The sequence below is a fragment of the Streptomyces sp. AC558_RSS880 genome, assembly GCF_019049255.1.
Taxonomy (GTDB): domain Bacteria; phylum Actinomycetota; class Actinomycetes; order Streptomycetales; family Streptomycetaceae; genus Streptomyces.
Genome location: NZ_JAGMUJ010000007.1, coordinates 312,035 through 427,377, shown reverse-complemented (window position 1 = coordinate 427,377; position 115,343 = coordinate 312,035). Strand labels below are relative to the sequence as shown.

Genomic DNA, 115,343 nt, shown 5'->3' with positions numbered 1-115,343 from the left:
GTTGACCAGGGCGCGGGCCGGGCGGCCGGAGAAGGCGCGGGTCAGCTCGGTGCGGACGTACAGGGGGTCGGTGAGGGCCTGCTTGTGCAGGGCGTGCGCGCCGGACTCGTGGGCGGCGACGAAGGCCGTGCCGAGCTGGGCCGCGTCGGCACCGGCCGCGAGGACCGCGGCGATCTGGCCGCCGCGCATGATGCCGCCGGCGGCGACGACCGGGATCCCGACGGACTCCCGGACCTGGGCGACGAGGGAGAGCAGTCCGAGGCCGGAGCCGTCCGCCTCCGGTACGTCGCGGTGGGTGCCCTGGTGGCCGCCGGCCTCCACGCCCTGCGCGATCACCGCGTCGGCGCCGGCCCGTTCCACGGCCCGGGCCTCGTCCGCGGTCGTGGCGGTGACCAGCGTGAGCGTACCGACGCGGCGCAGGGAGTCCAGGACCTCGCGGGCCGGCACACCGAAGTGGAACGACACCACCGGCACCGGGTTGTCCAGCAGCACGGCGAGCTTGGCGTCGTAGCCGTCGTCGCGGCCGCTGTCGGGGTCGCCGAGCTCGGTCTCGTACCAGGAGGCCTCACCGGCCAGCTGGTGGGCGTAGACGTCGACGGCGGCCGGGGCGGCCGTCTCCGGCTGCGGCAGGAAGAGGTTGACGCCGAAGGGCCGGGAGGTCAGTCCCCGCAGTTGCTTGATCTCCTGGTACATCCCGTCCGCGGTCTTGTACCCGGCGGCCAGGAAACCGAGCCCGCCCGCCTCGGACACGGCCGCGGCGAGCTGCGGCACGGCGACACCGCCCGCCATGGGTGCCTGCACGATCGGGTGCGGGCAGATATCGGTCAGTACGGAGGACATGACGGCATGTTGTCACGTCCTCCGACCAACGCCGAATCCGCCCTTCCTCTTGGCATAAGCCACTTTTCGGCGGGGCGGCGACAAGGGCGTCGCCCCGCCGCACACGTGCCTCAGCGCCCGTTGAAAGCGTCCTTCAACCGCGAGAACAACCCTTGCTGCCCCGGCTGACTGTGTCCGCCCGGGGGACAACCCCCAGACCCCCGGCAGCAGGCCGTCACCCGCCCGACGCCAACCGATCAGCGCCCGTTGAAGGCGTCCTTCAACCGCGAGAACAACCCTTGCTGCCCCGGCTGACTGTGTCCGCCCGGGGGACAACCCCCGAACCCCCGGCAGCAGGCCGTCACCCACCCGGCGCCAACCGATCAGCGCCCGTTGAAGGCGTCCTTCAACCGCGAGAACAACCCTTGCTGCCCCGGCTGGAACTGCCCCGTGGGCCGTTCCTCTCCCCGGAGCTTGGCCAGTTCGCGGAGCAGGCGTTCCTGTTCCGGGTCGAGCTTGGTCGGGGTCTGGACCTCGACGTGGACGATGAGGTCGCCCCGGCCGCCGCCGCGCAGATGCGTGACGCCCCGGCCGTGCAGCGGGATCGACTGGCCGGACTGGGTGCCGGGCCGGATGTCGACCTCCTCCATGCCGTCCAGCGTCTCCAGCGGCACCTTGGTGCCGAGGGCCGCCGCCGTCATCGGGAGGGTGACCGTGCAGTGCAGGTCGTCGCCGCGCCGCTGGAACTGCGCGTGCGGGAGCTCGTGGATCTCCACGTACAGGTCACCGGCGGGGCCGCCGCCGGGCCCGACCTCGCCCTCGCCGGCCAGCTGGATCCGGGTGCCGTTGTCGACACCGGCCGGGATCTTGACCGTGAGAGTGCGCCGGGAGCGGATCCGGCCGTCGCCCGCGCACTCCGGGCACGGGGTGGGGACGACGGTGCCGAAGCCCTGGCACTGCGGGCAGGGGCGGGAGGTCATGACCTGGCCCAGGAAGGACCGCGTGACCTGCGAGACCTCACCGCGGCCCCGGCACATGTCACAGGTCTGCGCGCTGGTGCCCGGAGCGGCGCCCTCGCCGCTGCACGTCGTGCAGACGACGGCCGTGTCGACCTGGATGTCCTTGGTCGTGCCGAACGCGGCCTCGTCGAGCTCGACGTCGATGCGGATCATCGCGTCCTGACCGCGGCGGGTGCGCGAGCGCGGCCCGCGCTGCGACGCCGTGCCGAAGAACGCGTCCATGATGTCGGAGAAGTTGCCGAAGCCACCGGCCCCGAAGCCGCCCGCGCCACCGCCGCCGGCCTGCGAGAGGGGGTCGCCGCCGAGGTCGTAGACCTGCTTCTTCTGCGGGTCCGACAACACCTCGTAGGCGGCGTTGATCTCCTTGAACCGCTCCTGCGTCTTGGGATCAGGATTGACGTCCGGATGCAGCTCGCGGGCGAGCCGCCGGAAGGCCTTCTTGATCTCCTCCTGCGACGCGTCGCGGCGTACGCCGAGTACGGCGTAGTAGTCCGTGGCCACTACGACTCCGCCAGGATCTGTCCGACGTACCGTGCCACTGCGCGTACCGCTCCCATCGTTCCCGGGTAATCCATGCGGGTCGGTCCGACCACGCCGAGCTTGGCAACCGCCTCGCCGCCCGAACCGTAGCCGACCGACACGACGGACGTGGAGTTGAGTCCCTCGTAGGCGTTCTCGTGCCCGATGCGCACGGTCATGCCCGAATCCCCCGCCTCGCCGAGGAGTTTGAGGAGCACGACCTGCTCCTCGAGCGCCTCGAGGACGGGCCGGATCGTGAGGGGGAAGTCATGTCCGAAGCGGGTGAGATTGGCGGTGCCGCCGATCATCAGCCGCTCCTCGTTCTCCTCGACGAGCGTCTCCAGGAGGGTGGAGAGCACCGTCGAGACCGTACCGCGGTCCTCGGCCTCGAACGCCTCGGGGAGGTCCTCCACCAGGCTCGGCACATCGGCGAACCGGCGGCCCGCGACCCGGCTGTTCAGACGGGCCCGCAGGTCCGCCAGGGAGGACTCGCCGAACGGCGCCGGGCAGTCGACCATGCGCTGCTCCACCCGGCCGGTGTCCGTGATCAGCACCAGCATCAGCCGCGCGGGGGCGAGGGAGAGCAGTTCCACGTGCCGCACCGTGGAGCGGGTCAGCGACGGGTACTGCACGACGGCGACCTGCCGGGTCAGCTGCGCGAGCAGCCGCACGGTCCTGGCCACCACGTCGTCGAGGTCGACGGCGCCGTCGAGGAAGTTCTGGATGGCCCGCCGCTCGGGCGGGCTCATGGGCTTGACGCCGGCGAGCTTGTCGACGAACAGGCGGTAGCCCTTGTCGGTGGGGATGCGCCCGGCGCTGGTGTGCGGCTGGGCGATGAAGCCCTCGTCCTCCAGGGCCGCCATGTCGTTGCGCACGGTGGCCGGGGAGACGCCGAGGTTGTGCCGCTCGGTGAGGGCCTTGGAGCCGACGGGCTCCTCGGTGCCCACGTAGTCCTGGACGATGGCGCGCAGCACCTGGAGCCTGCGTTCACTGAGCATCGCGCACACCTCCAGAGTCTTCCGCGCGGTACCTTCCCTGTCCGCCTGGCACTCTTCGTACGCGAGTGCCAGACTTCCCCGCCCAGTGTACGGCCGGGGGGTACACCCCGGGCAAGGCCGGTCCCCGCGCCCTCGCGCCGGGCGGCGTCGTCACCGATAGCGTCCCGGTATGACCGTGACTTGGGAAGAGTCGGGATGGGAGCAAGTGGCCGCCGGAGTGGGGCGGTGCCGGCTGCCGGGGTGGGACTGCACGGCGGGGCTCGTCGTCGGCGCGGACGGGGTGCTGCTCGTCGACGCGGGTTCCGGCCTGGGCGAGGGCGCGCGGTTGCGGACGGAGGCGCAGGCGCTCACCGGTCGCCGTGTGACGCATCTCGCGCTCACCCACCCCCACTTCGACCACATTCTCGGGGCGGGGGCGTTCGCGGGCGCGGAGGTGTTCGGCGCGGTGGGCATGGACACGGTGCTGACGGGCCGCGGGCGCGAGGAGCTGCGCGCGGACGCGGTGCGCCACGGGCTGGACGCGCGCGTGGCCGAGGAGGCCGTGGACGCGCTGGTCCCGCCGCGGCACGCGGTGTCCGGCGAGTGGACGCTCGACCTCGGCCCGGTCGGCGACCGGCAGGTGCTGCTGGCGAACGTGGGCCCGGGCCACACCGCCCACGACCTCGCGGTCCTCGTCCCCGGCGACCCGGAGGTGGTGTTCTGCGGCGACCTGGTCGAGGAGTCGGGCGAACCGCAGGCCGGCCCCGACGCCGTACCGTCCCACTGGCCGGCCGCGCTGGACCGGCTCCTCGAGCTGGGCGGCGAGGACGCGCGGTACGTCCCCGGCCACGGCGCGGTGGTGGACGCGGCGTTCGTACGGGCCCAGCGCGACGCCCTGGCGGCCCGTTTCGGCGTGTCGGACTGATCACGGCGGGCGGGATCCTCGTATCGTCATCAGAATGCGCCAGTACTCCGCCGATCTGACCCCTCCGTGGAAGAAACCGCAGCCGGTCCCCGAGGTCGCGGCCGAGCCCGGCCTGGTGGTGGAGGAGCCCGGTACCGGCTTCTGCGGCGCGGTGATCCGCTGCGAGGCGGGCACGGTGACGCTGGAGGACCGCTTCGGCAAGCACCGGGTGTTCCCGCTGGAGCCGCGGGGCTTCCTGCTGGAGGGGCGGGTGGTGACGCTGGTGCGGCCGGCCGCCGGTCCTCGGCGGCCCGCCCGTACGGCGTCCGGTTCGGTGGCCGTCCCCGGCGCGCGGGCGCGGGTGGCCCGCGCGGGGCGCATCTACGTCGAGGGCCGGCACGACGCCGAGCTGGTCGAGAAGGTGTGGGGCGACGACCTGCGCGTCGAGGGCGTGGTCGTGGAGTACCTGGAGGGCGTGGACGACCTGCCGTCGATCGTCGAGGACTTCTCCCCCGGCCCGGACGCGCGGCTGGGCGTGCTGGTGGACCACCTGGTGCCGGGGTCGAAGGAGTGGCGGATCGCGGAGGCGGTGACGAGCGAGCACGCGCTGGTGGTGGGCCACCCGTACATCGACGTCTGGGAGGCGGTGAAGCCGGCGTCGGTGGGCATCGAGGCGTGGCCCCGGGTGCCGCGCGGGCAGGACTGGAAGACGGGGGTGTGCCGGGCGCTGGGCTGGCGCGTGGCGAACACCGGGGAGGCGTGGCAGCGGATCCTCGGCTCGGTGCGCTCGTACAAGGACCTGGAGCCGCAGCTCCTGGGCCGCGTGGAGGAACTGATCGACTTCGTCACGGCACCGGCCTGACCCCGGGGCTGCGCCCCCGGACCCCCTTTCAGCCCCTCCGGCGTTTGAGGAGCGGGGTCCGGGGCGGAACCCCGGGTCGGGACGGGAAAGGGCGGCGGGGGCGAAGAAACCCCTGTTCAGTCCACCAGGTCCCGCACCACCGCGTCGGCGAGCAACCGCCCCCGCAGGGTGAGGGCCGCGCGGCCCTCGTCGTACGCCCCCTGCCGGAGCAGCCCGTCCGTCAGGGCCCGCCGCGACGCCTCCAGCCCCGCCTCCTTCAGCAGAGACAGCGGCACGCCCTCCTCGAGCCGCAGCTCCAGCAGGATCCGCTCCACCCGCCGGTCCTCGTCCGACAGCAGCTCGCGGCCCGCCCCCGGCGACCGGCCCGACGCGAGCGCCGCCGCGTACGCGCCCGGGTGCTTGACGTTCCACCAGCGCACCCCGCCCACGTGCGAGTGGGCGCCGGGTCCCGCGCCCCACCAGTCGGCGCCGCGCCAGTACAGCTCGTTGTGCAGGCAGCGGCCGGCCTCCGACGTGGCCCAGTTCGACACCTCGTACCAGTCGAAACCCGCCGCGGACAGCATCTCCTCGGCGATCAGGTACCGGTCCGCGTGGACGTCGTCGTCGGTCATGGGGACCTCGCCGCGGCGGATGCGGCGGGCGAGCTGGGTGCCCTCCTCGACGATCAGCGCGTACGCCGAGACATGGTCAGGACCGGCGCCGATCGCCGCGTCCAGGGACGCCCGCCAGTCGTCGTCGGACTCCCCCGGCGTGCCGTAGATCAGGTCGAGGTTGACGTGCTCGAAGCCGGCCGCGCGGGCCTCGGCGACGCACGCCTCGGGGCGGCCGGGGGTGTGCGTGCGGTCCAGGACCCTCAGTACGTGCTGCCGGGCGCTCTGCATGCCGAAGGAGATCCGGTTGAAGCCGCCCGCGCGGAGGGCCGCCAGGTAGGCCGGGTCGACCGACTCCGGGTTGGCCTCCGTGGTGACCTCGGCGTCCGCCGCCAGCCCGAACTCCTCCCGGATCGCGCCCAGCATCCGTACGAGGTCGTCGGCGGCCAGCAGGGTGGGGGTGCCGCCGCCGACGAACACCGTGCGGACCTCGCGCGGGTCGTCCCCCAGCACCTTGCGGGCCAGGCGGATCTCGTCGGTCAGGGTCTCGGCGTAGTTGTCGCGGGAGGCCAGCACCCCGCCGCTGCCGCGCAGCTCGGTCGCGGTGTAGGTGTTGAAGTCGCAGTAGCCGCAGCGGGTCGCGCAGTACGGGACGTGCAGGTAGAACCCGAGGGGTCGGTCGGCGGCCCCGGCGAGCGCGGACGCGGGCAGCGCGCCGTCGGCGGGGACGGGCTCGCCGTCGGGGAGTGCGGAAGGCATGTGCTCCATTGTCCCGCACCGGCCGCGTCATTCCGCTTGCAGCACCAGCAGGGCGAGATCGTCGGCCGGCGGGCGGGCCCCGAACTCGTGCACGAGCTGCGTGATCCGTTCCGCTATCAACTCGGCGTCCATCCCCGCGCACCCCGCCAGGGCCAGGGCGAGCCCGTCGCCGTCGTCGAACTGGCGGGAGCCGGAGCGCCGCTCGGTGACTCCGTCGGTGACGCAGAGCAGGGTGTCGCCGGAGTACATCTCGAAGGTCTCGCTGGTGTAGGTGGCGTCCTCGACGACCCCGAGCAGGGTCTGCGGCTGGGCGACGGCACGGACCGAGCCGTCGGGGGCGAGCAGCAGGGGCAGGGGGTGTCCGGCGGAGGCGAGGGTGCAGCGGACGCCGCCGTCGAAGGGGACGAGTTCGCCGTAGAGGAGGGAGAGGAAGCGGGTCTGGGGGCCGTCGCCGGGGGCGGTCGGGCGGGCCCCCGCCGCCACCAGCGCGCGGGCGGCGGCGTCGGCGGCCTCGGTGGCGTCGTCGAGGAGGAGCTGGTTGAGGCGGTCCAGGACGTCGGCGACGCGGTAGCCCTCGCGGGCGAGCAGCCGCAGCCAGGGCCGGACCAGGCCGATGACGACGGCGGCCTCCGGTCCCTTGCCCTGGACGTCGCCGACGGTGAAGCACCAGCGGCCGTGGCCGGCCGGGAAGAGGTCGTAGAAGTCGCCGCTGGGTCCGCCCTTGTCGCAGGGTTCGTAGACGAGGGCGCTGCGCACGCCGGGGATCTCGGCGACGGCGCCGGGCAGCAGTCCGCGCTGGAGCACGGCGCTGATGGTGGCCTGGCGGGAGTACTGCCGGGCGGCCCCGATGGCGAGCGCGACCCGGCGGCCGAGGTCCTCGACGAGGCCGGTGATCTCGTCGGGGAAGCGGTCGATCCCGCCCCGGCCGATCACCAGCGTGCCGAGCGGGCGCCCGCCGGCGACGAGCCGGTAGGCGAGGGCGGTGCCGGGGGCTCCCGGGGTGTCGGGTGCTCCGTCCGACCACGGGTAGGGGGCGGGCCCCGCCTGCGGCGGGTCGCCCGCCTGCGGTGGGTTCCGCTCCAGGGAACGGCTCAGATCCTCGATACGGTTCTCACTCGCGTGCCAGACGCGGGCGAGGCGGGAGCCGTCGGTCCGGCTCCCCTCGCTCCAGCCACCGCCGTGGCCGGTGGTCTCGTCCTCCAGCCACACCGCGCACCAGTCGGCCAGCCGCGGCACGATCAGCTGCCCGGTGAGCGAGGTGACCAGGTCCTCGTCGAGCTGCCCGGCGAGCAGGTCGGAGGCCTCGGCGAGGAAGGACAGGGCGCCGCGCCCCAGCCAGGTCCCGTCCCGCCCGGGCCGGCGGGCGAGCCAGTCGTCGCCGTACGAGCCGCCGCGCCAGGTGTCCCGGGCGGGAGCGGGCGCTTCCCGGTGGCCGGGCGAGGTCCGGGAGACCAGCGCGTCCAGTGGGCCGGGCCCGTTCTGTTCCGTCCGGGGCGGCTCCGGCGCGAGGATCTCCGCCACCCTCAGGTCGCGCGCCAGCGTGCGCTCCCCCGCGTACGCCTCGATCTGGTCGCCCGCCGTGCACCCCCCGGCGGCCAGGCGCGCCCACACCGTCTTCGTGCCCGGACGGTAGGTGATGCCCCAGGACTCGCAGAGCGCGGCGACGAGGCGCAGGCCGCGCCCGTACTCGGGGGTGTCGTACGGCGACCCCTCCGGTTCGTTGCCGCGCGGCGCGCGGGAGGGGTGCTGGTCGGCGACCTCGACGACGAGCGCGCCGGTCGCCTCCTCCAGCCCGCACGTCAGACGCACCTCGGTGCCGGCGTGCACGACGGCGTTGGTGACGAGTTCGCTGGCGATCAGCGTGACGTCGTCGCCGACGCGGCCGGTGAGGTGTTCGGCGCCGGGCAGGGCGAGTTCCGCCCACTCGGTGAGCGCCTTGCGCAGCAGGGCGCGTGCGGTACCCGGCGCGAGGGGGCTCCCGGGCAGGGTCGCGTCCACCCACGCGCGCTCCCGCGCGCCGGAGGCGCACGAGGCGGTCTCCCGTTGGGTCGGAATGGCCCTCATGGGCAGCTCCCCGGACAGTTCGTACGAATAGAACCTCGATCGCTGCCGACAGGGTGACAGACCGGACCCGCTCATATGCGCCGAGTCACCGAAGTGGACCGCCAGGAGTGAAAACAGTGCTACGCATGCGTTCAGGAACGAACAGAAAGTCGGCCCGTTCCTAGCAGCACCGGAATGCGGCCGGGGGCCCGCGCCGTGACGGGCCCGGGTGCCGTCGCCGCGACGGACGGACGGGGCACGCCGGGCGCGCCTGTCCCGGCGGGCCCTGCGGCCCTGCCCGCACCGTCTTTTCCGGAGGACCGGGGTGTGACGCCCTGCCGGGAGGCGAGCGCGTCCACGAGGAGCAGTCCACGTCCGTGTGCGCCGTGCGGGCAGGGGCCTCCGCCGGTGCGGGCAGAGGCCTCCACCGGTGCGGGCAGCCGCTCCTCCCGGCAGTACGCGGCCGGGCGGCGTTCACGGACTTCGCGGCGGCCGGCCGAGCCGACCACCCGGGCACAGCGGGCGGGGCGGGGATCACCCCGCCCCGCCCGCTCGTCACGCGGTGACGGTCACGCCTCGCGCGTGCCCTCGTACATCTCCTCGATGAGGTGCTTGTACGCGCGCTCCACCACCGGGCGCTTCAGCTTCAGGCTCGGGGTGATCTCGCCGTGCTCGACGTCGAGGTCGCGGGGCAGGAGGCGGAACTTCTTGATGGTCTGCCAGCGCTGGAGGCCCTCGTTGAGCTGCTTGACGTAGCCGTCGACCATCTCGACCGTGGCGGGGGCGGCGACGATCTCCGCGTACGGCTTGCCCGCCAGGCCGTTCTCGGCCGCCCAGGGGGCGAGGGCGGCCTCGTCGAGGGCGATGAGGGCGGTGCAGTAGTTCCGGTCGGCGCCGTGGACGAGGATGTTGGAGACGTAGGGGCAGACCGCCTTGAACTGGCCCTCGACCTCGGCGGGGGCGATGTACTTGCCGCCGGAGGTCTTGATCAGGTCCTTCTTGCGGTCGGTGATGCGCAGGTAGCCGTCGGGCGAGAGTTCGCCGATGTCGCCGGTGTGGAACCAGCCGTCCTCCTCGAGGACCTCGGCGGTCTTCTCGGGCAGGTTGTGGTAGCCCTGCATGATGCCGGGGCCGCGCAGCAGGATCTCGCCGTCGTCGGCGATGCGGACCTCGGTGCCGGGCAGCGGCTTGCCGACGGTGCCGGTGCGGTAGGCCTCGCCCGGGTTGACGAAGGAGGCGGCGGAGGACTCGGTGAGGCCGTAGCCCTCCAGGATGTGGATGCCGGCGCCGGAGAAGAAGTAGCCGATCTCGGGGGCGAGCGCCGCCGAGCCGGAGACGCAGGCGCGGAGGTTGCCGCCGAAGGCCTCGCGGATCTTGGCGTAGACGAGCTTGTCGGCGACGCCGTGCTTCGCCGAGAGGCCGAAGGGGGCGCTCGCGGTGCCGGTGCGGCGGAAGTTGTCCTGGGTGACCTTGGCGTACTCGCGGGCGACGCCTGCGGCCCACTGGAAGATCTTGTACTTGGCTCCGCCGCCGGCCTTCGCCTTGGCGGCCACGCCGTTGTAGACCTTCTCGAAGATGCGGGGCACGGCCGCCATGTAGGTCGGCTGGACCACCGGGAGGTTCTCGATGATCTTGTCGACGCGGCCGTCGACGGCGGTGACGTGGCCGACCTCGATCTGGCCGGAGGTGAGCACCTTGCCGAAGACGTGCGCGAGCGGCAGCCACAGGTACTGCACGTCGTCGCCGCTGACCAGCCCGGTCGCGGCGATCGCCTTCGCCATGTACGACCAGCAGTCGTGCGGCAGGCGTACGCCCTTGGGGCGGCCGGTGGTGCCGGAGGTGTAGATCAGGGTGGCGAGCTGGTCCTTGGTGAGCGCGGCGACCCGCTCCTTGATCAGCTCCGGTTCCCGCTGGAGCCGGGCGGCGCCGCGCTTCTCCAGGTCGGCGAGGGTGATCACGAAGTCGTCGGTCTCGGCGCCGGCCGGGTCGATGACCACGACGCGGGTGAGCTCGGGCAGCTCGGCGCGCTTCTCGACCGCCTTGGCCGCCTGCTCGGCGTTCTCCGCGATGAGCACCCGGCTCTGGGAGTCGGACAGGATGTAGGCGGACTCGTCGGCGTTGGTCTGCGGGTAGACCGTGGTGGTGGCGGCTCCGGCGCAGAGGATGCCGAGGTCGGCGAGGATCCACTCGACCCGGGTGGAGGAGGCCAGCGCGACCCGCTCCTCGGGCTCGACGCCCAGCTCGATCAGGCCGGCCGCGATGGCGTGGACCCGCTCGGCGGCGCCCGCCCAGGTGAGGGACTTCCAGTCGTCGGGGCCCGTGCCGGAGGCCGCCGGGACCGGGTAGCGGTAGGCCTCGGCGTCCGGTGTGGCCGCCACACGCTCCAGGAAGAGGGTCGCCACGCTCGGCGGACGGTTCTCGATCAGTGTCTGTGTGTCGCTCACGACATCCTCCGGGGCCCGCGACGGTGCGGCTGGCTCAGTGGGGCTTGGGTTTCCTCGCGCCGTTGTTTAACTGGCGAGTAACTATCGAGTGGGGATCAGAGTAGAGGCCGACCGGCGATGACGTAAGGGCCTGCGGCCTGTCACTTCGTACAGACGGCTACCCGGTGAACGCGCGGGGCCCGCCGCACTCGCGTGCGACGGGCCCCCGTTCCGCCCGGTTTGCGGAGTGACCCGCGGTAACCGCCGAGCCACTCCCCCGGCTACTTCTTGCCCTTGCCCGCCCCCGCGCTGTCGTCGCTGGAGAGGACGGCGATGAAGGCCTCCTGCGGGACCTCCACGGAACCCACCATCTTCATCCGCTTCTTGCCTTCCTTCTGCTTCTCCAGCAGCTTCCGCTTGCGGGAGATGTCACCGCCGTAGCACTTGGCGAGGACGTCCTTGCGGATGGCGCGGATGGTCTCGCGGGCGATGACGCGGGAGCCGATGGCGGCCTGCACCGGGACCTCGAAGGCCTGCCGCGGGATGAGCTCCTTGAGCTTGGCGACGAGCCGTACGCCGTACGCGTACGCCTGGTCCTTGTGGGTGATCGCGGAGAACGCGTCCACCTTGTCGCCGTGCAGCAGGATGTCGACCTTGACCAGGCTGGAGGTCTGCTCGCCGGTGGGCTCGTAGTCCAGGGAGGCGTAGCCGCGGGTCTTGGACTTCAGCTGGTCGAAGAAGTCGAAGACGATCTCGGCGAGCGGGAGGGTGTAGCGGATCTCCACCCGGTCCTCGGAGAGGTAGTCCATGCCGAGCAGGACACCGCGCCGGGTCTGGCAGAGCTCCATGATCGAGCCGATGAACTCGCTGGGCGCCAGGATGGTGGCGCGCACGACCGGCTCGTACACCTCGCCGATCTTCCCCTCGGGGAACTCGCTCGGGTTGGTGACGATGTGCTCGCTGCCGTCCTCCATGACCACCCGGTAGACCACGTTCGGCGCGGTGGCGATCAGGTCGAGGCCGAACTCGCGCTCGAGGCGCTCGCGGATCACGTCGAGGTGCAGCAGGCCGAGGAAGCCGACGCGGAAACCGAAGCCGAGGGCGGCGGAGGTCTCCGGCTCGTAGACCAGGGCGGCGTCGTTGAGCTGGAGCTTGTCCAGCGCCTCGCGCAGCTCCGGGTAGTCGGAGCCGTCCAGCGGGTAGAGGCCGGAGAACACCATCGGCTTGGGGTCCTTGTAGCCGCCGAGCGCCTCCTCGGCGCCCTTGTGCTGGCTGGTGACGGTGTCACCGACCTTCGACTGGCGGACGTCCTTCACACCGGTGATCAGGTAGCCCACCTCGCCGACGCCGAGGCCGTCGGCGGGCAGCATCTCCGGCGAGTTGGTGCCGATCTCCAGCAGCTCGTGGGTGGCGCCGGTGGACATCATCCGGATCCGCTCGCGCTTGTTGAGCTGACCGTCGATGACACGGACGTACGTCACGACACCGCGGTAGGAGTCGTAGACCGAGTCGAAGATCATCGCGCGGGCGGGGGCGTCCTTGACGCCGACCGGGGCGGGGATCTCGGCGACCACCTTGTCCAGCAGCGCCTCGACGCCGAGACCGGTCTTCGCGGAGACCTTGAGCACGTCGTCGGGGTCGCAGCCGACCAGGTTCGCCAGCTCCTCGGAGAACTTCTCGGGCTGCGCGGCCGGCAGGTCGATCTTGTTGAGCACCGGGATGATCGTGAGGTCGTTCTCCATCGCCAGGTAGAGGTTGGCGAGGGTCTGCGCCTCGATGCCCTGGGCGGCGTCGACCAGGAGGACGGTGCCCTCGCACGCGGCGAGCGACCGCGAGACCTCGTAGGTGAAGTCGACGTGCCCGGGGGTGTCGATCATGTTGAGGATGTGCGTGTTGCCCTGGTCGTGGGTGGGCGCCCACGGCAACCGCACCGCCTGGGACTTGATCGTGATGCCGCGCTCACGCTCGATGTCCATGCGGTCGAGGTACTGAGCGCGCATCTGCCGCTGCTCGACCACACCGGTCAGCTGGAGCATCCGGTCGGCGAGCGTGGACTTGCCGTGGTCGATGTGCGCGATGATGCAGAAATTGCGGATCAGCGCGGGGTCGGTACGGCTCGGCTCGGGCACATGGCTGGGGATCGCGGGCACGCAGGGTCCTGATTCTTGAGGCGTCCGCATACGTGTGCTTGTGCGTCTGCGGTCTCGGGTCGGATCGATACGTAGCTTCCATCGTCCCACGGGTGGCGACCGGAGACGGGTTTGGGCCACTGAATGGGCCGCTGGTAGTGTGGGGGGCTGTGTCTCATGCCCTCTCAGCGCGAGGCACACCCCAAGAAATCACCGGTGCGGATCCACTGCGATCCCGTACCAGAACCTGTAGAGGCTCATTCGTGGCGAACATCAAGTCCCAGATCAAGCGGAACAAGACCAACGAGAAGGCCCGGCTGCGCAACAAGGCCGTCAAGTCCTCTCTGAAGACCGCGATCCGCAAGGCCCGCGAGGCCGCCGCCGCGGGTGACGTCGAGAAGGCCACCGAGTACCAGCGCGCCGCCGCGCGTCAGCTCGACAAGGCCGTCTCCAAGGGCGTCATCCACAAGAACCAGGCCGCCAACAAGAAGTCGGCGCTGGCTCAGAAGGTCACGGCCGTCAAGGGCTGAACCACCCTCTGATCTGACCGTCGGCGGGACTCCGGGCGGGCCCTCTCTCATCCGCCCCCGGCCGGCACCCCGAGCTCGTACGCGGCCTGCGTTCGCCACGCGGGTACGGGCTCACACGCTTCAACCGAAGGCCCCGTCCTCACACCCTTCCCCGGGTGGTGGGCGGGGCCTTCGGGCGCGTCTAGGCCCAGAAGTCGTTCATCGCGTCGATGTCGGCGACGCACTCGTCCAGGTCCGTCATCCTGTCGCCGACGATCCGGAAGACGATGCCTCCGTCCTCGTCCAGGTGCCTGCCCTGCCGGTCGGCCGTGAGGTGGTGCAGGGACACGGCGTGTCCCCGGCCGTCGACCAGGATCTGCCGCAGCTCGACCGTGAACGTCCCGTCGGTCTCCTCACCGAGCCGCCGGTACATGTCGAGGATCTCGTCCTGGCCCTTGAAGTCACCGGCGAGCACGCCGGTACCCGGCACATGGTGCGTGGCATCCGTCGCCAGTATTTCGCGCAGAGTGTCCATGTCTCCCCGGACGAAGGCCTCGTAGCCCTTGCGGACGAGCTGTGTGTTCGGGTGTTCAGCCATCGTGCTCGCCACCTCTCCGTACCTGGGCGACCTACGGCTGACACCTCCGATTCTCCTCGCCCCGGATCCGGGGGCGACTCGATCACCGCCCGTGCGTGAGGGCTATGCCCGTCCCCGCGAGCGCGCCGCGCGGGCGATGGTGACGACCGCCTTCTCCAGGGCGTACTCCGGGTCGTCCCCGCCGCCCTTCACGCCCGCGTCCGCCTCGGCGACCGCGCGCAGGGCGACGGCCACGCCGTCCGGGGTCCAGCCGCGCATCTGCTGCCGCACCCGGTCGATCTTCCACGGCGGCATGCCCAGCTCGCGGGCCAGATCGGCCGGTCTGCCGCCGCGCGCCGACGACAGCTTGCCGATCGCCCGTACGCCCTGGGCCAGCGCGCTGGTGATCAGCACCGGGGCCACCCCCGTCGACAGCGACCAGCGCAGGGCCTCCAGGGCCTCCGCCGCGCGTCCCTCGACCGCCCGGTCGGCGACCTCGAAACTCGACGCCTCGGCCCGCCCCGTGTAGTACCGCCCGACGACCGCCTCGTCGATCGTGCCCTCGACGTCCGCGACCAGCTGGGTCACCGCCGAGGCCAGCTCCCGCAGATCGCTGCCGATGGCGTCGACCAGCGCCTGGCACGCCTCCGGGGTGGCCGATCGGCCGGTGGTGCGGAACTCGCCCCGCACGAAGGCCAGCCGGTCCGCCGGCTTGGTCATCTTCGGGCACGCCACCTCCCGCGCCCCCGCCTTGCGCGCCGCGTCGAGCAGCCCCTTGCCCTTGGCGCCGCCCGCGTGCAGCAGGACCAGCGTGATCTCCTCGGCGGGCGAGCCGAGGTACGCCTTCACGTCCTTGACGGTGTCGGCCGACAGGTCCTGCGCATTGCGTACGACGACGACCTTGCGCTCCGCGAAGAGCGACGGGCTGGTCAGCTCGGCGAGGGTGCCGGGCTGGAGCTGGTCCGGTGTCAGGTCGCGTACGTCCGTGTCGGCGTCGGCGGCCCTCGCGGCGGCCACCACCTCCCGCACGGCACGGTCGAGCAGCAGGTCCTCCTGGCCCACGGCGAGTGTCACCGGGGCGAGGGGGTCGTCGGATGCGGTCTTCCTGGCCATCGCGACAAGCATCCCACGCGCCACCGACAACGCCGCCCGGCAGCCGGTCGCCGGACTACGGCTCCTCCCGCCAGCCGTCCCACTCGGCCGCGAACTCGTCCAGCTCCGCGGGGTCCAGCCGCCGCGACTCGTCCCGCAGGACGACGAGCCACTGCGCGTCCTCCGCGTCGTCCTCGCCGGCGAGCGCGTCCCGCACCAGCCGGGGCTCCTCGGCCACGCCGAACCGTTCCCCGAGGGCCTCGGCCACCTCCTCCGCGGCATCACGGTCGGGCAGCACCAGCACATGTCGCACATCACTCACACGGGCCATTGTCCGGTACCGGGGTCAGCCGCTCGTCCCGGTGCCGGGGTCAGCCGCTCGTCCCGGTGCCGCGCGCCGTCGGCACCGTGTCCAGTGCGATCCCGAACCGGTCCCGGTAGAGCGCGAGCACCTCCTCGTCCGTCCCGGTCCCGTGCTCCTGCCGCGTCCCGTCCGGCGCGGTGACCGTGAACCGCCGGCCGCTGAGCGTGATCCTGCCCCCGTCCTCGGTGATCCGCGAGCACACCGGCGACCGCGTGAAGTGGGAGAGCGGTGAGGTGCTGTGCCACCACGCCCCGGTCGTGAAGTCGCCGAGCACCCTCGGCCGGACCTCCAGGCGGTACACCGGCCGCCCGTTCCGGCTCACGTCCAGGTCCGCTGCCTCCACCCGGTCGTGCCCGCCGCGCACCCCGGCCGCGTCGGCGCCCGCCTCGGCGATCCGGAACGTGCCCCCGGGGTCCTCCTGCTCCCCGCGCTCCCCGAAGGCCAGCGGCAGGTGGAAGTGGGCCCCGAAGCCGATATCGGCCAGCCAGTCGCCGGCGTCCACCGTCCGCACCCGCAGCGCGAGGTGGTCGTACGGGATGCCGAGCCGGCCCTCGTCGCCGTACACCCGCGCGGCGAGCAGTTGGACGTCGTAGCCGAGGGCGGCGAGCAACGCCCCGAAGACGCCGTTGAGTTCGTAGCAGAACCCGCCCCGCCGCGCCTCCACCACCTTGTCCAGCAGCCGCTTCTCGTCCAGCACGATCTCCTCGCCGAGATGGATGGACAGGTTCTCGAACGGCACGGTCCGCAGATGCCGCAGGTGCAGCTCGCGCAGCGCTTCCACGGTGGGCCAGGCGGGCTGTTCGACGCCCAGGCGGCGCAGATAGGCGTCGACTCCCGCGGTGTTCATGTCCCCGGTCATGCCCTCAGTGTCGCGTCACCCAGGACTCCTTGCCCCCTGTTCTCGCCGGCGGTGCGGGTACGCTCTCCGCTCCCCGAGTGGCGGAGGAACCAGCCCGTGCACGACTACCAGCGGATCGCCGACCGGATCGCCGCCGACATTCTGAGCGGCCGGCTCAAGCCCGGACAGCGGCTGCCCCCGCAGCGGTCCTTCGCGCGTCGCCGCGGGATCGCCGCGTCGACGGCCGGCCGTGTCTACGCCGAACTCGTCCGGCGCGGACTGGTGGTGGGTGAGGTCGGCCGCGGCACGTTCGTGCGCGCCGCGCCCGTGCCGTCCGGCCGGGCACTCGCCGAGCCCGCCACCACCGCGCCGGTCAATCTGGAGCTCAACTACCCGACGGCGCCGGACCAGGCCGCCCTCCTCGCGCCCGCCCTGGCACCGCTGCTGCGCCCGGACGTGCTGTCCGAGGCGACCCGTACCGCTCCGGCCGACGGCACGCCGGCCGCTCGCGAGGCGGCCTGCGGGCTGCTGGCGACGGCCGGGTGGCGGCCCTCCGCCGGTCAGGTCCTCTTCAGCGGCAACGCCCGCCAGGCGATCGCCGGCGCGTTGGCCGCGCTGGTCCGGCCGGGCGGCCGGGTGGGGATCGACGCCCTGACCTATCCCCTGGTCAAGGAGATCGCGGCCCGGCTCGGCGTCACCCTGGTCCCGCTCGCCGGTGACGCCGACGGCATCCGTCCCGACTCCGTCGCCGCGGCCCACCGCACGGCGCCGCTCTCCGCGCTGTACCTGCAGCCGACCCTGCACAATCCGACGTCGGCGACCATGCCGGAGACCCGTCGTCGCCGGCTCGCCGCGGAGCTGCGCCCATGGGGTCTGCCGGTCGTCGAGGACCGCATCTGGTCCTTCCTCTCGGACGACACCGAGCCCTTCGCGGCCTTCGCCCCCGAACTCACCTATGTGGTCGACGGGTTGTCCAAGCGGGTCGCGCCGGGTCTCACCGTCGGCTTCCTCGTCGTACCCGAGGGACGGGCCGGGCGGGTGGGCGAGGCGCTGCGCTCCGGCGGCTGGACGGCGGGGCGTTTCGCGCTCGAAGCGGCCCTGCGGTGGATGGCGGACGGGACCGTCGACCGGCTGACGACGGCCAAGCGCGCCGACGCCTCGCGACGCCAGCGGCTGGTCACCGAGCACCTGCGGGGTTTCGCCGTCCGGGCCGACCCGCGGGCGTACTACGCGTGGTGGCGCCTGCCCGCGCCGTGGCGGGCGGACACCTTCACCGCGGCCGCGGCCGCCCGCGGCATCGCGGTGACACCCGGACCGTCCTTCGCGGTACCGGCCGGACCGTCCTTCGCGGTACCGGCCACCGGGCCCGCGCCGGCCCGGTCGCCGGACCCCGCCGCGTCCGGCGCCGCCGACTGCGTCAGGCTCGGGCTGGCGTCGGCACCGTTCGAGGCGCTCGAGCAGGCCCTGCGGACGCTCGCCTCCCTCGCGCGCGGCACACCGCGGGAAACCGCGGACCTCCCGTCCTGAGTCCGGGCACGGCACCACATTGCACCGAGGGCAATGTTTTGATTGCACCGAGTAGTGGCGTGCTTCTAGGGTCGTCCGCATGGCATCCCGTCTCGCACACCGGGCCGAGGGGAACGCCGGCGCCTCCGCGCTGCCCCTCGTCCTCGTCCACGGCCACCCCTTCGACCACACCATGTGGGCCCCGCAGATCGCCGCCTTCTCGCCCGGGCGCCGGGTGATCGCGCCCGACCTGCGCGGCTACGGCGCGTCGCCCGTCACCCCGGGCGTCACGGCGCTGTCCGTGTTCGCGGACGACATCGAGGAACTGCTCGACTCCCTGGACGTGGACCGGTGCGTCCTCGGCGGACTGTCGATGGGCGGGCAGATCGTCATGGAGTGCTACGCCCGGTTCCCGGAGCGCGTCCGCGGTCTGCTGCTCGCGGACACCTTCGCCGCGCCCGAGACCCCGGAAGGGCGCCGGGCCCGCAACGCCATGGCGGACCGGCTGCTGCGCGAGGGCATGCGGGGCTACGCCGACGAGGTGCTGTACAAGATGGTCGCGCCCCACGCGCCTCCGGCCGTCGCGGCGCACGTCCACCGCATGATGACCCGCACCGACCCGCGGGGCGCCGCCGCGGCCCTGCGCGGCCGCGCCGAACGGCCCGACTACCGCCCGCTGCTGAGCGGGGTCACGGTGCCCGCACTGGTCGTCGTCGGCGCCGAGGACGAGTACACGCCCGTCAGCGACGCCGAGTCGCTGCACGCCCTCCTCCCCGACTCCACCCTCGTCGTCGTCGACGGGGCGGCCCACCTGCCCAACCTGGAACGCCCCGACGCGTTCGACGCGGCCCTGGCGGACTTCCTGCGGCGACTCGACACCGCGGCCGGCCGGACGAATCCGTCGGACCAGCCGGGCGGAAGGGGCGCACACCCCTGATCACCGCCACCGGTCACCGCACCTGGATGCTGGGGGTGAGCGAAAAAGCCGGGGTGGGAACGTCAGTGTCGCGCCACTCGCAGTTCCCCGCCCCCGTTTTCGCCGACGGTCACCGCCAGCGCCCCGTCCCGGTCCGTCCGCAGCACCGTCGCTCCCCCGGCCCGCAGCGCGGCGACCGTGTTCGGGGCAGGATGCCCGTACGTGTTGTCCTTCCCCGTGCTGATGAGCGCCAGCCGTGGGGCCGCCCGGCGTATGAGGTCCGGGTCTTGATACGCCGAGCCGTGGTGGGCGACCTTGAGGACGTCCACGCCGGCCAGTCGTCCGGCCGCGGGTGACCTCGCCAGGGCGCGCTGGGCCGGGGGTTCCAGGTCCCCGAGGAGCAGCAGGCGCAGGCCGGCCGTGCGGACCAGCATGGCCACGCTGGCGTCGTTCGGGCCCTCCGGCACGGGGCCCGCGGGCTGTGGGTCCGCGGTCGGCGGGGCGCTCGGCGGTGGCCACACCACCTCCCAGGACAGCTCCCCCGCGCGCCGCGCCTCACCGGCGGCGGCGTGCGTCACCGGGATGTGGCGGGCGGCGGCGAGTCTTCGGACGAACGCGGCCTGGTCGGCGGGTTCTTCGAAGGACGTCGTCTCGATGGCGCCCACCGCGCGTCCGCGCAGTACGCCGGGGAGGCCCGCCACGTGGTCGGCGTGGAAGTGGGTCAGGACGACGAGGGGGATGCTGGTGACGCCGAGGGAGCGCAGGCAGTGGTCGGCGAGGGCCGGGTCGGGGCCGGCGTCCACGACCACGCCGGCGCCCTCGCCCGCCGCCAGTACCAGCGCGTCGCCCTGACCGACATCGCACATCACCAGCCGCCAGCCCGGCGGGGGCCAGCCCGTGATCGCCCGGGTGAGGGGGCGTGGCTGTACCACCACCAGCACCAGCAGGAGTGCGCAGGCGGCGCACCACCAGGGGTGCCGCAGCAGCCGTCGCCCTACGACCAGTGCCGCCAGGGTGAGGGCGCCGAGTGCCGCCGCACCGGCCCAGCTGCCGGGCCAGTCCACTCCCGCGCCGGGCAGCGCGGCCCCCGTTCTGGCGACCTGCGCGATCCACTCCGCGGGCCAGCTCGCGCACCAGGCCAGTGCCTTCGCCGCCGGCATCGCCACCGGTGCCGTGGCCAGGGCCAGGAAGCCCAGCACCGTGGCCGGCGCGAGCGCGAACTCCGCGAGCAGGTTGCACGGGATCGCCACCAGGCTCACCCGCGCCGCCAGCACGGCGACCACCGGCGCGCACACCGCCTGCGCGGCACCCGCGGCGGCCAGCGCCTCCGCGAGGCGGGACGGCACACCGCGCCGCCGCAGTCCCGCGCTCCAGCGTGGCGCGAGCGTGAGCAGCGCGCCGGTGGCCAGCACGGAGAGCAGGAAGCCGGGACTGCGGGCCAGCCAGGGGTCGTAGAGCACCAGGAGCAGGACCGCCGTCGCCAGCGCCGGGATCAGTGATCTGCGGCGGCCGGTGGCGAGCGCGAGCAGGGCGACGGAGCCGCAGGCGGCGGCCCGCAGCACGCTGGGATCGGGCCGGCACACGACGACGAAGGCGAGGGAGAGCGTCGCGCCGAGGAGTGCGGTGGTCCGCAGGGGGATGCCGAGACGGGGTGCGAGTCCGCGTCGCTCGGCCCGCTGCGCCAGGCCGGGCGGGCCGAGGAGCAGGGCGAGGAGGATGGTGAAGTTGGCGCCGGAGACGGCGAGCGTGTGGGTGAGGTCGGTCTCCCTGAACGCCTCGTCCAGCTCCGGGGTGATCCTCGCGGTGTCGCCCACGACCAGGCCGGGCAGCAGCGCCCGCGCGTCCGCCGGCAGTCCGTCGGTCGCCTCCCGCAGTCCGGCCCGCAGCCGTCCCGCCAGCCGCTGGGGACCCGACGGCCCGTCCACGGTCTCCGGGCCGTCCCGGCCCTTCACCCGCAGCACGGCGGCGAACCGGTCACCGCCCGCCCTCGCCGGGGCGAGCCGTGCCTCGACGCGGAGGCGGGTGGAGGGCAGCAAGGCGAGCCAAGGGGAATCCCCGGCGTGACCGGGCGCGGTGCGGTCGGCCTGGCGCGGGTCGACGATCAGCAGGACGGGCGTGCGGGTCGTCTCCGCCGTGCCGTCGGCCCGCTCCACCCGTCGTACGTCGGCCTCGACCAGTACGGAGGTGGGGGCCATGTGGTTGCCGCTGACCCGGGGCCGGGTGAGCCGGGGGTCGGAGGTGATCTCGACCTCGGCGGTCACCGGGGCGTACTCCCGCGCCAGTGCGGGCACGGGGCCCCGTCGCAGGTCCGCGCCGTGCAGTCCCGCCGATCCGGCGGCCGCCGCTACGCAGAGCAGTGCGGCGGCGGTGGCGTGGGCGGTGGCCCGTCCCCGCCCGGTCAGGCGACTGCGCGCCATGAGGAGGGCGCCGGCCGTCAGCAGGGAGGCGATCACCGCGCCCGCCGCCCGGCCGGGCGGGGCGTGCAGCAGCACGGCGGCCGTGGCCCAGGCGGCCAGGGCGGGCGGGACCAGCCGCAGGTCCGTCGGTCCCTCCTGCCTCGGGTGCGCGGCCCCGAGCCGCTTGCCGGAGGCGGCGTGGACGTGCCGCCGGGCGGTGGGCTGCGGGGGCGGTGGTGCCGCCGTGTCCGTCGTCTCCGTCGTCTCCGTCCTCATGGCCGTACGAGGTTCCGCAGATCCGCGAAACGGCGATCGCCGATGCCGTTCACCTCGCGGAGTTCGTCCACCGAGCGGAAACCGCCGTTCCGGGTGCGGTAGTCGACGATGTGCTGGGCGAGCACGGGGCCGACTCCGGGCAGGGTGTCGAGCTGGTCCGGGGTGGCGGTGTTGAGGGACACCGGTGCGGTGGGGCCGGTTCCCGCCGCCGTTCCCGCCGTCCCGGGACTGCCGCCCGGGGCTGTTCCGGCCGATGCCGGGCCCCCTACGACCACCTGTTCGCCGTCGACGAGGAAACGGGCGCGGTTCAGGGTGTCGGTCCTGGTACCGGGCCGTACTCCGCCGGCTGCCCGCAGCGCGTCCTCGACGCGTGAACCGGCGGGCAGACGATGGATTCCCGGATTCCGCACCTTGCCGCTGACGTCGACCACGATCTCGGGGCCCGCCGAGCCGCCGGTCCTCACCGCAGCGTCCGGCGCGGCCTCCCCTTTCGCCGCGCCCTTGACGTGCTCTCCGTGGGGAACCGCCGCGCGCACCACCTCCGGTGCCCGTACCGGCTGGGTCCGCCCGGTCCAGAAGTGCTGTACGGCGAACCCCAGGGCGACCACGAGCAGCACCGACAGCGCGACCACGCTCCGCCGCTCCATCCCGCACCGCGTCTGCACCCACAACGGCAGACGCTCCCGCAGCGCGAGCCCGGCCCTCTCCCGCCGTCGCCTCCGCTCGGACCCGCCGCCGGGTTCCTCCGGGCCCGCGACACCACCCTCGTCGTCCATCGCGACCGCACCGCCACCGGGCCCCGCCGCGAGAGGGCCCGCAGCCGCCGCGCGCCCCTGGGCGGCCTGCCGGTCCACAGCCGCCCGCCCCGGCCCCGCCGACCGGCCCGGAGCCACCGACCGGCCCACACTCGCCGACGAGCTCCCAGGTCCCGGCCGGCCCGCATCCGCCGGTCGGTCCGTGCTCCCCGCGCGCTCCACGGCCGCCGTGCGGTTCACGGCCGCCGCGTGCTCCTCGGCGCCCGCACGTTCCACGGTCACCGAGCGCCCCTGGGCCGGCACGCGATCCGCAGCCGTCCCACCGTCCGTGCCCCCGAGGCGATCCACAGCCGCCGGCCGGTTCACGGCCGCCAAAGAGCCGGCCCGCCTGATGCGGCGGGTGCCGGTCAGGGCCCAGGCCGGTGGTCGCCTGGTGTGCGCGGAGTGGTCGTCGCCGTCGAACAGTGACTCCGCCCGGCGGCGGAGTTCCTCCGCCACCGCTCGGCGGTCCCGGCGCGGGGCCCGGCCGCGGGGTCCGGTCGGCCGGCGGTGGCGGGCGCGGCCGTCGGAGGCGGGCGGGCGGCCCGGGCCGCTGGTCGCTGTCCCTGTGCGTGAACGTGATCGAAGTGCCATGCGAGGAGGATCCGGCACATCACCCCATCCGCGATGATCTTGCTCGATTTCCGGGGATTACCGCCCGGTTGTGGACAACCCCGTCACCCGTACGAGCGCACCGGCCTCACCGGGCCGAGACCACGACCCCCAGCAGTCCGGGCCCCGTGTGCGCCCCGATCACCGCGCCCACCTCGCTGACGTGCAGGTCGGCCAGTCCCGGCAGCCGGGTCCGCAGCCGGTCCGCGAGGGCCGACGCGCGCTCCTGCGCGGCGAGATGGTGGACGGCGACGTCGACCTCCGCCCCGCCCGCCCGCTCGGCCGCGATCTCCTCCAGGCGGGCGATCGCCTTCGACGCCGTGCGCACCTTCTCCAGCGGTTCGATCCGGCCGCCCGCCAGCTGCAGCAGCGGCTTGACCGCGAGGGCCGAGCCCAGCAGGGCCTGCGCGGCGCCGATCCGGCCGCCCCGGCGCAGATAGTCGAGCGTGTCGACGTAGAAGTACGCGGACGTGTCCGCCGCCCGCTTCTCCGCGGCCGTGACCGCCTCGTCCACCGTGCCGCCCGCCTCCGCGGTCTCCGCCGCCGTCAGCGCGCAGAACCCGAGCGCCATCGCGATCATGCCGGTGTCCACCACCCGTACCGGCACGGGCGCCTCGCGGGCGGCGACGACCGCCGCGTCGTAGGTGCCGGAGAGCTCGGCGGAGAGGTGGAGGGAGACGATGCCGGTGGCGCCGGACTCGGCGACCCTGCGGTAGGTCTCGGCGAACACCTCGGGGCCGGGCCGTGAGGTCGTGACCGGGCGCCGCTTCTGCAAAGCCTGGGCGAGGGAGCGGGTGGAGATCTCGGTGCCCTCTTCGAGCGCGCGGTCGCCGAGGACCACGGTCAGGGGTACCGCCGTGATGCGGTGCCGCTCCATCGTCCGGGTCGGCAGGTAGGCCGTTGAATCGGTGACGATCGCGACATGGCGGGACATGAGCTGGAGGTTACCTGCCGTAGTGCCCGTGCGGCAGCCCGGCCTCGCGGGGCGGGTTCGACGGTGGCCGGATCAGGGGGTGCTCACGTGGTGCTCTCGGGGCGGGGCTTCTTCTGCCAGGGGTAGGTGGGACGCGGTGCCGGCGGGGTGATGGCGGGCCGGGCGGGCTGCTGCTTCTGTTCCTTCGCCGGGGCGGGTTCCGGGGTGTCCTGCCGGGTCCGGCCGGCGGCGGGGGCCTCGGGCCAGGGCGGGGGCGCCGGGTGCTGCTCCGTGGTGGTCCAGTGGCGCAGCGCCCCGGCCTCCATGTCGATCTGCTCGCTCAGCGAGTCCAGGTCGTCGGAGGCGAAACGGCCGGCGCGGTCGCGGGCCGCCCAGCGCAGGGAGTCCGCGGAACTCGTGATGCGCTCGGTACGCTCGCGCAGCTCGGGCAGCCGGGCGGCGAGGGTGGTGCGGTCCGGTTCGGACTCCAGGCGCCTGAGTTCGCCGTCCAGTTCGTGGCCGTGCGCGCTGAGCCGCTGGAAGAGGCCGAGGGACTCCTTGAGGGACTCGTCCTCGGCGACGGCGGCCTCCAGCGCGTCCTGGGTGGCCCGCATGGAGGTGCGCAGCCTCAGCCGGAGCTGGGCGATCTCGCCGGCCGGGCCGGGCTGCGCGAAGGCCTTGGCCCGCAGGGTGTGGTCCTCGACCGTGCGGCGGGCCTGGGTGATGTGGCGGTCCGCGCTGCGCTTGGCGGCGCCGACGACCTTCACCGTGGCGTAGGCGCCGAGCACGACGAAGAGCACGAAGAGCAGGGCTACCACTGCGAACACCGCTTCCACGAAGCTCCTCCTCCGGACCCCTCTGACCTGTCCCGGCGCGCTTCGCGCCGCTCTTCAACGGTAAACGCAGCGGGCAGGCCCGGAGTTCCTGAAGAACCCCGAACCTGCCCGTAGGGGACTACCCGGACCACCCGGATCACCCGGATCACCTGGCCCACCCAGACCACCCGGATCGCCTGGCCCACCAGATCACCGGGCGCCCTGCGGCCCGCCCGGCGGTTCATGCCGGACGGGCCCCGACGCTCACGTCACGCCGGGACGATGTTCACCAGCTTCGGCGCCCGGACGATCACCTTGCGGATCCCGGCGCCGTCCAGCGCCGCGACGACCCGCTCGTCGGCCAGCGCGACCTTCTCCAGCTCGTCCTCGGCGATGCCCGGAGGCACCTCCAGCCGCGCCTTGACCTTGCCCTTGATCTGCACGACACAGGTGACGGTCTCGTCGACCACGTACGCCGGGTCGGCCACCGGGAAGTCCTGGTGCACCACCGAGTCCGTGTGCCCCAGCTTGCGCCACAGCTCCTCGGCGATGTGCGGGGCCAGCGGAGCGACCAGCAGCACCAGGGGCTCCGCGACGGAGCGCGGCAGCGCGCCTCCCCGCTTGGTCAGGTGGTTGTTCAGCTCGGTGACCTTGGCGATGGCGGTGTTGAAGCGCATGCCCTCCAGGTCGCCGCGCACGCCGTCGATCGCCTTGTGCAGGGCGCGCAGGGTGTCCTCGTCGACGTCACCCCCGTCGACGACGGTCACCTCGCCGCTCGCCTCGTCGACGATGTTGCGCCACAGCCGCTGCAGCAGCCGGAACTGACCGACCACCGCGCGGGTGTCCCACGGCCGGGACACGTCCAGCGGACCCATGGCCATCTCGTACAGGCGCAGCGTGTCGGCCCCGTACTCGGCGCAGATCTCGTCCGGAGTGACCGCGTTCTTCAGGGACTTGCCCATCTTGCCCAGCAGCCGGGAGACCCGCTCGCCCTGGTACCAGTAGCCGCCGTCGCGCTCCTCCACCTCGGCGGCCGGTACGGCGATGCCCCGGCTGTCGCGGTAGACGTAGGCCTGGATCATGCCCTGGTTGAACAGCTTGTGGAACGGCTCCGCCGACGACACGTGCCCCAGGTCGTACAGCACCTTGGACCAGAAGCGGGCGTACAGCAGGTGCAGCACGGCGTGTTCGGCACCGCCGACGTACAGGTCGACACCGCCGTGCGGCATGCCCTCGCGCGGACCCATCCAGTACTGCTCGATGGCCGGGTCGACCAGCTTCTCGCTGTTGTGCGGGTCCAGGTAGCGCAGCTCGTACCAGCAGGAACCGGCCCAGTTGGGCATGGTGTTGGTCTCGCGGCGGTACCTGCGCGGACCGCGGCCGTCGCCCAGGTCCAGGGTGACGTTGACCCAGTCCTCGTTGCGCGACAGCGGCGTCTCGGGCTGGGTGTCGGCGTCGTCCGGGTCGAAGGTGCGCGGGCTGTAGTCCTCGACCTCGGGCAGCTCCAGCGGCAGCATCGACTCGGGCAGCGCGTGGGCGACGCCGTCCTCGTCGTAGACGATCGGGAAGGGCTCGCCCCAGTAGCGCTGCCGGCTGAACAGCCAGTCGCGCAGGCGGAAGTTGACGGTGCCCTCGCCGTGGCCCGTGCGCTCCAGCCACTCGATGATGCGCGTCTTGGCCTCGGCGACGCCCAGGCCGTCCAGGGAGACCTGCTCGTTCGAGGAGGCGATGATCTTCGCGTCGTACGACGCGAAGGCGTTCTCCCACGTGGAGGTGTCCGTGCCGCGGCCGTCGGTCGGCTCGACGATGCAGCGGATCGGCAGCTCGAAGGCGCGCGCGAACTCGAAGTCGCGCTGGTCGCCCGCCGGGACGGCCATGATCGCGCCGGTGCCGTAGCCCATCAGGACGTAGTCGGCGATGAAGACGGGGACCTGCTCGCCGTTGACCGGGTTGGTGGCGTACGCGCCGATGAAGACGCCGGTCTTGTCCTTGGCCTCGGCCTGCCGCTCGACGTCGGACTTGGCGGCGGCCTGCGCGCGGTAGGCGGCGACGGCCTCCGCGGGCGTGGCGTGCCCGCCGGTCCACACCTCGTGGGTGCCCTCGGGCCACTCCTGGGGCGTGAACTTCTCGACCAGCGGGTGCTCGGGCGCCAGCACCATGTAGGTCGCGCCGAACAGGGTGTCGGGGCGGGTGGTGAAGACGGTGATGCTCTCGCCGTCGATCGGGAAGCCGACGCGGGCGCCCTCGGAGCGGCCGATCCAGTTGCGCTGCTGCAGCTTGATGGCCTCGGGCCAGTCCAGGGCGTCCAGGTCGTCCAGCAGACGGTCCGCGTAAGCCGTGATGCGCATGTTCCACTGGCGCAGCTTGGCCTTGAAGACGGGGAAGTTGCCGCGCTCGGAGCGGCCCTCGGCGGTGACCTCCTCGTTGGCCAGCACGGTGCCCAGGCCGGGGCACCAGTTGACCGGCGCGTCGGAGGCGTAGGCCAGGCGGTACTCGCCCAGGACGTCGGCGCGCTCGACCTCGGTCAGCTCGCTCCAGGAGCGGTCGCCGGGGACGGCGCGCTCACCGGACTCGAACCGCTCGACCAGCTCGGAGATCGGGCGGGCCCGCTTCGCCTCGTCGTCGTACCAGGAGTTGAAGATCTGCAGGAAGATCCACTGCGTCCACTTGTAGTACTCCGGGTCGATCGTGGCGAACGACCGGCGCTTGTCGTGACCCAGGCCCAGCCGGCGCAGCTGGGACTTCATGTTCTCCATGTTGGCCTCGGTCGACACGCGCGGGTGCGTGCCGGTCTGCACCGCGTACTGCTCGGCGGGCAGGCCGAAGGCGTCGAAGCCCAGGGTGTGCAGGACGTTGTGCCCGGTCATGCGCTGGAAGCGGGCGAAGACGTCGGTGGCGATGTAGCCCAGGGGGTGTCCGACGTGCAGTCCCGCACCGGAGGGGTACGGGAACATGTCCATGATGAACTTCTTGGGCCTGGCGGCCGTCTCCGGATCACCCGACAGGTCGCCTCCCCCACTCTCGGCTTCGCTCGAGCGGGGGGACCCCCATGGGTTCGGGGCGGCGTAGGTGCCCTCGGCGTCCCAGAAGTCCTGCCAGCGTGCCTCGATCTCGGCCGCCAGGGCGGCCGTGTAGCGGTGCGGCGCGGCCTCCGCGGCTGCGGTGGCAGCGGGGTTCGTCTCGCTCATGATCCTCAATGCTCCATCGATCGTCTCTGCCTGCTGCTGCGGCTTCCTGGAAATGAAAAATCCCCTCGCACAGGAGGGGACGCCGCGCCGATTCCGGCCTGCCGGTGACCGGCGGTCGGGACTGATCAGCGCGGCTCGCTAAGCAGAAGGCGTACGGCACGCATGGCGCCAGGGTACCGCAGCCACCGATCCGGTCGCGACGCGCTTCCACGACATGTTGACCCAAGGTCAAGGGTTACTTCGCGTAACGACTGCTAAGGGACATCGCAACGGCCTCATTGTCTTTTGATAACAGCGCAATAACTCAAACCCCGTACTCATCGGTATGACGAGCCTTAGAGTTCGGCAGCGGGACCGCTTTACCGAACCTTCGGAGTTGCCCCCATGAACCCTCGTCCAGACAGCAGCCCACCACCCCCCGCTCGGGGCCGGTCGGCTGCGGCTCCGTCGTACCCGCTCCGCGCCGTGACGCCGGGAGGCAGGTCGTGAGGCCGGACGACAGCACGGCGGACGACTGGTTCGCCGAGTTCCTCAACTTCGGCGTGGGCGTCCTGTCGCTCGTCTGCCTCAGCTGCTCGGTGATCTGGGGGCTCGTCGCCCAGGACCGGATCCTGCTGGGTCCCCGCCAGCGGATCCTGGCGCAGGCGGTGCACCGGACCACCGCGGTCGCCTCGATCGTCTTCCTGCTGATGCACATAGGCATCAAGCTGGCCCTGGACCACACCACGTGGATCGCCGCGGTCGTCCCCTTCGGGCTGGCCCTCACGGACGACGAGGCCGTCGCCGGCCGGTCCTTCCTCATCGGGCTCGGCACCCTCGCCGGCCTGCTGATGGTCTTCGTGGGCATCACCGGTGTGCTGCGCAACCGCTTCGCCTCCCCGGCACCGGTCGCGGCCCGCTGGCGGGCGATGCACATGCTGGCCTATCCGGCCTGGTGCGCCGCGCTGGTGCACGGCCTCTACGCGGGTCGAGCCGCGAAGCCGATCTTCCTGATCCTCTACGGGCTGTCCCTGGTCGGCGTCATGGCGGCCCTCGCCGTGCGCGCCTCCCCGCCCCGCGTCAAGCGCGGAATCGCCGACCGGATCACCGCGCTGCTCGACGCCGTCGCCGGCCCGCAGCGGGGCCGCGAGGAACGGCTGGAGGAGAGCAGGTCCCGGGCGGCCGGGTCCCCCCTGCCGGGATACGGCGGCGGGCGCGACTCCGCGCGGGGCGACGGGCGTCCGCGCGGGGACGGCGACCGGCGGGGCGGGCGCCCGCGCGAGGAGCGCCCGCTGTACGAGACCGCCGAACGCGCCCCCGCCCCGGAACCGGCGAACGGCTTCGCGGCCGCCTACCGCGCGGTGTCGGCGCCCGGCCGGCCACCGGCCGGGCAGACGCCCCTCACCGACGCGACCGCCCGCATGGAGCTGCCGCTGGACATGCGGCCCACGGAGGCCGTCCCGCGCGTGGACGGCCCCTCCAGCACCTCGGGCAACTGGCCGATCCCGTCCCCGCCACCGGTCGGCGAGGCCCCGCCGTCGGCGTACGACCCGCTCCAGGACACCGGATACACCATCCCGGCCTATGACAATTCGGCCGCCTCCGGCTTCGGTTCGAGTGATGTGTACGACACCGGTGAGACGAACGGCCTCTACGCCACGTACAACCCGAGTGACACGTACAACAGCGGTCCCGCCAATGAACCACTCCCCGGTGCGTCGCCCTCGTCGTCCTACGACTTCGACGCACCGGGTTCGGGCGAACCTTGGAACACTCCGTCCGGAGGCTATAAGTGAACGAGGCCCTGCCCGACGTACCCGAAGTCCGCGTGGTCGGGCTTCCCCAGCTCACGTCGGGCTTCGACCTTGTCGACCGGCTCGACCTGCCCATGCACCTCAAGGTGCACGGGCCGCTCGAACCCCTGGGCGGTGAGCAGCTCGCGCAGCTCGCCGAACGCATCAACCTCAGGGGCCGCGGCGGCGCGGGCTTCCCCTTCCACAAGAAGCTGCGCTCGGTCGCCGAATCGGCGATCAAGCGCGGCGTGCGGCCGGTCGTCGTCGTCAACGGCAGCGAGGACGAGCCGGCCTGCCGCAAGGACACGGTGCTGATCAACCGTGCCCCGCACCTCATCCTGGACGGCGCGCTGCTGTGCGCCGAGGCCATGGGTGCCCGCACGCTCGTGGTGGGGGTCACCCGGGAGTCCACCCAGCGCTCCATGGAGGCCGCGCTCGCCGAACGCGGCCTGAACAACGGGCGCCGCTCCGCGCTGCGCGCCCGCGTGCAGCGCAACCCGGTCCGCATGGTCACGGGCGCGGCGGCCTCCCTGATCCGCTCCATCGACGGCGGCCCGGCCATCCCGCCGGGCCGCAAGGTCAGCGCCTCGAAGAACGGCGTCGGCGGCGCGCCCACGCTGCTGTCGAACGCCGAGACGTTCGCCCAGCTCGCCATCGCCGCCCGCATCGGCCCGGAGCGCTACGGCAACACCGGCCTGTACGACGAGCCGGGCACCGTGATGCTCACGGTGTCCGGGGCGGTGGCCCGCCCCATGGTGATCGAGGTGCCGACGGGTGTGCCGCTGCGCTACGTCCTCCAGCTCGCCGGCGCCCCGCCGATGCCGCAGGGGGTGCTGACGGGCGGCTACCACGGCAAGTGGATCGACGCGGCGACCGTCAACGAGGCGATCGTCTCCCGCAACTCCCTGGACGCGGTGGGCGGTTCGCTGGGCGCGGGCGCGATCCTGCCGATCAGTCAGGACACCTGCCCGCTGGGCGAGTCGCTGCGGGTCGCCCAGTGGCTGGCGGAGGAGAGCGCCGGCCAGTGCGGCCCCTGCTACCTGGGGCTGCCGGCCGCCGCGCGCGGCCTCGAGGACATCCTCAACGGCGGCGGCCCCGCCGCCCTGGAGGCGGTCAAGCAGGTCGCCAGGAACGTGAAGCGGCGCGGGGCGTGTTCGCACCCGGACGGCTCCGCGATGTTCCTGGAGTCGACCCTCAAGGCGTTCACCGACGACCTCGCCGCCCATGTCCTCGGCAACGGCTGCGGACGGCCCGTGGCGGGTGTCCTGCCGCTCTTCGAGGGGGGCAGGGCCCCTACGGGCATCCCGGGCGGCGGCGGGGAGGAGAACGGGCCGAGCCGCCAGAAGATCTACGTCGACTGGACGCTGTGCCGGGGCCACGGCCTGTGCGCGGACATCCTCCCGGAGGTCTTCCAGCTCGGCGCGGACGGCTTCCCGACGGTGGCTCAGGCCCAGGTGCCGCGTTTCGCGGAGGCGAAGGCGCTGCGGGCGGTGCGCCGCTGCCCGGCACTGGCCCTGCGTATCGAGGACGAGTCACCCCAGGCGAAGGCGCCGTCGCGCAATCTGCCGGTGCTCTCGCAGGGGCGCGGTCGGCGCGCCCTGGGACGCTGAGGTTGCGCCCTCACCGGCGGTGAGGGCGCAACCCGCAAGAACAGACCCGGCAAGAACAGGCCCGACAAGGACGGAACCAGTGAGGGCGGACCATCCGTTCGGATGATCCGCCCTCTACTTCTGTGGAGCTAAGGAGAATTGAACTCCTGACCTCCTGCATGCCATGCAGGCGCTCTACCAACTGAGCTATAGCCCCTTGCTTTCACGCGGCGGAGCCGCATGTTGTCCGCGTCGCCCGGTTTCCCCGGCGGCAGAGCCAACTTTACACGGTCGACCCCGGCCAACACCAAATCGGTTTCACTTCGCTCGCCTATGTCCGGAATTGCCCCTACCGAGGGCTACGCGGTCACGAACGAATAGAAGCGCTTGAGTGTGCAGTGCTCCTCCAGCAGCCGACCGTAGATCGGCTCCCCCTCGAGTTCGCGGTACGTCTCGATGGGGTCGCCTTTTATGATCAGCGCCCGCGCGCATTCCTCGCACCAGTACTGGTAGTCGGGATTGATCGGCTCCATGTCCCGGACGATCGGCGTCCCGCTGCCGCACCAGTCGCACTTCCGCCTGTGTGCACCCATCGGTCAGCTCCAGCTGTGGCCGCAGGCCGTGCACACGTAGGAGACCCCGCCGTTGTCGCCGAGCACCTGGGCGACGTGCGCGGAGCCGCAGGAGGGGCAGCTGAGGCGGGTCGAGGTCCGTCGCGTCGACACCGCTCCGAGGAGGTGGTCGACCTCCTCGAGGATGCTCGCAGGCATCACAACTCCCTCCCGTCGGGCCGCGCCCCCTTCCGGCCGTTTGATTCTGCCACGGCCGGGCCGACACGGTCAGCGACGCCGTGGTACCGGTCGGGACACGGCTCGACGCCTCGCAGAGGTATACGCGCGCCAGGACCGTTCTGCTCACCGGCGGACAACGAAAGATCCCGCCTCCCTGAGGGAGGCGGGATCTTCGTCATGTGGAGCTAAGGAGAATTGAACTCCTGACCTCCTGCATGCCATGCAGGCGCTCTACCAACTGAGCTATAGCCCCTGGTTGCCACACGAGGCGACTTCCCGGTGTTCCGTCCCGCTCGGCGGGGCGAACAAGAAGAACTCTAGCCTGTGACCTGCCGGAAAGTGAAATCCGGGTCCCGGGACGCCCCGGGGCCGGATCGAAGCACTCTCAGTCGTCGTCGCCGAGCACCGGTTCCGGCAGGGTGCCGGCGTTGTGCTCGAGCAGCCGCCAGCCCCGGGCGCCCTCGCCGAGGACGGACCAGCAGCAGTTGGTGAGACCGCCCAGGCTCTCCCAGTTGTGCGGGGCCAGTCCGAGCAGCCGGCCGATGGTGGTGCGGATGGTCCCGCCGTGGCTGACCACGACGAGCGTGCCGTCCTCCGGGAGCTTCTCGACGTGCCGCAGCACCACGGGGGCGGCGCGGTCGGCGACCTCGGTCTCCAGTTCGCCACCGCCCCGGCGGACCGGCTCGCCGCGCTTCCACGCGGTGTACTCGTCGCCGTACCTGGCGATGATCTCGTCGTGCGTCAGGCCCTGCCAGACGCCCGCGTAGGTCTCCCGCAGGGCCTCGTCGTGGGTGACGTCCAGGCCGGTGAGCGCGGCGAGCTCGGCGGCGGTGGCCGCGGCCCGCTTCAGGTCCGAGGCGACGATCGCGTCGGGCTTCAGCCCCGCGAGCAGGCGGGCGGACCGGCGGGCCTGGGCGACGCCGGTCTCGGTGAGGTCCACGTCCGTGGAGCCCTGGAAGCGGCGCTCCACGTTCCAGGACGTCTGGCCGTGCCGCCACAGGATGACGCGGCGGCCCCGGCGCGCGGGCCCGCTCACCTCACCGGTGGCGCTCACCACTCACCGCCCGGCTGCACGGCCTCCTGGAGCTTCGCGTGCTCGGCGGCCTTGCCGCGGGTGGCCTTGGCGTCCTCGGGCAGCTCCAGCTCGGGGCAGTCCTTCCACAGCCGCTCCAGGGCGTAGAAGACGCGCTCCTCGCTGTGCTGGACGTGGACGACGATGTCGACGTAGTCGAGCAGCACCCAGCGGGCCTCGCGGTCGCCCTCGCGGCGGACCGGCTTGGCGCCGAGCTCCTTGCTGAGCCGCTCCTCGATCTCGTCGACGATCGATTTGACCTGACGGTCGTTGGGCGCGGAGGCCAGCAGGAAGGCGTCGGTGATGGACAGCACGTCACTGACGTCGTAGGCGACGATGTCGTGCGCGAGCTTGTCGGCGGCCGCCTGGGCGGCGGTGGTGACGAGCTCGAGGGAACGGTCGGTTGCGGTCACTGCGAGGCTTTCGGTCGGTGGACACTTGCCCTCCAGGGTCTCACGGACCGCCGGGCGCACCCCACGCGATGACGGAGGGTGCGCCCGGAGCGCGCTACGAGCCGGGTTCGTAGTCCTGGCCGAGGACGACCGAGACGCGGGCGTTCGCGGAGACCTCGCCCTTGGTGACGGAGTCGGCGGGCAGCCCCAGGGTCTTGGCGACCTCGGTGGCGTTCTCCTTGTCGGCGGCGTCCGCGTAGACGACCTTCGAGGTCGCCTCCGAGGCGGCGGCGGTGCCGGCCTCCCGGAAGGTGAAGCCGCCGTTGAGGAGCACCACCCGGGCCTTCTCGGTGCGGTTCTCCACCCCGGTGGCGTTGCGCACGGAGACGCTGACGGCGGCGTCCGGGTCGGGGCTCTTGGCGGTGCCGCCGAGGACGTCCTTGACCACGCTGTCGCTCGCCTGGGCGGTGAGCGTGCCGTCGTCCTGCACGGGCAGCAGCGCGCTCTTGTGGTCACCGCCCTTGGCACGGTCGGAGAGCCGGGCCAGGAAGGAGCCGAGGTCCTTGTCGGTGAGCGGCGGCTCGATGATCTGCCCGAGGGTCTGGACGGTGACCGTGGCGGCGTCCGGGTCGGAGGTCATCTTGCGCAGGACGCCGTGCAGGACCTGGCCGAACCGCTCCAGCTGGGCGTTCTGGTCCTCGCCCGGGCCGCGGTGGGTGGCGTAGGCGACGGCCGCCTTGCCGCTGAGGGTCTGGCCCTTCCCCTTCCTGACCAGGGGCGCCTCGCCCTTCTTCGCGTCCGGGTCGGGCACGTCGGTGTCGGTGTCGACCTCGATGTTGCCGACGAGGTCGACGAGGGTGAGCAGGAACGGGGTGTCCAGCCGCCAGGTGCCCTCGATGTCGGTGCCGAGGACGGTGTCGAGGGCGGTCCTGGTGCCCTCGGAACCGTCGTCCTCGACCGACTTGGCGAGCGTGGTGGTGGTGCCGTCGTCGGCGGTCAGGGCGAGGGAGTTGGGCAGCAGGACGGTGGTGCCCTGCTCGGTGGTGGTGTTGTCGACGAGCAGGGCGGTGGCGGTGCCGCCGTTGGTGGTGTCGTGCAGGTGCACGACGATCACGTCCCGCTTCTGCGCGCCCGCGGCCGTCGTGGTGCCCGTGCCGGAGCCGGAGTCGGACAGGCCCGGCAGTTTCCCGGCGTACCAGAGGTAGCCGACGCCACCGGCCACGACCAGGGCGAACACCACGACGAGGGCGACGATCCGGCTGCGGGCGCGGCGCTTGGCCTCCTCCCGGCGCTCGGTGCGGTTCTCCGTGAACTTCATCCAGTCGATGACGTCCTCGGAGTCGCCGTCGGGCTCCTCGACGAAGGCGAACTGCTCGGTGCGGTACTCCGGCGCGGGCCCGTCGGGGCCCTGCTCGTCGTCGGCCGGTCCGGGCTGCTGCGGGATGTGCGCGGTCTGCTCGGTGACGCGGGGCTGCTGCCCGGTGTGCGCGGTCTGCCCGTAGGGGTCGTACGGGGCGCCCTGGCCGCCCTGGCCGTCCTGCCGGGTGCCGTAGGGGTCATAGGAGTCGTAGGACGGCGCCTGCGACTGCTGCGGGGCTCCGGTCCCGGTCCCGGTCCCGGTCCCGTAGGGGTCGTACGAGGGCTGCTGGTGTCCGCCCGTGCCGTACGGGTCGTAGCCGTAGCCCTGCTGCTGGTACCCGTCGTACTGATGGTTCTGCTGGTCCGTGGCCTGGCGGTAGACAGGCCGGCCGTACTCGTCGTAGCCGACGAGCTCGTACGGGGCGCCCCCGTCGGCCCCGTACCCCGCGTCGTATCGGTCGTTCACCGGTGCCCCTCTCGGCTCACTCGCCGCGGTACAGCTCGCGCTTGTCGATGTAGCGCACGACTCCGTCCGGCACCAGATACCAGACGGGTTCCCCCTTGGCGACTCTCGCACGGCAGTCCGTCGAGGAGATGGCGAGGGCGGGAACCTCGACCAGCGAGACACCGCCCTCGGGCAGGCCCGCGTCGGTCAGGTGGTGGCCGGGCCGGGTCACGCCGATGAAGTGCGCCAGCGAGAACAGTTCCTCGCTGTCGCGCCAGGTGAGGATCTGGGCGAGGGCGTCGGCGCCGGTGATGAAGAACAGGTCCGTGTCCGGGTTGAGCGCGCGCAGGTCGCGCAGGGTGTCCACGGTGTAGGTGGGGCCGCCGCGGTCGATGTCGATGCGGCTCACCGAGAACTGCGGGTTCTCGGCGGTCGCGATGACCGTCATCAGATAGCGGTCCTCGGCGGCGGAGACCGCGCGGTGGCTCTTCTGCCACGGCTGACCGGTGGGGACGAACACCACCTCGTCGAGTCCGAACTGCGCGGCGACCTCGCTGGCCGCCACCAGGTGCCCGTGGTGGATCGGGTCGAAGGTGCCGCCCATCACGCCGAGACGGCGCCTGCCCTGCCGCGCCGGGCCGTTGCCGGGGCCGGTAGGCATGTCCTGCTCTCCCATGCGTGCAGACCCTACCGGCCCGGCCTGAGAACCCCGTCCGCCAGGGCGGCCGGCGGGAGACTCAGCGGTCGCGGTTGAAGCGGGTGGTGACCCACAGCAGGAGCAGCAGGACGAACAGGGCGCCGCCGCCGGTGAGGTAGGGGTTGAGGCTCTCGTGGTTGCCGCCGTGCTCTCCGCCCTCGGCGGCAAGGGTGGCGAACTGGGCAGCGGTGCTGTGGATGCTCATCTTCGGCAGGACCTATCGCGTGTGGGCGGTGTAAAGACGTCGGCTCATCGTATGCGGGCGCCTTCGCGCCGATCACGCCGACTCCGCCGTTGCGGGCGCGGTGGCGGGTGGAAGGAACCTTCCCCGCCGCCCAGTCGTCCTTCCGGCTGTAGCCGCGTGACAGGAACCACGCGGTGAGCGCACAGCCCACCACCACCATCACGATCGGAAGCACCCGGAGCGGAATCCCCGCACCTCCTCGGCCGTCCCGCCGTCCGTCACCGCCCGGCAGCGGTGACTCCGGCCGGGCCGGGCTTCGCCCCGGGGGGAGCGAAGGGCCGCGAAGGACCACTCAGACGCACATGGGGGACACATGTCCGACGGCCACCAGCACAACGGGCACGAGAGCGTGCCGAGCAGGCAGCGCAGGCGTTTCCCCGGGATCTCCTCGCGGGCGTACGAGCATCCGGCCGACCGCTCCGCGCTGGTGGCGCTGCGGAAGCTGAGCGGCTTCGACACGGTCTTCAAGGCGCTGAGCGGCCTGCTGCCCGAGCGCAGTCTGCGGCTGCTGTTCCTGTCCGACTCGGTGCGGGTGTCGGACCGGCAGTTCGCGCACCTCAACGACATGCTGCGGGACGCCTGCTACATCCTGGACCTGGAGAAGGTCCCGCCGATGTACGTCAACCAGGACCCGAATCCGAACGCGATGTGCATCGGCCTGGACGAGCCGATCATCGTGGTGACCACGGGTCTGGTGGAGCTGCTCGACGAGGAGGAGATGCGGGCGGTCGTCGGGCACGAGGTCGGACACGCGCTGTCCGGGCACTCGGTGTACCGGACGGTCCTGCTCTTCCTGACGTCGCTCGCGGTCCGGGTCGCGTGGATCCCGCTCGGCAACGTCGCGATCATGGCGATCGTGACGGCGCTGCGCGAGTGGTTCCGCAAGTCGGAGCTGTCCGCGGACCGCGCGGGGCTGCTGGTCGGCCAGGATCCGCAGGCCTCGATGCGCGGCCTGATGAAGATCGCGGGCGGCAACCACCTGCACGAGATGAACGTGGACGCGTTCCTGGAGCAGGCCGAGGAGTACGAGGCCGGGGGCGATCTGCGCGACTCCGTGCTGAAGATCCTCAACGTGCTGCCCCGCTCGCACCCGTTCACCACCGTGCGGGCGGCCGAGCTGAAGAAGTGGGCGGCCTCCCGCGACTACCAGCGGATCATGGACGGTCACTACCCGCGCCGCGACGAGGACAAGGACGCCTCGGTGCGGGACTCCTGGCGGGAGTCGGCGAGCAGCTACGCGGACGAGGTGCGCAGCTCCAAGGACCCGCTGATGAAGCTGGTCAGCGACATCGCGGGCGGCGCCGGGGATCTGGGCGGCCGGGTCCGCCGCGGCTTCGGCGGCTTCGCGTCGTCGCCCCCGAAGCCGGGACCGGAGGAGCCGGGTACGCCGCCGGGCACGGGGGACGACGAACCGCCGCGCGGCGGGGCGTAGGAGGTCGCCCCCGCCGCCCTTACCCGTCCCATCCCGGGGCGCTGCCCCCGGACCCCCGCTCCTCAAACGCCGGAGAGGCTGAAACTTAACCTCTCCGGCGTTTGAGGAGCGGGGTCCGGGGTGGAGCCCCAGGTTCGGGACGGGAAGGGGCGGCGGGGGCGAAAAATCCTCAGGCCCGAAGCAGCCGCACAGGGCTCAGGCAGGTGGCCACCACACCACCCGCCGATCCCGCGCTTCGCCGCCCGGCGCTCACAGCTTCGGCTGTGCGCCCGGCGCCAGGGTGCCGCACAGGGCCGGGGTGCTGCCCGTGGCGTACGGGTCGGTGCCGGCGGGGGCGGTCTGCTTCGCCGTCTGTCCCGCCAGCAGCGGGCGCAGCCGGGCGGCGGAGTCCTCGGCGCAGGACAGCGGGCCGGCCTGGACGCGGGTGGCGACGAGTTCCGCCTGGTGCAGGCGCAGGTCGTCGCGGTCGAAGCGGAAGTGCAGTTCGCGCCGGACGGTGAACAGCGACGCCTCGGCGTCCCGGTCCGCGCCGGCCGGACGCAGCGCGTAGACGAACGTGTGGTCCGTGGTGACCTCGAGGGTGGAGGAGTCGGTCTCGGCGGCCCGCATGGTGCCCTGGACGCGGATCTCGTGGTCGGCCAGCCGCACGCGGGCGGGGTCGAAGCGCACCAGCCATCCGGTGGGCGCGTGCCGTCCGTCGGCGGTGGGCCGGTCGAAGCTCCGGTCGAACTGGTCCAGCTGGCCGGAGTCGAGCAGCGCCCGCACGGGGCGGGTCTGGCCGCCGGTGAGCACGCCCGGGTCGAGGGCGGACCGCACGATGTAGTCCTTCGCGGTGAACAGCGCGCTCACCACCTGGCCGTCGGAGAAGTGCGCGGTGCGCCGGGACGCCGGGAGCGGCACCCCCTCGGCGCCGGGCCGGAACTGCGCCGCCGGACTGTGCGCGTACAGCTGTTCGACGTCGGCGGTGCCGGGGACCTCGCCCCGCGGGGCGAGCGGGACGACGGTCATCCGCAGCGGCTCGGCGGGGTCGTCGGCGGCGGGGTTCCGGTAGGGGTGGCGCAGGCCCATGTAGACGGCGGTGCCGAAGGCCACGGCGATCAGCAGGATCAGGATCAGCGCCTGCCGGGACAGACCGCCGCGGCTCCGCGGCGGGCGGCGGCGCACGGCGGGCGCGTGGTCGGTGATGCGCTGCTCGGCGGAGTACTCCTGGAGCCGGGCAGCGCGGACGAAGGACTCGTCGAAGACGACGGACCTGTACTCGTCCTCGCCACCTCCGGGGGCTCCCTCGGGTGTCCCCTCGGGTGGGTCCGAAGGCCCTCCCATATCTTCAGGGTAGGTCCGGGGAGGTCCCGGTAAACGCCCGACCGACGCACAAGTTTTGACAGGTTCTCACCAAGCCTGCGGCCGGTCTCAGGGGCCGCCGCGCGGGATCACCGGGACGGTCGGCCGGGAGTAGTCGGCCGACGCGGAGGGCGCCGCCACGCCCCCCTGCTCCACGCCGGCGGTGGCGGGCGGCGGGGCCGGGTCCTGGCGGCTGGAGGAGGCGCCCCGGTAGACGGCCGAGAAGGCGAGCGCGACCATGCCGATGCCCATCACCAGGGCGAGCATCCAGGCGACGGGACGGTGCCAGCGCACCTGTCTGCCGTACGGGCCCGGGGAGCCGTAGTCGTCCTCCGGGACGTCCTCGTCGTCCGGGTCGTCGTAGCCGGAGTCGCCCCGGTAACCGCCGTACCCCTCGTCGTACCGCTCGCCGCGCGTACGGGCCCGGTGGGCCTCGGCCTCGGAGGCCTCGGCTCTGGCCTGCGCGGCGGCCAGGAGGCGTTCGACGGCGGTCGGCTCGTGCACCTCGGCCGCCCGTACGAAGGCCTCGTCGAAGACCACGGAGGCGAACTCTTCGTCCGACACCCCGCGGTCGTGGTCGTCGTCGGGCTCCCAGCCGTCAGGGAACGGCGTGCCCCCCACGTCCTCCGGCACGGATCCAGAGTAGACCTGGGGGGTCAATTTGGGCAGACCGTATGGAAATTCATCCGTCTGCCGAGACGGCCGTACCGCCGCTCCCCTCCCGTGAGCGGCTCAGCGCCGTACGTGACCGTCGCCGGTGACGATGTACTTCGTGCTGGTCAGCTCGGGCAGGCCCATCGGTCCCCGGGCGTGCAGCTTCTGCGTCGAGATGCCGATCTCCGCGCCGAAGCCGAACTGGCCGCCGTCGGTGAACCGGGTGGAGGCGTTCACCGCGACCGTGGTGGAGTCCACCAGCTGGGTGAAGCGGCGGGCGGCCTGCTGCGAGGTGGTGACGATCGCCTCGGTGTGGCCGGAGGTCCACAGCCGGATGTGCTCGACGGCCCGGTCGAGGGAGTCGACGACGGCGGCGGCGATGTCGTGGGAGAGGTACTCGGTCTCCCAGTCCTCCGTGGTGGCCTCCACGACGGTGGCGCGGGAGTCCTTGGCGTACGCCATCACGCGTTCGTCGGCGTGCACGGTCACCCCGGCGTCGGCGAGGGCGTCCAGGGCACGGGGCAGGAACTCGGCGGCGATGTCCTGGTGGACCAGGAGGGTCTCGGCGGCGTTGCACACGCCGACCCGCTGGGCCTTGGAGTTGACCAGGATCTCGACGGCCATGTCGAGGTCGGCCTGCGCGTCGACGTAGACGTGGCAGTTGCCGGTGCCGGTCTCGATGACCGGGACGACCGACTCCTGGACGACCGTGTTGATCAGGGAGGCGCCGCCGCGCGGGATGAGCACGTCGACCAGGCCGCGGGCGCGCATCAGCTCGCGCACGCTGTCGCGGCTCTCGCCGGGCACCAACTGCACGGCGTCGGCGGGCAGGCCCGCGCCGTGCACGGCGTCGCGCAGCACCCGCACCAGCGCGGTGTTCGACCGGTACGCGGAGGAGGAGCCGCGCAGCAGGACCGCGTTGCCGGACTTCAGGCAGAGGGCGGCGGCGTCGACCGTCACGTTCGGGCGGCCCTCGTAGATGATCCCGACGACGCCGAGCGGCACCCGGACCTGGCGCAGGTCGATGCCGTTGGGCAGCGTGGAGCCGCGGACCACCTCGCCGACCGGGTCGGGCAGCGCGGCCACGTCCCGCACGTCGGCGGCGATGGCGCGCACCCGCTCCGGGGTGAGGGTGAGCCGGTCGATCATGCCCTCGCTGATACCGGCCTCGCGGGCCTTCGCCACGTCCTGGGCGTTGGCCTCGACGATCTCGCTCGTACGGACCTCCAGCGCGTCCGCGATGGCGAGCAGCGCGTCGTCCTTGGCGGCGCGCGGCAGCGGCGCGAGGGTGGCGGCGGCGCCCTTGGCCCGGTAGGCGGCCTGGTTGACCGGGGACATCGAGTCGTACGGCGAGAGCGTGGTCATGGGGAAAGGGTAGTGCGGGCGGCCCGGCCGGCAGGCGGTCGTCCCACACCCCGAGACAGGGACGTTTGCGTCTAAAACGGGTGCACGCCCACCGGGGTCGCCAGGACCGGCCCGTACCCCGCCGCGACGCGCTGGTGGTAGGTGGCCCGGTCGATGACCTCCAGGCCGACGATCTCCCAGGGCGGCAGGCCGGCGGTCTGGCGGTGTTCGCCCCACAGGCGCAGCGCCACGGCGGCCGCGTCGTGCAGGTCGCGGGCCTCCTCCCAGTAGCGGATCTCCGCGTGGTCGTCGGCGTAGCGGCTGGTCAGCAGGAACGGGTGGTCGTGGGCGAGCTGCTCCAGCGCCCGCCGGACCTCCGCGACCGGGGCCGGTTCGCCGGAGACGCTGAGGGTGACGTGCCACAGGCGCGGCAGGTCCCGGGATTCGCCGCCGCCCTGGAACCGGTCACCGGCCGCGACGCTGCTCAGGGCGCGCTCGTCGCCGGCCGCACGGGAGCCGGCCCCGCGGAACGACGTCGTCCCCGGGCGCACTCGTCTCACGACGGCCTCCTTCACGCGCGGACCCACCCGGTGGTCGGGCGGATGTGTCCTCGCAACAAAGTTGAGCAGGCCGCCGGGGATCGCGGGGCACTTTCACGGAACGTCCCCCACCGAGGGCGGACGTTTTCGCCCATTACGGATGCAGGACCACCAGATCGTCCCTGTGTACGACCTCACGTTCGTACTCCGGCCCGAGATCCCGGGCGAGCTCATGGGTCGAGCGGCCGATCAGGAGGGGGATCTCCTTGGCGTCGAAGTTGACCAGCCCCCGGGCCACCGCCCGCCCCTCGCGGTCCCGCAGCTCGACCGGGTCGCCCGCGCTGAACTCGCCCTCGACGCCCGCGATCCCGGCCGGCAGCAGCGACTTGCGGCCCTGGACGACCGCGCGCACCGCGCCGTCGTCCAGGGTGATCGAGCCCTGCGGGGTGGAGGCGTGCTGGAGCCACAGCAGCCGGTCGGCGGAGCGGCGCCCTGTGGGGTGGAAGTAGGTGCCGGTGTCGCCGCCGGTGAGGGCGTCGGCGGCGTGCACCGCGCTGGTCAGCACCACCCGGATGCCGGCGGCGGCGGCGATCGAGGCGGCCTCGACCTTGGTGACCATGCCGCCGGTGCCGACGCCCGCCTTGCCGGCGCTGCCGATCTCGACGTGGGCGAGGTCCGCGGGACCCCTGACCTCTGCGATCCGCGAGGTGCCGGGGCGGGCGGGGTCGCCGTCGTAGACACCGTCCACGTCGGACAGCAGGACCAGCAGGTCGGCGCGGATCAGGTGGGCGACGAGGGCGGCGAGCCGGTCGTTGTCACCGAAGCGGATCTCGTCGGTGGCGACGGTGTCGTTCTCGTTGACGATCGGGAACGCGCCCATCGCCAGCAGCTCGTCGAGGGTGCGGGAGGCGTTGCGGTGGTGTGCGCGGCGGCTCATGTCGTCGCTGGTCAGCAGCACCTGGCCGACCCGGACGCCGTAGCGTGCGAAGGAGGCGGTGTAGCGGGCGACCAGCAGCCCCTGGCCGACGCTGGCGGCGGCCTGCTGCCGGGCCAGGTCCCTGGGCCGGCGGCGCAGGCCCAGCGGGGCGAGTCCGGCGGCGATGGCACCGGAGGAGACGAGGACGATCTCCCGTTCCCCCCCGCTCCGCACCTTCGCCAGCACGTCGACGAGCGCGTCCACGCGATCCGCGTCCAGACCGCCCGCCGCGGTGGTCAGCGACGAGGAGCCGACCTTGACGACGATCCTGCGCGCCTCACCCACGGCCTGCCTCACCCCTGCCACCTTGCCGCCCGTCCCCTCACGTCGATCGATCGCCCACCAGGCAATCTACGCGAAGCGGATCAGCGGGCGCTCGGTGTTTCACTCCCCGGACCGACCACCCGGGGCGATCACGCGAACACGCTCCGCGTACGTCGAAAAGGTTGTATTGGTTGCCTATAGAAATCAAAGGAACTTCAAACATAATGTGAACGTCTGTACTATCTTGAAATCTTGAAGGGCGCCCTGTGAGACGCATCCTGCTCCGGTCGGGCAAGAGCCCGTTCGACGTCGTACCCGTGGAAGAAGCCCTGCACAGGGACGTCATCGCCACCAACTCGGGCAACCTGATCTTCAGTGACGCCGCCCACAAGATCCTCACGGCACCCGACACCGAGGTCGTCTCGAACGGCATGCGGACGGACGTCACGGCGGCCGGGCGGATCAACGACGAGTACGACGTGTTCGTGGTGCCGCTGGCCAACGCCTTCCGGCCGTCGTTCGAGGCCTCGCTGGAGCGCCTGACCCGGCTGATCAACAAGCTGAAGATCCCGGTCGTGGTGCTCGGGGTCGGCGCGCAGAGCGGGATCACGTACGACGCGGACCGGCTGAAGGCCTTGGAGCCGACCGTGCGCGCCTTCTGCTCGGCCGTGCTGGACCACAGCGCGTCGATCGGTGTGCGCGGCGAGTTCACCGAGCGGTACCTCAACGAGATGGGCTTCAGGGACGTGGAGGTCATCGGCTGCCCGTCGATGTTCCTGCACGGCGACAAGCTCACCGTGGAGAAGAAGGCGGCGGCGCTGACCCCCGAGTCGCGGATCGCGGTCAACGGCTCCCACACGGCGATGCGCAGCGGCGGCCTGCACAAGATCCTCAGCCGCACCCACGCGCGCTACCCGAACCTGCGCTACATCGGCCAGAACCTCACCGACGCCAAGCAGTTGCACTGGCGGGACGTGAACTCCCCGGCCGGCCGGATCACCCTGATGCCGACCCACCCGGACCACCCGATGTACCGGGAGGACAAGGTCCGCGTGTACATCGACCCGCAGACCTGGTTCGACGACCTGCGGGACTTCGACTACTCCTTCGGCTCGCGCATCCACGGCAACATCGCCGCGCTGCTGGCGGGCACGCCCGCGACGGTGCTGGCCTTCGACTCGCGCACGCTGGAGCTGTGCCGCTACTTCGAGATACCGCACCAGCAGCTCGATCAGACGGCCCCCGACACCGACCCCGCCGAGCTGTACGAGAAGGCCGACTTCAGCGCGCTGACCGGCAACCACCGCGAGCGGTTCGACCGGTTCACCGCGTTCCTCGACAAGAACGGCCTGCAGAACACCTTCACGCACGGCGACGGCGGAGCGGCGTTCGACGAGAAGCTCCGGTCCCTGTCCTTCCCCGCGGGCATCCGCCCCTGGCTCGACAACGACCCCGCCTCGCTCACCGCGCGGTTCAGCTGGATGTACGGCCGGGTCGCCGAGCTCACCGAGGACAACACCAAGCTGAAGCGTGACCTGGCGAAGGCCAAGTCCGCGGCGAAGAACACGGCCAAGGCGGCCAAGCCCGCCGTGGCCGCCGTGAAGCCCTCGGTCTACCGCCGTGCGCGGCGCGTGGTGGTCCGCCCCCTGCGGCGTGCGCTGCAGCCGGGACGGCAGGCCGCGCCGAAGGGCAGCGGGACCGTATAGCACGGTCAGGTCACTCCAGGGTCCGGACACCCGCGTGTCGTCCGGAGGTCGACGCGCGTTAACCCGGGCGCCCGTTCTGCGTCGACCCTGGAGTGACCGCAGTGCCCGAACCCTCGTCCCCCCGGCGGCGGACCGCCGCCCAGTTGCTCGTCCTCGCCGCCGTGTCGGCCGCCTTCGTCGCGCAGGCCGTCGCCGCGCTGCGCCCCCATGTGCCGCTGCTGCTCGCCTCGACCGCCGTGTCCCTGGCGGTCGAGGGCGTGCTGTACCGGTGGCAGCCCGGCATGGTGTCGCTGTTCGCCAAGTCGCACGCGGACGTCACCGTCCGCCATGTGCTGCGCGATCTGCTGCTGGTGGCGGGTCTGCTGCGGCTCGGCGAGCAGCACCGGGAGACGCAGTACGCCCCGCTGGTCGCCGGGCTGCTCGCCTTCTACGCGCTGCACTGCACGGTCCAGGTGGTGTCCGTGCTGGTCCGCCGCACCCGTACGCTGCCGGTGCTGACCCGCAACATCGACGCCTCGGCGCTGCGCCTGTCCCCCGCCCCGGCCGCGCTGCTGCGCCGCCCCGGCCACCGGCTGCTGGTGTTCGGCCTGCCCGCCACGGCCGGGCTGACGGCGACGGCGGTCACCGACGACGCCCGGTACGCGGCGGCCGGTGTCGCGCTGGCGCTGCTGCTCACGTCCGTCGGCCTGGGCGCGCTGCTGCTGCGGCTGCTGCCGGGGCGGCGTCCGGCGGGCGAGCAGGAGGTGCTCGACTGGTTCGACGCGTGGCTGGCCGAGTACCGGCCGACGGTCGGCCTGTACTTCTCCGGCGGCCCGTCCTCCGCCTACCAGGCCAACATGTGGCTGGAGCCGCTGGCCGGGCTCGGCGGGCGGCCGGTGATCGTCCTGCGGGAGCGGTTCATGGTGCCGAGGATCGCGGCGACCGACATCCCGGTCGTGTGCCTGCCGAAGGTGTCCACGCTGATGCGTCTGGAGCAGTCCACGCTCCAGGTGCTCATCCACCCGTCGAACTCCGGCAAGACCTCCCAGGTGCTGCGGATCCCCACGATCCTGCACACCTTCGTCAACCACGGCGAGAGCGACAAGCTGTCGTCCTGCAACCCGTACGCGAAGGCGTACGACGAGGTGTGGGTGGCCGGTCCGGCGGCGCGCGAGCGGTACGCGCTGGCCGACGTGGGGGTCGAGGACAAGGACGTGGTGGAGATCGGCCGCCCGCAGCTGGACGCCGTACGCCCGTACGCGGGTCCGCCCACCGGTTCCCACGTGACGGTGCTGTACGCGCCGACCTGGGAGGGCTGGGACGGCAACCCGGGCAACACGTCGGTGGTCGCGGCCGGCGAGAACCTGGTGCGGGCGCTGCTCGCCGACCCGGGGGTGCGGCTGCTGTACAAGCCGCATCCGCTGACCGGCTCGGTGGATCCGCGGGCGGGCGCCGCCGACCGGCGCGTGCGGGAGCTGATCCGGGCGGCGAACCGGGAGCGGTCCGGGGCGCGTCCCGCGCCGTCGGAGGAGCTGGCCCGGCGCACCGCGGAGCTGGACCGGCTCACCACGGCCACCTTCCGGGCGGGCGCCGATCAGGTCGAGCGGATGCTGGTGCAGTCCGCGCCGGAGCCGGGCCGGGCGCAGGCGGTGGCGCGGGCGACGGCGGCCTGGGAGGAGGCGTACTGGGCGTCGCTGCCGGAGTGGGAGCACCAGGTCGTCACGGACGCCCGGCTCGGGCTGTACGCCTGCTTCAACGTCGCCGACCTGCTGATCAGTGATGTGTCGAGCGTGATCAGCGACTTCCTGGCGAGCGGGAAGCCGTACGCGGTGGCGAACACCGGCGGGCTGCCCGAGGAGGCGTTCCGTGCGGCGTTCCCGACGGTGGCGGCGGCGACGGTGCTGACGCCGGACGCCGCCGGGGTGCCGGCCCTGCTGGAGTCGGTCCGCGACCCGCGGAAGGACGAACTGGCGGCGGCGCGCGCGGAGTTGAAGCTCCGCCTGCTGGGCCCGGCCGACCCGCCGTCCCAGCGGCGCTTCGCCGCGGCCGTCCGGGCCCTGTGCGCGGAGTCCCAGGCCCGCCGGACCCGCACCACGCACCGCCTCACCGCGGAACTCCCCGTCCAGCGCCAGGAGACCACCCCGGCGCACGGTACGAACCCGGCGTCCCCCCGCCTCGTCTAGGGGGTCAGCAGGCGGCGGGCCTTGCGGACGGTGCGGCGCAGCAGGGAGTCCGTGCCGTCCGCGCGGTGGCCGGGTACCGCGCGGGCCTCGCGCGGGGAGGCCAGGTACACGGAGTCGGGGATGCCGGCCGCGCGGTCACGGAAGTGCGGGTAGGCGAGGTAGACGCGGCGGCCCCGCCGCTCCAGCAGGGCCTGCGGCTGCTTCTTCTCCCGGAGGAACCGCAGGACGTCCGTGAGGAGTTCCAGCCGCTGCCCGGCCACCAGGTGCAGCCGCAGCCGCTCCTCGGTCTTCAGCAGCCGGGCGACGCCCTCGGTCCAGTGGACGTCCATCAGCGGCCGCGCCAGCTCCAGCTTGCGCCGCCGGACCTCGTCGGAGTCCTTGAGGAACCGGGGGCCGAACTGGGGCAGCAGGGTGACCGTGAACGGCCGCACCATCAGCAGGTCCCGGCGGGGGCCCTCGGGGACGAGATCGGCGATCAGGTTCATCAGGGCGCGGGCGGAGTCGAACCGCAGGGCGTAGCCGCCGCTCTTGGTGACGTGCTTGCCGTCGTCGCGGCCCACCAGGTAGTAGCAGGTGTAGTCGGCGATCACGGAGACGCCGTCGGCCCGCAGATAGGCCTCCATGGTGAACAGCGCGTCCTCGCCGGTGAACAGGGACTCGTCGAACCGTATGCCGTGCCGGTCGAGTAACGCGCGGCGGAACAGCTTCTGCGCGCTGAGCGTGAACTTGATGTTGGACGAGTAGACGTCCGTACGCTCCAGCGTCTTGCCCCACATGGACTTCGGCGCGCCCCGGTTGACGCCCTCGATCCGGCCCAGCACGACATCGGTGCCGGCCCGGTCGGCCATGTCGACCATCCGCTCCAGGGCCTCGGGGCCCAGCCGGTCGTCGGCGTCCAGGAAGAAGACGTAGCGTCCGGCGGCCTTGCCCAGGCCCACGTTGCGCGGGCCGCTGGGGCCGCCGGAGTTCTCCTGCCGGAGCACGGTGACCGGCATGGGCGCGCGGGCCGCGAACTCCTCCAGGCACTCCCCCGTGCCGTCGGTCGAGCCGTCGTCGACCGCGATGACCTCGATGCGCTCCGGGGCGATGGTCTGCGCCTCCACGGAGGCGAGGCACTCGACCAGATACGGCATCGCCTCGTACGCCCCGATGACCACGGTGACATCAGGCTGCGCCATGGTCACTTCCCCCTCGTCACGGGGCGTTTCCCCCGTATCGCCTCATTCTTTACTTGTTAGACGGACGTTCGAGGCAAGGGGTTGCCTCGGACACCTGTTTTAGTGGTCCACGTCACAGGGTCGCCGACGGTCTTTCGGGCAGGTGAAAGGGCTCGGCCCCCGAGGAGTCGATCCTCGGGGGCCGAGCCCTGTCGAGCCCGCCGGGCCGGTCAGCCGACGTCGACGCCGCCCGTCTCACCGGCCGCCGACGTCCGCGGCACGGGCACCGCGTCCGCCAGCTCCACGTCGGGGCCGCCGGTGGTGATCCGGGACTCCTGGCCGAGGTTGCGCGTCTCGGCCTTCAGCGCGAGCTGGGCGACCGCGGTGTTGAACTGGTCGATGGACTTCGGCTCGTCCGGGCCGAGCAGATAGCGCTTGAGCTCCCCCCGGTCCCCGGCCAGCGGGTCGGCGGCCGGGTCGCGGACCGCGTCGAGCAGCCCGCCGAGCTCCTTCGCGCTGTTGGACAGGATCACCGCGGCGCGCACCGCCGTGTTCTGCCGCTTGAACTCCTCCACGCCCAGCTCGGCGGAGTCCGTGACGGCGTACGGCTTGCCGCTGGCGATGAAGTCGGAGACCACGCTGGAGATGTCGGAGACCATCGCGTCGGAGACGTTGAAGCAGTCGTACAGCCGCGGCTCGGCGCCCGTGATGACGCGGTGCTCCCAGTCGGGGAAGGAGCGCCAGTACGCGGCGTTCCACTCGGCGCGCAGCCGGGCGGTCTCCTCGTGCCGGGCCACGTCGACGAGCCCGTCGCGGGTGGCCTCGGCCTCGTCGCCGTTGTCGGTGCCGACGGCCAGCTCGGCCAGCCGGGCCTCGATGCGTGCCAGCTCGGCCCCGGCCCGGGCCTGGGCGGCGGTGTCGGTGGTGAACCGCGGGTCGGCGGCGCGTGCGGCGGCGGCCTTCTCCACCAGCGCGATGATCCGCTGGTGGGCGGCCTTCGCCTTGGCGCTGCGGGTGCCGGTGAAGGGGTGCGGCTTGTACAGGACCCGCACCGCCGGGTCGGCCTCGACCAGCTTCTTCACGATGTTCTCGCCGGCCAGCAGGATCGAGGTGTTGCCGGGGTTGTCGTCCCAGCCCTCCCAGGTGGGCGCGTACAGGACCGTCGGCATGCGGTCGCCGGGGACGCCCTGCCAGGTCTGGATCGGGGCCAGCTGCGGGCGGCCGACCTCGACGATGTCGGCGTCGCGGACACCGACGTCGGCGATGGCGTAGCGGTCGCGGCCCGCGCGGCCGGCCGTCCACACCTCGTCGTAGACCTTGCTGTACGGGTTGACGCTGGCGAGCTTGTCGCTGTCGCCGTGGCCGATGAAGACGTGCTTCATGGTGGGCACGCGCAGCATGTGGATGTTCTTGCCGACGTTCGCCGCGTACAGCGCGACCCGCACCGTGGACAGGTCCATGTTCATCAGGTGCACCCCTCCGGGCACGCAGACGACGGGGACCGTGGTGGGCGCCAGGTTCTGCAGGATGACCCGCTCGCGCAGGACGACCAGCGGACGGGTGTCCAGCTGCTCCATGGTCTCCAGCCACATGTTGACCTGGTAGGCGGAGTCCTTGGAACCGGAGAAGTACAGCACGGTCTCCGGGCGGTACTCGCGCAGCCAGCCGTCGACCGCCTCCAGCACCTTCTCCGGGCTCGGCGGGGTCTTCCGGCCGCGCACGTAGGGCAGCAGGACGAGGATGTACAGGATGCCCGCGGCCACCGTGACGCCGATGCCGGCGTAGCCGACGGCGGCCGACTCCAGGGAGGCGCCGACGAGTATGCCGGCGACCGCCGCGAGGTCGAGGTGGAGCATCTTCTCCGCGGCGCGGTTCAGCAGCGCGCGCGGCGGCGCGTCCGGGATGCGGATACGGGAGGCCAGGTCGACGTTGCGGGTGGCGACCGGCATCCGGCGGCGGTTGCGGATCAGCGTGGTGAGCACGCCGTGCGGGGCCTGAAGACCGTAGAAGGCGATGAAGCAGGCGATCGCCCCGTAGTAGATCAGGTTGTCCGCGAGGGACAGGCGGGCCAGCAGCAGGATCAGCAGCAGCTCCCGGATCAGGAAGCGGATCGACAGGCCGGCCCGCACCTTGCTGAGACGGCTGACCAGATAGCTGCCCTTGCGGTGCAGATAGTGGTCCGCCAGGTACGTCACGGCGGCCGCTGCCGCGAAGGCGGGGATGCTCGGGACGAGCGCGGCCAGCATGAGGCAGGGGTAGCCCAGCATCATGAGGACCGCCGCGGCCAGCTCGGCCGCGCTGCCCACCCGGGCGACGCGAATAGCGGTGGATATCACGAATAACCTGCTCTTGGAGGGGGGAGTGCCGGTTTTGTGCCTGTGCGCAATTCGGGAGGTACGGATTCAGGCCCCCGCGAACTCCCGTCGACTGACCGCGTGAACAGGAGGCCGCAGGGGCCTGAATTACGGAAGGCTATTTGGCGGCAATTATTACACGCCGTCCTGACGGTCCAGCACCGCGGCCAGCGCCTGCTCGAACCCGGTGGCCCGTGCCGCACCCGCCGTCGGGTCCTGCTGCCGTACGTCGATGACATGGCCGGTGAGCTCGGACAACAGCACGTCCAGTGAGGTCCGGGCCACCGCCTCGGAGGACAGCAGGCTGCCCGCCGGCTCCTGCCCGAAAGCCTTGGTGCGCATCGGCGTGGCGGTGCGCTCCGGGTTGATGCAGTTCACCCGGACGCCGTCACCGGCCCACTCGTCGGACAGGGCCTGGGTGAGGTTCACCATGGCGGCCTTGGTCGAGGAGTACAGGCTGTACTCGGCGCGCCCGCGGGTGTAGCTGCTGGAGGTGTACAGCAGCAGCTGCCCCTTGGCCTCGGCCAGGTACTTGTAGGCGGAGCGGGCGATCTGCACCGGGGCCAGGTAGTTGACCTTCAGCGCCTCCTCGATGGTGGCGTTGTCGGTCTCGGCGAGCTTGCCGATGCGCAGCACGCCCGCGGTGTTGACGACGTAGTCGATGCGGCCGGTCTCGCCGTACGCCTTGGACAGCGCGTCGTCGACCTCCTCCGGGTTCTCCACGTGGGTGCCGGTGGTGGAGCGGCCCAGCGCGTAGACGGTGGCGCCGTAGGACTCGGCGAGCTCGGCGATGTCCTTGCCGATGCCGTACGAACCGCCGAAGACCACCATCGTCTTACCGGTGAGCAGCTCGCGGTAGGCCTCCTCGGAGACCTGCTCGGGCGCGGCGGTGGAGGCGAGCTGGAAGAGCTTGTCGGCGATGAAGACGTCGACCGGCTGGGTGACCTTCATGTTGTACTCGTCACCCGCCACGACGTGGATCGGCACGTCCGGCAGGTACTTGAGCACGACCGAGCAGTCGTCCGTGGCCTGGAAGTTGGGGTCGCCGGCGGCGACCTCGTAGGCGCGGCGGATGGTGGACAGCTTGAAGGCCTGCGGGGTCTGGCCGCGGCGCAGCCGGGAGCGGTCCGGGATCTCCGTGATGAACTCGCCGTCCTCGCCGTGCGTGCGCGTGACGATGATGGTGTCGGCGGACGGGATGGCCACGTCGACGGCCTGGTAGCGCTCCAGCGCGGTCACGCAGTCGTCGATGACGCGCTGCGACAGCAGGGGGCGCACGGCGTCGTGGAAGAGGACGTTGCGGTCCTCGCCCTCGGCCAGGCCCTCGCCGAGCGCGGCGATGGCCCGCTCCGTGGTCTCGTTCCGGGTCGAGCCGCCCTCGATGACCTTGGCGACCTTCGTGAACCCGGCCTTGGCGACGATCTTCTCGATGTCGGGCACGTATCCCGGCGCCATCAGCACGATGATGTCGTCGATCGAGTCGGCCTTCTCGAAGGTGGCCAGGGTGTGCTCGATGACTGCCTTGCCGGCGATCTTCAGCAGCTGCTTGGGGATCGACAGACCCACCCGCTGACCGGTACCGCCGGCCAGGATCACTGCGGTGGTACGGGGCTTGGCTATGTGCTGGGACACAGGTGACCTACCTTGGGGCGACAGGGAACTTCGAAATGGTCCCACTTGTGGTTACCGCAGTGCAAGGTGAGCGACCTCCGCCGCATATGTGCGCGCAACCTGTCATTCACCTTGGACTCCTGGCGCCCCCGTCAGGGTTCCCGGGGCGCATCACGAATTGTTGTGAGTAACTACACAGGAGTTATGTCATTGCTGTGCGTGACAGGCGTGACACCACCCGGTCGGCTCAGCGCAGGCGCAGCCGTTTCAGGCAGCGGTGACCGAGGACCTTCACGAGTTCCTTCGACGATGTCCGGTGAACGGTACGCCCTTTGCCGGTGCCGTTCACCGCGGCGACCGCGGCGAGCATCCCGAACAGGGCCCGCGCGGCCGCCTCGGGAGCGAGCCGCGGCTCCCCCGCCGGCTCCCCGGACGCCGGCACGCGGGACAGCGACGCCAAGTCGCCGAGGACCCGTACGCCCGTGGAGCCGATCCACGCGGCCGTCTCGGCGCCGATCCCGGCGGCGGCCTCCAGGGCCCATCGCGGAGTACGGATCTTCACGTCCTGCGGGGCGGGACCGCACGAGTTCTTCATATGCGCGATCGCGCCGTGCCGCACCAGCCTCGAATACAGCTCTTCCGGAATCCCATTGCCGCGGAATTCCTTGTTGAGGTTCCGCAGCATTTCGGTCTCGGCGAGGGTGAGGGAACGGTTCGCGGTCTCCGGGACCGGCCTCAGCAGCCCCTCGGGCAGCCCCAGCAGCGCCTCGAAGGTGCGCATCAGCGCGCCCCGGTCGCGGTCGTCGACCACGACGACGGTCACCCGGTCGGGACCGGTCACCGCGGCCCACCGCTCGACCAGCCGGTCGTGCCGGTGCCGGCGCCAGAAGCTGGGGGTGGGCCTGTCGTACGGGGGCCTGCGGAGCATGTGCTCCAGCCACGGCTCGTAGCCCAGCCGCAGCCCGTTCTGCACGTACTGCTGCCACTGCGAGGGCATGATCCGCGCCAGGGGCCGCAGGGTGACCAGGACGTGCACACGGTCGCCGCCGAGTTGCCCGACGATCCGCGCGATCGTCGCCCCGTCCTCGGCGTCGGCGAAGAACTCGCTGCTGATCACGGAGGTGCGCTCCCCGGTGGCCGCCACCCGGTCCAGCAGCCGCTGCCAGTGCTTCTCGGTGGGGACGGTGTCCCCCATCATCGCGGGCCGGGCGCAGGCGGCGAGGACGGCCTCGATCGGGTGCCGGCGGTGCGCCGGGAAGTCGACGCCGTGCCGCGCCATCTCCTCCTTCGCGGCGAACAGCGCGCCCTGGACGGCGGTGGTGCCGGTTTTGTGCGGACCGATGTGCAGCAGGCGGGTGCCGGCGGGCAGCGGGGGGATCGTGGTGCCGGTGGCCGGGGGTTCTTCTCTCGTACAGTCGGTGTCCATGCCGGGGCACGGTAGGACGGCTCGCTGAGGATGCCGTGAGAGGAGCCTGGGACCCGCCTGAGCGCCGGGCTCCTCCCGTCGGGCGGCGGGCTCAGACCAGGTGCACTCCGGGGCGGCCGGCCTCGACCCGCAGACCGGCCAGCGTGCTCGGCGTGGCCCGCGGCTTCACCACGGTGTCCACCACCCGCACGCGCGCGTCGATGCCGTCCTGACCGATGTCGAACAGGTGGTAGCCGCGGTGCGCGTCGAGCAGCTTCCAGTGCGGGTTGTCCGCGCGCCGCGGGTCCCACTGCGCGCGGAACGCGGCCTGGTCCTGGTCGCCGTTGCTGGAGATGGACGTGCCGACGAACTCGGCGCCCACGACCGCCGACTTCGGGTCGGCGAAGTCCTCCTTGAGGTCGCTGATCATCGTCAGATGGCGGTCGCCGGTGAGGACGACGGGGTTGCTGACCCGCCGGAACTCCTGGAGCAGCGCGTTGCGTTCGGCCTGGTAGCCGTCCCAGGCGTCGTAGAACCAGAGCTTGCCCTCGCCGACCTGGAGGTCGGTCTCGGCCATCATGATCTGGGAGGCGATCAGGTTCCAGCGGGCGGGCGAGTGGCGCAGCCCGTCGACCAGCCAGCGCTTCTGCGCGGCCCCGAGCATGGTCAGCGACGGGTCCTGGGCGCCTTCCTGGCTGGTGGCCTGGTCGCTGCGGTACTGGCGGGTGTCCAGCACGTTGAGCCGGGCGAGCCGGCCGAACTCCAGCCGGCGGTGCATGCGGATGTGCGGGCCGTCGGGGACGGAGCTGGCGCGGACCGGCATGTGCTCGTAGTACGCCTGGTAGGCGGCCGTCAGCCGGGCGACGAACGGGTCGTGCGCCTGCTTGTCCGGGTCCTGCGGGATCTCGCCGGCGAAGTCGTTGTCGACCTCGTGGTCGTCGAAGGTGACCACGAAGGGTGCGTTGGCGTGCATCTCCGCGAGGTCCGGGTCGGAGCGGTACTGGGCGTACCGGTTGCGGTACTGCGTGAGGCTGTACGGCTCACCGCTGCCCTCGTGGCGGCGTACGCCGGTCGCCGAGGGGGTGGACTCGTAGATGTAGTCGCCGACGAACACCACGACGTCCGGGTCCTGCTGCAGCATGTCGGCGTACGGGGTGAAGTAGCCGTGCTGCCAGTTCTGGCAGGAGGCGAGGGCGACCCGCAGGTTTCCGCCGGAGCTGTCCGCGGCGGGCGCGGTACGGGTGCGGCCGACGCGTGAGAGCTGCCCGCCGGCGCGGAAGCGGAACCAGTACGTGGTGTCCGGGCTCAGCCCGCGTACGTCCACGTGGACGCTGTGCCCGTACCTGCTCCGGGCCGGAGCGACGCCCCGGCGGACGACCTTCTTGAAGCGGGCGTCCCGGGCCACCTGCCACTCCACGGCCACGGTGCGGCCGGGCATGCCGCCGCCGTTCAGCGGGTCCGGGGCGAGCCGGGTCCACAGGACGACCCCGTCCGGGAGCGGGTCGCCGGAGGCCACCCCCAGGCTGAACACACCGTCGGGCAGCTTCACTCCGGCCGCGTGCGCGGTGGCCGGCAGCCACAGCTGGGCGGAGGCGGCGGCGCCGAGCACGGCGGCACCGGCGGTCAGGACACGGCGGCGGTCGGGCTGAACTGCTCCGGTCATCGGCGGACTCCCCTGCCTCGTGTGGCACTCGGACACTGGGAAGCTCGTGGTCCGGGCGGTCCGTCCGCTGAACACCGTGGTTCGCGTGCATGACAAGCAGGGGGACAACGGAAAACCCGTCGCGGCGCGGGAACATCCCGTGGCCACGACGGGTCCGTCAGGTGAGCGGCGGGCGAAGGCGGTTGTCGCCCGTTCCGTCAGTCGGCGAAGGCGGTGCCCAGCCTCGCTCCGGTCGCCACCGTGCCGAGGGTGCCCGCGCCGAAGGTCCCGGCGCCGCCCGCGACGGCCGTCGGGGAGGAGCGGAAGTACCACACCGACCCGGCGCCGGAGTTCTCCCCCGGCGCGCCGACGACGAGGTCGGCGCGCCCGTCGCCGTTGGTGTCACCGAGGTGGGCGGCACCGCCGAACCTGTCGTTCTTCTCGGCGGTGCCGGGCACGTTCGCGGTGTTCTGGGTGACCGTCAGGCCACCGGCGCCGGTGAGCCCGTTCGCGGTGCCGCGCAGCACGACGACGGCGCCGGCCGCGGACACGCTGCCGAGGTCCTCGCCGGGCACTCCGGTGACGACGTCCTGGTAGCCGTCGCCGTCGACGTCGCCGATGTGGACGTCGGTGCCGAAGGCGTCGTCGTCCTCGGCGGTGCCGGGCACTCCGGGACGGTCCTGGTTGAGGAAGACGGCCTTGACCCCGTCGGGGCCCTCGGGGGTGCCGGGGATCCAGGTGACCCGGCCGCCCTTGACGTACGGGTTGTCGAGGTCGCTGTCGTACCCGTCCACGGCCCGGCCGACCACGATGTCGTCGTACCCGTCGGCGTTCACGTCCCCGACGTCGAGGTTCTCGCCGCCCTGGAGCCCCGCGCCGTCGATGTCGTAGACGAGGGTGAAGGGGTTGAGCGCGGTGCGGTCGCCCAGCCAGTACACGACCCGGCGGGCGTCGTACTCCTCGCCGTCGTTCTCGGTGGCGACGACGTCGGTGAGGCCGTCGCCGTTGATGTCACCGGCGGCGAGGTCGAGGACCCGGCTGTCGTACACGTCCTTCACCACCTGCTCGCCGCCCGGACCGGCGCCGTCCCGGCCGAAGGGGCCCTTGAGGATCCGCAGGTCGTGCAGGTTCTCGACGGTCACCACGTCCGGGCTGCCGTCTCCGTTTACGTCCCCGGTGGTCAGGTGACCGGCGGCGCCGAGCGCGTCATGGGCGTTCCGCCCCGACGCGAGCGCGGTGCCGCCGGACAGTCCCTGGGGCCCACCCCACAGCACCTCGACCAACCCGGCGTCGGCTCCGCCGTCCTCGGTGTCCTCCCGGGCCACGCCGACGACGAGATCGGCGTAGCCGTCCCCGTCGACGTCGGCGGTGGTGAGCGCGCTGCCGAACTCGTCGTCCGTCTCCGCGCTGCCGGGAACACCGGCGGTGTTCTGGTGGAACACCTGCTTGGTCGCCGTGCGCAGCCCGGTCGCCGACCCGTACACCACGGCGACGTAGCCGGCGCCCTTCTTGCCGGCGACGGTCGCGGTGGGGGCGGCGACGGCGAGGTCGGCGTAACCGTCGCCGTTGAAGTCGTCGCGCGGCTGGGCGGCGCCGGCCGCCGGTGCCCCGGCGGGCGCCGCGTACGCGCCGGGCACCGCGAGGGTCCCGGCGACGACGAGTGCCACACCGGTCGCGAGCGCGATCCGTGCGGGGCGGGTGAGGTTCCTGTGGCGTGGGGAAGGCGCGGCCATGGCGGGCGTCCTGTCGTAGAACCGGTCGGGTTGCCGCTCAGTACGACCGGCCGGAACACCCGTTGGTTGCCCGGGTGTTCACCACGACCTCACCCGCCGTCACCCCACCGGTCAGAACGGCTCGAAGTCGTCGTACTCCCGCTCGACGTCGTCCCGCTCGGCCTCCCGGTCGCGTCGCCGCTGGGCGGCCGGGCGGGGCGCCTCGAAGCGGTGGTCCTCGCCGCGTCGGCCGAGCATCTCCGCGCCGGCCGTGACGGTCGGCTCCCAGTCGAAGACGACCGCGTTCTCCTCGGGGCCGATGGCGACGCCGTCACCTGACCGGGCACCGGCCTTCATCAACTCCGCCTCGACACCGAGGCGGTTGAGCCGGTCGGCGAGGTAGCCGACGGCCTCGTCGTTGTTGAAGTCGGTCTGGCGGACCCAGCGTTCGGGCTTCTCGCCGCGCACGCGGAACAGCAGCTCCCCGTCGACGTCCTCGCGGGTGACGGTGAAGCCGGCGTCGTCCACGGCCTTGGGCCGGATGACGATGCGGGTCGCCTCCTCCTTGGGCTTGGCGGCCCGCGCCCCGGCCACCAGCTCGGCGAGCGCGAACGACAGCTCCCTCAGCCCCATATGGGCGACGGCCGACACCTCGAAGACGCGGTAGCCGCGCGCCTCCAGGTCGGGGCGCACCATCTCGGCGAGGTCCTTGCCGTCGGGGACGTCGATCTTGTTGAGGACGACGATGCGGGGACGGTCGCCGAGACCGCCGTACTGCCGCAGCTCCTCCTCGATGATGTCGAGGTCGGAGACGGGGTCGCGCTCGGATTCCAGCGTGGCGGTGTCCAGCACGTGCACGAGCACGCTGCACCGCTCGACGTGCCGCAGGAACTCCAGGCCGAGCCCCTTGCCCTGGCTGGCCCCGGGGATGAGGCCGGGCACGTCGGCGATGGTGTAGACGGTCGACCCGGCGGTGACGACACCGAGGTTCGGGACGAGGGTGGTGAAGGGGTAGTCGGCGATCTTCGGCTTGGCGGCGCTGAGCACGGAGATCAGCGACGACTTGCCGGCGCTCGGGTAGCCGACCAGCGCCACGTCGGCGACGGTCTTGAGCTCCAGGACGATGTCCTGCAGGTCCCCCGGCACGCCGAGCAGCGCGAACCCGGGCGCCTTGCGCCGCGCGGAGGCGAGGGCGGCGTTGCCGAGCCCGCCGCGTCCGCCCTGGGCGGCGACGTACGACGTCCCGTGCCCGACCAGGTCCGCGAGCACGTTGCCCGCCTTGTCCAGGACGACGGTCCCGTCCGGCACGGGGAGGACCAGGTCCTGCCCGTCCTTCCCGGACCGGTTGCCGCCCTCACCGGGCTTGCCGTTGGTGGCCTTGCGGTGCGGGGAGTGGTGGTAGTCGAGGAGGGTCGTCACGGACTGGTCGACGGTGAGGATCACGTCGCCGCCGCGTCCGCCGTTGCCGCCGTCGGGCCCGCCGAGCGGCTTGAACTTCTCACGGTGGACGGAGGCACAGCCGTGGCCTCCGTTACCCGCGGCGACGTGCAGCTCGACGCGGTCCACGAAGGTGGTCATGGGATGTGCCTCCAGTTACTACGGGGATGTCTCTTGCCTAACACGCGAAAGGCGGACCCGCTTCCCGTGGGGGAAGTGAGGTCCGCCTCGCGAAAGCTTCCGATCAGGCGACCGGAACGATGTTCACGACCTTGCGGCCACGGTGGGTGCCGAACTGCACCGCACCGGCCTGCAGGGCGAACAGCGTGTCGTCGCCGCCACGGCCGACGCCGGCGCCCGGGTGGAAGTGGGTGCCACGCTGGCGGACCAGGATCTCACCCGCGTTGACGGCCTGACCGCCGAAGCGCTTCACACCGAGCCGCTGGGCGTTCGAGTCGCGACCGTTCCGGGTGGACGATGCGCCCTTCTTGTGTGCCATGTCTCCTCAGTCCCTTACTTCGCAGCCGCGGGGATCTCAGTGACCTTGATCGCCGTGTACTGCTGGCGGTGGCCCTGACGACGGCGGTAGCCGGTCTTGTTCTTGTAGCGCAGAATGTCGATCTTCTGGCCCTTGTGGTGGTCCACGACCTCGGCCTGGACCTTGATGCCGGCCAGGACCCACGGGTCGCTGGTCACGGCGTCGCCGTCGACCACGAGCAGGGTCGAGAGCTCGACCGTGTCGCCGACCTTGGCGGTGGAAATCTTGTCAACCTCAACGATGTCGCCGACAGCAACCTTGTGCTGGCGACCACCGCTGCGCACGATGGCGTACACGCGGATCTCACTCTCGCTCGAAGAACGGCACCCCCGCAGGCCAGCCGCCCGGCCAAGAACACGGACGACCTCTCCCGGCCGCCGGAGCACCCGGAAGGAAGAGGTTTACGGGGATGTGGCGGCCCCGATGGACACGCCGACGGTCAAGGTTACGGGGCCCGGCTTGAGGGGTCAAACCGGGCCCCGATCTTCAGCCCGCCCAAGCGGGACCTGTTCCCTTCACTCGAACAAGGGCTCGGGAGCGATGCCGAGGATCAGGCACTCCAGTCCCGCGCGCTGCTCCGCGAAGCGGCTCAGGGTGTCGACGACCTGATAGATCACGCCGTTCTCGTCGATTCCGAGAAAGCCGCCCCTGCCCTCGTCGAACTCGCCGACGGGAAAGATGCTCTCACCGAGCTCCTCGCCCCATTCGGCGAATCTGTCCTCCTCGCCCAGGCACAGCAGGGGGTCCAGCACGAAGGGCTGGCGTGCCATGGAGATGCCCGTGCCCGCATGGGGGAAGGCAAGTCCACCGAACTCCGCCAGGAACCGGCGTGCCGCCTCGCTCATGGTGACCTCGCCGGAGGCTTCCAGCCGCCTCTGCCACTCAGCGGTGTCCACCTGTCTGCCCGGCACCCAGCCGGCCGCTGACAGAGCGTTCTCGATCTCTTCCGTCAGGTTTTCCATCTTCCCAGCCGTCTCTGCTCCCACTTCTGCCGTCATGGTGTGATGAAGTTCATCTCGAAGTGCTCCACCAGGGCGGCACAACTGTTGCACGGCCCGACCGGCATCCCGTGTTTCTCGTGGTTCACGTTGTTGCGAATGGTGACCGCGGCCCCTCTGGCCCCCAGGGGACTCTTCCCCGCGAACAACGCCTGGGAGACACAGACCACAAGCCCGCACTGACCGTGTCCCCGACCTCGCGTGGCGTGCGAAGCCATCTTGGTCAGCACGGCCTGCACCGCGGGATGCACGCGAACCTTCGCGCCGCGAATGCTCGTACTCGCCATCACCGTGCCGTCCGACAGCTGGATGCCTTCCGCGACGGCAGGCCGCTTCTTGCTGTCCTTGATCGTGGAGGCCTCGTCCGCGACGGACTGCACCGCGTCCATCAGCGCGTCCGACTCGTCCTCGCCCTCGTCACAGTTGTGCACGAGGAGCGAGACGCCGCCCGCGTGCACGTAGTACGTGTGGACGTCCGACACCGTCAGGTCGTGCGTGCGCTGACGCTTGTCGAAGGCGTGGACGGCCGTGAGTTCGACAGCCTCGCCGGTCGCCGTGTGCAGGCGCATGCCCGGCGTGAGATCGCCGGCCTCGATCCACTCCTGTTCGGAGTCGGACCAGAAGGGGTGGGTCGTGGTGGAGACGAGCTTCTCGGACCGGCCGGAAGCATCCTTGATCGTCAGATCGACGAAGTGCTTGTCGTCCTCGGTGACGATCGTGCCGACGACCTCGCGGACCGTCGTACCGCCCGCCTTCGGATCGGTGACGGTGATCTTGTCACCGAGCGTCACCTTCTCGATCGGCTTGGTCCTGCCGTCGGCCAGCAGCACCTTCGTGCCCGGCAGGAAGCTGTGCTTGCCGCCGACCAGGCAGGAGCCGCCTTCCTCGTTCTTCTTCCGTTTCTTGAGAGCCTCGGCTGCCTTCTTCCTCGCGTCCTTCAGTTTGTCCCCGGCTCTGGCCAGACCGGCGCTCGCCTTGCCGGCCGCCTTGTTGGCCTTCCACAAGCTCTTGACGCCACCGATCAGGTCCCCGACCAGACCCGTGACCCGCTTGGCGAGGCGGTAGCCCTTGGCCCAGTTCCATGGGGCGCCGTACTTGGCGAGGACCTTGCCCGCCAGCCCGCCCGCGAAGCTGCCGGCGATGTTGAGCAGGGTCTCGCCGCAGGCTCCGACGTCGCCGCTGGAGATGCAGTCCAGAGCCGCGTCGACGCCGAGGATGTCGCGGACGATCTTGACCAGGGCCTTGCCCGCGGACTTGATCCGTTGCTTGGCCGCGGCCTGCTGGCCCTGCGCCTGTGTGACCTTCCAGGACGCCAGGTCGTAGTCGGACTGCGCCTTCTCGACCTTCGTCTTCGGGGTGTACGGCATGCCGCCGCGGCACTCGATCAGGCCCTCCCGGCACTCCGGGATGATCATGCCGCTGGGGTCGGCGTGCGTGACCGGTGAGTTGTTGGCGTACGCGTAGCCGTTGACCTGTTGCGGTTGGGTGTAGTCGATGACCGGGTCGGCGGAGATGAACTTGCCGATCTGGGCGTCGTACTCCCTGGCTCCGAGGTGGGTGAGACCGGTCGAGGCGTCGATGGTGCCACCGACGAAGCCCTTCTCCCCCGGCCAGGTGCCGGTCCTCTCGCCTCGTTCGACGCCGAAGGGGTCGAAACGTCGTTGGGAGATGGCGCCGGTCGCCGCGTCGACGGCCAGTTCGCCCGTCCCGTGGTGGTCCGACGCCACGAAGGAAACCTTGCCCGCCGTTCGGACCGCGACGGTCTGGTCGAGATAGGTGTAGTAGCGGGTCGCCTCCGTCTTCGTACCGTCGGCGGACAGCTTCAGCTCTGTGCCGGGCAGGTAGGCGGTCGTGCCGGAGGGGTCCTTCCGCAGGACCCGGGTGCCGGTCGGATCGTACAGATAGGTGGTCTCCGAGCCGGCGGTGTCCGTGACCTTGTTGAGCTGGCCGGAGTCGTTCCAGTTCAGTGTTTGCGCGTTCCCACCGATGGTGCGCTTGGTGGTGTTGCCCGCGTCGTCGTACTCGTACGTCGACTGCCGGTCACCCGTCGGGGTGTTCTCCACCACCTTGGTGACCTGGTGCGGGCCGTCGCCCAGCGCGCCCGCGCCGCCGTACTCGTAGCTGCGGGTGATGTTCTTCGCCGTGTCGAGCCCGGTGTCGTGGATCGTCTCCGAGACGCGGTTGCCGATGGCGTCGGTCTCGTAGGACTTCCAGTACGGGGCCGGACCGCCCAGCGCGCCGGAACCGGGCGCGGAGTCACAGGCCGCCGGGCCGCTGCCGTCCACCGGAGTGGCGGAGCCCCGGGTGCCCATGCCGGACGCGCTCGCCGCGGTGGCCTGCGGGGTCCAGGCATCGTTCAGCCGCTGCCGGCTGTCGTAGGCGAAGCACTGCAGGTCCGGCGAGGCGGAGTTCGCGGTGTCCGCGATCGACAGGACGTTGCCGGCCTGGTCGTAGGAGTACCGCGAGTCCTTCGCCGGGGCGGTCGCGCCGTAGACGTCGACCATCGAGCGGGTGAGCCGGTCGGTGCCCTTCTCGTAGGTGTAGGTCTGCCAGACCTTCTTGCCGCTGCCGGTGGACAGCTCGAGTTGCTGTAGTTGGCTGGTGCGCGAATAGACGGTGTTGGTGACGTACGGGGTGCTGCCCGTCATCGTCATCGGACGCTGCAGCGAGTCGTAGGTGTAGGTCACCGCCTCGGCAGGCAGGTCGCCCACGGCGGGCAGGCCGCTGCTCTGCACCGATCCGTCCCGGTTGTACGACGTGGTGAAGACGTACGTGCCGGCCAGGTCGCCCTGGGAGGCGGGGATCTGGTAGGCGGTCTTGAGCGGCTGGTAGAAATCGTCCACCGACTGGATCGCCACGGCGAAGTACTCCGTCGGCGAAATGTAACTCAAGTGACCGTATGCCAGGCCGAGCCAGCCGGCCTTGTCGTACCGGTTCTCGGTCAGCTTCGTACCGGTTCCCGCATCGCCCTGCCAGGTGGACAGCACACGGCCGAGACTGTCGTAGACGGTGGAGGTCTTCTTGTTCCGTCCGTCGTAGGAGACCACCGGGCGGTCCAGTTCGTCGTACTCCGTACGCGACGTGCCCGTGTCGGGATCGACCGTCTTGGTCTGACGACCGAGCTGGTCGTACTCGAACCGCCACACATTGCCCTTGGCGTCGGTGACGGTCTCCAGCTTGCCGGCCGCCGTGTACGTGTACTTGGTCGAGTCGTAGGGCACACCCGCACCGGGCGCCGAGCCACGGTAGTGGCGCAGTTCGGATACGTTGCCCTGGCCGTTGTTGACCGTAGTCGTGGGTACTCCGCCGTTGGGCGGATCGACGTGGACCAGCTCACCGTCGTAGCGCGTCGTGGTGCGCCACTGTTCGCTGCCACCGACAGCGAAGATCTGAGCGGTGGGGCGGCCGAGGCCGTCGTACTCCATCAGGCTCTGGGCTCCGACCTGCCCGTTGGTCACGAGAAGCAACTCGTCCGAGGCGGCACCCGCGGCGTTGTAGGTCGAGTTGGTCTTCTTGACGTTGCCCGTACCGTCGTACCACGTGTCGGCGACCATGCGACTGCCGTCAGCGCCCTCCGTCTGGATCTGACGGGATCGCAACAAGCTGTCGTAGAGCTGGTACTCCGCACCGTAGGACCCGTCGTTCTCGATCTTCTCGGTCTTGATCGAGGTGACCTTGTCCTTGCGGACGTTGTACGAGTACTTGATGCTCGGGGTCTGGTTGGACGTCCGGTCCGCCAGCCACACCGAGGTCAGACGGCCGAGCGCGTCGTAGTCGAGGTCGGTGCGCTTGCCGTTGGGGTCGGTCTGGCCCTTGGACATGCCCCAGGCGGGCTCGTAGTCGGTGGTGGTGACGTGACCGGCGGCGTTGGTGACGACTGTCTTCGTCATCAGGCCGTTGGTCTCGGTGTAGACGGTCTTCGTCTCGTTCTGCTTGGCGTCCTTCTGGGACAGCGGACGGCCGAAGGCGTCGTAGGTCGTGGTGCCGGTGACCTGGTAGGTCGCCGTGGTGCCGTTGTGCGACGTCATCCGCTCGGTCTTCGTCGCGTCACCCTTGGTCGGGGCCGCGCCGAAGGCTCCGCCGTCGTAGGAGGTGCGCTCGTCGGCGAGGACCTGCGTCTTGCGGTCGGGGGTGGCGGAACACCTCACCGAGACGGACTCGCTGCGCGCGGGCAGCGACAGGATGTTCTTCGCCGTGTTGTCCGCGTAGGTGGTGCGGGTGCAGGAGTCGTCCTTGGCGGTGGAGACGTCGCCCTGGTCGTCGACCGTCAGCACCCGGCCGGTGCCGTTCGACGTGTCGTACGTGGTGGTGGACGTGGTCTCCTGCCAGGTCCCGTCCGCCTTCAGGTTGAAGCCGCGGCCGGTCCGGGTACGCACGATCACCGCGCGGGTGGTGCCCCAGCTGCGGGTCTGGGTCGCGGAGTAGTGCTTCCAGGGCGTGTTGATGGTCTTGGCGACCAGCTTGGAGCCGTCGTAGGTGGCGACCTCCAGTTCGTGGCCGGTGAACTCCTCCTCGTCCTTGTACGACGCCCCGGTGGAGTCCTTGACCGTCACCGAGCGGACGCCCCCGGCCGGGTCCTTGTCGCCGTCCATGCCCTGCAGGAACGTGTAGTCGACGCGGGTCTTCTGCTCGTCGGCGGTGCCGCTGGTGACCTTGACCTTGCCGTAGCCCTGCCAGCCGCCCCAGGTGAGGTACTTCTCGTCGGTGATGCCGTCCGGCTTGGCCTTACGCCAGGCCGCGTCGCCCTGGTAGTCGTAGCGGGTGACCATGCCGTCGCTGCCGCCGGTGCGGTCGGTCTCGATGACCGCGGAGACGACGTACTTGTGGAACCAGTCGGTGATCGGGTCCAGGTAGCCCGGCGGGGCCCACTTCACCGGGTAGCAGCGCTTGGTCGACTCGCCCGGCTTGGGCAGCGTCGCCTTGGTGCAGTCGGTCGGCGCGTAGTTGACGTCGAGCTGGGCGCCGGTCTCGCTGAGGACCATGGACAGGCGGAAGCGGTGGAACGGTGCGATGTTGTCACCGATCGCGTCGACGCGGTTGGCGAGCTGCTCACCGAAGAGGTCCACGGACGGCAGCTTCACCGCGGTGGTGCCGGCGCGGCCCTCGTGCTCGATCTTCGACAGCCACAGCGTCTTGGAGTCGTCGCCGTTGTCCGTGAACAGGTGCGTCAGGATCCAGGCGTCCACGTCCTGGTAGGACGTGGCGTCCTTGCGCATCTGTGTGACGACCGAGGTCAGCCGCTTGGTGGTGAAGAACGTCTGCACCGGGGAGGTGCACTTCGTGCTCGCCTTGCACTCCTGGTCGACCGGGACGTCCGGCCAGTGGGCGGCGTTGGCCTTGGTCCGCTTGCTCTCCGCGCAGTCGAAGGCGTCGGTGCGCAGGCAGCGCTCGGCGGTGTTGAACACGATCCGGGCCGGGGCCTTCGCCGCGTAGACCTGGCCGTCGCGCTGGCCGTAGTCGATGCGCTCGAGCCAGCCGCCGCGGTGGTACGCCGTGCCGTTGACGTCCGTCTTGCCGTTCAGCGCGTAGTGGTTGGTCTCGCGCTCGTAGTAGTAGGACATCACGTTGCCGTGGGTGTCCTTGACGTAGTCCAGGCTCCAGCGCCAGGCCTGCTCGCAGTGGGCGGAGGAGAAGGTGGCGTTGTAGCAGGGCTCGCCGGAGTCGTCGCCGAAGACGGGGGTCGTCCAGACCGACTCGGTCTCCTCGTTGCCCGTGGCCCAGCCCGGCAGGCGGTTCAGGCCGAAGTAGTACTCGGTGCCGTCCGAGGTGGTGATCCGCCAGTGCTCGCCCTTGTCGCCGCTGCCGCCTTCGTCGCCGTTGGTGGCGCCGGTCAGCCGCTCGACCTTGGAGCCGTCGTCGGACGACATGTGCCACTTGCCGGTGGTGTCGTCCTTGACCAGCTCACCGGCGGTGCCGTTGAGCATGACCGTGGCGTTCTCGAACGCCCAGCACTGCTCGCCGGAGTTGTCGTGGCCGTCCTCGGAGCAGGGCTTGTAGCGGCGCTCGATGTAGCCGGGGTCGTAGGAGAAGCCCTCGCCGATCCAGGAGCCCTGGTTGTTGGTTGCCGCCGTGCGGCCGTCGGCCGACTGGGAGGAGTAGCCGAGGCCGACGGTCGGGGTGAGGCCGCCCGGGGTCGGAACGGAGCGGAAGGGGTAGTTCCAGTTGAACGCGCCGGAGGAGGTGGCGACGCTCCAGCTCGCGGACGGCGCCAGTGCCGTCGCCTTGTAGGTGCCCTGCGCGCCCGACGGTCCGGCCGCCACCGCGACCAGGGAGGTCGCGTCCGCCGCCATGGTGGAGGTGCCCTCGGCGGGGGCCGGGGCGGCCGTGACGTCGGCGGAGACCGTGCCCTTGCGCACGTCGTTCACCGTGGGCAGCACCTTGGGCTGCTCGGGGCAGGCCTTGCTGCCGGGCACGGCGACGGTGGCGCAGGCGGGGAGCTGGACCAACTGGAGACGGGAGGCGTAGGAGCCGCCGAAGCCCTCGGCGAACTCCGAGTAGTCCACGGTCAGGCGGACCTTCGCGGCCGCCTCGCCCTCGCCGTCGGCGCGTTCGACGCCCAGCAGGACGCCCGCGCCGAGCCTCGCGGCACGCGCGGGGTCGAGGACGTCCACGCGGACCTTGTCGGCGGACCGCGCGGACTGCGCGGCCTTCGCCTTGCTCTTGGCCACGGACGTCGCCGCGCCGACCTTGACCGGCAGTCCGCCGACCTCGGTCGGGCCGGACGCGCCGACGGTCACCTCGGCGCCGCCCTGCCGGGGCCACGCCGCCTTGTCGAGCCCCTTGACCGCGGCCTCGCGGGCCGGGTCGGAGGGGCGGGGCTTCGCTTTCGCCGAGGTTCCCTTGGCGGGATCCCCGTCGTCCTGGACCCCGGGGCGGCTGGTGCGGCCCCGGTTCCCGTCGTCGAGCACCACTGCCTCGACCGACGACGCGGACAGCGCGAGCGAGAGCCCGAGCACTGTCGCGACGACCGTCGGTCTGGGCATGCGGCGGCTCAGTGAGCGGCCACGGAAAAACATCCGTCAACTTCCTGATCGTAGGGGGTGGGAGAAGAGGAGGGAGGAGGGCAGGCAGGACAGGTGTGCCGGGCCCTTTCCCGGACCCGGCACACCTCATCTGTGACGGTGGGTCACATGTCGGGGAGGGCCGTCAGCGCGGCCATCTGCTGCACCGCGACCTGGTCGGCCGCGCCGCTGTACACCCGCACCTCGTCGATCGCGCCGGCGAAGTACTCGCTCTCCCCGCGCAGCGAACGGCCCACCTGCAGACCGCCGGTGGCGGACCACAGGGTGGCGTCCTCACCGTGGGCGCCGGCGACGAGCTGGCCGTCGACGTACAGCCGGATCGAGTTGGCGAAGGCGTCGTAGACGACCGCCAGGTGCTGACCGGAACCGCCGGTGTCGGGCAGCGCCTGGTCGTCGGTGAAGGTGACGACCTCGGGCGCGGCCACGTCGGTCCTGGCGACGGCCAGCTCCCACTGCTGCGTCGCGGCCTGGTAGCGGACCTGGACGCGGTTGGCGTTGGCGCCCGGCAGGGACAGCACCGTCTGCGACTTCTCCGGGTCCAGCGAGGTGAGCTGGGCGCGGGCGGTCACGGTGAAGCTGCTGTTGCCGGTGACCGGGGCGGTGGCGGTGGACGCGTAGTCGCCGTCGCCGTCCAGGACCAGGTTGCCGTCGCCGACCAGGGCCGCGATGTCGAACAGCGGGTCGGCCGGGCGGTAGACGGAGGCGTTGCCGGCGAGGGTCAGCGCCTGGCCGCCGCCGGTCTCCGCCGACGATCCGCTCGCGGCCTCGTCGAGCTGCCAGTAGCCCTTGCGCTCGGGCTTGACGGTCATCAGCTCGGCGACCTGGGTGGCCGGCAGGACGCGGTCGAAGACGCGGACCTCGGCGAGGTCACCGGTGAAGTTGTCCTGGTATCCGCTCTTGGCCGTGGACCGGCCGATCTGCAGCGGTCCGTACGACTTCCAGGTGGAGCGGCGCTGCGCGGCCCACTTCGACTCCTTGTTGATGTAGAGCCTCAGCTCCGGGCCGCCGGACTTCTGGGCGTCGTACACGCCGGTCAGCAGCACCCACTGGTCCTTGACCACCGAGGTGCCGGTGGCGATGGCCTTCCACTCGCCCAGCGAGTCCACGTCGTTGACCGGGACGGAGAACTTCCAGGCCTGCGCGGTGGCGTCGTAGCCGAGGGTGAAGCCGGGTTCACCGGTGCCGTCCTGGCTGACGACCGCCATGTCCCTGTCGAGCGCGGTGGGCCGTACCCAGGCGCTGACGCTGAAGCTCTTGGCGGTGTCCAGCACGGTCTCGCTGACATCGAGGTACGCCTCGGCGCTGCCGTCGAAGTGGGCGGCCTGGTCCGCCTTGCCGCCGGGGCCGGTCGCGCCGAAGCCGACGGCGGTGCCGGCGGTCGCCGAGAACTCGCCGCTCTCGTCGTGGGCCTCGGTGCCGTCGGCCGGGTCGGCGAGGTTCCACTGGGCGACGACCGGGGTGCCCTCGCTCACCAGGAAGTCGTACAGGGTGCTGCTGGCGTGACCCGCCTTGTCGACGGCGATCACCTCCAGCACCTGGCGTCCGGAGCGGGTCGGCATCCACTGCGTCGAGACCGAGCCGCCGGCCTTGGCCGGGGTCAGCGGGGTGAGCGCGGCGCCGTTGAAGGAGTACTGGTACTTGACGACGTCGGTGTCCGGGATGGCGTCGTTCGGGTTGGGCGAGAAGGAGAAGGTGCCGTAGGTGCCGACGCCGTCGTGGTAGACGGTGTCGGACGGGTACTCCTTGGACAGCACCAGCGGCTTGCCCGGCCAGGTCTTGTCGTAGACGAACTCGCAGCGCTGTGCGGTGTCGCCGTCCCAGCTCCAGGGACCGTAGCCGTCGCCGTCGGTCGCCCGTGCGCTCCAGTAGATGACGGTGTTCTGCGGGATCGTCGACTTGACGGTGTGCTCGAACTTGGTGGCGGTGGTCGGCGAGAGCCAGTCACGGCTCAGGTACGTGTAGGACTTCGCCTCCTTCGTGGTGGGGTCGGTCCACTCCACCTTGAACTCGACCTTCACCTTGTCGGTCTTGCCGTTGCCGTGGTCCGGGTCGCTCGCGATGGCCTTCAGCGTCGGCGGCTTGTCGGTGGTCGCGCGGCCCGCGCCCCACTTGCACAGACCGCCCGGGTCCGTGGACATGTCCGCGGTCCTGATCTGCCGGGGCAGGTTGTTGTACTTGATCGACAGGTAGGCGTTGCCGCAGATCCGCTTCCACTCGGCGAAGCGGGACTCGTCGGCCGCGCGCAGGCCCAGCGTCATCGAGCTCCAGCCGTCCGCGGCGGCCGTCTTGACCTCGCTGGTCAGCTCACCGCTCGCGCCGCCCTCGAAGTGCAGGTTGGCCTGGCTGGAGCAGGAGGTCGGGGAGATCGCCTTGTCGACGGTCCCGATGTGGTCGTCCCAGTCGTCCGAGGTGTTGGACCAGTTGCTGGACGAGTTGATCGAGTAGTTCTTGCCGCCGACGCGGTAGAGCCGGATGGGCTCCGCGGTCGGTGTCGCGCTGTAGATGTGCTCCACCCGGGCGGAGAAGGTGGCGCCCAGGATCTGCTTCCCCTTGTAGAAGGAGAGCGGCATGGTGAACAGCACGCGGCGGGAGCCGACACCGTTGCAGGAGACGGGGTTGTAGTCGGTGGGGCACTTGCCGACGCCGGCGCTGCCGGAGTACTTCCAGTCCTGCTCCGAGGGAATGCCGGACATGATGCCGGTCCAGGCGGTCCGTGAAGTGGTCCGCTCGATGGGGTCGATGACGACGGGGAAGACGGTGTCCTCGTCCGTGAGCAGCTTCCGGTCGGGGATGAGGCTGAGCCTGCCCTTGCCCACCTCGACGTCCAGCGGGGTGACGCGGCCACCGCCGCCAGGTCCCTCGAGGGCGGGCTCGGGCGCGGCCTGCGGGCCGGCGGTGGTCGCCGTGGTGTCGGTGGCCTCCGGGGCGCCGGCCGCCGCGGCCTTCAGCGCCTTCGCGACGGCCTTCGGACCCTGCTTCGCCACTGCCGTCTCCCGGACGGCGGCCGAGTCCCACATGGCCGGCCTGCCGGCCTGGAAGACGGTGCCGCCGACGACGGCGTCCTCCGCGACGATCGCCCCGGTGGCGTCCTCCGAGACCTTCAGACCGTCGGTCGTCATGCCCAGGTCGAGGCGGGCGAGGCGCGGATCGGCCGCCGCCTCGGGCGTCTTGACGACGAGCAGATGACCGAAGCCGTCGGTCTCGGCCCGCACGGCCAGGTCCACGCCGGGCAGGACCTCGGCGTAGGTGGCGGTGTCGCCGTCGACGGTCGGCGCGGGCAGTTTGCCGTACGGCCAGGACAGGGCGAACTCGCGGCCCGCCCGGTTCATCGTCACGAACGGCTTGCCCGCCTGTCCGGCGGAGAAGGAAAGGTCGACGGTGGCGGCCTTCGGGCCCCAGCTGCCGTCGGCCCGCTTCACGAGCGTCGCGTCGACCTTGACCCACTCACCGTTCCGCACGGTGCGGACGGGTTCGGTGTACTCGCGGGCGGTGAAGCTGCCGTCGGGCTCGGCGAAGATCTCCCGGCGCTCGGAGCGCAGTCCGACGACCTCGGTCTGCTTGCCGCTCTTCCGTGCCTCGGCGAGGGCCTGCTGCTCGGTCACCATCGGCTGGTCGGCCGCGACCGGTACCTGACGCTCCGGGCCGCCGCCGCCCGGAAGGGCGACGACTCCCGCCACCACCGCGCCGGCGACGGCGGCCGCCACGGCGGCACGCGACGCGACGACGCGCCGCATCGGTCTGTGTCTGTCTGCGGACACGCGTCCACTCTCCAGTCGGTTCATGTCTGTCCCACCCGTGCGGCCGCCGGCCGCGTCGCTTCCTCGGAATGCCGTCATCGGACCGTCGCTCCGAAGGCGGTGCCGGTCGCCGGGAGCCCGCCCTCGCCGGGCTTGATCGTCACGGTCGGGGCTTCGCCGGAGGCCACGTTCCAGGGGAAGCCGTGGACCGCCCGGCCCTCGGTCGGGCCGTAGGGCATTCCGACGTAGAGCAGCGAGGGGGTCGCGGCGAGGGAGAGGCCGGCGAGCTGGCGCGGGGCGGGGATGCCCGGGATGCCGTAGCCGGGGTCGATCCACCCGTCGGAGGCGCCGGGCGCACCGACCAGCGGGACGATCTGGACGCCGCCCTTGTCCCGGTGCTCCTCGGACGACTCCTCGCCGGGCACACCGATGGCCAGCCGGGTGTTCGCGGCGGTGGACGTGGCGTTCGGAGCGGTGTTGACGGCGGCGAGCCGCTGGCCGAAGAAGTCACCGGCCTCGGTCTCCTCGGCCATGTCCGTGGCGTTCTGGTCGATCCAGGTGGTCTCGGTGAAGGTGCCGTTCGCCGCGATCCGGAAGACCTGGACCGCGCCCGCGTCGACCGTCGTCGCCAGGTCCTCGCCCGGGATGCCGACCGCGAGCAGCGACTCGGTGGTGGAGGTGGCGCCGGAGGCCCGGTACGGGACCATGGCGACCGCGGCGCCGAACTGGTCGCCGACCTCCTCCGCTCCGAGGACGGTGTCCTGGTCCTGAGCGATTCCGGTGAGCGGCTTGGGGTGGCCGGAGCTGAGCGTGTGGCTGAACGTGGTCACGGCTCCGGCGAAGGTGGTGGTGCCGAGCGCCTCGCCGGGCGCGCCGACCGCGATGTGGGTCGGGCTTGCGGAGAGGGTCGAGCCGAAGCGGTCGTCCGGCTCGGCGACGCCGGGCACCGCGCCCCCGGTCTCGGTCTCCTGGTTGACGCCGACCACCGTCTGCGCCGTGCCGTGGATGTAGCAGAAGCCACCGGCGTCCTCCTGGGTGCCGATCGACTCACCGGGGATGCCGATCAGGAGGTACGGCGTGCCGCTCGAGGTCTTGCCGGCGGCGACCGCGTAGCCGACCCAGTCGCCCGCCTCCGCGGCGCCCCCCAGCGCCTTGTCGGCGCCCTGGTAGAACTCCTTGACGGACTTGCCACCCGCGTTGAGCCCGCTGGTGGATCCGTAGACCAGGTGAACGAAGCCGGAGTCGGCCGCGGTGCCGATGTCCTCGTACGGCGCGCCGATCACCAGGTCGCTGCAGCCGTCGAGGTCGGCATCGTAGACGGCCAACGCGTAGCCGTACTGGTCACCCGTCTCGGGCGCTCCCGGAACGTTGTCCGGCTCCTGGGAGATGGTCAGCGTGCCCTTGCCCCCGCCGTAGACGACGTGGACCTCACCCGCCTTCCGCATGCCGGCCACCGTCGCCTCCGGGTCGGCGATCGCCGTGTCCCTGATGCCGTCGCCGTTGAAGTCCGAGTCCACGCCGGAGGGACATGCGACGGCGGCCGCGGCGGGCGTACCGCCGGTTCCCAGCCCGAACGTCAGCAGCGCTCCCACGAAGACGGCGACAGACCCGCGCCGCCACATTTTCCTCACCCTTGACACAGGCGCCCCGTAAATAAGGAGGAATTAAAAAGTCGAAAGATCATTGCTTCGCGTCAAGCCGGTCTGCAATACCCGTTCACCTCTCGGTGACCATGACATAAATCACAGGAAGCACACAGGTCGTCCATTGGTCGGGCATATAACGGCACCGCTCCCTCTCATTCCTCCGCGTGCACCCTCGAAGCAAATCCGGCGAAGAGTCACCAGGGCGGCAATCCCTCCCCCACGGCAGTCCGGACAGTCCCGCCGACCGCCACCCCCTTGCCCCGGTATGCTCCAATTGCCTTCACCACTGCTTCACTTGGGCTCCGCTTCCCGTTGGCTCGGCCTGCTCGCGCATCTGCGTCGCCACGTCGCCACCACGGCCGAACCGACGACCGTTTCGAGGCGTGAGAGAAGGAATGACCGAGAAGTGTCGTGCGAATGCACGATCGTCTTGATAAAGAGATCGGCCCGAATCATGGGCCGTTTCACCACCAAGTGCGAAAATTTTCACCATGCGGGACATCCGGGCAAGGAACGTCCCACGGAGGAATTGCCGGACCGACCACCGCACACAGTGCTTTTGAGTCTCGGGGTGAGCGGACGGCACCGGGTCCACCACCGGGGGCGTCTTCCGTCGCCGTGCGGGCACCGGCCCCGGCCCCGGCCCCCTGCCACGTATGCTCACCGGGCGTAGCCGCCACCCCGGAAGTGAGAAGACGAAGTGAACTACAGGGTTCAGCCGAGCGCCCAGGTCGACGAGAGCGCCGAGATAGGCGCCGGGAGCAGCGTCTGGGACCTCGCTCAGATCCGCGAGGGGGCCAGGCTCGGCGAGGGCTGTGTGATCGGCCGCGGCGCGTACGTCGGTTTGGGCGTGCGCATGGGCGACAACTGCAAGCTGCAGAACTACGCGCTCGTGTACGAGCCGGCCGAGCTCGGCGACGGTGTCTTCATCGGCCCCGCCGTGGTCCTCACCAATGACCACAACCCGCGCTCCGTGGACCCCGAGGGCAAGCAGAAGCGGGGCGGCGACTGGGAGGCCGTCGGTGTGAAGATCGCCGACGGGGCGTCGATCGGGGCGCGCGCCGTGTGTGTCGCACCGATCACCATCGGACGCTGGGCCATGGTCGCCGCGGGCGCCGTCGTCACCAAGGATGTCCCCGACTTCGCCCTCGTGGTGGGCGTCCCCGCCCGGCAGATCGGATGGGTCGGTCGCGCCGGCGTCCGTCTGGTCGAGCGGGACGGGACAAGCGGTGTGTGGGAGTGCCCCCGGACCGGCTCGCTCTACTACGAGAAGAGCGGGCGGCTGGTGGAGCAGGACGCCTGACCGCTCCCGGCACACCCGTCCCATGAGGAACATCGGAGTGATGTGGACATAGCCCGTCCAGCCGGCGGAGCCGGCCGGCACAGACGCTTGCCCTCGTTGACCGGGCTGCGCTTCTGGGCCGCCCTGACAGTCGTCCTCTACCATCTCTCACGCCAAGCAGGGCCTCTGCCCGTCGTGAGCGACCTGACCTGGTACGGACGCAGCGGGGTCACGTTCTTCTTCGTACTGTCCGGTTTCGTCCTGGCCTGGACCTACGAGGGCATCCGCGTGCCGGCCAAGGTGTTCCTGTGGCGTCGCTTCGCCCGGATCTGGCCGATGCTCGCCGTGTCCGTGGCCGCCTCCGTCGCCGTCTGGTACGCCGTGGGAACGCCGGTCTCCCTCAAGGGCGTCGCGGCGACCCTGCTCATGCTCAACGCCTGGGTGCCGGACCGTCAGATCCTGTCCGGAGGGAACCCTGCGGCCTGGTCGCTGTCCGACGAGGCCTGGTTCTACGCCGTCTTCCCGCTGCTGCTGACGCTGCCCTTCCTGCGGACCGCGCGACGACGGGCCGGGACGGCGATCGTGGTCTGTGTCGCCTCGGCCGGCGTATGGCTGGCCGGTTCGGTGATGACCGACTCCCTGGTGCGGCAGTGGGCGCTGGACTACTTCCCGCCGACCCGCACGCTTCAGTTCGTCCTCGGAGTCGCCGCCGGGATCGCCGTCAAGCGCGGATGGCGGCCGCCGGTCCCCCTGTCCGGCGCCGTAGTCCTTGTGCTGGCCTGGCAGGCCGTACTGGTCCCGTGGTCGCATGCCGTCCCCGACTCCCTCTGGTACAGCCCCTACAGCGCCTCGCAGTTGCTCTCGGCCCCGCTGTTCGCCGCCCTGGTCGCGGCAGCCGCTCACAGCGACCTCGGACAACGCAGAACCGGCCTCGCCGCTCCGTGGATGATCCGGCTCGGCAACTGGTCGTTCGCCTGGTATCTGCTCCACGAGATCGTGCTGCGTCTCCTGCTGGACATGACCGGCAGTCCGCAGACCACGGCCGGTCTGGCGGCCTTCTGGGCCGCCGTGCTGGCGGTGAGCCTGGCCCTCTCCGGCGTTGCCTACCATTACGTCGAACATCCGTTGGAGCGCCTGCTGCGACGGGTCGGCCCCCAGACGCCCAAGCAACGTCACAGCCCGGCCGAGTCCGTGACGTCGACCTGACGAGGCGTCCGCCCGAGCCGTCTCCGCCTGTCGAACCGACCAAGATTGAAGAGTGCCCCATGAAAGTCATCAGCATCGTCGGTGCCCGCCCGCAACTGGTGAAGCTCGCGCCCATCGCGGCCGCTTTCGCCCAGACGGAACACGAGCACGTCATCGTCCACACCGGCCAGCACTACGACGCCGACCTGTCGGACGTCTTCTTCTCCGGGCTGGGTATTCCCGACCCGGATGTGCACCTCGGGGTGGGCTCGGGCAGTCATGGCGTGCAGACGGGTGCCGTGCTCTCCGCGCTCGATCCGGTCCTCGCCGAGCATCAGCCGGACTGGGTGCTGGTCTACGGGGACACGAACTCCACGATCGCCGGCGCCCTGTCAGCGGTGAAACAGCACCTGCCGGTGGCTCACCTGGAGGCGGGCCTGCGGTCGTTCAACCGCCGGATGCCCGAGGAGCACAACCGGGTCCTCACCGACCACTGCGCCGATCTGCTGCTGGCCCCCACCGAGGAAGCCATGCGCCACCTGGCCAACGAGGGTCTGGGGCACCGCGCCCGTCTGGCCGGGGATGTGATGGTGGACATCTGTCTGCGCATCCGGGACGCCGTCCTCGCGGGCGAACACCCGGCTCCGGCTCTGCCGGAGGGCATCGACCCGAAGCAGCCGTTCCTGCTGGCGACACTGCACCGGCCGGACAACACGGACGACGCCGCCCGGCTGAGCGCCATCGTCGAGTCGCTGGCGCGGCTCCCGCTGCCCGTGGCGCTGCTGGCGCACCCGCGTCTGGTCGCGCGGGCCGAGCAGCACGGCATCCGGCTGGACCAGGGCTCGGTGCGGGTGGGCCGGCCGCTTCCGTACGCCGGTCTGGTGGCCGCGGTACTGGCCTCCGCAGGCGTGGTGACCGACTCCGGCGGGCTGCAGAAGGAGGCTTACCTGCTGGACCGCGTATGCACCACCATCCGTCCCGAGACGGAGTGGGTGGAGACCCTGGACGACGACTGGAATCGCCTCGTGCCCGACCCGCACGACCTGGCTCCGGCCGACTGGTCCGCGCTGGCGACCCGCCCGGCGCCGACCACGCCGCACGGCGAACCCTACGGCGACGGGACCGCCGCCCAGCGGGTGGTCAAGCTGATGGAAGAGGCCGCCTCTCAGCAGCACCACCCGTAACACCACTCGGGCAGAACAAGAAGGGCTTCCCGCGTCATGACGCGGGAAGCCCTTCTTCATGTCCGGGTCCACATGGGACCGCGATCATCAGCCGAGATGCTTGAGCAGCCTCTCGTACAGCGCGACGTACTTCTCCGCCTGCGCCTCCCAGCTCCACTCGTCCAGCACACCGGGACGGTCGTACACCGCGGTGTAGCGCGCACGGTCGCTCAGGACGACACCGATCGCGCGGGCCAGGTCCTTGCCGTCCTCGGAGCGGAAGACCTCGCCGTTCCCGACCCGGGTGATCTCTTCGGACATGGCCTTCACATCGCTGACGACCACCGGCAGCCGAGCGTGCATGAACTCGAAGAACTTCGTGCTCAGCGCGACCTCGTGGTTGATCGGTCCCTTGATCAGCGGATGGATGCCCACGTCGGCGGTGGAGAGGAAGCCGACGAGCACGTCGTAGGGCACGTACGGCATGAAGTGCACACGGTCCGCCGCGCCCAGCCGCTCCGCCAGTTCCTTCAGCGAACTCACATACGGGCCGTCCAGGTTGTTGACCACGAAAGCCGCGTGGACGCCCTCGGCGAACTCCAAGGACTCCACGATGGTGTGCAGACAGCGTTGCGGGGCCGCGCCACCGCAATACACGACCAGAGGGGTGTCGGGGCCCAGACCGCATGCCTCACGCACGTCGCGAGCGCCCGACTCGGTCCGCCAGTCCGTGCGCTGCGAACCCGGCTCGGGCTTGGGCGGGGCGTTGAGTGTGATGATCGGGGGCTCGGTCAGGCCGTGCTCCCTGACCAACAGGTCGGCCAGCGCGGGGGACACCGTGGCCACGGCGTCGGCGAAACCGATGTGTTCACGCTCGTACGCCACCTGGGAGGTCAACCACTTGGCGCGGCGGCCGCTCAGGCCCGGCACGTACTCGTGAGCGTCGTAGACCATCCGCACGTCGCGTCCCGCCTCACGGGCACGCACCACGGCGCGAGCCGCCACACCGACCATCCGGAAGTCGTGTGCGTGGATGAGGTCCGGCTCGAGTTCATCGATCTTCTTGCGGTAGCTGAGGTCGTAACGCAGAGGCATGGGATCGAGATGGCGCCAGGCACGGTCACCGACGGCGAACGTCCAGAAGCGGGCCTCGACACTCTCGGGCAGGCCGTCCTTCTCCGCCCAGGCCGCTGCGGCCGCCTTCGTCTGCCTGACCCGGATGCCGATGGCCGCACGGCGCGCCTTGCCCGTCGCACGGCGAGCGATGAGAGGGACCCCCGGGGTACGCGGCTCGCGCGTCACAAGACCGGAGCGTTCCTGCTGCCCAGACCGCAGATACGCCAGTTCGGCCCAGTTCATCTTGATCTGACGCGACTTGAGCATGGCCTGATCCTGGGATTCGTAGGCCAGCGGGTAACGCACCTTCGTCAAGCGTCGACGCAGGGACTTCCGGCCGGGAAGTCGCAGCAGGGGCAGTCGGTGGACATGCGCGTCTCCCAGCATGTACTCGTCCTCGCCGGTGCGGGGAGCACGTCCTATGAGGTGTACCTCCCACCCTGCGTCGGCCATGGAACGAGCACTCTTCTGGACCCGCGAATCACCGTCGATCGTATTGTCGACGAGCATGACCACACGCCCTGGGCGCCGCTTCTGCATATTTCCTTCTTCCGTAACCACGCTGCTTGTCAGCCGCCGATGACGACCCGCCGGACGCCCTTCCAGGCCTCCGGGTCGGTCGTGCGGCGTCCGTCGACCAGGACCGTGACGTCCGGCAGGTCGGCGGGGGTGAGCTCGCGGTACTCGGCGTGGTCGGCCTGGAGGATCGCGGCTGTGACCTTCTCACCGGCGTGCGGGGTGAGGCCGTGCGCCGCCAGCTCCTCGGCGGTGTACATCGGGTCGGAGACGTACGGCACGGCGCCGCGCGCCTTGAGCGCCTCGACGGTCGGGAAGACGCCGGAGAACGCGGTCTCCTTGACGCCACCGCGGTAGGCAGCGCCCAGCACGAGCACGTTGACGCCGGTCAGGTCGCCGTAGGCGGCGGCGAGCAGGTCGACGGCGTACTCGGGCATCGCGGCGTTCGCCTCGCGGGCGGAGCGCACCACGGTCGCGGCCGGGTCGTTCCACAGGTACATCCGCGGGTAGATCGGGATGCAGTGGCCGCCCACCGCGATGCCCGGCTGGTGGATGTGGCTGTAGGGCTGCGAGTTGCAGGCCTCGATGACCTTCTTGACGTCGATGCCGTTGCTGTCGGCGAACCGCGCGAACTGGTTGGCCAGGCCGATGTTGACGTCGCGGTAGGTGGTCTCGGCGAGCTTGGCGAGCTCGGACGCCTCCGCCGTGACCAGGTCCCAGACCCCGTTGGGGCGGGGCAGGTCGTCGCGGGCGTCGAAGTCCAGGACCGCCTCGTAGAACGCGACACCGCGCGCCGTCGACGCCTCGTCGATGCCGCCGACCAGCTTCGGGTAGCGGCGCAGGTCGGCGAAGACCCGTCCGGTGAGCACGCGCTCGGGTGAGAAGACCAGGTGGAAGTCCTCGCCCGCGGTCAGGCCCGAGCCCTCGGCGAGCATCGGCGCCCAGCGGGTGCGGGTGGTGCCGACCGGCAGGGTGGTCTCGTAGGAGACGAGGGTGCCGGGCTTGAGGCCCTGCGCGATCGCCTTCGTGGCGGAGTCCATCCAGCCGAAGTCCGGTACGCCCTCGGCGTCGACGAACAGCGGGACGACCACGACGACCGCCTCGGACTCGGCCACCGCGGCGGCCGTGTCCGTCGTCGCGCTCAGCAGGCCGGCGTCGACGGCCTGCTTCAGCTTCACGTCCAGGTCGTGCTCACCGGGAAAGGGCTCGACACCGGCGTTGACCAGCTCGACGACCTTCTCGTTGACGTCCGCGCCGATGACCCGGTGGCCCTTGGAAGCGAACTGCACGGCGAGCGGAAGCCCGATCTTGCCGAGCGCTACTACACAGATGTTCATGATCGGTCGTTACTTCCTCTTGGAACCGCGGACGAGAGTGGCCTTCATCCGGGAGGCCAGTGACTTCTTCGGCGGGAACATCCGCGCCGTGGCGACCACCACGCGGCCCTTGTCGTTGACCAGGGCGGCAGCGCGGTAGGGGTCCTCGTAGCGACCCCAGCGGCGCGACAACGGCATGGGCTTGCCCTTGCCGCGCACGGGTATCTCGTACGTGGCCCCGGCGACGTCCAGGTAGACCCGTACGCCGAGTTTGACCTCGCGCCGCTCCAGCGGGACGCGGGCGTGCAGCACCGTGGCGGCGCCGTCCTCGGCGGGCTGCGTGGTGAAGTGGCCCACGGGTGCCGGGAGGGAGTGTCCGCCCGGGAGCTTCCTGGCCCCGGGCTTGTCCGCCTTCTGGGGCATGGCCCCGTGCACCAGCCGGAGGACGGCGCCGTCCACGTCGCCCAGGACGGGGATCCTGACCGACGCCGTGTAGGCGATCCCCTCGCCCTCCTGTTCCCAGGCGGAGGCGAGCAGTTCGGTGCCCTTGGCGAGCCGGCCGGGAACCGCCTCCCCGACGAGCTCGTAGCACCGGTCGGGCAGGCCGATCCGGGGATCGCGGAAGCCGGGATAGCGGGCGTAGGCGCGGTCGCCCTCGACGACGAAGGGCGGCGCCCCGTGCCGCTTCTCGGAGGTGATCGCCTCGCACAGCTCGTCGATCGCGCCGGCCCGGGCCAGGCAGATGCGCACCCGGCGCTTGACGTCCATCGCGTCCCGGATGCCGTCCGTGAAGTAGGCGTCGGCGAGCCGGGCGATGCCCGCGCAGATGTCGCGCTGGAGATCGCGGCCCAGGGCGGGGAAATCGTCCTGGACGAGCTTGGCCAGTTCCCAGGTGAAGTGCCGGCGCAGGATGGCGTCGCGCTCCGGGCCCGCCTCCAGGAGGTCGGCGGTGAAGTCCATGATCTCCGCCGTGCACCGCAGCCGGGCCAGGTGGTCGGCCCGGTAGGTGATGTTGCTGGCGTCGCCCCGCTTCACCGCGTAGTAGCAGGTGTAGTCGGCCACCACCGAGATCTTCCGCGCGCGCACGCACGCCTCGATGGTGAACGGCTGGTCGCTGCCCACGGGCAGGTGCTCGGGGAAGCGCAGCGTGTGCCGCTCGACGAGGTCGCGCCGGAACAGCTTGGTGTTGGCGAGGGTCCAGGGCAGGGCGGAACCACTGAGCCCGATGTCCGGATCGTTCTTCTTGTACAGCGCCTGGTGGACGTACCGGCCGTTGGTGCCGACCATCTTGCCGACGACGACGTCCGAGCCGTGCTCGTCGGCGCAGGCCACCATGCGCTCCAGGGCTTCTTCACCGAGATAGTCGTCGGAGCCGATGAAGTAGACGTACCGGCCGGTGGCGACGTCCAGGGCCCGGTTGCTGGGGGCCGCCGGGCCGCCGGAGTTCGCCTGGTGGATCACCTTGACCGTATCCGGGTACCGTTCGGCGAAGCGGTCGAGCTCGGCGCCGCTGTCGTCGGTGGAGCCGTCGTCGACCGCGACGATCTCCAGCCGTTCCCGCCCGATACTCTGCCCGACCAGGGAGTTCAGACACTCCGTCAGATAGGGCATCGTGTTGTAGACGGCGACGATCACGCTGACATCCGGTGCGGTCCGCACCTGGTGTTCAGCCACCATGAGTGATCAGGTCCTCCCCCAGGAGCGAAACGCTGCGGTTGTCCTCCGCCGATTCCAGCACCGCCGCCGCGACCTCCACGGTCCGCAGGCCCTGGCGCAGGGTGCAGATGTCGGCGGGCCGGCCGAGGACCGCGTCCCGGAACAGTTCGTGTTCGACGAGGAGCGGCTCGCGCTTGGGAATGGCGTAACGGATCATGTCACCCTCGGCGACGCCCCGGAAGGCCTGGAGGGCCTCCCACTCGGTGGCCACGGCCGAGTTGGAGTGGAAGGTCAGGTCCGCGGTGAGGGTGTCGGCGATGAAGCAGCCGCGCTCGCCGGTGACCGAGGTGAAGCGCTCCTTGAGCGGGCTCAGCCAGTTGACCAGGTGGTTGACCATCGTGCCGTCGTCGAGGCGGCCGACCGCCGAGACCATGTCCTCGTGCGGACGGCCGCTCTTGGAGACGGTGTGCGCGGCGATGGAGACGTACTCGCGGCCGGTGACCCAGCCGGTGAGGTCGATGTCGTGGGTGGCCAGGTCCTTGACCACGCCGACGTCGGCTATCCGGTGCGGGAAGGGTCCCTGGCGCCGGGTGACGACCTGGTACACGTCGCCGAGTTCACCCGCCTCCAGCCGGGCCCGCAGCGAACGCAGCGCGGGGTTGCACCGCTCGATGTGCCCGACGCCGGCCACCAGACCGCGCGACTCGAAGGCCTCCACCAGGCGGCGCGCCCCGTCCACCGTGTCGGCGACCGGCTTCTCGATCAGCGCGCAGACGCCGGCCGCGGCGAACTGCAGGCCGACCTCCTCGTGCAGGGCGGTGGGGCAGGCCACCACGGCGTAGTCGACGCCCAGGTCGATGAGTTCCTCGACGGTGGCCAGGACGGGCGCGCCCTGTGCGGCGCCGTGCTTGTCGCCCATCGGGTCGACGACGCCGACGAAGTCGACGCCCTCCAGACCGGCCAGGACGCGGGCGTGGTGGCGTCCCATGGAGCCGAGGCCGACGAGTCCGGCCCGCAGCCGCCTTCCACTGCTCACTTCTGCTCCCCCAGCGTGTTCACGGCGGACACGATGCGCTCCAGGTCGCCTGCGGACAGGCCCGGGTGGACGGGCAGCGAGACGACCTCGGCCGCCGCGCGCTCCGTCTCGGGCAGGTCCCAGACCCGGCCGGCCTTCTGGTCCGGCTCCCAGTACGGCTTGAGGCGGTGGATGGGCGTCGGGTAGTACACCGCGTTGCCGATGCCGGCCTCGGTGAGGCGGGCCATGGCGGCGTCGCGGTCCCCCCGGACGCGCACGGTGTACTGGTGGAAGACGTGCCGGGCGCCGACGGCGACCTCCGGCGTGACCACGTTCGGCGCGGTGATGTGCTCCGTGAGGTACGCGGCGTTGGCGATGCGCTGCTCGGTCCAGCCGGCCAGCTTGGCGCGCTGCACCCGGCCGATCGCGGCGGAGACGTCGGTCATGCGGACGTTGGCACCGACGATCTCGTTGGCGTAGCGCTGCTCCATGCCCTGGTTGCGCAGCAGGCGCAGGGTGCGGGCGAGCGCGGCGTCGGCGGTGCTGACCATGCCGCCCTCGAGGCTGTGCATGTTCTTGGTCGGGTAGAAGCTGAAGGTTCCGGCGTTGCCGAACGCGCCGACCGGAGTGCCGTGCAGCGCCGCCGCGTGGGCCTGGCAGGCGTCCTCGACGACGGCCAGCCCGTGCCGGTCCGCGATGGCCATGATCCGGTCCATGGCGGCCGGGTGGCCGTACAGGTGGACGGGCATGACCGCGGCGGTGCGCGGGGTGAGGGCCGCCTCGACGGCCGCCGGGTCCAGGCAGAAGCTGCCGGGCTCGATGTCGGCGAAGACCACGTCGGCACCGACCAGCCGTACGGCGTTGGCGGAGGCGGCGAAGGAGAACGACGGCACGATGACCTCGTCCCCCGGGCCTATCCCCAGGGCGAGCAGTGCCAGGTGCAGCGCGGAGGTGCCGGAGTTGACCGCGACGCAGTGCCGTCCGGCGACGAGCTCGGCGAACTCCTCCTCGAAGGCGGCCACCTCGGGACCCTGTACGACCCGGCCACTGCGCAGCACGCGTACCGCGGCCTCGATCTCTTCCTCGTCGATGACGGGCCTGGCGGCCGGTATCGACTCATGGGCGTCGGTCATCGACGTTCCCCCTCCTCCTTCGGTGGCCTCGGCGGCCGCACCACGACGTGGATCGGGAAGGGGCCGCCCGGGCGGAGGCGGTCCGTACCCGTGTGTTCGGAAATTCGGCAGGCTGCTGGCGGCGGCGAACGGTTTCCGCGTGGGCTCCGCCCCCTGGAGAGCCGATGACGGAAGGCAGCCGCCGTCCGCGTGGGAAGAAGGTCCGGTCGCAGCAGTCGCTGCGGTCCACGGCGCCGCGAGACCAGCGGCCGAGACCGCGATTACGTTACCAGCACATGTGCACGGCTTATCCGTAGAGTTACCACAGAGAAACCTTCGGCCGGTCAAGGAACGGGCACATGCGGCACACAGGGTGACCAGTCGCAGAGGATCTGTGACGCGCCCGGGTCGGGGCGCGACGAAGCGCGGGACACCGGTGGCCTCCGGTGTCCCGCGCTTCGTGGGTGCGGCCCGCCCCGCGGGGCGGGCCCGGTCGGTCCTCCGTCCAGGCGGTCACCGACGACGGCGGCTGCTGCCGGGCCGCCGCCGCGGCCTACTTGGTGGCGGCCGACTTGGTGGTCTTCGCCGTCGTCTTCTTGGCCGTCGTCTTCTTCGCGGCCTCCGCTCCCGCCGGGGAACCGGCCGGCGCGGACACCCTGCGGGTGGCCCGGCGACGCGTACGCCCCTTGGGCGCGGCTTCCTCGACGGCCGGAGCCCCGGTGTCCCGGGCCTCGGTCTTCGACTCGGGGGCCTCGGCCCTGCCGAAGAACGGGAGCCGCCGCAGGGTCGAACCGGATGCGTGTCCGTCGGGCGGAGGCGTCCGGCCCGACGGACCGGCCCGTGTCAGCCGGCCACCGCTTGGATGCCGCGGCGGATCGGCGCGAACGCCGAGCGGGGGCGGCGCAGATTGCGGGCCCGGACGAGGGCCGGCCAGAAGTCCGCCCCGAGCAGGACCTCGCCCTGGACGGCGTTCTTGCGCAGCAGGATCTCCTCCGGAATGACCTGCGGGTCGTCGGCGCGGTACTCCTCGATGATCTTGTCGTAGTTGTCCTTCAGCACGGTGCTGGTCGGATCGGCTCCGAAGACCGCCACGACACCGGTCGGCTTCGTGTCGAGCTCCACCACCACCAGATCGGGGCGGAAGCGCCGCAACACCTGCGCCACCTTGAACACGTCGCCGGTCCACATCCCCGTGTGCCGGTCGCGAGCCGCCTCGTCGACATTGCGCGGCAGCATGTCGTCCAGCACGATCACGCTCGACCAGCGCGAGTGCCGCTCGACGTTCATGAAGTCCCGCAGCGCGAACTCGAAGAGGTGCATGCCGTCGATGAACGCCAGCTCGAGTCGCGGCTCGCCGCCCAGGAGGTTCAGCGGATCGCGGCGGGCGAGCGCGCGGAACGGGTTGCGGCCGTTGCGCAGGTGGATCAACGGGTCCTTGCGGCTGAAGAAGGCGTCGCTCGTGGCCTTGACCATGTGCACATCGCAGCTGACCTCCGACGTCACCTTGAACGCCGGGTCGACGGCGACCGTGGGAACTCGGGACAGCGTCAGACTGCGGCCGTCGTTCACTCCGATCTCAAGGTAGTTACGGGGGCGATAAACCTTGTGCAGCTGACGGAGAAACCCGTGCCGATCCACGTAAAGTGCGCCCTTCACTGATGGCTGACGACTAAGCGATTCACGGAAGTTAGCCGGAATGCGACCGGCGAGTAAACGCCTACCATCCGGTAACTTCAAAGGCTTTCAGAGTTCCGAGCGATAGGCGACGCAGTCCTCGTAACGGGGCAGCAGTCCCCGCGTCGCCGCCTCCGCCAGCGTCGGGGCGGCGGCGTCCTTGTCCGACAACAGCGTCTCCACGTCCGACGGCCATGCGATGCCCAGCTCGGGATCGAGGGGATGGATGCCGTGCTCCCGCTCCGGCGCGTAGCCCTCGGAACAGAGGTAGACGACGGTCGCGTCGTCGGTCAGCGCCAGGAAGGCGTGTCCGAGGCCCTCGGACAGGTAGACCGAGGCGTGTGTCTCGTCGTCGAGCCGGACCAGTTCCCACTGCCCGTAGGTGGGGGAGCCGACCCGGATGTCGACGACGGCGTCGAGCACGGCGCCGCGTACGCACTTCACGTACTTGGCCTGGCTCGGCGGCACGTCGGCGAAGTGGACACCGCGGAGCGTGCCGCGGCGGGAGACCGAACAGTTCGCCTGGGCCAGGGACAAGTCGTGCCCGGTGCTCGCGCGGAAATCCGCTCCGCGGAACCACTCGTGAAAGCTGCCGCGCTCGTCCGGGAAGACGTTGGGCTCGTGGACCCAGGCGCCTTCGATCGAAAGGGGCTTCATGATGGAGCGAGACCTCCGGTTCAGGATGCGAGAACTCGTTTGACCTTCTTGGCGACCTTTCGCCAAGTGGCCTGGACCCCTGTGCGCTCACCCGGGACCTGGTACATGTTTCCGCCGATGTCGAGAGCGAGCCGCCCGTCCCTGGTCCAGTAGGGAGCGGCCTGGATGTTCCGGCGCTGGGACCGCTGACCCCCGCAGGGCAGCAGCTCGCTCACAGGGCCCCCCTCGATACGGGCCATACGGTCGATCCCGAGCAACTGGACATTGACGTGGACGTCGTAGAGCCCCTTGGGGAGCCGGCCTCCGCATGCCGCGGTGTCGGGGTCGACGCGGACGGTCCCCGTGATCTCCACGGTCCCGTCGGCGGCGACGCTCACCTCGGACTCGACGTCGGCGAACCAGGCCTGCGCCTTGTTGCGCTGACGCAGCTGGAAGTCCACGACCGCACGGTTCTCCAGGTCCTTGAAGGTCCATTCCGGCCCGCCGTCTATCCCGTGGACGACGGCGAGGTCGAGGCCGTAGCCGTCGCCCAGCTTCCTGACCTTCACCGTGGCACCGTTCTCGTAGCGCAGCCGGGCGCGGAACGGCGCCACCAGCACACCCCGCCGCCAGCGCACCGGGCCGCTGAACTCGACCTCGCCGACGGTGCCGCGGTAGCGTTCGGCCACCTTGCGCAGGTCCTCGACACGGTCGGCCTCGAGCAGTTCGGCGCGGAACCGCCAGAGCGGCGGCAGCCCCTCACGGACGGAGTCCGGGTACTCCTCCACCGCCACCTTACGAGCCGCCTCGTAGTGCTTCATGTAGAAGGGATCACCCTTCAGGAAACCCGGTGTGGCGGCGTTCCGCAGGACTTCGACCCGGTAGTTGCGCGTCAGGAAGGCGTCGCGCACCGGCCCCGGGCTCGTGTTGGCCTTGACGATCTGTGCGGTCCTGGCGAGCCAGGGATAGTAGTCCTCCGGCTCGGTCCGGCCCTTGCTGTTGTTGCTGCCGTCGTCGCGCTTGCTCCAGTCGTAGCACACGACGTCGCCGACGACCGTGATGCTCTTGGCGAGCGGATAGGCCTTCGCCAGGAACATCTGGTCCTCGAGACGGCAGCGCCCCTCCTGGAAGGTGATGTCGTTGTCGAGCAGGAACTGGCGCCGGAACATCTTGTGCGGAGTCAGTGTCTCGTACAGCTCGGCGAACTCCGGGCCGACACTGTCGACCGACTCGCGGAAAAGACGGATGGGGCCGCGCATATTGCCCTTGACCTTGCCGACGACGATGTCGGACTTGTTCCGATGCGCCCGGTCGTACATCACCTGGAGCGCCTTGGGGCCCAAGGCGTCGTCCTGGTCGAGGAAATGTACGTACTCGCCCCGCGCATGGGACACACCGATATTGCGGGGCCGCCCGGGCCAGCCCGAGTTCGGTATGGAGAACACCCGTATGTTCTCCGTCTTTTCGGCCAGTTCGCTCAACCGCTCCGCGGAATCATCGGTCGATCCGTCGTCGACGAAGATCACCTCAAGCTCGTCCTGCGGCAGTGACTGCTTCAGGATCGAGTTGATCGGCCGCTCTATGAAGTCCCCCGCGTTGTAGACCGGGATGACGATGCTGACCTTCACGGTCATGAGTTCCCCCCTTGGAGCTCCGCGAGCAACACGGGCATCGCGGAGCTGAGCCCTTCGGACCAGTCGCGTATGGGTTCGATTCCTGCCTGCTGCCAGCGGCTGTGCCCCAGCACGCTGTACGCGGGCCGGGGCGCGGGGCGGGCGAACGCCGCGCTGGTGGTCGGCCGGACCCGCTCCGGATCGGCGCCCAGCAGCCGGAAGATCTCCCGGGTGAACCCGAACCACGTCGTCTCGCCGGCGCTGGTGCCGTGGTACACACCCGCGGGAGCGGTCCCCGCGAGGGCCGCCTGGCCGAGGCGCACCAGGCGGTCGGCCAGGTCGACGGTCCAGGTGGGCTGGCCACGCTGGTCGTCGACGACGTCGAGGGTGTCCTTGACGGACTCCAGCTTGATCATCGTACGGACGAAGTTGCCGCCGCCCGCCCCGTACAGCCATGCCGTGCGGACCACGAATCCTCGGTCGGGGAGCGTGGTCAGGACGGCCTGTTCCCCGGCCAGCTTGGTGCGGCCGTACGCACTGCGCGGGCCCGTCGGGGCGTCCTCCGCGTACGGCTCGTCCGCGTCGCCGGGGAAGACGTAGTCCGTGGAGACGTGCAGGAGGACGGCGTCGAGCTCGCGGCAGGCCTCGGCCAGGTGGCGCGGGCCGTCGCCGTTGATGCGCAGGGCGTCGTCCTCGCGGGTCTCGGCGTCGTCGACGGCGGTCCAGGCGGCGCAGTTGACCACGGCCGCGGGCCGGTGCTCGGCGAGGACGTCGCGCACCGCCTCGGGGTCGGTGATGTCCAACTCGGCGCGGGTGACGGCGACCGTCGGGATCCCGGCGGTCGCGAGCCGGGCCAGGACGTCCCGTGCCAGCATCCCGCCGGCGCCGGTCACCAGCCAGCCGCGTGTACCGCTCACAGGGCCGCACGCTCCTTCAGCGGCTCCCACCAGGCGCGGTTGTCGCGGTACCACTGGACCGTCTCGGCGAGGCCCTCGCGGAAGTCCTTGCGGGGCTCGTAGCCGAGCTCCTCGCGGATCTTCGTGCAGTCGACGGAGTAGCGGCGGTCGTGCCCCTTGCGGTCCTCGACGTACTCGACGCTGGTCTCCCAGTCGGCGCCGCACGCCTCCAGCAGCAGCCCGGTGAGCTCCTTGTTGGAGAGTTCGGTGCCGCCGCCGATGTTGTAGACCTCGCCCGCGCGGCCCTTGGTGCGGACCAGTTCGATGCCCTGGACGTGGTCGTCGATGTGCAGCCAGTCGCGGACGTTGCCGCCGTCGCCGTACAGCGGGACCTTCTTGCCGTCGAGGAGGTTGGTGACGAAGAGGGGGATGACCTTCTCGGGGAAGTGGTGGTGTCCGTAGTTGTTGGAGCAGCGGGTGACGCGGACGTCCAGGCCGTGGGTGCGGTGGTAGGACAGCGCGATCAGGTCGCTGGACGCCTTCGCCGAGGAGTAGGGCGAGTTGGGCTCCAGCGGGTGTGTCTCGGGCCAGGAGCCCTCGTCGATCGAGCCGTAGACCTCGTCGGTGGAGATGTGCACGAAGGTCTCGACGCCGGCCCGGTGCGCGGCGTCGACGAGCGTGTGCGTGCCGACCACGTTGGTGCGGACGAACTCCGCGCCGCCGTCGATGGAGCGGTCGACGTGGGACTCGGCGGCGAAGTGCACGACCTGGTCGTGCTCCGCCATCAGCTTGCCGACCAACTCCGGGTCGCAGATGTCGCCCTGCACGAAGGCGAACCCGGGGTGCTCGCGCACCTCGTCGAGGTTGGCCGGGTTGCCCGCGTACGTCAGCTTGTCCAGGACGGTGACCGCGACGTCACCGGGGCCCTGGGGGCCGAGCAGCGTACGGACGTAGTGCGAGCCGATGAAACCGGCGCCGCCGGTCACCAGGATCCTGGTCGTCATGAGGAGATCTGCACCTTGCTGTGATCACCGAGCACGAGCCGGTGGGCCTTCGGGTTACGGGGAGCGGGCGTGACCTCGACGTCGCGCCCGATGAGCGAGGCCTCGACCCGGCGCACACCGGTCACGGACGCACCCCGCAGGACGATGGAGTACTCGATTTCGCTGTCCTCGATCCGGCAGCCCTCGGACACCGAGGTGAAGGGGCCGATGTACGCGTTGTCCACCACCGTACCGGCGCCGATGACCGCGGGTCCGACGATGCGGCTGGCGCTGACGCGGGCGCCGTCCTCGATGCGCACCCGGCCGATGATCTCGCTGCCCTCGTCCACGGCGCCCGCGCGGTGGGGCTCCAGGGTCTCCAGGACGGACCGGTTGACCTCCAGCATGTCGGTGACGTTGCCGGTGTCCTTCCAGTACCCGGAGATCGTGGTGGAGCGGACGTCGCGCTTGTCGTCGATCAGCCACTGGATGGCGTGCGTGATCTCCAACTCGCCGCGCCAGGACGGCTCGATGGAGCGGACGGCCTCGTGCACGGCCGGGGTGAACAGGTAGACGCCGACGAGGGCCAGATCGCTCTTGGGCTGCTTCGGCTTCTCCTCCAGACCCACCACCCTGCCGTCGGCGTCGAGTTCGGCGACACCGAAGGAGGTGGGGTCGGGAACCTTGGTCAGCAGGATCTGCGCGTCGGGGCGCTCGGTGCGGAACTCCTCCACCAGACCGGTGATGCCACCGACGATGAAGTTGTCGCCGAGGTACATGACGAAGTCGTCGTCGCCGAGGAAGTCCTGGGCGATGAGCACGGCGTGCGCGAGGCCCAGGGGCGCGTCCTGCGGGATGTAGGTGACGTCGATCCCGAACCGGGATCCGTCCCCCACCGCCGCACGGATCTCGTCCGCGGTGTCGCCGACGACGATGCCGACTTCTGTGATCCCGGCGTCGGCGATCGCTTCCAGCCCGTAGAAGAGCACGGGCTTGTTGGCGACCGGCACGAGCTGCTTGGCCGAGGTGTGGGTGATCGGACGGAGGCGGGTCCCCGCTCCCCCGGAAAGCACGAGAGCCTTCACGTGTGGCGCCCCAATACTGTGGACCTGGTCAGGAAGAAAAATCCCCGTTTGTCTGATTTCACAGTCGATCTTTGGGCACATCATAACTGCACGACAGGAACAGTGATTCACCATCCATTCACATAATCGACCTCTCGGCGACCTCTTCCCGCCAAAAAGTGATCCGCCCCCGGTGGGAACCGGGGGCGGATCACGTTCACCGAACGATCCGGAGGTCAGTCCTCCGTCGAGGCCGTCACCGACGACGACGGCTGCTGGGCCGCCGCCGCGGTCTTCTTCGACGCCGTCTTCTTCGCGGTCGTCTTGGTGGCGGCCGACTTGGTGGTCTTCGCCGCCGCCTTCTTGGCCGTCGTCTTCTTGGCCGCGGTCTTCTTGGCCGCGGTCTTCTTCGTGGCGGTCGTCTTGGTGGCGGCCTTCTTCGCCGTGGCCTTCTTGACCGCCTTGCGGGCGGTCTTCTTGGCCGGGGCGGCCTCGGCCTCGGCCTCCCCGACGGGCGCCTCGACGGAAGCCTCGGCGGGCGCCGCCTCCGTCGCCGCCGACGGGACGACCACCACGGCCGTCTCCTCGGACGCGGTCGACGTGCTCGGCTTGCGCACCGCACGGCGGCGCGGACGGGCCGGGGCCTCCACCTCGGCAGGCGCCTCGGACGGAACCTCCGCGGGCTTCGGCTCGGCCGCCTCGGCCACCACCGGGGCCACGGGCTCCGCGACCGTCACCACCGCGGCCTCCGCTCCCGCCGGGGAACCGGCCGGCGCGGACACCTTGCGGGTGGCCCGGCGACGCGTACGCCCCTTGGGCGCGGCCTCCTCGACGGCCGGAGCCCCGGTCTCCCGGGCCTCGGTCTCCGGCTCGGGGACCACCGCGTCCTCGACGGCCGCGGGCTCGGCCAGCGCCTCGGCGGCCGGCTCCGGCTGCACCGGGCGCGCGGCCTCCTCGGCGGCCGTCACGTCCTGCGCCGTCGGGGCCGCGGCCCCGGCCTTCTCGCTCTCCTCGGCCCTGTACCGGTCGGCCCTGTCCTTGGCGGTCTCCCGCCTCGGCGCGCCCGCCGGGGCCGACACCCGCCGGCTCGCCCGGCGGCGCGTGCGCCCACGGGTGGCCGCGGCCTCCGCCTCGGCGGCGCTGCTGTACAGCTCCTCGTCGGGCACGAACTCGGGCGCGGGGAGCGCGACCGGCTCGGCGGCCTCGGCGGCGACCTCGGCCGCCGTCTCCGTCTCCGCCTCCTGCTCGGCCGTCCCGACGCCCACGGCGATCTCGTGCTCGTGCGGCTGCTCCGCCGCACCGGCCCGCGCCCGCTTCCGGCGCTTGCCGCCACCACCGGCGGCGGCCGGCTGGTCCAGGTGCACGATGACACCGCGCCCGTTGCAGTGGACGCAGGTCTCCGAGAACGACTCCAGCAGGCCCTGGCCGACCCGCTTGCGGGTCATCTGGACCAGACCCAGCGAGGTCACCTCGGCGACCTGGTGCTTCGTACGGTCACGGCCCAGGCACTCGAGGAGGCGCCGCAGCACCAGGTCCCGGTTGGACTCAAGGACCATGTCGATGAAGTCGATGACGATGATGCCGCCGAGGTCGCGCAGCCGCAGCTGACGCACGATCTCCTCGGCCGCCTCCAGGTTGTTCCTGGTGACCGTCTCCTCCAGGTTGCCGCCCTGGCCGGTGAACTTGCCGGTGTTGACGTCGACGACGACCATCGCCTCGGTCCGGTCGATCACCAGCGAACCGCCGCTGGGCAGCCAGACCTTGCGGTCCAGCGCCTTGGCGAGCTGCTCGTCGATCCGGTACGTGGCGAAGACGTCGACCTCGCTGGTCCACCTGGACAGCCGCTCGGCCAGGTCCGGCGCCACGTGCGACACGTACCCGTGGATGGTCTCCCAGGCGTCGTCACCGCTGACGACGACCTTGGTGAAGTCCTCGTTGAAGATGTCCCGCACGACCCGGACGGTCATGTCCGGCTCGCCGTACAGCAGCGTCGGCGCGCTGCCGCCGTTCTTGGACTTCTTCTTGATCTCCTCCCACTGCGCCTGCAGCCGCTCGACGTCCCGGCGCAGCTCGTCCTCGCTCGCACCCTCGGCGGCGGTGCGCACGATGACGCCCGCGTCCTCGGGGACGATCTTCTTGAGGATGGTCTTCAGCCGCGCCCGCTCGGTGTCGGGCAGCTTGCGGCTGATGCCGGTCATCGAGCCCTCGGGGACGTACACGAGGTAGCGGCCCGGGAGGGAGACCTGGCTGGTGAGACGGGCGCCCTTGTGCCCGATCGGGTCCTTGGTGACCTGCACCAGGACCGACTGGCCGGACTTCAGCGCGGACTCGATGCGGCGCGGACCGCCCGACATGCCGAGCGCCTCGAAGTTGACCTCACCGGCGTACAGCACGGCGTTGCGGCCCTTGCCGATGTCGATGAAGGCGGCCTCCATCGACGGCAGCACGTTCTGCACCTTGCCGAGGTAGACGTTGCCGACGTACGAGGTCGCCTGCTCCTTGTTGACGTAGTGCTCGACGAGCACGCCGTCCTCCAGGACGCCGATCTGCGTACGGTCGCCGTACTGGCGCACCACCATGACGCGCTCGACGGCCTCGCGGCGGGCCAGGAACTCGGCCTCGGTGATGATCGGCACCCGGCGGCGGCCCTGCTCACGGCCCTCGCGGCGGCGCTGCTTCTTCGCCTCCAGACGCGTGGAGCCCTTGATGGACTGCACCTCGTCCGACGGCTCGGCCTTCGGACGGGGCTCGCGGACCTTGACGACGGTGCGCTCGGGGTCGTCGGTGGCCACCTCGGGCTCACCGCCGCCGTCACCGGCGCGACGACGACGGCGCCGGCGGCGACGGCTGCTGGTGGACCCGGAGTCCTCCCGGCCCTCGGCCGACTCGGCGTCGTCCTCGGTGTCCTCCTCGATCTGCTCGGCGGTGTCCTCGGCGTCCTGGGCGGCCTGCTCGGCGGAGACCCGCTCGGCGTCGGCGTCCGCGGGCTCGCCGCCCTCGACGTCGGTCTCGGCCAGGTCGCCGCGCCGACGGCGACGGCCGCCGCGGCGACGGCGACGGCGCGAACCGGCGGCCTCGCTGTCGTCCTGGTCGTCGGCCTCGGCGTGGTCCTCGGGCTGTTCCTCGGCCTCCTCCGCCTCGTCCTCGGCGCGGGTCACGGGAGCGGCCTCGGGCTCCTCGTCCGCGCCCCGGCGCCGGCGACGGCGGCGGGAGGCGGCGGGCTGCTCCTCCGGGAACTCCTCGGTCCGCTCCGGCTCCGCCGCCGGTTCGACAACCTCGGCGGCCGCTTCGGCGGCGGCCCGCTCCGGGGTCTGGAAGCGGGGCTCGGTGAACACCGGCGGCTGGAACACGGCGACGGCCGGACGCGCGGGGCGTCGCGGCGCCGTCTCCCCCTCACCGGACTCGGCCGGCTCGGCGAAGCCGGCGGCGGCCTTGCGGACCACCCGGCGCCGACGCCGCGGAGCGGCCTCGTCGGCTACGGGCTCGGGGGCCTGCGCGGGCTCGGGGGCCTGCGCGGGCTCGGGGGCCTGCGCGGGCTCGGGGGCCTGCGCGGGCTCGGGAACCTGCACGGCCTCGGGGGTCTCGGTCACCGGGGCCGCCTCGGCGGCGGGCGCCTCGGCACGCCGCGTGGCGCGACGCCGGGTCCGGCGCGGAGCGGCGTCCTCGGACGTGCCGGCGCCGGACTCCACCGCCCCGGCGGTCTCAGGTGCCCCGGCGGTCTCGGATGCCCCGGCGGTCTCGGTGGACGCCTCCGGGGAGGCCGCGCTGCGCGTGGCCCGACGCCGGGTACGGCGCGGGGCCGCCTCCTCGACGGTGGTTTCCGCGACCTCGGGGGCGGCCTCCGGGGTCTCGGAGGTGGTCTTCAGGGCTTCGGAGGTGGTCTCCGGGGTTTCGGCGGTCGCCGTCGGCGAGGTCACGCTCCGGGTCGCGCGACGCCGGGTACGGCGCGGGGCCGCGTCCTCGGTCGTGTCCGCGGCGACGGCGGGCTGCTCGGGAGCCGGAGCGGTCTCGGGCGCGGCGGGCGCCGCCGGTACGACGGTCTCGGCGGCCTCCGCCGACTCCGGCGCCCCGGCCGACGCGACCGCCCGGCGGACGACACGACGACGCCGGGGCGCGGCGACCGGAGCCTCGACGGGCTCGGCCTCCTTCTCCGCCTCGGCCTCGGTGCCTTCCTGCTCCACGAGCTCACCGGGCTCGGGGGCCTCCGCGGCCGGTATGGCCGGCGCGACGGCCTCGGCCGTCGTGTCGGCCGCCCCGGCGGGCGGACCCGCCGGGCGGGACGCGGCACGGCGCCGCCGCCTCGGCGGCAGGGTGTCGCTGGGGGTGTTCAGTTCGGAGCCCTCCACGGGCTCGATCGGTTCGAGCATGCGGGCGTTTCTCCCGTCAGGCTCCCGGGCGCCGCGCCTGGTCCGGCGATGCCGGTGACGTCCGCGGCTCGCGCGGTGCGCGATCGCCGCCGTCCGGGGCGCGGGCGCCGCACGGGAGCACTCTGTGTCCTGTCTCGCCGGTTCCGTACACCGAATGCGTACGGCCTGGCGAAAGTCTTCTGGTCGGTGCGCTGCCCGACCCAGGTGGCTCCCGAGTTCGAGGGCGGCGCTTACGACGTCCGTCCCTTCGCGGGACCTTCCTTACGCCGACGCCGTCGCGGCGGCAGTGGCGCCGGCCGGTTGCGGCTCGGTCGCTGCTGCCTCGCGGTCGGGCGCGAGCGGGTCGGTCACCGTGCCGGTCTCTTCATCGAGCAGCCCCTGCGCCAGCCTGGTCACCGCTGCGGGGACCGGCGGCGCCAGGTCGGCCACGGCGCGGAGACCGGACAGGACGTCGTCGGGTCGTACGGCAGGCGTCACGTGCCGAACAACCAGCCGCAGTATCGCACAGGGCTGGTCGGTCGGCCCAGTAAGGAGCGCGGCGACAGCCGTTCCGGTGGAGTCGACGCCCCCGTCGGGATGCGGCGGGTGCGTTTCCACGCTCTCCAGCCCCACGACCGCCGAACGGGCGTCGAAGGTGCGGACGCCGTTCTTGGTCCGGCGCTGGACCTCGACGGTCCCGGCCGCGTTGAAGGCGTCCACCGCACGGCGGGCGTCCTCGGGGCCGACTCCGTCCAGCCGCAGCTCCCACACGGAGGCCGTCAGCCGGTCGGCGAGACCCGGGGTGCGGGCCTCGACCGCCTCGATGATGTCGAGCCCGGCGGGCATCGACTCGTCGAGCAGGCCCCGGAGCCGCTCCGGGTCACGCGGCTCGGTGAGCGCGATCTCCAGGTACTCCGCCTCACTGCCCGTGCCGGTGGGTGCGGCATTGGCGTACGACACCTTCGGGTGCGGTGTGAACCCCGCCGAGTACGCCATCGGCACCTCGGCACGGCGCAGCGCACGCTCGAAGGCGCGCTGGAAGTCACGGTGGCTGGTGAACCGGAGGCGGCCGCGCTTGGTGTAGCGCAGTCGGATGCGCTGCACCGCGGGTGCGGGCGGCGGGCCTTCGGGCTGTCGCTTGCCCAGTGTCGTTCAGTCCTTCGTGAGAGCGGTCGTACTTCCACCAAGGGTACGTGTCTCCGGGCCGATAGGTTCCCGCCGATGCGTGAGCTGCGGTTCCTTCCCCGCACCGGCCGGTTCGCCGAGCAGCGCCCGCCGGAAGTCGGCGCGTGCCCGCCGTACCGACGCGCGGGCGGCGTCGAGGGCCTGCCGGCCGGCCCGGCCCACCGTGCGGGCGGCATCTCCGAGAGGCCGCAGCACCGCGTCGCGCACCACGTGCCCCACCGGGGTCAGCACACTCCGGTACACCCACCGCACCGGCTCCACGAACACCCACCGGAAAAGCGTTCCCAGCCACCGTCCGACGGCGAGCGAGATGTGCCCGGCGACGCGCCAGGCGTGTCCCAGGGCGTCCCCGACCTCCCGCGCGACGACCGCGAGCACACGGCCGACGGGCACCAGCACCCAGCGCCACACCGCGAGCGCGGGCAGCACCAGCAGGATCCGGGTGATCCAGTACAGCCCCGTGCCGATCCCGGTGACGATCGTCGTCACCAGCCACACCAGCCCCTTCGCGCACCAGGCGATCGCCCGCCCCACCGGCGTCAGAACCCACCGGTACAGCCACGCCGAGGGCACGACGACGAGATACCGCCCCAGCCACACCACACCCGCCCACACCCCGACCCCGATCGCGGCGAGCACATGACCGAGCGGCGTCAGCACGCGCGCGTACAGCCACGCGACCCCATGACCGAAGGGAGTCAGCACATGGCGGTAGAACGCGACGGCCGGAAGGACCACCAGCACCTTCCCGAGCCACGCCAGCCCTTTGCCGAACGGCACGAGGACATACCGCCACAGCCCCACGAACGGCCACACGAACACCGCCCGCCCCACCCACAGCAGCGCCCGCCCGAGCGGCCGCAGCAGCGTGTCGTTCAGGAACCGCCCGGCGACGACCAGCGCGTCCCACACCATCCGCACCGGCACGACCAGCACCAGCACCACGATCCGCACGGGAACGCGGATCGCCACGACGAGACACCCCTCGCCCGCGGGCGCGGTGGCCGGCGGACCGGCCGGCTTCTCGAGATCCATACCTACGGAGACGCAGGCGCGGCCCGTCCGGATCCCACGCTCATCATGTTGTCCACTTCATATGCTGAACACCGATCAGACATAAGAATTCCGCGACTTATGTAAAACAATTTTCCCTACGGCCGTTCACTCATTCGCCACGCATCCAAGTGAAACAGACGCCGTTAGTCGCTATATGACGAAGGCAAGCATGTCAGGGCTCATCAAGTCCGACGGGGGGAATTCGTGGAAATCCGACCTCGCCGGCCGTTGGATCGGCGAGGCCGGCTGACATGAATGACGAACGCTACGACCCTCTCGTCTACGCGGAGCCCATGGAATCGTCCGTACCGCACTGGGACCCGGCCGAGGAACTCGCCTATCTCCTCCAGGAAGCCCGCGGCGAGGAATCCTCCGGGGTCACCATGCCTCAGCCACGCGAGGATGCCTCGGTCACCACTCCCCCGGCCGGCAGCCCCATGGGCAACCTGCAGGAGATCACCGCGGAACTGCCACCCCTGCGCGCGGCACCGCGCGGCCACCGCAAACCCCCGCGCAAACCCCCGCGCAGACGCCCCGACGCACTGCGCCTCGCCAGCTACGCCATCGCCGCCCTGGCAGCGGTCACCGTGTCGATGGTGAGCGTCTTCAGCGGCGTCGTCACCTACGAACCCCTGCTCCTCGTCACCACGGCCCACAGCAAAGGCAGTTCCTCGGCCTGGTGGCCCGTGCTGGTCTACGGCCCCTGGCTGGCGGGCTCGTTGTCCATCCTCCGCGCGGCACTGCACCAACGGCGCGCCCTGCACTCGTGGTTCGTCGTCCTCCTCTTCTCGTCCGTCGCCATCATGCTCTGCGTGGCCCAGGCCCCCCGGACGATCACCGACACCGCCGCCGCGGCTCTCCCGGGCGTGGCCGCCCTGGCCTGCTTCCAGCAACTCGTCCGCCAGATCACCCTCACCCGCCCACCCCGCCGCACCTCGCCCCGCCACCGGCTGCGGTCCACCATGGACCACCCCGCACCGCTCATCGATCCCGGCAAACAGGAACGTTTCCGGGCCCCGGGCCACTCCTACCGGCGTGACACGCCATCCACCCGGCACCCCGGGCAGCACACCCCGTAAGCCCTCCTGCTGTCGGCGGCCCGATGCGCCGCCGACAGCAGGGGGACCTCTCAGCGGCCTCCGCCGACGGCGGGGGCCGCGTCGTGCCGACCGAGCTTCTCCAGGACGCGGTCGCGGAGAAACCCGTCCTCCTCGCGCAGCCCGGCCCTCTCGGGCGGGCGAGGAATGACGACACCCTCGGTGACGATCCCCTCCGGCCCGAACTGCTCGCGGGTGAGATCGATCTCGACGCCCCTGCCCAGACGGTTCCACCAGTGGTGGTCCACGCGCTCTCCGCCGACGTAGCCAGGACCCGTGCGGAGGCAACCCTCCACGACCCGGCCGGGTCTTACGGACATGATCAGACGCCTTGCCCGTACAGGTGCGGTGCTCACCATCGCGCCCCTGCTCCTGACCGCCTGCTCCGGCGACCAGGACACCCCCGCCGAGCACCCCGCCGCCGAGCACCCCGTCTTCGACCAGAAGCTCGGCCTCCAGGTCTTCCACGCCCTGCGCCAGACGCAGAAGGCGGGCGGTGCCGACTTCGTCCAGACCATGACCTTCGCGTCGAAGAAGGGCCGGGCGGTGCAGACCGTCAGCGGGCGAATGGACTTCGCGAAGGGAACGGGCGAGGCGACCACGACGTGGCAGCTGCCGAAGGGACTCCCCCGGGAAACGAAGGACACGCTCCTGGGCGTCACCCCGAACAAGGGCAATGCCGACTCCTCGGCACGCGTCCTCGTCGACCGCCAACGCATCCACTACCGCGCCGGTTCGGCGGCGTACTGGCTCCAGTACACGACGGGCGACACCCGTCCGGACCTCGGCATCGACAGCATCAACCACCTGCGCGGATCCGAAGGACCGGTGGGCGGCACCCTCCTGGAAGGACTCGGTGCCACGAAGGCGACATCCCGGCAGACCGACGGCTCCCAGCGCACCTACAAGGCGGGCATGCCCAACAGCGCCACCTCGCAGTTGTTCCCGAGGGACCTTGGACGCGAGCTGTCCACCTTCTTCCCCACCGGCTCCTCCGGCAAGAACGCCCCGATGCCGGCGACCGTCTCCGTGGACGGCCGGGGACGCGTCACCCACGTGCGAGCCGACCTCTCGAAGGCCCTGGGGCAGAAGGGCAGCGCGTTCGAGGACATGACCTCGCTGATCATCGACCTCCGACTCTCCGGACACGGTGTGCCGAAGCCCGCCGCGAAGCCCGACGGACCCGTCCGGCCGGCCCTCGAGGCGGTCCGTTCCGTCGACTCGGTGAAGCCCGGTGGCTGCGTCGACTTCAGCACGGGCCAGCGGCTCCTGGACACCGTCGTGGACGTGCCGTGCTCGGGCCCGCACGACGGCAGGATCTTCGCCCAGCGAACACTCGGCACGGGCCCCTACCCGGGCAGCACGGCCGCCCGGGACAAAGCCGCCGCCGCCTGCCGCGCCGCCTATGACGCCGCCCCCGGGCGATGGGTCTCCGAGGCGGACCTGGCCGGAGACTACTGGTACATGTGGCCGAGTCCGGAAAAATGGGAAAAGAGCGGAGGCCACGCCAGCTGCTACGTGGCCACCGCCAGGGGTACCGCCTGAAGTACGTCACGAACGTCCGTGACCAGGCGGCCCGAAGCAGGGCCGCCTGCGCCTCCGTGGCCTCGATCACCCGATCGAGGCCCCGCTCACGTCAGTGGGCGTGACCGCTCGGTGCCGGCGCGGAGTTCTTGACCGTGAGCGGCAGCAGCTTCTTGCCGGTCGGGCCGATCTGGATGCTCGTGTCCATCTGAGGACACACGCCGCAGTCGAAGCACGGGGTCCAGCGGCAGTCCTCGACCTCCGTCTCGTCGAGGGCGTCCTGCCAGTCCTCCCAGAGCCAGTCCTTGTCGAGGCCGGAGTCGAGGTGGTCCCAGGGGAGGACCTCCTCGTAGGTGCGCTCGCGGGTGGTGTACCAGTCGACGTCGACGCCGAAGGGGGCCAGCGCCTTGTCGGCACAGTTCATCCAGCGGTCGTACGAGAAGTGCTCGCGCCAGCCGTCGAAGCGGCCGCCGTCGTCGTAGACCGCGCGGATGACCGCGCCGATGCGGCGGTCGCCGCGGGAGAGCAGGCCCTCGACGATGCCGGGCTTGCCGTCGTGGTAGCGGAAGCCGATCGAGCGGCCGTACTTCTTGTCGCCGCGGATCTTGTCGCGGAGCTTGGCCAGGCGCTCGTCCGTCTGCTCGGCGGAGAGCTGCGGGGCCCACTGGAAGGGGGTGTGCGGCTTGGGGACGAAGCCGCCGATGGAGACCGTGCAGCGGATGTCGTTGGAGCCGGAGACCTCGCGGCCCTTGGCGATCACGCGGGTGGCCATGTCGGCGATCTGGAGGACGTCGTCGTCGGTCTCGGTGGGCAGGCCGCACATGAAGTACAGCTTCACCTGGCGCCAGCCGTTGCCGTAGGCGGTGGCGACGGTCCGGATGAGGTCGTCCTCGGAGACCATCTTGTTGATGACCTTGCGGATGCGCTCCGAGCCGCCTTCGGGGGCGAAGGTGAGGCCGGAGCGGCGGCCGTTGCGGGTCAGCTCGTTCGCCAGGTCGATGTTGAAGGCGTCGACGCGGGTGGAGGGGAGGGAGAGGCCGATCTTGTCGTCCTCGTAGCGGTCGGCGAGGCCCTTGGCGATGTCACCGATCTCCGAGTGGTCGGCGGAGGAGAGGGAGAGCAGGCCGACCTCCTCGAAGCCCGTGGCCTTCAGGCCCTTGTCGACCATCTCGCCGATGCCGGTGATCGAGCGCTCCCGGACCGGGCGGGTGATCATGCCGGCCTGGCAGAAGCGGCAGCCGCGGGTGCAGCCGCGGAAGATCTCCACGGACATGCGCTCGTGGACGGTCTCGGCGAGCGGGACGAGGGGCTGCTTGGGGTAGGGCCACTCGTCGAGGTCCATCACCGTGTGCTTGGAGACGCGCCACGGGACGCCGGACTTGTTCGGCACGACGCGGGCGATGCGGCCGTCGGGGAGGTACTCGACGTCGTAGAAGCCGGGGACGTACACCCCGCCGGTCTTCGCCAGGCGGAAGAGGAGTTCCTCGCGGCCGCCGGGGCGGCCCTCCTCCTTCCAGGCGCGGACGATCCGCGTGACCTCCAGGACGGCCTGCTCGCCGTCGCCGATGACCGCGCAGTCGATGAAGTCGGCGATCGGCTCGGGGTTGAAGGCGGCGTGGCCGCCGGCCATGACGATCGGGTCGTCCAGCGTCCGGTCCTTGGCTTCCAGGGGGATGCCGGCCAGGTCGAGGGCGGTGAGCATGTTGGTGTAGCCGAGCTCGGTGGAGAAGCTCAGGCCGAACACGTCGAAGGCCTTCACCGGGCGGTGGCTGTCGACGGTGAACTGCGGGACGCGGTGTTCCCGCATCAGCGCCTCGAGGTCCGGCCAGACGCTGTAGGTGCGCTCGGCGAGGACGCCGTCCTGTTCGTTGAGGACCTCGTAGAGGATCATGACGCCCTGGTTGGGCAGTCCGACCTCGTAGGCGTCGGGGTACATGAGCGCCCAGCGGACGTCGCAGCTGTCCCACGGCTTGACCGTGGAGTTGAGCTCTCCGCCGACGTACTGGATCGGCTTCTGCACATGCGGGAGCAGAGCTTCGAGCTGCGGGAACACAGACTCGGCGGCTTCGGCAGGCATCTCGCGAACCTTTGTGTGCTGAGTGGGGTGACCATTCAGCGTAACGCGGCCGGAGGGGTACTCCCTACGTCGTCCAGGGCCGGAGGTCCTTGGTGATCGAGGTCCAGGCTTCGGGGAGGGCGGCCTCGGCGCGTTCCGCGCGGTGTTCCTCGCGGGCGTGGAGGACGCCGTAGGTGAAGGCGCTCTCGCCCGCCGCGTGGGCGACGGCGGCGAGCTCGCGGAGGGTCTGGCGGGCCATGACGCTGTCCTGGTGGTCGCCGAGCAGGCCCTGGAGCGACTTCATGGCCTTGACGAGGTCGTTCGCCGGTCTGCCGAGTGCGGGGGCGGCGGCCTCGGCGGCGTAGCGGGTGCGCTTGGTCTTCTTGCGGGCCTCGTGCAGGGCGACGTCGCGGTCGGTGCCGGGCGGGAGGTCCAGGGCGCGGGTGACGAGGCCGGCGAGCTTGTCGAGGTCCTTGCGCACGGCCTTGGTGAGGGCCTTCTCCGGTGTGGCCGCGGCCTTCTTGCGCAGGGGCGGGTCGGTGAGCAGGGCGTCCAGGGTGTCGAGGAGGGTGAGGTGGCGGCGGGAGTCGAGGATGCCGGTGAGGCGGCCGTGGGCTCCGGCGTGGCGGGCCTCGGCCCAGGTGGTGAGCCGGTGTCCGACGGGGCCGGCGACGAGGGTGTCGGGCAGGTCGGCGAGGGCGGACCGGAGGCGTTCGGCGAGCACCTCCTGGTCGCGGTCCAGGCCCAGCTCGGCGGCCAGCCACTTCAGGTCGTCGCCGACGGGGTCGGTCGCCTCGCGGTCGAGGACGCCGCGGAAGGTGCGGAAGGTGCTGCGCAGGCGGCGGGTGGCGACTCTCATGCGGTGCACGGAGTCGGGGACGTCCTGGCGTACGGCGGGGTCGAGCTCGACGAGGGCGTCGCGCTGGGCGCGGACGTAGGCGAGGACGTGGTCGCCGGCGGTGACGGGTTTCCCGGCCGCCCGTGGCCTGTGTTTCCGCCGGGGGGCCGCCTCCGGTGCCGTGGCGGGTGTGTCCGTCGTCGCCGTGGCCGTGGTTCCGTCCGGTGTCGTGTCGGCCAGTGCCCTGGCGAGTTTGGAGGTGGACTTCGAGGGGCGTGCGCCGGTCTTGCGCAGGCGTTTCTCCACCTTGTCGAGGAAGGCGGGGTCGCCGTCGTCGGCGAGTTCGACCTCGATCTCGGTCCACCGGGCGGTGCCGCCGTCGCCGGTGAGGCGTTCGGCGTGGACGGTGTCGACGCTGACCTCGGCGAGCAGTCGGCCGTCGGCGTCGACCAGGTGGCGTACGTCGCGGTCGGAGCGCAGTCGGACGACGGGCAGCAGTGCGTGGTCGCGGACGCGGGAGCGGACGAGGGCGGCGAGCTCGTCCGGGAGGGTGTCGGAGAGCGGGGCGCGGATCTCGTCGCGCACTCCGGGGGCGACGGGGAACTTCAGGTGCCAGCCGGCGTCGGAGCCGCCGGTGCGGCGGCGCAGGGTGACCAAGGACGCGGCGAGGCGTTCGTCGGCGGTGTCGTGGTAGGTGGCGTCGAGGTGGGTGACGCCCTTGTCGAGGACGGTCGCCACGCCGGGGACGCGGGTCAGGTCGGGCAGCCCGCCGTCGTCGGATTCGTACTTTCGCTCGATCTCGCGCTTGGTGTCCGCCATGAGATGCGTCTATCCGCCGTGAGGCGAATCTAGTCGTCGGGGCGCGGAGCGGCAGTGGGTTCCGCCGCTTCGCGTCCCCGACGGTTCACGCGGACAGCGGCCGTTGTATCCGGATGGACTGCAGCAGGCCCACGGCCAGCCATACGGCGAACATGGAGGAGCCGCCGTAGGAGACGAACGGCAGGGGAAGGCCGGTGACGGGCATGATGCCGAGGGTCATGCCGATGTTCTCGAAGGCCTGGAAGGCGAACCAGGCGACGATGCCGGCGGCGACGATCGTGCCGTACAGGTCGGTGGTGTCGCGGGCGATGCGGCAGGCGCGCCAGAGGATGATGCCGAGCAGGCCGATGATCAGTGCGCCGCCGACGAAGCCGAGTTCCTCGCCGGCGACGGTGAAGACGAAGTCGGTCTGCTGTTCGGGCACGAACTGGCCGGTGGTCTGGGAGCCGTGGAAGAGGCCGGAGCCGGTCAGTCCGCCGGAGCCGATGGCGATGCGTGCCTGGTTGGTGTTGTAGCCGACGCCGGCGGGGTCGAGCTCGGGGTTGGCGAAGGCGGCGAAGCGGTTGATCTGGTACTCGTCGAGGATGCCGAGCTGCCAGACGGTGACGGCGCCGGCCGCTCCGGCGCCGAGCAGGCCGAAGATCCAGCGGTTGGAGGCGCCGGAGGCGAGCAGCACGCCGAGCACGATGACGACCATGACCATGACCGACCCGAGGTCGGGCATGAGCATCACGATCAGCATGGGGACGACGGCCAGGCCGAGGGCCTGGAGGACCGTACGGTGATCGGGATACGGCTTGTCGCCCGCGTCGACGCGGGCGGCGAGCAGCATCGCCATGCCCAGGATGATCGTGACCTTCACGAACTCGGAGGGCTGGAGGGAGAAGCCGCCGGGGAGCTTGATCCAGGAGTGGGCGCCGTTGATGGTGGAGCCCAGCGGGGTGAGCACCAGCAGGATCAGGAAGACCGAGGCGCCGTACAGCAGGGGCACGGCCGTGCGCAGGGTGCGGTGGCCGAGCCAGAGGGCGCCGATCATCAGGGCCAGTCCGATGCCGGTGTTGAGCCAGTGCCGGACGAGGAAGTAGTAGGGGTCGCCCTGGTTGAGTTCGGTGCGGTTGCGGGTGGCCGAGTAGACCAGGAGTGAGCCCAGCAGGGACAGGGCGAGCGCCGAGAACAGTATCGGCCAGTCGAGGCGGCGGGCCAGGGAGTCGCGGGCGAAGACCCGTGTCCAGCCGGCCCGCTCCGGTCCGTACCCGGAGACCTGGAAGCTGTTGACGCCGGTCATGACGCCGTCCTCCGTGTTCCGGTACGGCCGCGCCGGTGGCGTGCGCGGCAGCGGGGGTGTCCGTCGCCGCGTCGTGGTTCGCCGCGTCGTGGTCCGCCGCCCCGTCGTCGCTCGCGGCGGCGGGTGTCCCGGTTGGTGTTCTCCGGTGAGGGGACCGTGCCGGCCTGCTGCGGGTCGGCCGGGTCGCCCTGCGGGGTGGTGGCCTGTGCGTCGGGCGAGGGGGTCGCCCGGTCCTTGGCGGGGTCCTTGGAGATCTTCGGGGACGTGATGGTGCCGTCCGTGCGGACCTTGGGGAGGTTCTTCTGCGGCGCGGACAGCAGCGCCTTCTTCTTGTCGATCTCACCGTCCTCGGAGACGCCGTACAGGGCGTTGTAGATGTTGCGCACGGCGGGGCCCGAGGCGCCGGAGCCCGTACCGCCCTGGGAGATCGTCATGACGATCGAGTAGTCCTTGGTGTACGTGGCGAACCACGAGGTGGTCTGCTTGCCGTAGACCTCGGCGGTGCCGGTCTTGGCGTGCATCGGGATCTCGTCCTGTGGCCAGCCCCCGAATCGCCACGCGGCCGTACCGCGGGTGGCGACTCCTTCGAGGGCTTCGTCTATCTGGCTGAGCGTCTTCTTCGTCATCGGCAGCTTGCCGTGCGACTGGGGCTCGATCTCCGTGACCGTCTTGCCGTCGGGGCTGATGACGGCCTTGCCGACGGTGGGGTCGTAGAGGGTGCCGCCGTTGGAGATGGCCGCGTAGATGGTGGCCATCTGGATGGGGGTGACGAGCGTGTCGCCCTGGCCGATGGAGTAGTTGACGGAGTCACCCGCGCGCAGCCGGTTGCCTTCGAGGCAGTTCTCGTAGGCGATCTTCTCGGCGTAGCTGCCGTCCTTCTTCCCGTACTTGCACCAGGCGTCCTTGTTGGCCTCCCAGTAGTCCAGCTTCCACTGGCGGTCGGGGACGCGGCCGGTGACCTCGTTGGGCAGGTCGATGCCGGTCTCCTCGCCGAGGCCGAACTGGTGGGCGGTCTTGTAGAACCAGTCGTCGGCGTTCTTCTTCGGCTTGTTGCCGCCGTCGCGCTTCCATTCCTCGTGGGAGAGGGCGTAGAAGACGGTGTCGCAGGACACCTCCAGGGCGCGGCCGAGGCTGATCGGGCCGTGGTTCTGGGACTCGAAGTTCTTGAAGACCTGTCCGCCGATGGAGTACGAGCTGGAGCAGTTGTAGGGGCCTTCGAAGGAGTAGCCGGCGTTGATCGCGGCGGCCGTGGGGATGACCTTGAAAATGGAGCCGGGTGCCGACTGGCCCTGGATGGCGCGGTTGAGCAGTGGGTAGTTGGACTTCTTGCCGGTGAGGTCGGCGTAGTCCTTGGCGGAGATGCCGCCGACCCAGGCGTTGGGGTCGTAGGTGGGGTTGGAGGCCATGGCGACGACGCGGCCGGTCTTGGCCTCCATGACGACGACGGCGCCGGAGTCGGCCTCGTAGTTGCGGTTGGTGTTGCGGTCGACCACCTTGCGGGCGTCCTTCATCGCCTCGTTCAGCTCGTACTCGGCGATGCGCTGGACGCGGGCGTCGATGCTGGTGACGAGGTTGGCGCCGGGCCGGGCGGGGTCGGACTCGGCCTCGCCGATGACACGGCCGAGGTTGTCGACCTCGTAGCGGGTGACGCCGGCCTTGCCGCGCAGCTGCTTGTCGTACTGGCGCTCCAGGCCGGAGCGGCCGACCATGTCGGAGCGCAGGTAGGGCGAGCTGGTGTCCTGGGCCTTCGTGATCTCCTCGTCGGTGACGGGCGAGAGGTAGCCGAGGACCTGGGCGGTGTTGGCCTTGCCGGGGCTCGGGTAGCGGCGCAGGGCCTGCGGCTCGGCGGTGATGCCGGGGAAGTCCTCGGCGCGCTCGCGGATCTGCAGGGCCTGTTTGGCGGTGGCCTCGTCGGTGATGGGGATGGGCTGGTACGGCGAGCCGTTCCAGCAGGGCTGGGGGGTCTCGGCGTCGCAGAGGCGGACCTTCTGGAGGACCTCCTCGGCGTCCATGCCGAGGACGCCGGCGAGTTTGGTGAGGACCGCCTTGCCGTCGTCCTTCATCTTCAGCAGGTCGGTGCGGGAGGCGGAGACGACCAGGCGGGTCTCGTTGTCGGCGAGGGGGACTCCGCGCGCGTCCAGGATGGAGCCGCGGACGGCGGGCTGGACGACCTGCTGGACGTGGTTGCCGGAGGCCTCCTTGGCGTACTGGTCGCCCTCGCGGATCTGGAGGTACCACAGGCGCCCGCCGAGGGTGCCGAGGAGGGAGATGACGAGGACCTGGATGACGACGAGCCGGATCTGGACCCGCGGGCTGCGACCGGTCTCCGGGATGTTGGTCACGCGGCTTCCTCCTCTCTCAGAGCGCGTACGCGTGTGCGGGTACGAGTGATGAACGGCCGGGCCGTGTGCCCGCGTTCCGTCGCCGTTCACTCGTTCCGGTGAAGTTGTGCGAGGTCACAGGCGCTTGACCCCCTTGATGCGTCCGGCACGGGCCACCCGGGCGCGGGCCGCCTTGACCCGCAGTCCGCCCCGCTGCCCGCCGATGCGCAGTCCGGTGCCGCCGGAGAGCCAGCCGGAGGCGATGTCGCCGGACTTGGCGGGGTTGGTCTCGGCGAGCGGGTCGTTCTCGGCGCGCCGGGCCAGGGCCATGACGCCGGGGACGACGAACGGCGCGAGCAGCAGGTCGTACAGGGCGGCGGTGAACAGCAGTCCGCCCAGGCCGACATGGCGGGCGGCGGTGTCGCCGACGAGGGCGCCGACACCGGCGTAGAGCAGGGTGGAGCCGACGGCTGCGGCGACGACCACGACCATCGGGCCGGTCGCCGACTTCACCTGGCCGCTCTCGGGTTTGACCAGTCCGGCGAGGTAGCCGATGACGCACAGCACGAGGGCGTAGCGCCCGGCGGCGTGGTCGGCGGGAGGGGCGAGGTCGGCGAGGAGTCCGGCGGCGAAGCCGATGAGGGCGCCGCTGACATGGCCGTAGACCAGGGCGAGGCCGAGGACGGTGAGCAGCAGCAGGTCCGGGACGGCGCCCGGGAGGTGGAGCCGGGCGAGGACGCTCACCTGGATCACCAGGGCGACGACGATCAGCGAGCTGGAGAGCAGGATCCGGTTGACGCGCATGGGGTGACAGCTCCTACTGCTCTTGCTGGTTCAGGCCGTCGGCAGGGGCGGAGGGGGTGACGGTCACCGTCACGGTCGGGGTGGGCTTCGGCTCGGACTTCTCGGGCAGCACCGTGTCGCGCGGGTCCTTCTCGGGGGCCTGGACGACGACGCCGACGACGTCGAGCTTGCTGAAGCTGACGAACGGCGTGACGGAGAGGGTGCGGGTGAGGTCGCCGCCGGAGGGGTCGACGCGGGAGACGACGCCGACGGGAACGCCGGGCACGAACGGCTTGTCGGCCTGCGAGCCGAAGGTGACCAGGCGGTCGCCCTTCTTGATCTCGGCCTTGCCGTTGAGGAGTTCGACGCGCAGCGGGCGGTCGCCCTGGCCGGAGGCGAAGCCGAGTTCGTCGGTGGCCTCCATGCGGGTGCCGACGGTGAAGTCGGGGTCGGTGGCGAGCAGCACGGTGGCGGTGCTGGGGCCGACGGTGGTGACGCGGCCGACGAGTCCGTCGCCGTTGAGGACGGTCATGTCGCGCTCGATGCCGTCGTCGGCGCCGGCGTCGATGGTGATGGTCCAGGAGAAGCCCTGGGCCGCTCCTATGGCGATGACCTGGGCGCCCTTGATGCCGTACTGGCCCTGGCCGGAGACCTTCAGCAGCTTGTCGAGCTGCCTGAGGCGGCTGCGGCTGCGGTCGTCGCTGCCGAGTTCGGCCTTGAGCGCGGCGTTCTCCCGCTCCAGTTCGGCGAGCCGGTCGTGCCGGTCGCCGGACTCGCGGACGGCGGAGACGGCGTTGCCGATCGGGTCGACCGCGCCGGACACGCCGTTCTCGATCGGGCCGAAGACGGTCGCCGCGGCCTGCCGGGCACCGTCGACCGGTGAATCCTCCCCGCCGCGGATGTCCACCGTGATCAGTGCGAACGCGATGGCGATCAGCAGCACCAGGAGCAGCCGGCTCTCTCGTGTGTCCCTCACGTGCGGCGGCCGTGCCTTCCTCGTCGAGAACGGGTATGAGGTGGGGGGTCTGTTCAGGTGTAGGGAAAGTGTATTGAAGATGCGTCAAAGGCATTTCGAGGCGTTATGGGGGAGTTCATGCCTCTATATCAACGATCCGCCGTACGGAAGAAGGTCGTCCCGTACGGCGGAATCGAAGAGTCGCGTCATCTGCGCGGTTGGGCGTCGAGCACCTGCTGAAGCGCCTCGAACTCCTCGACGCACTTGCCGGAACCGAGCGCCACGCTGTCCAGCGGGTCCTCGGCGATGTGGATGGGCATGCCCGTCTCCCGGCGCAGCCGCTCGTCGAGGCCGCGCAGCAGCGCTCCGCCGCCGGTCAGAACGATTCCCCGGTCCATGATGTCGCCGGACAGCTCCGGCGGGCACTTGTCGAGGGTCGTCTTGACGGCGTCCACGATGGCGTTGACCGGCTCCTCGATCGCCTTGCGCACTTCGGCGGCGGAGATCACCACGGTCTTCGGCAGTCCGGAGACGAGGTCCCGGCCACGGATCTCGGTGTGCTCGTCGGTGTCCAGGTCGTACGCCGAACCGATCGTGATCTTGATCTGTTCGGCCGTCCGCTCGCCCAGCAGGAGGGAGTACTCCTTCTTGATGTGCTGGATGATCGCGTTGTCCAACTCGTCGCCCGCGACGCGGATGGACTGGGCGGTGACGATGCCGCCGAGGGAGATGACCGCGACCTCCGTGGTGCCGCCGCCGATGTCCACCACCATGTTGCCGGTGGCCTCGTGGACCGGCAGCCCGGAGCCGATGGCGGCGGCCATGGGCTCCTCGATGATGTGCACCTGGCGGGCGCCGGCCTGCGACGACGCCTCGATGACGGCGCGGCGCTCGACGCCGGTGATGCCCGAGGGCACACAGACGACGACCCGCGGACGAGCCAGATACCGCCGCTTGTGGATCTTCAGGATGAAGTAGCGGAGCATCCGCTCGGTGATCTCGAAGTCGGCGATGACGCCGTCCTTCAGCGGACGCACGGCAACGATGTTGCCGGGCGTGCGCCCGATCATCTTCTTCGCTTCGGCGCCGACCGCGAGGATGCCACCGGTGTTGGTGTTGATCGCGACGACGGACGGCTCGTTGAGTACGATCCCACGACCCCTGACGTACACCAGCGTGTTGGCGGTCCCGAGGTCGACAGCCATGTCACGGCCGATGAACGACATTGAGTTCCCCATCAGGATTCGACTGGCCTTCCCACGAGCTCTTGAGAGCTTTTCAGGTCGGCGAAGTGGGTGCGGTGACGTGAAGGCTTCCATCGTAGACGCGCCTTCGCGAACACCGTGCGAGGGTCTTCGCCATTGTCATCAGATGGCGTCTTCCCCTGCTTGTGGAGACGGTCCATCGGGGGCATCCGTTCCCCCGAACGCCGCGCATATGCCAAAAAAGGTCCGGGGGCAAAGCCCCCAGACCGTCCGACAGGCGTCCAAACACACTGGATGCGGCCGCGATGTGATCGTTATGCGCGAGGTCCGCGCACGTCCGAGTGCGCGGGTTACGCACGCCCCGGGAAGAAGATCTTCACCTCGCGCTCGGCGGACTCCTCGGAGTCGGAGGCGTGGATCAGGTTCTCCCGGACGATGACACCGAAGTCGCCGCGGATCGAACCCGGCGCGGCGGCGATCGGGTCGGTGGGACCGGCCAGTTGGCGCACCCCCTCGATGATCCGCTCACCCTCGACGATCATCGCCACGACCGGGCCGGAGGCCATGAACTCCACCAGCGGCTCGTAGAACGGCTTGCCCTTGTGCTCGCCGTAGTGCTGCTCCAGCGTGTCCTGGTCCAGGGTGCGCAGCTCCAGCGCGGTGATCTGCCAGCCCGCCTTGCGCTCGATACGGCTGATGATCTCGCCGGTCAGGCCACGACGTACGGCGTCGGGCTTGAGGAGGACGAGGGTGCGCTGGGTCACGACGGAGCTCCTTGTGCGTGAAGTGGTGCGGGGAGACGAGATTACCGGGCGTGTCGGGACATCTGTCACGCAGCGTCAGGCCGGCCCGCCTGAGCGGCGAAACGGGCCTTCGCTTCGTCCACCTTTCGACCGAAGTGCACCGACGCCCACCACAGCAGCGCGAAGAGCGCGCCCATGAAGAACATCGTCGGGACGAAGACACCCGAGGCGATCAGGGCGATCTGCAGCACCCAGCCGAGGGCCACCCCACCGGGCCGCGTGATCACCCCGCACAGGGCCACGCACAGGAACATCGCGATGCCGCAGACCGTCCACACCGTGCCGGTGGACAGGTCCTGGTCCTTCATCGCGACCAGTCCGGCGAAACCGATGATGAAGAACTCGCCGATCAGGGTCGAAGCGCAGAGCGTACGCACGGGATCTCAGCCCCTCCCCAGGAGCAGTCGGGCCTCGCCGACGGTGATGACGGAACCGGTGACGAGCACACCGCCGCCCGCGAACTCGCCCTCCTCCTCGGCCAGCGTGATCGCGGCCTCCAGGGCGTCGGGCAGCCGGGGCTCGACCTGGACGCGGTCCTCACCGAACACCTCGACGGCGATGCCCGCCAGCTCGTCGGCGTCCATCGCGCGGTGGCTGGAGTTCTGGGTGACGACGACCTCGGCGAAGACCGGCTCGAACGCCTCCAGCAGCCCGCGCACGTTCTTGTCGCCGCTCGCGCCGACCACGCCGATGAGCCGGCTGAACTGGAACGCCTCCCCGATCGCCGCGGCCGCCGCCCGCGCGCCCGCCGGGTTGTGGGCGGCGTCCAGGACGACGGTCGGCGACCGCCGTACGACCTCCAGCCGGCCCGGGGAGGCGACGGAGGCGAACGCCTTGCGCACGGTGTCGATGTCGAGCGGCCGGGCGTGCTGGGCGCCGACGCCGAAGAACGCCTCCACGGCGGCGAGCGCCACGGCCGCGTTGTGGGCCTGGTGTTCGCCGTGCAGCGGCAGGTACACCTCCTCGTACTCGCCGCCGAGTCCGCGCAGCGTCACCTGCTGGCCGCCGACGGCGACCTGCCGGGCCACGACCCCGAACTCCAGGCCCTCCCGGGCCACCGTCGCGTCCACCTCGACGGCCTTCCTCAGCAGCACCTGCGCGGCGTCCACCGGCTGCTGCGCCATGATCACCGTCGCGTCCCGCTTGACGATGCCGGCCTTCTCGGTGGCGATCTCGGCGGGCGTGGTGCCGAGCCGGTCGGTGTGGTCGAGGTCGATGGGCGTCACCACGGCGACGCCCGCGTCGATCACGTTCGTCGCGTCCCAGCTGCCGCCCATGCCGACCTCGACGACCGCCACGTCCACGGGCGCGTCGGCGAAGGCGGCGTACGCCATGCCGGTGAGCACCTCGAAGAAGGACAGCCGGTACTCCTGCCGGGCGTCGACCATCTCGACGTACGGCTTGATGTCCCGGTACGTCTCGATGAACCGCTCGGCGGAGACCGGCGCCCCGTCGAGGCTGATCCGCTCGGTGATCGACTGGACGTGCGGGGAGGTGTAGCGGCCGGTGCGCAGCTCGAAGGCGCCGAGCAGGGCCTCGATCATGCGGGCGGTGGAGGTCTTGCCGTTGGTGCCGGTGATGTGGATCGAGGGGTACGAGCGCTGGGGCTCGCCCAGGACGTCCATCAGCTCGGCGATGCGGGCGACCGAGGGCTCGAGCTTGGTCTCGCCCCAGCGGGTGGCGAGCTCCGCCTCGACCTCGCGCAGGGCCTTGTCGACCTCGGGGTCCTCGGGGCGGGCGGGCACGTCCGCCTGGGGCGGGCCGCCCTGGGTGCGCAGGGTGCGGCTGCCGGCCTCGATCACCGCGAGGTCGGGGTCACGGCGGGTCTCCTCCTCGACGAGCTCCGTGAACTCGTCGAAGGTGTCGTCCGGGTCAGGACCTGCTGATTCTGGGCGCTCGCTCACGGTACCCAGTCTACGGAGCGGCCCGGGCGGCGCCCGGCTGGCCCGGAGTCCCGCGTCAGCCGAGCCATCGCCGCAGTCCCAGCCGGCCCCACAGGACGCTCGCGGCGAAGGACAGCACGGCGGCGGCCACCGCCGTCACGGCAAGTGCCACGGGTGCCGCGAACCCGTGCGGCACCCTCTCCGCGACGGGCCCGACCAGCAGCATCACGAACAGCAGATGCACCAGGTACGACCCGAACGACGCGTCCGACAGCCGCACCAGCACCGCCCGCGCCCTCTCCGGCACCCGCACCCCGCCCACCGCGCCGAGCACGGCGAAGGTCAGCGCGGCCACCGCGACGCTCCCGTACGCGGCGGGGTGCCGCACGGTGAACTGGTACAGGGTGAGGGCGACGAGCGCCACCGCGGCGCCCGCGAGCCACAGCGGGCGCGGGCCGCGCCGCCGGGCGGCGAGCAGGGCGGCGCCCGCCAGCGCGTAACCCAGTGAGTACAGCGACACGCTCCAGTCCCAGGCGGGCAGCGGCAGTCCGGTGAGGGTCCGCGCGTCCCCGACGAGCGCCGGTGCGACGGCGAACGCGGTGAGCAGCAGCAGCGACCGGCGGGGCGCGGCGCGCCGCTGGAGGACGAGCACGGCGACGCCGAGGAGCAGGAGGAGCGGTACGTAGATGTAGAGGTACCAGAGGTGGAAGGCGGCCTCCACGGAGCCGAACAGAGCCTGTACCGCCTCGTCGAAGCCGCCGTTCGAGGGCCGCCCGGACACGTACTGCCAGAGGAGGTAGACCGCCGTCCACACCGCCATCGGACGCAGGATCCGTCCGAGCCGGGTGAGGAGCTGGGCGTCGTCGCGTACCGGCGAGGCGACGAGGGCGGCCCAGCCGGCCATCGCGAAGAACGCGGGCACGGCGAACCGGCCGGCCGAGTCACCGAGGACACCGGCCGTACGGTGGCCCGCGTCGAAGAACTCGGCGGAGGCGTGCACCAGCACGACGGCGGCGGTGCAGACGACGCGCAGGAGGTCGATGTCGTACCGCCGGTCCCGGCCGGGTCTGCCCTGCGCGGTGCGTGCGGCGGGTGGTGCGGCAGTGGGGGTCGCGGTGCGGGGCATCGTGGGGGTGCTCCTGACGGCGTGGGCCTGGCGATGGGCAAAGCCGCAGGTTCCCCCGGGCGGGTTACACGACACCCACCACGACGTGAACGGCCCCCGACCGGAGCGGTCGGGGGCCGTGACTGGTCCGGGCCTTCCGTCAGGCGCCGGGCAGACGGTCCAGCTGGGACTGGATCCGGGTGATGTCCTCCTCCGCCTTGGTCAGGCGGGTGCGGATCTTGTCGACCACATGGTCCGGGGCCTTCGCCAGGAACGCCTCGTTGCCGAGCTTCGCCGTCGCCTGGGACTTCTCCTTCTCGGCGGCGGCGAGGTCCTTGGCCAGGCGCTTCCGCTCCGCGGCCACGTCGATCACACCGGACAGGTCCAGCGCGACCTCCACGCCCGCGACCGGCAGGGTCGCCGTGGCCGCGAAGGACTCCCCCTCCGGCTGGAGGCGCAGCAGCTGGCGGATCGCCGGCTCGTGCGCGGCGAGCGCCGTCCCGGCGAGCGTCAGACGGGCCGGAACCCGCTGGCCCGGCTGGAGCCCCTGGTCGGCACGGAAACGGCGGACCTCGGTGATCACCGACTGGAGCGTCCCGATCTCCCGCTCGGCGTCGGCGTCCCGGAAGCCACTGTCCTGCGGCCAGTCCGCGATGACGACCGACTCGCCCCCCGTCAGCGTCGTCCACAGCGTCTCGGTGACGAACGGGACGACCGGGTGGAGGAGCCTGAGCGTGACGTCGAGGACCTCACCGAGGACCCGCTTGCTGACCTCGGCCGGCTCCCCGCCCGCCTGGAAGGTGGTCTTGGACAGCTCGACGTACCAGTCGAAGACCTCGTCCCACGCGAAGTGGAACAGCGCGTCCGACAGCTTGGCGAACTGGAAGTCGTCGTAGTACGCGTCGACTTCGGCGACGACCGAGTTCAGCCGGGACAGGATCCAGCGGTCGGTCGGCGACATCTTCGACGCGTCCGGCAGCGGGCCCTCGACCGTCGCGCCGTTCATCAGCGCGAAGCGCGTGGCGTTCCAGATCTTGTTGGCGAAGTTGCGCGAGCCCTGGACCCAGTCCTCGCCGATCGGCACGTCGACACCGGGGTTGGCGCCACGGGCGAGCGTGAACCTCAGCGCGTCGCTGCCGTACTTGTCCATCCAGTCCAGCGGGTTGATCACGTTGCCGAAGGACTTCGACATCTTCTTGCCGAACTGGTCGCGGACCATGCCGTGCAGGGCGATGGTGTGGAACGGCGGGGTGCCGTCCATCGCGTACAGGCCGAACATCATCATCCGGGCGATCCAGAAGAAGAGGAGGTCGTAGCCGGTGACCATGACGGAGTTCGGGTAGAACTTCGCGAGCGATTCCGTCTGCTCGGGCCAGCCGAGCGTGGAGAACGGCCACAGGCCCGACGAGAACCAGGTGTCGAGGACGTCGGTGTCCTGGTGCCAGCCCTCACCGGTCGGGGCCTCGTCGTCCGGACCGACGCAGACGACCTCGCCGTTCGGCCCGTACCAGACCGGGATGCGGTGGCCCCACCACAACTGCCGCGAGATGCACCAGTCGTGGAGGTTGTCGACCCAGTCGAAGTACCGCTTCTCCATCTCCTGCGGGTGGATCTTGACGCGGCCGTCGCGGACGGCGTCGCCGGCCGCCTTCGCCAGCGGGCCGACCTTGACCCACCACTGCATGGACAGCCGCGGCTCGATGGTGGTCTTGCAGCGCGAGCAGTGGCCGACCGAGTGGACGTACGGCCGCTTCTCGGCGACGATCCTGCCCTCGGCGCGCAGCGCGGCGACGATGGCGGAGCGGGCCTCGAGCCGGTCCAGGCCCTGGAAGGGGCCGTGGGCGGTGATGACCGCGTGCTCGTCCATCACGGTGAGGGACGGCAGGTCGTGCCGCCGGCCGATCTCGAAGTCGTTCGGGTCGTGCGCCGGGGTGACCTTGACGGCACCCGTGCCGAACTCGGGGTCGACGTGCTCGTCGGCGACGACCGGGATGGAGCGGTCGGTCAGCGGCAGCTTGATGAGCTTGCCGACGAGGTGCTTGTAGCGCTCGTCCTCGGGGTGAACGGCGACGGCCGTGTCACCGAGCATGGTCTCCGCGCGGGTGGTGGCGACGACGATGGTGTCGTCCCCGTCGCCGTACTTCATGGAGACGAGCTCGCCGTCGTCGTCCTGGTAGTCGACCTCGATGTCGGAGATCGCGGTCAGACAGCGCGGGCACCAGTTGATGATGCGCTCGGCGCGGTAGATCAGCTCGTCGTCGTGGAGCCGCTTGAAGATGGTCTGGACGGCCCGGGACAGGCCCTCGTCCATCGTGAAGCGCTCACGGGACCAGGCGACACCGTCGCCGAGACGGCGCATCTGACCGGAGATCTGCCCGCCGGACTCGTCCTTCCACTGCCAGACCCGCTCGACGAACGCCTCGCGGCCGAGGTCGTGACGGGACTTGCCCTCCTTGCCGAGCTCCCGCTCGACGACGTTCTGCGTGGCGATGCCGGCGTGGTCCATGCCGGGCTGCCACAGCGTCTCGAAGCCCTGCATGCGCTTGCGGCGCGTCAGGGCGTCGATGAGCGTGTGCTCGAACGCGTGCCCGAGGTGCAGGCTGCCGGTGACGTTCGGCGGCGGGATGACGACGGTGAACGGCGGCTTCTCGCTCCCCGCGTCCGCCTCGAAGTAACCGCGCTCCACCCAGCGCTCGTACAGCGGCCCCTCTACATCGGCCGGCGCGTACTGGGTCGGCAGTTCGGTCGTGGGCGCTGGTGGCTCCTGCTGAGCGTTCTCGGTCACGGGGCTCAGTTTAGAGGCGTCACGGGCCTGTCCCGAAACGCGTTTCCTCTGTAACGGTGCGACCCCCGCTGGCCTGAACGCGTCACTCCTGAGTCAGGATGTCAGCAACGCATAAGCATCTGGAGGGGGAACCCCGTAATGAGCTACAACCAGCCGGGCCCGTACGGCGGGCAGCAGCCCCAGCAGCCCGGG

Annotated in this window: 84 protein-coding genes and 2 tRNA genes (1 of these 86 cut by a window edge); 15 read left to right on the top strand and 71 right to left on the bottom strand. The window is 71.3% G+C overall.

All coding sequences use genetic code 11. From position 1 onward, the window contains the following. From KUM38_RS04095 to hrcA, 3 genes are all read right to left on the bottom strand, one after another. Positions 1–840 carry the 5' portion of a nitronate monooxygenase gene (locus KUM38_RS04095; protein WP_217127859.1) on the bottom strand. The gene continues 234 nt to the left of window position 1, outside the view, so 840 of the gene's 1,074 nt are visible here — the first part of the coding sequence; its start codon is at positions 838–840; its stop codon lies off the left edge, out of view. 362 nt (positions 841–1,202) lie between these two features. Continuing rightward, entirely contained in the window at positions 1,203–2,339 is a 1,137-nt protein-coding gene (gene dnaJ, locus KUM38_RS04090) for a molecular chaperone DnaJ (RefSeq protein WP_217127858.1), read from the bottom strand. Continuing rightward, on the bottom strand, positions 2,339–3,355 hold the full coding sequence (hrcA, locus tag KUM38_RS04085; protein WP_217127857.1) for a heat-inducible transcriptional repressor HrcA: 1,017 nt from the start codon (positions 3,353–3,355) through the stop codon (positions 2,339–2,341). Before hrcA ends, dnaJ begins: the two co-directional genes overlap by 1 nt. Positions 3,356–3,524: 169 nt before the next feature. On the opposite strand from hrcA, the gene KUM38_RS04080 reads away from it, so the two are divergent. Both KUM38_RS04080 and KUM38_RS04075 read left to right on the top strand, forming a co-directional pair. Further along, positions 3,525–4,259: an MBL fold metallo-hydrolase gene (locus KUM38_RS04080; protein ID WP_217127856.1), complete on the top strand. Its 735-nt coding sequence runs from the start codon at positions 3,525–3,527 to the stop codon at positions 4,257–4,259. Positions 4,260–4,293: 34 nt separating this feature from the next. After that, on the top strand, positions 4,294–5,100 hold the full coding sequence (locus KUM38_RS04075; RefSeq protein ID WP_217127855.1) for a DUF3097 domain-containing protein: 807 nt from the start codon (positions 4,294–4,296) through the stop codon (positions 5,098–5,100). A gap of 116 nt (positions 5,101–5,216) precedes the next feature. Here the strand turns inward: KUM38_RS04075 and hemW are convergent, their stop codons facing one another. The 4 genes from hemW to lepA all read right to left on the bottom strand — a co-directional run bounded on the left by hemW (position 5,217) and on the right by lepA (position 13,065). Beyond that, positions 5,217–6,449: a radical SAM family heme chaperone HemW gene (gene hemW, locus KUM38_RS04070; protein ID WP_217127854.1), complete on the bottom strand. Its 1,233-nt coding sequence runs from the start codon at positions 6,447–6,449 to the stop codon at positions 5,217–5,219. 27 nt (positions 6,450–6,476) lie between these two features. After that, positions 6,477–8,513 (bottom strand): SpoIIE family protein phosphatase, encoded by a 2,037-nt coding sequence (locus KUM38_RS04065; protein WP_217127853.1) that lies wholly within the window; start codon positions 8,511–8,513, stop codon positions 6,477–6,479. Positions 8,514–9,061: 548 nt separating this feature from the next. Beyond that, entirely contained in the window at positions 9,062–10,936 is a 1,875-nt protein-coding gene (locus tag KUM38_RS04060; protein ID WP_217127852.1) for a long-chain fatty acid--CoA ligase, read from the bottom strand. 260 nt (positions 10,937–11,196) lie between these two features. Then, entirely contained in the window at positions 11,197–13,065 is a 1,869-nt protein-coding gene (lepA, locus tag KUM38_RS04055) for a translation elongation factor 4 (protein ID WP_217127851.1), read from the bottom strand. Between the two features lie 242 nt (positions 13,066–13,307). Between lepA and rpsT the strand changes: the two genes are divergently transcribed. Next, the gene (rpsT, locus tag KUM38_RS04050) at positions 13,308–13,574 is read left to right on the top strand and encodes a 30S ribosomal protein S20 (RefSeq protein ID WP_217127850.1); all 267 of its coding nucleotides are present in this window, start codon (positions 13,308–13,310) and stop codon (positions 13,572–13,574) included. A gap of 181 nt (positions 13,575–13,755) precedes the next feature. On the opposite strand, the gene KUM38_RS04045 is transcribed toward rpsT, so the two are convergent. The 4 genes from KUM38_RS04045 to KUM38_RS04030 all read right to left on the bottom strand — a co-directional run bounded on the left by KUM38_RS04045 (position 13,756) and on the right by KUM38_RS04030 (position 16,433). Beyond that, positions 13,756–14,151 carry a nuclear transport factor 2 family protein gene (locus KUM38_RS04045; protein WP_217127849.1) on the bottom strand — a complete coding sequence of 132 codons (396 nt, stop codon included), beginning with the start codon at positions 14,149–14,151 and terminating at the stop codon, positions 13,756–13,758. Between the two features lie 102 nt (positions 14,152–14,253). Continuing rightward, positions 14,254–15,243, bottom strand: coding sequence for a DNA polymerase III subunit delta (gene holA / locus KUM38_RS04040; RefSeq protein ID WP_217127848.1), 990 nt, complete (start codon positions 15,241–15,243; stop codon positions 14,254–14,256). A gap of 55 nt (positions 15,244–15,298) precedes the next feature. Further along, complete coding sequence (locus KUM38_RS04035) at positions 15,299–15,544, bottom strand: hypothetical protein (RefSeq protein WP_217127847.1); 246 nt, start codon at positions 15,542–15,544, stop codon at positions 15,299–15,301. 49 nt (positions 15,545–15,593) lie between these two features. Next, complete coding sequence (locus tag KUM38_RS04030) at positions 15,594–16,433, bottom strand: arylamine N-acetyltransferase (protein WP_217127900.1); 840 nt, start codon at positions 16,431–16,433, stop codon at positions 15,594–15,596. Between the two features lie 108 nt (positions 16,434–16,541). Between KUM38_RS04030 and KUM38_RS04025 the strand changes: the two genes are divergently transcribed. Both KUM38_RS04025 and KUM38_RS04020 read left to right on the top strand, forming a co-directional pair. Beyond that, the gene (locus tag KUM38_RS04025; protein ID WP_217127846.1) at positions 16,542–17,951 is read left to right on the top strand and encodes a PLP-dependent aminotransferase family protein; all 1,410 of its coding nucleotides are present in this window, start codon (positions 16,542–16,544) and stop codon (positions 17,949–17,951) included. Between the two features lie 79 nt (positions 17,952–18,030). Then, the gene (locus tag KUM38_RS04020) at positions 18,031–18,867 is read left to right on the top strand and encodes an alpha/beta fold hydrolase (RefSeq protein WP_217127845.1); all 837 of its coding nucleotides are present in this window, start codon (positions 18,031–18,033) and stop codon (positions 18,865–18,867) included. Positions 18,868–18,929: 62 nt separating this feature from the next. Here KUM38_RS04020 and KUM38_RS04015 read toward each other — a convergent pair whose 3' ends face one another. The 5 genes from KUM38_RS04015 to leuS form a co-directional block, all read right to left on the bottom strand. Beyond that, the gene (locus KUM38_RS04015; RefSeq protein ID WP_217127844.1) at positions 18,930–21,518 is read right to left on the bottom strand and encodes a ComEC/Rec2 family competence protein; all 2,589 of its coding nucleotides are present in this window, start codon (positions 21,516–21,518) and stop codon (positions 18,930–18,932) included. Beyond that, entirely contained in the window at positions 21,515–22,555 is a 1,041-nt protein-coding gene (locus KUM38_RS04010) for a ComEA family DNA-binding protein (protein WP_308408897.1), read from the bottom strand. The genes KUM38_RS04015 and KUM38_RS04010 overlap by 4 nt, the downstream gene beginning before the upstream one ends. Positions 22,556–23,012: 457 nt before the next feature. Further along, complete coding sequence (locus tag KUM38_RS04005; RefSeq protein ID WP_217127843.1) at positions 23,013–23,858, bottom strand: DegV family protein; 846 nt, start codon at positions 23,856–23,858, stop codon at positions 23,013–23,015. An 83-nt stretch (positions 23,859–23,941) separates the two neighbouring features. Then, positions 23,942–24,673: a hypothetical protein gene (locus KUM38_RS04000; RefSeq protein WP_217127842.1), complete on the bottom strand. Its 732-nt coding sequence runs from the start codon at positions 24,671–24,673 to the stop codon at positions 23,942–23,944. Between the two features lie 248 nt (positions 24,674–24,921). Then, on the bottom strand, positions 24,922–27,840 hold the full coding sequence (gene leuS / locus KUM38_RS03995) for a leucine--tRNA ligase (protein ID WP_217127841.1): 2,919 nt from the start codon (positions 27,838–27,840) through the stop codon (positions 24,922–24,924). Between the two features lie 485 nt (positions 27,841–28,325). Here leuS and KUM38_RS03990 point away from each other — a divergent pair, with 485 nt between their 5' ends. Together KUM38_RS03990 and KUM38_RS03985 are read left to right on the top strand one after the other, a co-directional pair. Further along, positions 28,326–29,615, top strand: coding sequence for a ferric reductase-like transmembrane domain-containing protein (locus KUM38_RS03990; RefSeq protein WP_217127840.1), 1,290 nt, complete (start codon positions 28,326–28,328; stop codon positions 29,613–29,615). Further along, positions 29,612–31,222, top strand: a complete 1,611-nt coding sequence (locus tag KUM38_RS03985) for an NADH-quinone oxidoreductase subunit NuoF family protein (protein WP_217127839.1) — start codon at positions 29,612–29,614, stop codon at positions 31,220–31,222. The genes KUM38_RS03990 and KUM38_RS03985 overlap by 4 nt, the downstream gene beginning before the upstream one ends. A 123-nt stretch (positions 31,223–31,345) precedes the next feature. Here KUM38_RS03985 and KUM38_RS03980 read toward each other — a convergent pair. The 9 genes from KUM38_RS03980 to KUM38_RS03940 form a co-directional block, all read right to left on the bottom strand. Then, positions 31,346–31,418 (bottom strand) — tRNA-Ala (locus KUM38_RS03980). A 142-nt stretch (positions 31,419–31,560) separates the two neighbouring features. Further along, on the bottom strand, positions 31,561–31,794 hold the full coding sequence (locus KUM38_RS03975; RefSeq protein ID WP_006136074.1) for a hypothetical protein: 234 nt from the start codon (positions 31,792–31,794) through the stop codon (positions 31,561–31,563). A 3-nt stretch (positions 31,795–31,797) separates the two neighbouring features. Further along, positions 31,798–31,971 (bottom strand): hypothetical protein, encoded by a 174-nt coding sequence (locus KUM38_RS03970; RefSeq protein ID WP_217127838.1) that lies wholly within the window; start codon positions 31,969–31,971, stop codon positions 31,798–31,800. Between the two features lie 201 nt (positions 31,972–32,172). Further along, positions 32,173–32,245, bottom strand: a tRNA-Ala gene (locus KUM38_RS03965). A gap of 132 nt (positions 32,246–32,377) precedes the next feature. Further along, positions 32,378–33,046, bottom strand: a complete 669-nt coding sequence (locus KUM38_RS03960) for a histidine phosphatase family protein (protein WP_217127837.1) — start codon at positions 33,044–33,046, stop codon at positions 32,378–32,380. After that, positions 33,043–33,477: a ribosome silencing factor gene (gene rsfS / locus KUM38_RS03955; RefSeq protein WP_217127836.1), complete on the bottom strand. Its 435-nt coding sequence runs from the start codon at positions 33,475–33,477 to the stop codon at positions 33,043–33,045. Before rsfS ends, KUM38_RS03960 begins: the two co-directional genes overlap by 4 nt. A gap of 94 nt (positions 33,478–33,571) precedes the next feature. Beyond that, entirely contained in the window at positions 33,572–35,281 is a 1,710-nt protein-coding gene (locus KUM38_RS03950) for a LytR C-terminal domain-containing protein (RefSeq protein ID WP_217127835.1), read from the bottom strand. 16 nt (positions 35,282–35,297) lie between these two features. Continuing rightward, the gene (nadD, locus tag KUM38_RS03945; protein WP_217127834.1) at positions 35,298–35,936 is read right to left on the bottom strand and encodes a nicotinate-nucleotide adenylyltransferase; all 639 of its coding nucleotides are present in this window, start codon (positions 35,934–35,936) and stop codon (positions 35,298–35,300) included. 61 nt (positions 35,937–35,997) lie between these two features. Continuing rightward, positions 35,998–36,162: a hypothetical protein gene (locus KUM38_RS03940; RefSeq protein WP_217127833.1), complete on the bottom strand. Its 165-nt coding sequence runs from the start codon at positions 36,160–36,162 to the stop codon at positions 35,998–36,000. A gap of 352 nt (positions 36,163–36,514) precedes the next feature. On the opposite strand from KUM38_RS03940, the gene KUM38_RS03935 reads away from it, so the two are divergent. Then, entirely contained in the window at positions 36,515–37,633 is a 1,119-nt protein-coding gene (locus KUM38_RS03935; RefSeq protein WP_217127832.1) for a M48 family metallopeptidase, read from the top strand. A gap of 249 nt (positions 37,634–37,882) precedes the next feature. Here the strand turns inward: KUM38_RS03935 and KUM38_RS03930 are convergent, their stop codons facing one another. From KUM38_RS03930 to proB, 5 genes are all read right to left on the bottom strand, one after another. After that, on the bottom strand, positions 37,883–38,956 hold the full coding sequence (locus KUM38_RS03930) for a hypothetical protein (protein ID WP_217127831.1): 1,074 nt from the start codon (positions 38,954–38,956) through the stop codon (positions 37,883–37,885). A gap of 87 nt (positions 38,957–39,043) precedes the next feature. Further along, positions 39,044–39,634 carry a hypothetical protein gene (locus KUM38_RS03925; RefSeq protein WP_217127830.1) on the bottom strand — a complete coding sequence of 197 codons (591 nt, stop codon included), beginning with the start codon at positions 39,632–39,634 and terminating at the stop codon, positions 39,044–39,046. 72 nt (positions 39,635–39,706) lie between these two features. Beyond that, on the bottom strand, positions 39,707–40,993 hold the full coding sequence (locus tag KUM38_RS03920; RefSeq protein WP_217127829.1) for a glutamate-5-semialdehyde dehydrogenase: 1,287 nt from the start codon (positions 40,991–40,993) through the stop codon (positions 39,707–39,709). A gap of 71 nt (positions 40,994–41,064) precedes the next feature. After that, complete coding sequence (locus KUM38_RS03915) at positions 41,065–41,532, bottom strand: hypothetical protein (protein ID WP_217127828.1); 468 nt, start codon at positions 41,530–41,532, stop codon at positions 41,065–41,067. A 133-nt stretch (positions 41,533–41,665) separates the two neighbouring features. Next, on the bottom strand, positions 41,666–42,793 hold the full coding sequence (gene proB / locus KUM38_RS03910) for a glutamate 5-kinase (RefSeq protein ID WP_308408896.1): 1,128 nt from the start codon (positions 42,791–42,793) through the stop codon (positions 41,666–41,668). Positions 42,794–43,017: 224 nt separating this feature from the next. Here proB and KUM38_RS03905 point away from each other — a divergent pair, with 224 nt between their 5' ends. Together KUM38_RS03905 and KUM38_RS03900 are read left to right on the top strand one after the other, a co-directional pair. Further along, the gene (locus tag KUM38_RS03905) at positions 43,018–44,457 is read left to right on the top strand and encodes a polysaccharide pyruvyl transferase family protein (protein WP_217127827.1); all 1,440 of its coding nucleotides are present in this window, start codon (positions 43,018–43,020) and stop codon (positions 44,455–44,457) included. Positions 44,458–44,558: 101 nt separating this feature from the next. Continuing rightward, a complete protein-coding gene (locus KUM38_RS03900; RefSeq protein ID WP_217127826.1) occupies positions 44,559–46,619 on the top strand; it encodes a CDP-glycerol glycerophosphotransferase family protein in 2,061 nt (686 codons plus the stop codon). Here KUM38_RS03900 and KUM38_RS03895 read toward each other — a convergent pair. From KUM38_RS03895 to KUM38_RS03830, 14 genes are all read right to left on the bottom strand, one after another. Then, positions 46,616–47,803 carry a glycosyltransferase family 2 protein gene (locus tag KUM38_RS03895; RefSeq protein ID WP_217127825.1) on the bottom strand — a complete coding sequence of 396 codons (1,188 nt, stop codon included), beginning with the start codon at positions 47,801–47,803 and terminating at the stop codon, positions 46,616–46,618. The genes KUM38_RS03900 and KUM38_RS03895 overlap by 4 nt on opposite strands. A 203-nt stretch (positions 47,804–48,006) precedes the next feature. Then, complete coding sequence (locus KUM38_RS03890) at positions 48,007–50,082, bottom strand: CDP-glycerol glycerophosphotransferase family protein (RefSeq protein ID WP_217127897.1); 2,076 nt, start codon at positions 50,080–50,082, stop codon at positions 48,007–48,009. 183 nt (positions 50,083–50,265) lie between these two features. After that, complete coding sequence (locus KUM38_RS03885; RefSeq protein WP_217127824.1) at positions 50,266–51,762, bottom strand: bifunctional cytidylyltransferase/SDR family oxidoreductase; 1,497 nt, start codon at positions 51,760–51,762, stop codon at positions 50,266–50,268. Between the two features lie 226 nt (positions 51,763–51,988). Then, positions 51,989–53,167, bottom strand: coding sequence for a hypothetical protein (locus KUM38_RS03880; protein WP_217127823.1), 1,179 nt, complete (start codon positions 53,165–53,167; stop codon positions 51,989–51,991). 91 nt (positions 53,168–53,258) lie between these two features. Continuing rightward, complete coding sequence (locus KUM38_RS03875) at positions 53,259–54,809, bottom strand: alkaline phosphatase (RefSeq protein WP_217127822.1); 1,551 nt, start codon at positions 54,807–54,809, stop codon at positions 53,259–53,261. A gap of 197 nt (positions 54,810–55,006) precedes the next feature. After that, on the bottom strand, positions 55,007–56,521 hold the full coding sequence (locus KUM38_RS03870) for an FG-GAP-like repeat-containing protein (protein ID WP_217127821.1): 1,515 nt from the start codon (positions 56,519–56,521) through the stop codon (positions 55,007–55,009). A gap of 111 nt (positions 56,522–56,632) precedes the next feature. Continuing rightward, entirely contained in the window at positions 56,633–58,078 is a 1,446-nt protein-coding gene (gene obgE / locus KUM38_RS03865; protein ID WP_217127820.1) for a GTPase ObgE, read from the bottom strand. A gap of 103 nt (positions 58,079–58,181) precedes the next feature. Then, positions 58,182–58,436, bottom strand: coding sequence for a 50S ribosomal protein L27 (gene rpmA / locus KUM38_RS03860; protein WP_003976205.1), 255 nt, complete (start codon positions 58,434–58,436; stop codon positions 58,182–58,184). Between the two features lie 14 nt (positions 58,437–58,450). Then, positions 58,451–58,771 carry a 50S ribosomal protein L21 gene (rplU, locus tag KUM38_RS03855; RefSeq protein WP_004931419.1) on the bottom strand — a complete coding sequence of 107 codons (321 nt, stop codon included), beginning with the start codon at positions 58,769–58,771 and terminating at the stop codon, positions 58,451–58,453. A 219-nt stretch (positions 58,772–58,990) separates the two neighbouring features. Beyond that, positions 58,991–59,473, bottom strand: coding sequence for an SUKH-3 domain-containing protein (locus KUM38_RS03850; protein WP_217127819.1), 483 nt, complete (start codon positions 59,471–59,473; stop codon positions 58,991–58,993). After that, positions 59,470–66,456 (bottom strand): polymorphic toxin-type HINT domain-containing protein, encoded by a 6,987-nt coding sequence (locus KUM38_RS03845; protein ID WP_217127818.1) that lies wholly within the window; start codon positions 66,454–66,456, stop codon positions 59,470–59,472. Before KUM38_RS03845 ends, KUM38_RS03850 begins: the two co-directional genes overlap by 4 nt. Before the next feature lie 143 nt (positions 66,457–66,599). Further along, entirely contained in the window at positions 66,600–70,253 is a 3,654-nt protein-coding gene (locus KUM38_RS43220) for a LamG domain-containing protein (RefSeq protein ID WP_217127817.1), read from the bottom strand. Positions 70,254–70,327: 74 nt separating this feature from the next. Continuing rightward, on the bottom strand, positions 70,328–71,854 hold the full coding sequence (locus KUM38_RS03835; RefSeq protein ID WP_254396583.1) for a VCBS repeat-containing protein: 1,527 nt from the start codon (positions 71,852–71,854) through the stop codon (positions 70,328–70,330). 304 nt (positions 71,855–72,158) lie between these two features. Next, complete coding sequence (locus KUM38_RS03830) at positions 72,159–72,380, bottom strand: hypothetical protein (RefSeq protein WP_217127816.1); 222 nt, start codon at positions 72,378–72,380, stop codon at positions 72,159–72,161. 198 nt (positions 72,381–72,578) lie between these two features. Between KUM38_RS03830 and KUM38_RS03825 the strand changes: the two genes are divergently transcribed. The 3 genes from KUM38_RS03825 to wecB are packed head-to-tail and all read left to right on the top strand — an operon-like array spanning position 72,579 to position 75,529. Beyond that, positions 72,579–73,181, top strand: coding sequence for an acyltransferase (locus KUM38_RS03825; protein ID WP_217127815.1), 603 nt, complete (start codon positions 72,579–72,581; stop codon positions 73,179–73,181). Between the two features lie 42 nt (positions 73,182–73,223). Further along, on the top strand, positions 73,224–74,366 hold the full coding sequence (locus KUM38_RS03820) for an acyltransferase (RefSeq protein WP_308408895.1): 1,143 nt from the start codon (positions 73,224–73,226) through the stop codon (positions 74,364–74,366). Positions 74,367–74,425: 59 nt separating this feature from the next. Further along, complete coding sequence (wecB, locus tag KUM38_RS03815) at positions 74,426–75,529, top strand: non-hydrolyzing UDP-N-acetylglucosamine 2-epimerase (RefSeq protein WP_217127814.1); 1,104 nt, start codon at positions 74,426–74,428, stop codon at positions 75,527–75,529. 87 nt (positions 75,530–75,616) lie between these two features. Here the strand turns inward: wecB and KUM38_RS03810 are convergent, their stop codons facing one another. The 14 genes from KUM38_RS03810 to KUM38_RS03745 form a co-directional block, all read right to left on the bottom strand. Next, positions 75,617–76,891, bottom strand: coding sequence for a glycosyltransferase family 4 protein (locus tag KUM38_RS03810; RefSeq protein WP_217127813.1), 1,275 nt, complete (start codon positions 76,889–76,891; stop codon positions 75,617–75,619). A 302-nt stretch (positions 76,892–77,193) separates the two neighbouring features. Further along, positions 77,194–78,477 (bottom strand): nucleotide sugar dehydrogenase, encoded by a 1,284-nt coding sequence (locus tag KUM38_RS03805; RefSeq protein ID WP_217127812.1) that lies wholly within the window; start codon positions 78,475–78,477, stop codon positions 77,194–77,196. A 9-nt stretch (positions 78,478–78,486) separates the two neighbouring features. Further along, on the bottom strand, positions 78,487–80,133 hold the full coding sequence (locus KUM38_RS03800; RefSeq protein ID WP_217127811.1) for a glycosyltransferase: 1,647 nt from the start codon (positions 80,131–80,133) through the stop codon (positions 78,487–78,489). Then, a complete protein-coding gene (locus tag KUM38_RS03795) occupies positions 80,123–81,100 on the bottom strand; it encodes a Gfo/Idh/MocA family protein (protein ID WP_254396655.1) in 978 nt (325 codons plus the stop codon). The genes KUM38_RS03800 and KUM38_RS03795 overlap by 11 nt, the downstream gene beginning before the upstream one ends. A gap of 44 nt (positions 81,101–81,144) precedes the next feature. Beyond that, positions 81,145–82,260 (bottom strand): DegT/DnrJ/EryC1/StrS aminotransferase family protein, encoded by a 1,116-nt coding sequence (locus KUM38_RS03790; protein ID WP_217127809.1) that lies wholly within the window; start codon positions 82,258–82,260, stop codon positions 81,145–81,147. An 822-nt stretch (positions 82,261–83,082) separates the two neighbouring features. After that, positions 83,083–83,877: a class I SAM-dependent methyltransferase gene (locus KUM38_RS03785; protein WP_217127808.1), complete on the bottom strand. Its 795-nt coding sequence runs from the start codon at positions 83,875–83,877 to the stop codon at positions 83,083–83,085. A 105-nt stretch (positions 83,878–83,982) separates the two neighbouring features. After that, a complete protein-coding gene (rfbC, locus tag KUM38_RS03780) occupies positions 83,983–84,570 on the bottom strand; it encodes a dTDP-4-dehydrorhamnose 3,5-epimerase (RefSeq protein WP_217127807.1) in 588 nt (195 codons plus the stop codon). Between the two features lie 20 nt (positions 84,571–84,590). After that, on the bottom strand, positions 84,591–86,183 hold the full coding sequence (locus KUM38_RS03775; protein WP_217127806.1) for a glycosyltransferase family A protein: 1,593 nt from the start codon (positions 86,181–86,183) through the stop codon (positions 84,591–84,593). Then, positions 86,180–87,079, bottom strand: a complete 900-nt coding sequence (gene rfbD, locus KUM38_RS03770; protein ID WP_217127805.1) for a dTDP-4-dehydrorhamnose reductase — start codon at positions 87,077–87,079, stop codon at positions 86,180–86,182. Before rfbD ends, KUM38_RS03775 begins: the two co-directional genes overlap by 4 nt. Next, the gene (gene rfbB / locus KUM38_RS03765; protein ID WP_217127804.1) at positions 87,076–88,062 is read right to left on the bottom strand and encodes a dTDP-glucose 4,6-dehydratase; all 987 of its coding nucleotides are present in this window, start codon (positions 88,060–88,062) and stop codon (positions 87,076–87,078) included. Before rfbB ends, rfbD begins: the two co-directional genes overlap by 4 nt. Further along, positions 88,059–89,126, bottom strand: coding sequence for a glucose-1-phosphate thymidylyltransferase (locus KUM38_RS03760; protein ID WP_217127803.1), 1,068 nt, complete (start codon positions 89,124–89,126; stop codon positions 88,059–88,061). Before KUM38_RS03760 ends, rfbB begins: the two co-directional genes overlap by 4 nt. 215 nt (positions 89,127–89,341) lie before the next feature. Beyond that, the gene (locus KUM38_RS03755) at positions 89,342–93,472 is read right to left on the bottom strand and encodes an Rne/Rng family ribonuclease (RefSeq protein WP_217127802.1); all 4,131 of its coding nucleotides are present in this window, start codon (positions 93,470–93,472) and stop codon (positions 89,342–89,344) included. A gap of 261 nt (positions 93,473–93,733) precedes the next feature. Then, positions 93,734–94,555, bottom strand: coding sequence for a TIGR03936 family radical SAM-associated protein (locus KUM38_RS03750; RefSeq protein ID WP_217127801.1), 822 nt, complete (start codon positions 94,553–94,555; stop codon positions 93,734–93,736). Positions 94,556–94,603: 48 nt separating this feature from the next. Then, a complete protein-coding gene (locus tag KUM38_RS03745; RefSeq protein ID WP_217127800.1) occupies positions 94,604–95,671 on the bottom strand; it encodes a hypothetical protein in 1,068 nt (355 codons plus the stop codon). Positions 95,672–95,943: 272 nt separating this feature from the next. Here KUM38_RS03745 and KUM38_RS03740 point away from each other — a divergent pair, with 272 nt between their 5' ends. After that, complete coding sequence (locus KUM38_RS03740; RefSeq protein ID WP_217127799.1) at positions 95,944–96,771, top strand: DUF2637 domain-containing protein; 828 nt, start codon at positions 95,944–95,946, stop codon at positions 96,769–96,771. Between the two features lie 50 nt (positions 96,772–96,821). Here KUM38_RS03740 and KUM38_RS03735 read toward each other — a convergent pair whose 3' ends face one another. Further along, positions 96,822–97,109 carry a hypothetical protein gene (locus KUM38_RS03735; RefSeq protein WP_374227035.1) on the bottom strand — a complete coding sequence of 96 codons (288 nt, stop codon included), beginning with the start codon at positions 97,107–97,109 and terminating at the stop codon, positions 96,822–96,824. Between KUM38_RS03735 and KUM38_RS03730 the strand changes: the two genes are divergently transcribed. Beyond that, complete coding sequence (locus KUM38_RS03730; RefSeq protein WP_217127798.1) at positions 97,108–98,334, top strand: hypothetical protein; 1,227 nt, start codon at positions 97,108–97,110, stop codon at positions 98,332–98,334. The two genes, KUM38_RS03735 and KUM38_RS03730, sit on opposite strands and share 2 nt — an antisense overlap. A 91-nt stretch (positions 98,335–98,425) precedes the next feature. Here KUM38_RS03730 and KUM38_RS03725 read toward each other — a convergent pair whose 3' ends face one another. The 12 genes from KUM38_RS03725 to KUM38_RS03670 form a co-directional block, all read right to left on the bottom strand. Next, a complete protein-coding gene (locus tag KUM38_RS03725) occupies positions 98,426–100,390 on the bottom strand; it encodes a TIGR03960 family B12-binding radical SAM protein (protein WP_217127797.1) in 1,965 nt (654 codons plus the stop codon). A gap of 64 nt (positions 100,391–100,454) precedes the next feature. Beyond that, the gene (locus tag KUM38_RS03720) at positions 100,455–102,026 is read right to left on the bottom strand and encodes a CYTH and CHAD domain-containing protein (protein ID WP_217127796.1); all 1,572 of its coding nucleotides are present in this window, start codon (positions 102,024–102,026) and stop codon (positions 100,455–100,457) included. 85 nt (positions 102,027–102,111) lie between these two features. Continuing rightward, positions 102,112–103,311 (bottom strand): rod shape-determining protein RodA, encoded by a 1,200-nt coding sequence (gene rodA, locus KUM38_RS03715; protein ID WP_217127795.1) that lies wholly within the window; start codon positions 103,309–103,311, stop codon positions 102,112–102,114. Continuing rightward, positions 103,308–105,653, bottom strand: a complete 2,346-nt coding sequence (mrdA, locus tag KUM38_RS03710) for a penicillin-binding protein 2 (RefSeq protein ID WP_217127794.1) — start codon at positions 105,651–105,653, stop codon at positions 103,308–103,310. The genes rodA and mrdA overlap by 4 nt, the downstream gene beginning before the upstream one ends. 114 nt (positions 105,654–105,767) lie before the next feature. Beyond that, on the bottom strand, positions 105,768–106,436 hold the full coding sequence (mreD, locus tag KUM38_RS03705) for a rod shape-determining protein MreD (RefSeq protein WP_217127793.1): 669 nt from the start codon (positions 106,434–106,436) through the stop codon (positions 105,768–105,770). Between the two features lie 13 nt (positions 106,437–106,449). After that, a complete protein-coding gene (gene mreC / locus KUM38_RS03700) occupies positions 106,450–107,391 on the bottom strand; it encodes a rod shape-determining protein MreC (RefSeq protein WP_217127792.1) in 942 nt (313 codons plus the stop codon). A 185-nt stretch (positions 107,392–107,576) separates the two neighbouring features. Beyond that, a complete protein-coding gene (locus KUM38_RS03695; protein ID WP_006133575.1) occupies positions 107,577–108,596 on the bottom strand; it encodes a rod shape-determining protein in 1,020 nt (339 codons plus the stop codon). 329 nt (positions 108,597–108,925) lie between these two features. Next, the gene (gene ndk, locus KUM38_RS03690; RefSeq protein ID WP_217127791.1) at positions 108,926–109,339 is read right to left on the bottom strand and encodes a nucleoside-diphosphate kinase; all 414 of its coding nucleotides are present in this window, start codon (positions 109,337–109,339) and stop codon (positions 108,926–108,928) included. 65 nt (positions 109,340–109,404) lie between these two features. Next, positions 109,405–109,755, bottom strand: a complete 351-nt coding sequence (locus KUM38_RS03685) for a DUF4233 domain-containing protein (RefSeq protein WP_217127790.1) — start codon at positions 109,753–109,755, stop codon at positions 109,405–109,407. Between the two features lie 6 nt (positions 109,756–109,761). Continuing rightward, positions 109,762–111,282 carry a folylpolyglutamate synthase/dihydrofolate synthase family protein gene (locus tag KUM38_RS03680; RefSeq protein ID WP_217127789.1) on the bottom strand — a complete coding sequence of 507 codons (1,521 nt, stop codon included), beginning with the start codon at positions 111,280–111,282 and terminating at the stop codon, positions 109,762–109,764. A 55-nt stretch (positions 111,283–111,337) separates the two neighbouring features. Then, on the bottom strand, positions 111,338–112,387 hold the full coding sequence (locus tag KUM38_RS03675; protein ID WP_217127788.1) for an acyltransferase: 1,050 nt from the start codon (positions 112,385–112,387) through the stop codon (positions 111,338–111,340). A gap of 139 nt (positions 112,388–112,526) precedes the next feature. Beyond that, positions 112,527–115,151 (bottom strand): valine--tRNA ligase, encoded by a 2,625-nt coding sequence (locus KUM38_RS03670; protein ID WP_217127787.1) that lies wholly within the window; start codon positions 115,149–115,151, stop codon positions 112,527–112,529. Positions 115,152–115,343 lie beyond the last annotated feature (192 nt).

Coding starts and splice junctions, on each gene's coding strand:
- hrcA (WP_217127857.1), bottom strand. CDS start 3,355: ATGCTCAGTGAACGCAGGCTCCAGGTGCTGCGCGCCATCGTCCAGGAC.
- KUM38_RS04080 (WP_217127856.1), top strand. CDS start 3,525: ATGACCGTGACTTGGGAAGAGTCGGGATGGGAGCAAGTGGCCGCCGGA.
- KUM38_RS04075 (WP_217127855.1), top strand. CDS start 4,294: ATGCGCCAGTACTCCGCCGATCTGACCCCTCCGTGGAAGAAACCGCAG.
- hemW (WP_217127854.1), bottom strand. CDS start 6,449: ATGCCTTCCGCACTCCCCGACGGCGAGCCCGTCCCCGCCGACGGCGCG.
- KUM38_RS04065 (WP_217127853.1), bottom strand. CDS start 8,513: ATGAGGGCCATTCCGACCCAACGGGAGACCGCCTCGTGCGCCTCCGGC.
- KUM38_RS04045 (WP_217127849.1), bottom strand. CDS start 14,151: ATGGCTGAACACCCGAACACACAGCTCGTCCGCAAGGGCTACGAGGCC.
- holA (WP_217127848.1), bottom strand. CDS start 15,243: ATGGCCAGGAAGACCGCATCCGACGACCCCCTCGCCCCGGTGACACTC.
- KUM38_RS04030 (WP_217127900.1), bottom strand. CDS start 16,433: ATGAACACCGCGGGAGTCGACGCCTATCTGCGCCGCCTGGGCGTCGAA.
- KUM38_RS04020 (WP_217127845.1), top strand. CDS start 18,031: ATGGCATCCCGTCTCGCACACCGGGCCGAGGGGAACGCCGGCGCCTCC.
- KUM38_RS04015 (WP_217127844.1), bottom strand. CDS start 21,518: ATGAGGACGGAGACGACGGAGACGACGGACACGGCGGCACCACCGCCC.
- KUM38_RS04005 (WP_217127843.1), bottom strand. CDS start 23,858: ATGTCCCGCCATGTCGCGATCGTCACCGATTCAACGGCCTACCTGCCG.
- leuS (WP_217127841.1), bottom strand. CDS start 27,840: ATGAGCGAGACGAACCCCGCTGCCACCGCAGCCGCGGAGGCCGCGCCG.
- KUM38_RS03975 (WP_006136074.1), bottom strand. CDS start 31,794: ATGGGTGCACACAGGCGGAAGTGCGACTGGTGCGGCAGCGGGACGCCG.
- KUM38_RS03970 (WP_217127838.1), bottom strand. CDS start 31,971: ATGCCTGCGAGCATCCTCGAGGAGGTCGACCACCTCCTCGGAGCGGTG.
- nadD (WP_217127834.1), bottom strand. CDS start 35,936: ATGGGAGAGCAGGACATGCCTACCGGCCCCGGCAACGGCCCGGCGCGG.
- KUM38_RS03940 (WP_217127833.1), bottom strand. CDS start 36,162: ATGAGCATCCACAGCACCGCTGCCCAGTTCGCCACCCTTGCCGCCGAG.
- KUM38_RS03935 (WP_217127832.1), top strand. CDS start 36,515: ATGTCCGACGGCCACCAGCACAACGGGCACGAGAGCGTGCCGAGCAGG.
- KUM38_RS03930 (WP_217127831.1), bottom strand. CDS start 38,956: ATGGGAGGGCCTTCGGACCCACCCGAGGGGACACCCGAGGGAGCCCCC.
- KUM38_RS03920 (WP_217127829.1), bottom strand. CDS start 40,993: ATGACCACGCTCTCGCCGTACGACTCGATGTCCCCGGTCAACCAGGCC.
- KUM38_RS03880 (WP_217127823.1), bottom strand. CDS start 53,167: ATGGACACCGACTGTACGAGAGAAGAACCCCCGGCCACCGGCACCACG.
- KUM38_RS03875 (WP_217127822.1), bottom strand. CDS start 54,809: ATGACCGGAGCAGTTCAGCCCGACCGCCGCCGTGTCCTGACCGCCGGT.
- KUM38_RS03870 (WP_217127821.1), bottom strand. CDS start 56,521: ATGGCCGCGCCTTCCCCACGCCACAGGAACCTCACCCGCCCCGCACGG.
- obgE (WP_217127820.1), bottom strand. CDS start 58,078: ATGACCACCTTCGTGGACCGCGTCGAGCTGCACGTCGCCGCGGGTAAC.
- rpmA (WP_003976205.1), bottom strand. CDS start 58,436: ATGGCACACAAGAAGGGCGCATCGTCCACCCGGAACGGTCGCGACTCG.
- KUM38_RS03850 (WP_217127819.1), bottom strand. CDS start 59,473: ATGACGGCAGAAGTGGGAGCAGAGACGGCTGGGAAGATGGAAAACCTG.
- KUM38_RS03845 (WP_217127818.1), bottom strand. CDS start 66,456: ATGCCCAGACCGACGGTCGTCGCGACAGTGCTCGGGCTCTCGCTCGCG.
- KUM38_RS03835 (WP_254396583.1), bottom strand. CDS start 71,854: ATGTGGCGGCGCGGGTCTGTCGCCGTCTTCGTGGGAGCGCTGCTGACG.
- KUM38_RS03830 (WP_217127816.1), bottom strand. CDS start 72,380: ATGTCCCGCATGGTGAAAATTTTCGCACTTGGTGGTGAAACGGCCCAT.
- wecB (WP_217127814.1), top strand. CDS start 74,426: ATGAAAGTCATCAGCATCGTCGGTGCCCGCCCGCAACTGGTGAAGCTC.
- KUM38_RS03810 (WP_217127813.1), bottom strand. CDS start 76,891: ATGCTCAAGTCGCGTCAGATCAAGATGAACTGGGCCGAACTGGCGTAT.
- KUM38_RS03805 (WP_217127812.1), bottom strand. CDS start 78,477: ATGAACATCTGTGTAGTAGCGCTCGGCAAGATCGGGCTTCCGCTCGCC.
- KUM38_RS03800 (WP_217127811.1), bottom strand. CDS start 80,133: ATGGTGGCTGAACACCAGGTGCGGACCGCACCGGATGTCAGCGTGATC.
- KUM38_RS03795 (WP_254396655.1), bottom strand. CDS start 81,100: ATGGGACGCCACCACGCCCGCGTCCTGGCCGGTCTGGAGGGCGTCGAC.
- KUM38_RS03790 (WP_217127809.1), bottom strand. CDS start 82,260: ATGACCGACGCCCATGAGTCGATACCGGCCGCCAGGCCCGTCATCGAC.
- rfbC (WP_217127807.1), bottom strand. CDS start 84,570: ATGAAGCCCCTTTCGATCGAAGGCGCCTGGGTCCACGAGCCCAACGTC.
- KUM38_RS03775 (WP_217127806.1), bottom strand. CDS start 86,183: ATGACCGTGAAGGTCAGCATCGTCATCCCGGTCTACAACGCGGGGGAC.
- rfbB (WP_217127804.1), bottom strand. CDS start 88,062: ATGACGACCAGGATCCTGGTGACCGGCGGCGCCGGTTTCATCGGCTCG.
- KUM38_RS03755 (WP_217127802.1), bottom strand. CDS start 93,472: ATGCTCGAACCGATCGAGCCCGTGGAGGGCTCCGAACTGAACACCCCC.
- KUM38_RS03745 (WP_217127800.1), bottom strand. CDS start 95,671: ATGGATCTCGAGAAGCCGGCCGGTCCGCCGGCCACCGCGCCCGCGGGC.
- KUM38_RS03740 (WP_217127799.1), top strand. CDS start 95,944: ATGAATGACGAACGCTACGACCCTCTCGTCTACGCGGAGCCCATGGAA.
- KUM38_RS03730 (WP_217127798.1), top strand. CDS start 97,108: ATGATCAGACGCCTTGCCCGTACAGGTGCGGTGCTCACCATCGCGCCC.
- KUM38_RS03735 (WP_374227035.1), bottom strand. CDS start 97,109: ATGTCCGTAAGACCCGGCCGGGTCGTGGAGGGTTGCCTCCGCACGGGT.
- KUM38_RS03725 (WP_217127797.1), bottom strand. CDS start 100,390: ATGCCTGCCGAAGCCGCCGAGTCTGTGTTCCCGCAGCTCGAAGCTCTG.
- KUM38_RS03720 (WP_217127796.1), bottom strand. CDS start 102,026: ATGGCGGACACCAAGCGCGAGATCGAGCGAAAGTACGAATCCGACGAC.
- rodA (WP_217127795.1), bottom strand. CDS start 103,311: ATGACCGGCGTCAACAGCTTCCAGGTCTCCGGGTACGGACCGGAGCGG.
- mreD (WP_217127793.1), bottom strand. CDS start 106,436: ATGCGCGTCAACCGGATCCTGCTCTCCAGCTCGCTGATCGTCGTCGCC.
- KUM38_RS03695 (WP_006133575.1), bottom strand. CDS start 108,596: ATGTCGTTCATCGGCCGTGACATGGCTGTCGACCTCGGGACCGCCAAC.
- KUM38_RS03675 (WP_217127788.1), bottom strand. CDS start 112,387: ATGCCCCGCACCGCGACCCCCACTGCCGCACCACCCGCCGCACGCACC.